The organism is Micromonospora sp. NPDC047187 (genome assembly GCF_040643355.1).
GTDB lineage: Bacteria > Actinomycetota > Actinomycetes > Mycobacteriales > Micromonosporaceae > Micromonospora > Micromonospora salmantinae.
On the sequence record NZ_JBEYUF010000002.1, the window covers coordinates 457,353 to 569,220 of the forward strand.

Here is a 111,868-nt window from a genome sequence, read left to right on the forward strand (position 1 = left end):
CCGTCATACCGAGCTCCGGCTCCGTACCGAGCTCGCCTGGCACGACGAGCTGCTCGACCAGTTGCCCAAGCTGATGGCCAACCAACCGACCTCGATGACTACCTCGTGACGGTGCCAGCCCCGGCCGCGGTGGCACCTCCGGGGCCGGGGCTGGCGGCATGTCACTGAGCGGGCTCGGGCTGAGTGGTCACGTTCCAATCGGGCTTGCTCGCCTCGGCCCAGGGCTCTTCGGGCCGGCGGGGCAGCAGGTAGACGAGAAGGAACGTGAGGATCACACCGACCAGGACGACGCCGACGGTCCACTGGACCGCCCGGTTGAAGTTGGTCTCCAGCGCCGACGTGGCCGCGCTGTCGAAGGCCGCGCCGACCGGACCCGGCGCCGAGTCGGCGCAGCCGGGCGGCGTGGCCGTCGGATCCGACGCACGCGACTGGCGGATGAAACAGTCGGCGAAGGTGGTCGTCGCCGCGCTCGCCTCGGCCGGCGGCAGGCCCGCCGCCACGAGCGATGCCTGGAGCTCCGGGCTCGCCTTCTCGGCGGCCGTCCCCGAGTAGGAGCCGAGCGTTCCGAAGAGGACCACGCCGGCCACCGCGACACCGATCGCCTGGCCGAGACGCTGGGCGGTGCCGAGCACACCGCTGGCCGCGCCAGCGTCCTGCCAGGGCACGCCGGCCAGCACGATCTCGACGCTCGGCGCGATCACCAGGCCCGAGCCGAAGCCGGCGAAGAGCAGGGCCGGCAGTAGCTCCAGGCCGGAGCCCCACCAGTGGATCGTGGCGATGATGCCCACCATGCCGACGATCACGATGCCCGCGCCGAGCATCAGGACGCCACGACCGAGCGCCCGGGCGACGTTGTCGGAGATGGCCGCGCCGACCAGTGTGCCGAACGAGAACGGCAGCAGGATCAGGCCCGTCGTCAGGGCGGACTTCTCCAGGCCGATCTGCAGGTGCAGCGAGAGCGCGAAGAGCAGGCCGATGAAGCCCGCGAAGTAGCAGAGGCTGATGCCGACGCCGGCGGAGAACGAGCGGTGCGCGAAGAGGCGCATGCTCACCAGCGGGACCTGGGCGCGTCGGGCACGGCGCAACTCCCACACCGCGAAGACGGCCAGCGCGGGCAGCGCCGCTGCCATCGAGACGAACGTCCATGCCGGCCAACCCAGGCGCTGGCCCTCGACCAGGGGGACGGCCAGCAGCAGAACGGCGACCGAGACGAGCAGCATGCCGATCACGTCGAGACCACCGCGGCGGCCCCGCGACTCGGGCACCAGGATCAGCGCGGCGATGAACGTGGCCAGGCCGATCGGCACGTTGAGCAGGAACACCGGCCGCCAGTCCCAGCCGTTGAGGTCCCACGCGATCAGCAGGCCGCCGAGGAGGGGGCCGCTGGCCGTCGCGATGCCGCCGATCGCGCCGTAGATCCCGTACGCCTTGCCGGTCTCCTTCGCCGGGAACGTGGTCTGGATCAGCGCCAGCACCGGCGGGTTGAGGATGCCGGCCATCATGCCCTGCACCACCTGGAACGCGATCAGTTGACCGGGTGTGGCAGCGAGCGCCGACGCCGCCGACGCGAGCGTGAACCCCGCGACGCCGGTGAGGAACAGTTTGCGGTGGCCGAAGCGGTCGCCGATCCGGCCGGCGGGGATGAGCAAGAGGCCGTAGCCGAGCGCGTAGCCGGCGATGACCCACTCCATGGCCGTGTAGGTCGACCGGAGGTCGCGCTGGATCGGCGCGATGGCGACATTGACGATCGTCGTTGCCAGCAGAATCATGAATGCCCCGGCCAGGATGACGGCCAGGATCAGCCATCGGCGCGGATTGGGTGGGGCGGCGCTGCGTTCGTCGGTCCAGCTCTCCGTCATCGCGTTCCTCCTGAAGTCGGACGGGGTCGACAGCGGACCCACCCTTCGACTACACGCGTTCGCGTACGATTAGTCAAGTACGGCTATTTGCGTATGACCAGTACGGCACATGAGGAGGGCCCGGGTCAGGAGCTGACCCGGGCCCGATGGCGCAGAGGTGGTTACGACCAGTCGGAGGAACCCGAACCCCACTCGGACGAACCGGAGCCCCACGCGGACGTCGCCGGCCACGCCAGGTCGAAGGGGAAGTCGTTGGCGCGAAGCTCCAAGGTGCTCTCCAGCACGGCGTCGGTCAGCCGGTCGACGTCGGCGTCGCTGTGAGCGCCGCCGGCGAAGAGCATCGGCATGCCGAGCGTGTAGATGCCGCGCTTGCGCAGCAGCAGCGTGAGGATGAACGTCGCCGGGTTGAGTGCCCGCGAGTAGACCCGGTAGTCGGTGTAGGAGTCTTCCGGAAGGAACTGGAAGCACCCGATGTAGTCGCCGAACCCCACCATGCGCAGCGGGATCCCCTCGGCCGCCCGGAACGCGGCCAGCCGCGCCTGGACCCGGTCGACCTTGGCCCGCAGGTCGGTGTAGTAGGCGGGCCCCTTGTCGCGAAGCAACTGGAGCGTGGCCAGCGACGCCGCCACCGACAGGTAGTTGCCGGTGTGGCTGCCCTGCAGGCCGGTCTTCTGGCCGAAGTCGGTCCAGGACTGCCCACTGGTCTGCGAGATGTCGAGGATGTCGGCCCGACCGCCGATCGCCGACAGCGGCAGCCCGAGCCCGCTGATCACCTTGCCGTAGGTGACGAGGTCGGTCGGGATGTCGAACTTCTGCGCGGCGCCGCCGAGCCCCGAACGGAAGCCCGTCAGCACCTCGTCGAGGATGAACGGCACCCCGAGCCGCTGGGCGGCCACCGCCACCTCGCGGATCATCGGGATCGTCGTCTCCTCGAACGGGAACGACGAGGCGGCCGGCTCGGCCAGGATGCACGCCAACTCGCCCGCGTGGCGCTCGATCAACTCGACCGCGAGCGCTGTGTCGTTGGGCAGGATCAGCAGGTCACGCGGCTCGGCCGGGGTGACGCCGGCGAACGCCGAGACCAGCGGAATGCCGTCCTTGCCGATCTCCGGGAACGGCACCGCGGGATGCCCGTGATACCAGGGGGCGGTGTTGTGGACGGCCAGGTCGTGGGACCCGTGCAGGGTGCCCTCGAACTTGGCGACCATCCGCCGCCCGGTGTGGGCACGGCAGAGCCGGATCGCCGACTGGGTGGCGCCCGTACCCGAGTGTTGGAAGGCGAACTTCTCGTTGTGCGGGAGGAGTTCCCGCAGCAGCGTCGCCAGCTCCAGCTCCAACGCGTTGGTGTAGCCGTTGCCGGTGCCCTTGCCGAGGTGCTCGCGGACGAAGTCGACGACCGGCGCCGGGTTGTGCCCGTGCAGCGCCTGAGCGCCGTATCCCATGTGGCAGTCGAGGTAGTCGTTGCCGTCGATGTCGGTCAAGGTCGATCCGCTGGCGGTGGCCGCGATCACCGGAAACGGCGGTGCCTGGAACGGCCAGAACACGTGCGCGGCGGCGTCGACCGCCCTCAGTTGCTCGACGTGCGCGGCCGAGGCACCCTGGCGCGCGCCGATCTCGCCGAACAGCTCGTAGACCCACTTCTGCTGCATGAGGTCCTGAATGACCTCGATCGCTCCGCGCTCCTGGTGGCTGGCGCCCATCGTGTCCCCTTCGCATGGCGGCCGTGACAGGCGCAGCCTGCGCCCGCCCACTCGAACCCGGCTGGAGAACCGGTCGATCGACGCGGCTTCGAGCAGGTCTCGAGCGCCGTCGTCGAAGCTCGCCGCCATGACGGAAAATCGGGTCAATCTCTACTCGCTGACCGACACGATCACGCCGTGGGCAGTGCGGGCCGCGGCGACGCTCGGCCTCGCCGACCTGATCGCCGCGGGCACCACCACGCTCGACGAGCTCGCCGCGGCGACGAAGGCCAATCCCGACGCGCTGCACCGGCTGCTGCGCTACCTCGCGGTCCGCGGCGTCTTCAAGGAGACCGAGCCGCGGGTGTACGCCCTGACGGAAGCCGCCGAGTTCCTCAAGACCGACCACCCCGCCGCCCAACGTCCCTGGCTCGACGTCGACTCGATGGCCGGCCGGATCGAGGGCACGTTCAGCTCGCTGACCCACTCGATCCGCACCGGCGACGCGGCGTACCCAGTGCGTTACGGCATCGAGTTCTGGGACGACCTGGCCACCAACCCCGACCGGGCCACCTCGTTCGGCGCGCTGATGGCCACCCACGCGAGCTACTTCGACCAGGTCGTCCAGGGTTACGACTGGAGCACCGTCAACCACGTCATCGACGTCGGCGGCGGCACCGGCGCCCTGCTCACCGAGATCCTCAAGGCCCAGCCGCACCTGCGCGGCACAGTGGTCGACCTGCCGGGTGTCGTCGAGCAGGGCCGGGCCCGGTTCGAGGCGGCGGGCATCGCCGACCGCGCCGAGGTCGTCAGCGGGAGCATCTTCGACCCGCTCCCGGCCGGCGCCGACGTCTACATCCTGTCGAACGTCCTGCACGACTGGAACGACAGCGCCGCCGAGAAGATCCTCCAGCGGGCGGCGGACGCGATCGGCACGACCGGAAAGGTGCTGATCGTCCAGATCCTCGTGAAGGACGAGAACGACAACTTCCCCGACGACCCGGCTCGGCTGATGTTCATCACCCAGATGGACCTGCGCCTCCTCTCGCTCATGGCGGGCAAGGCGAGGACCTGGCGCGAGTACGCCGAACTGGGCGAGAAGGCCGGGCTCCAGGTGGACGGCAGCACGGTGATCCCCACCGGGCAGACCCTGCTCTCGCTCCGCCGCGGCTGAGCCGACGGGCCCCTTGCTGACGGTTTCCGGTTGGGAAGGGGCCCTCGCTAACGGACCGTGCGCGCGTCGTACCGTTGCGGACATGAACCCGGCCGTCAGACGAACCGCGATCGATGCCCTCGTCGCGGTCGTCGTCGCGGCCGTCGTGGCGGTGGCGATCCGGGTCGCCGACGAGCCCGGCGCCCGGCCGCCGGACGCGCGCGCCTACGCGATCGGCGCGGTGATCGGGCTGCTGCTGGTCTTCCGGCGCCGCTGGCCGCTGCTGGTGCTGGTCGGCTCGGTCACCGCGCTGATGATCTACTACGCGCTCGAGTACCCGGGCATCCCGCCCGCACTCCCGCTGGCCGCCGCCCTCTTCTCCGTGGCGGCCGCCGGCCGGTTCACCTGGGCGCTCGTCGTCGCCGGGTTCTTCGTCGTCCTTGAGCTGATCATGCGGTACACGCTGCTCGGCGAGGGTTTCTTTCCCGCCCTCTCGGCCACCCTCGAAGAGGGCTCGCTGCTCGCGGCCGTGGTGCTGCTCGCCGAGACGATCCGCACCCGCCGGGACCGGCTGGCCGAGGCGCAGCAGCGTCTCGCCGTGATGCGCCAGGAGCGTCAACACGAGGTCGCCCAGGAGCGGCTCCGCATCGCCCGCGAGGTCCACGACGTACTCGGTCACACGATCGCCGCGATCAGTGTGCAGGCGAGCCTCGCCGACGACATCTTCGACAGCAAGCCGGCCGAGGCGCGGGCCGCGCTGCGGAGCATCCGGGGCGCGGCACGCGACGCCATGCACGAGGTGCGCTCGGCGATCGGCATGCTCCGCGACGCCGGGGAGGTGCCCGATCTGGCGCGAGTCTTCGCGGTCGCCGAACAGGCCGGCGTGAAGGTGCGGTCGGGAATCGCCGGCACCCCGCGCCCGATCCCGCCGGAGGTGGCGCTCTCGGTCTACCGGATCGTGCAGGAGTCGATCACCAACACTGTCAAACACGCCGGAGCGACGACCGTCGACGTCACCATCGCCTACGCGGGTGACGCCGTCACTGTGGAGATCGTCGACGACGGGGTCGGGCCCGGGGCGAGCCGGCGGGGGCACGGGGTGGCCGGCATGCGGGAACGGGCCACGGCGGCCGGCGGGTCGCTCGAGGTCGGGCCCCGGCCGCAGGGCGGTGGGTTCCGAGTGGCCGCGCGGCTGCCGGTCGAGGTGGAGGAGACAGCGTGACGATCCGGATGGTGCTGGCGGACGACCAGACACTCGTGCGGGCCGGCTTCCGGGGCCTGCTCGACCACAGCGACGACCTGGAGGTGGTCGGCGAGGCATCCAACGGCGCCCAGGCTGTCGAGATGGTCGCCGCGACCCGGCCGGACATCGTGTTGATGGACGTGCGAATGCCGGTGCTCGACGGCGTGCGGGCGACGGCCGCGATCGTCGAGCGGTTCCCGGCCGTGCGGGTCATCGTCCTGACCACCTTCGAGCTCGACGAGTACGTCTTCGAGGCGCTGCGCGCCGGCGCGAGCGGGTTCCTGCTCAAGGACATCGAGCCTGACGAGCTGCGTCAGGCTGTGCGGGTGGTGGCCGGCGGCGACATGTTGATCTCGCCGCGGGTGACGAGTCGGCTGGTGAGCGCGTTCGTCAGCAAGGTCGCGCCGACGCCGGTCGACGGCGGCCGGCTGGCGGTGTTGACCGACCGCGAGCGCGAGGTGATGAGCCTGGTGGCCAACGGGCTGACGAACGAGGACATCGGGCGCCGGCTGTCGATGAGCCCGGCCACGGCCCGTACCCACGTCCATCGAGCCATGGTCAAGCTCCGCGTCCGTGACCGCGCGCAACTCGTCGTTCTCGCCTACCAGACGGGGCTCGTCGCGCCCGGCAGCTGACTACGGCAGTTGTTTCGCGGGCGGTGCCGGCTACGGCGATCGCCGTACGCACCGGCCGTTCCTCAACGGATGCCGGGTGGTGCGCATCCTCCGTATGTTGGCGTCATGTTTGAGGTCGGAGAGAACGCCGACGGGATCCTGGCCGGGGTCCTGTTCCTGATCTGGCTGTCCGCGGCGATCCTCGCCACGCGGCTGGCCTGGCGCCCGACGCCCGAGGCGCTGCGCAAGAGCGCCCGTCGGCTGCTGCGTCTGCTCGTCGCCGCGCTTGTGGTGCTGGTCGTCAAGTGCGTCGCGATCGGGCTGATGCTCGCCGTCGACTGGATCTTTGCCGACAACCGCGTGATCGTGCAGATGCCGCTCCTGCTGTTGCCGATGCTGGCCGTCGCCATCTGGACCGTGCCGGGCCTGCGCGCCCTGGCCAACCGCGACGACGCACCGGTCGACGTCGAGACGCGCGCCGCCGCCGCCGATCCCCGATTCGTCGTGCCGGTCCAGGTGACGGCCGTGGCGACGGTCATTGGCGTCTACTTCGCGTACGTGTCCCGTCCGGTCCCGTCCTACCTCGACGACATCGCGACCCACGCCGCGCCGATCCTGCTGTCGGTGTTGGTGCTGTGGTTCTGGCAGGGGCGTCGCCTGCGGGTCGTCACCGCTACCGACTTCGCACGCCGTGGCCGGCGTGCCAGCGCCCTGCGCGCGACAGCGCAGGCTGCCGTCGTGGTGCTGGTCGTCGCCGCCGGCATCACCTACGTGGCGCAGAGCAGCAGGCTGCCCGACCGGATGAGCATGGCGTCGCACGACAACGTCGACTACGGCGGCGGCCCCTCGATCGGTCACGGTGGTCATGGCGGGACCTCGGTCGACGAGCTGCGCGGGCCGCGGACCGGCAAGCCCAACAAGGCATTCACCCTGACCGCGAAGAACGCCACGGTACGCCTCTCGTCCGGCGCCGAGATCAAGGCACTGACGTACAACGGACAGTCGCCCGGGCCGGAGTTGCGGGTCCGTGAGGGCGACCTCGTCGAGGTGACGCTGCACAACGAGATCCCCGACGAGAACGTGACCATCCACTGGCACGGCCTCGACGTCCCCAACGGTGAGGACGGCGTGGCCGGCGCGACGCAGAACGCTGTGGAGCCGGGCGGCACCTTCACCTACCGGTTCATCGCCGAGCAGGTCGGCACCTTCTGGTACCACACCCACCAGAACCCGCTGGAGGCGATCCGGCGGGGCCTGTTCGGCGCGCTGATCGTCGAGCCGCGCGACGGCCCCCCACCCGGCGAGCGGGACTTCGTCGTGCAGGCCCACGAGTGGCGTACGCCCGACGACAACATCGTCTCGTTCGGCACCAGTGACACCTTGCAGCGCCAGGAGGTGGCCCCGGGCACGCCGGTGCGGCTGCGTCTGATCAACACCGACAACAACCCGTCCACCGACAGTCGTCCGCGGTCCCTGACGGTCAACGGCACGCCGGTACGGGTGGCGGCGATCGACGGGGTCGACGTCAACGGTCCGACCCCGCTGACCGACCCGCGGTTCGGGTTGGCGACCGGTGGACGCTACGACGTGACGTTCACGATGCCGGCGGGCCCGGTGCGCCTGACCGACCTCGCCAACCGCGACGCCGGGCTGGTCCTGGCGCCACCGGGTGACACCTCGACGCCGAAGATCGTCGACGACGGGGACCAGTTCGACCCGCTGTCGTACGGCTCTGGCGGCTCCCGGCCCTTCGACGCGGGCTCGTCGTACGACCGCTCGTTCATCCAGCTCCTCGACGACCGGCTGTCGTTCTACAACGGGGGCCTCCACCTGGTGCCGATCATCAACGGGCACAGCTTTCCCAACACGCCGACGCTCATGGTCCGGATGGACGACGTGGTCAAGGTGCGGATCGTCAACCGCAGCCACCAGAACCACCCGATGCATCTGCACGGCCATCACGCGTTGGTGCTGTCCCGCAACGGGGTCCGCGCGACCGGGTCACCGTGGTGGATCGACAGCCTCGACGTGATCCCCGGTGAGATCTACGAAATCGGCTTCAAGGCGGACAATCCGGGGCTCTGGATGGACCACTGTCACAACCTCGACCACGCGGCCAACGGCATGGTGATGCACCTCGCCTACGAGGGCGTGACATCCCCCTATGAGCTGGGGCGGGGCACTCCCAACCAGCCGGAGTAGGCGGACCTGTCGAGCCTTCCTCCACCGGGCCTCGAGGCAACGGCGGCAGCGTCGTTCGCATCCGAACCCCGCATGCTGAGGAGAACCCATGCTCGACGCGATGCGACGAACGTTGTCGCTGGCTGTGCCGCTGGTACTGGTGGCCGGCATTGCCGCGCCCGCCACAGCGGCCACCTCGACCACTGGGCGACTGACCGTCGTCGCCCGCAACCTCGACAACCCTCGCGGTGTCGCCATCGACCGGGCCGGCATCGTCTACGTCGCCGAGGCCGGGCTCGGCGGCGACGACGTGTGCATCCCCGGCACGTTCGGCACCAACCTTTGCTACGGCTCGACCGGTGCGATCACGGCGGTCCGTCACGGCTGGCAGAAGCGAGTCGTGACGGGCCTGCCGTCGCTGCGTAGCACCGGCGGCGGCTTCTCCGTCTACGGTGCCCACGACCTGGCCTTCGATCGGCAGGGCAAGCTCCTGGTCGCGATGGGCTACAGCACCGACCCGGTCTCGCGCGACCTGCTCGGTGCGGCCGGGGCCACGATGGGAACCATCCTCCGGGTCGAGGGGAAGCGCCGCTGGTCTGTCGTCGGCGACCTCTCCGCCTTCGAGGGGCAGAACAACCCCGACGGGGTGATTCCGGAGAGCCAGCCGTACGCCGTCGTCGCCGACGGGCGTGACGTCTACGCGCTCGACGCGGCCGCCAACGACCTGCTGAAGATCGACCGTCGTGGCGTGGTCACTGCCGAACACGTGTGGCCGCAGGAGCAGGTTCCCGCGCCGCCGGAGTGGGGTCTGCCGCCCGGCTCGACGACGCCGATCCAGTTCGTGCCGGTCACCATCACCCGTGGGCCGGACGGCGCCTTCTACATCGGACAGCTGACCGGGCACCCCTTCCCGAACGGCGGCGCCCGGGTGTGGCGGCTCGTGCCCGGACAGGAGCCGACGATCTTCGCGACCGGCTTCACCAACATCATCGACATCGCGTTCGACAAGCGGGGTCGACTGGTCGTGCTGGAGATCGCGAAGAACGGGCTCAGCTCCGGGGATTCCACCGGCGCGTTGATCCGGGTGGAGCGCGACGGTAGCCGCCGGGAGTTGGCGAGTACCGGACTGGACTCCCCGATGTCGTTCGCCATCGCTTCCGACGGCAGCTTCTACATCGCCAACAAGGGCCTCGGCATCGGCGAGTTGGTCCGTCTGTCCATACGAGACTGACGGAATCGCGCGGCAATCGTGGCGTTCTTCGTGTCGGGAGGACGCCACGATAGCTGTGGTGTCACACGTCCGCGATACGGTGCCAATCGTGTGCACGCTGGCGGCGGGGATGGGGTCTGGGGGTTAGGTTGACGCGGTCCGACGGCGGGTCTCCCGCCGGCGCCACCACCATCCTCATAGTCGACGACCACGCTCTCGTCCGCGAGGGGCTGCGCTGGGTGCTCGAGGTGCACGCCGACCTCGACGTGGTCGACGAGGCGGGCGACTCGGCCACCGCGGTCGCCAAGGCGGCGTCGGAACGCCCCGACGTGGTGCTGCTCGACGTCGAGATTCCCGGCGACGACCCGGTGGTCACGGTGCGCCGCATCCGTGAGGTGTCGCCCGACAGCGCGGTCGTCATCCTCAGCATGTACGACAGCCCTGACCTGCTGCGCCGTCTGATCGCCGCCGGGGTTCGCGCCTACCTGCTCAAGAGCGTGGGCCGTGAGGAGCTGGTCGCCGCGATCCGCAAGGCCCGGGACGGCAGCGGCTCGGTGCTGCTCTCCGTCTCCGGTCAGAGCCTCGTGCAGGTGCAGAACGCGGAGTCCGCCATTCTGTCCCCCGTCGAGCTGGAGATCCTGCAACTCGCGGCCGAGGCGATGACCAACGCCCAGATCGCACGGCGACTCGACCTGACCGAGGCCACTGTGAAGAGCCACCTGCGTCGCATCTTCGCGAAGCTCGGCGCGGTCTCCCGCATCGACGCGGTCAACAAGGCGGTGGCAGCGTCACTGGTGACGCTGCCACACGACCGGTTGGTGCCACGCCCGCGCCGCCCGCCGTTCTAGGGCCTGTTTCATAAGAACTGGCTCGACCGCCCTTATGAAACAGGCCCTGGCGACCGGCGACGTTCCTCAACAAGCGGCCTTGAGGTCGGCGGCGCGGTCCGTGCGCTCCCAGGTCAGGTCCGGGAGTTCACGGCCGAAGTGGCCGTAGGCGGCCGTCTGCTGGTAGATCGGACGCAGGAGGTCCAGGTCGCGGATGATCGCCGCCGGACGCAGGTCGAAGACCTCACCGATAGCCTTCTCGATGCGGTCGAGCGGCACCGTCTCCGTGCCGAACGTCTCCACGAACAGGCTCACCGGGTGGGCCTTCCCGATCGCATAGGCCACCTGCGCCTCGCACCGTTCGGCAAGGCCCGCGGCGACCACGTTCTTCGCCACCCACCGCATCGCGTACGCCGCCGAGCGGTCGACCTTCGACGGGTCCTTGCCCGAGAACGCGCCACCACCGTGTCGGGCGTACCCGCCGTAGGTGTCGACGATGATCTTCCGCCCGGTCAGGCCGGCGTCGCCCATCGGGCCACCGATCTCGAACCGACCGGTCGGGTTGACCAGCAGCCGGTAACCCTCGGTGTCGAGGTCGAGCGCCTCCAGCTCCGGCGTGATCACGTGGTTCCGGATGTCGGGGGCGAGCAGTTCGTCGAGGGAGATGTGGGCGGCGTGCTGCGTGGAGACCACGACGGTGTCGAGCCGGACCGGGCGTAGGCCGTCGTACTCGACGGTGACCTGGGTCTTGCCGTCCGGCCGCAGGTAGGGCACCGTGCCGTCCTTGCGGACGGCGGCCAGACGACGGGCCAGCCGGTGGGCCAGCGCGATCGGCAGCGGCATCAGCTCCGGCGTCTCCGAGCAGGCGAAGCCGAACATCATGCCCTGGTCACCGGCGCCCTGGGCGTCGAGCCCACCGCCGGACGAACCGTCGCGCAGCTCGATCGCCGTGTCGACGCCCTGCGCGATGTCGGGCGACTGGGCACCGATCGAGATGCTGACGCCGCAGGAGGCGCCGTCGAAGCCCTTCTTCGACGAGTCGTACCCGATGCCCAGGACCGTCTCCCGCACGATGCGCGGGATGTCGGCGTAGGCCTGCGTGGTGACCTCGCCCGCGACGTGGACCTGGCCGGTGGTGATCAGGCTTTCGACGGCGACCCGGCTGTGCGGGTCCTGCGCCAGTAGCGCGTCGAGGATCCCGTCGCTGATCTGGTCGGCGATCTTGTCGGGATGACCTTCGGTGACCGACTCGGAGGTGAAGAGGCGGCGCGACATGTGTGACTCCTAACCCGAGGGGCGTGGGGGCCCGGCGAGTCTTCCCGCCCCTGGTGGAGGTTGCCTGGAGGAAGCATCGAGCGATCAAAGGGGTATCCGCCGTACAACTTTCGACACGCATCGATCCTCGGAAGAACCCGCGATGTCGCTACCTGCGGTCGTTCCGACACCCTCCGCCCATCCATAGCTTGAGAGCGTCTCGACGAGTGCTATGGGGAATGGGGGGACCACTGTGGTCAGGTACGAGATCCTCGGGTCGCTGGAAGTGATCCACGAGGGCCGGATCTGCACGCCGACGCCGCCGAAGGTGCGGACCGTGTTGGCGCTGCTGGTGATGCGGGCCAATCGGGTCGTTCTGGTCGACTCGATAATCCGTGAGCTGTGGGGTGACGATCCGGCGCGCAGCGCCGTCACCACAGTGCAGACCTACATCTACCACCTGCGCAAGCTCTTCGCGAAGGAGGGCATAGAGACCCCGGACCGGACGGTGCTGGAGAGCCGTGCCCGCGGCTACCTGCTCAGGGTGGAGCCGGGCCAGCTCGACGCCGAGGTGTTCGAGACGATGCTCGACCAGGGCCGTTCGCACATCGAGTCGGACCGGCCCGAGGAGGGCGCCGAGGTGCTGCGGCGGGCGCTGGCCATGTGGACGGGGCCGGTGGGCGCCAACGTGACGTTCGGGCCGGCGTTGGAGGCGCACGCGATCCACCTCCAGGAGCAGTGGATCCGGGCGTTGGAGCTGCGCATCCAGGCCGACATCACGCTCGGCCGCCACCGCGAGTTGATCGGCGAGCTGCGCTATCTCGTGGGCACGTACCCGCTCAACGAGTGGTTCCACCGCCAGCTCATCGTGGCGCTCAACCGCTCCGGGCGCCGTGGTGAGGCGTTGCAGGCGTACCACCACCTGCGCCGGGTGCTCAGTGAGGAGTTGGGCCTGGACCCTTCGCCTGACCTCCAGCGGCTCCAGCGGGAGGTGTTGGCCGCCGGCGGGCCACTGCGCCCGGGGCTCGCCAGGGCCTCGTGACAGGCCCTCGACCGACGCTCCAGCGCCGTTCGACCGGCCGTCCCTAGCTTTCACACGGACATCGCGGCCAGGAGGTCTTCCATGACGAGCACATCCGACCGTCGGGTGGTCATCACCGGGATTGGCGTCATCGCCCCCGGTGGACTGGGCACCAAGGCGTTCTGGGAACTGTTGACCGCTGGCCGCACGGCCACCCGTACCCTGTCGTTCTTCGACGCCACCCCCTTCCGGTCGCGGGTGGCCGCGGAGGCCGACTTCGACCCGGTCGCCGAGGGACTGTCGCCGCAGGAGGTCCGCCGGATGGACCGGGCGGCCCAGATGGCGGTGGTCTGCACCCGGGAGGCGCTGGCCGACAGCGGCTTCGAGGTCGCCGACCCGACCCGGGTCGGCGTGAGCGTCGGCACGGCGGTCGGGGCCACGATGAGCCTCGAAGAGGAGTACGTCGTGGTCAGCGACGGCGGCCGGAAATGGCTGACCGACCACCGGTACGCCACCCCGCACCTCTACGACTATCTGGTACCGAGCTCGTTCGCCCGCGAGGTGGCGTGGTCGGTCGGGGCGGAGGGTCCGGCGACTGTGGTCTCGACCGGCTGCACGTCGGGCCTCGACTCGGTCGGCCACGCCCGGGAGCTGATCCGGGAGGGCTCGGCCGACGTGATGATCGCCGGCGCGACCGACGCCCCGATCTCGCCGATCACCGTGGCCTGCTTCGACGCGATCAAGGCGACCACGGCCCGCAACGACGACCCGACGCACGCCTCGCGGCCGTTCGACAACAGTCGCGACGGGTTCGTTCTCGGCGAGGGTTCGGCGATGTTCGTCCTCGAAGAGCTCGAGCACGCCCGCCGGCGAGGTGCGCAGATCTACGCCGAGCTGGTCGGGTTCGCCTCGCGCTCCAACGCGTTCCACATGACCGGCCTGCGGCCCGACGGGCGGGAGATGGCCGAGGCGATCCGGGTGGCGCTCGCCGACGCCCGGCTGCCCGGCGACGCCGTCGACTACATCAACGCGCACGGTTCGGGTACGAAGCAGAACGACAGGCACGAGACTGCGGCGTTCAAGCGGAGCCTCGGTGACCACGCGTACCGCACCCCGGTCAGCTCGATCAAGTCGATGATCGGCCACTCGCTCGGCGCCATCGGCTCGATCGAGATCGCGGCTTCGGCTCTGGCGATCAAGCACGGGGCGGTGCCGCCGACGGCCAACCTGCACGAACGCGACCCGGAGTGCGACCTCGACTACGTGCCGCTCACCGCCCGTGAGCAGCAGACCGACGTGGTGTTGAGCGTGGGCAGCGGGTTCGGCGGCTTCCAGAGCGCGATGCTCCTGGCGCGTGTGGCATGACCACTGTCGTCACCGGGGTCGGGGTGGCCGCGCCCAACGGGTTGGGCCGCGACGCCTTCTGGGCGGCCACCGTCGCCGGGGTGGGTGGCATCGGGCCGATCAGCCGTTTCGACCCCTCGGGTTATCCCGCCCAGTTGGCCGGCGAGGTGCCCGGGTACGAGGCGGCCGATCACATCCCGAGCCGGCTGATGGCGCAGACGGACCACATGACCCGGCTGTCGTTGACGGCGGCGCAGTGGGCGCTGGCCGACGCGTCGGTCGACCCGTCGGCGCTGCCCGAGTTCGGCATGGGTGTCGTCACGGCCAGCGCGTCGGGCGGCTTCGAGTTCGGCCATCGTGAGCTGGAGAAGCTCTGGAGCAAGGGCTCCGAGCACGTCAGCGCCTACCAGTCGTTCGCCTGGTTCTACGCTGTCAACACCGGCCAGATCTCCATCCGCCACGGGATGCGTGGGCCGACCGGCGTGCTCGTCACCGAGCAGGCGGGCGGGCTCGACGCGGTGGCGCAGGCCCGACGCCAGGTGCGCAAGGGCGTGCAGCTCGTGATGACCGGCGGCGTCGACGCGTCGCTCTGTCCGTGGGGCTGGACCGCCCAGCTCGCCAACGGTCTCCTCAGCACGGGGCGTGATCCGGCCACGGCTTACCTGCCGTTCGACGCCAACGCGTCGGGTTACGTGCCGGGCGAGGGCGGGGCGATCCTCGTGTTGGAGGACGAACACGCCGCTGCCCGGCGCGGGGCCGCCGTCTACGGGGTGATCGCCGGTTACGGCGCCACGTTCGACCCCCGGCCCGGCTCCGGCCGTCCGCCGGGTCTGCGTCGGGCGGCCGAGATGGCAGTGTCCGACGCCGGTCTCACACCGGCCGACATCGACGTCGTCTTCGCCGACGGCGCCGGTGTCGCGGAGCTCGACCGCGTCGAGGCCGAGGCGATCACCGCGGTCTTCGGCCCACGTGGGGTGCCGGTGACCGCGCCCAAGACGATGACCGGCCGGCTCTACTCGGGCGGGGCGGCGCTCGACCTCGTCTCCGCGCTGCTGTCGATCCGGCACTGTGTCATCCCGCCCACCACAAACATCCGCCAGCCGGCCGAGGGCCTGCACCTCGACCTGGTGCGCGACGTCGCGCGGGAGACACCCGTACGCGCGGCGCTCGTCCTCGCCAGGGGCTACGGCGGGTTCAACGCGGCCATGGTCGTGACCGACGAAAGGAATGGACGATGACCGACGCCAGCCTCGCCGCCGTCGCGAACTTCGACGAGCAGCAGGCACTCGACCTGCGCGAACGGCAGATCGCGGTGCTGGGAAGCGCCAAACAGATCGCCAACGTGATCTACGTGGTCACCGAACTCGGCGTCGCCGACCTGCTCGTCGACGGACCGGTGCCGGTCGCCCAACTGGCGGCGGCGACCGAGTCGCACGAGGACGCGCTGCGGCGGATCCTGCGCGCGGCCTGCGCGGTCGGCATCTTCGACGAGCAGGAGGACGGGTCGTTCGCGCTGACCCCGCTCGGCGAGGGGCTGACGTCGGCCCGGATCGGCGGGCTGCGGCCAATGGTGCAGTTCAGCGGCGCCGACTTCAACCGCCTCCCGTACGCGGAGATCCTGCACAGCGTCCGCACCGGCGAGCCGGCCTTCAACAAGGTCTTCGGCATGGGCTTCTACGACTACCTCCAGGCCCACCCGGAGGCCAACCGGTTCTTCGAGGGCTTCATGGCCCACTGGAGCCGGCGGCTCGCCGACCGGTTCGCGGCGGAGTTGGCGCCCGAGCGGTTCGGCCGGATCGCCGACATCGGCGGCAGCAACGGCTACTTCCTGGCCAAGATGCTCCAGCGCCACCCCGAGGGCACCGGTGTCCTCTTCGACCTGCCCGAGGTCGTGGCCGATGCCGAACCGCTGCTCAAGGAGCACGGCGTCACCGAGCGGGTCGAGGTGCGGGGCGGCGACTTCTTCACCGACGAACTGCCGGCCGGCGCGGATGCGTACATCCTGAAGTCGATCGTCCACAACTGGCCGGACGACACCTGCGTCACGCTGCTACGTCGGATCCGCGCGGCGATCGGCGACGCCGACTCCCGCCTCATCGCGATCGACCAGATCGTGCCGCCGCGCAACCAGTGGGACCACGCCAAGATCATCGACATCGACATGCTGGTGCTCTTCGGCGGCAAGGAGCGCGACCTCCGCGAATGGCAGGCGCTGTTCACCGCGTCCGGTTTCGAGCTGGTCAACACCCCCGCATCCCGCGGCTGGGCCCTGCTCGAAGCGCGTCCGATCTAGGAAAGGAAGCCCGCAATGGCACACATCGGCATCGACCAGCCGGTCGTGACGATGGTCAACGTCTTCACCGTCGAGCCGGCCAACCAGCAGAAGCTCGTCGACATCCTGATCGAGGCGACCGACGCGGTGATGTCCAAGGTCGACGGGTTCGTGTCGGCGAACATCCACGCCAGCCTCGACGGGACCCGGGTCGTCAACTACGCGCAGTGGAAGAGCGAAGAGCACTTCACGGCGATGCTCCAGAACCCCGAGGTCCACCCCCACTTCGGCGAGGTACGCGCGATCGCCACGCCGGAACGCCACCTCTACAAAGTCGTCTACACGGAGGACGCTCATGTCTGACGGAAGCACCGACGTCCTGATCGTCGGCGGCGGCCCGGTCGGTTTGTCGACCGCGCTCTTCCTGGCCCGCAAGGGGATCCGGCCGATCCTTGTCGAACGTCGGCCTCGGCTGTCGACGATCCCCCGCGCGACCGGCCTGCACGCCCGCACTGTGGAGATCTTCCGCACCGTCGGCCTGGAGCCGGCCGTGCAGCAGGCCGGCATGAAGATCGTCGGGCCGGGCGCCGAACTCGACCTCGTCCGCGCCGGCCGCGCCACGCCACTGGTCATGCTCGGCGCCCAGTCCCTGGCCGACCTCCACAAGTCGTTCGTCATGGAGGCGCACGACGTCGACTACGACAAGTTCACGCCGAGCTGGCCGATCTGGTGCGGCCAGGACCACTACGAGCCGCTGCTCTACGACGCCGCCGTCGAGGCGGGCGCGGAGATCCGCTTCCAGAACGAGCTGATCGGGCTGACCCAGGACCCTGACGGGGTGACCGCGACAGTCAACGACAACGGCACGACGCGCACGATCCGGGCGCGCTACGTCGTCGCTGCCGACGGCGTGAAGAGCCCGGTCCGCGAACTGCTCCAGATCGGAAACCGCAGCAACGGTGTCGCCGGGAACTTCGTCAGCATCATCTTCCGCGCCAAGGTCGACCTGCCCGAGTCGGCACCACGCTTCACGCTGATCTACCTGATGAACCAGCTGGCCCAGGGTTTGCTGCTCTTCATCGAGCCGGGGCGGTGGATGTTCGGCGTCAACTACTACCCCGAGCGGGGACAGTCGCCGGCCGACTTCACCCCGGAACGGTGCGTCGAGCTGGCCCGGATCGCGGCCGGTGACCCCGAGCTGGAGGTCGAGGTCGAGTCGGCCCAGCCCTGGGACGCGCGGCACATGGTCGCCGACGCGTACCAGGCGGGGCGGGTCTTCCTCGCCGGCGACGCCTGCCACGCCCACCCGCCGGCCGGCGGCTTCGGTGTCAACGCCGGCATCCAGGACGCGCACAACCTGGCGTGGAAGCTCGCCGACGTCCTTCAGGGGCGAGCCGACGAGAGCCTGCTCGACTCCTACGAAGCCGAGCGTCGTCCGGTCGGCGCGGCGACCGCCGACCAGGCGTGGATGCTCTTCCGCACCCGGGGTCAGCTCGCCGACGAGGACAAGGCCGCCTACCGGGACTTCGTCATCGTGACGATGGGCTACCGGTACACCTCCAACGCGATCGTCGGCGCGCCCGCCGACACCGAGCTGCTGCCCCGCGAGCTGACCTTCACCGGCCAACCCGGATCGCGTGCCCCGCACGGCTGGGTCGACCACGACGGCGCTCGGGTCTCCACGATCGACGTGCTGACCGAGGGCTGGACGTTGGCCACTGCTCCGGGCGACGACGCCTGGCTCGCGGCGGCCGAGGCGGTCTCGGCGGAGACCGGGCTTCCGATCAAGGCGCTGACCGCCGGCCCCGACGGTGACCTCGCCGACGACGGCTCGTGGCTCGCGAGCTGTGGGGTCGGCCCCGGCGGGGCGCTGTTGGTACGCCCCGACGGCATCGTCGCCTGGCGCAGCGCCGGCCCGGTCGACGACCGGGCGCAGACCCTTGCCGCCGCCCTGGCCACGATCCTGCGGGGAGCGTGAGCACATGTCCTACCGCGCCCTCATGGTCATGCGGATGGCCCCCGGTCACGCCGACGCGGTCGCCGAGCTCTTCGCCGAGCACGACAAGGGCGACATGCCGTACGTCGTCGGCATCTCGCGGCGCACGCTCTTCCAGTACCAGGACCTCTACATGCACCTGCTCGAGGCCGACACCGACGTCTTCGACAAGCTCCTCGCGGCCCGAGCCCGAGCGGACTTCCAGGAGGTCAACCGCCGACTCTCGGCCTACCTGCAGCGCTACGCGCCGGACAGCATGACCGAGTTGCAGGACTCGAAGGCCACGCCCTTCTACACCTGGAGCCCCGAGACAGGGAGCATCACGTGACGCTGACCCGCCGCGACATCAACGACATGATGCAGGCATACAAGAAGACGAGCCTGCTGCGTACCGCTGTCGAGCTGGGTGTGTTCGACGCGCTTGCCGCGGGCCCGGCCACGGCCAGCGGGCTCGCTCCGAAGCTCGGCATCCACCCGCGGGGCGCGCGCATCCTGCTCGACGCGCTCACCGCGATCCGTCTCACCGACCGGACCGGCGAGCACTTCTCGCTCACCCCGGCGGCCGCCGACCACCTGGTCAGCACCCGTCCGGACTACCTGGGCGGCATGGTCAAGGTGATGTCGAGCGACTGGGAGTGGGACGCGTTGCGCGACCTCAGCGCCGCCGTACGGGCCGGCGGCACAGTGCTCGACGTGCACGCCGAGACCCCGGAGTACACCTACTGGGAGGACTTCGCCGCGTACGCGACGAAGGTCGCCCAGCCGACCGCCGAGGTGATGGCCGAGGCGCTCGCGCCGTGGACGAAGGAGCGCGCCGAACTCGACATCCTCGACGTCGCCTGCGGCCACGGCGTCTACGGCTACACCCTCGCGCAGCACAACCCACAGGCGGCGGTGACCTCGCTGGACTGGCCCAACGTGCTCGCCGTGACGGAGAAGCACGCCGAGCGGCTCGGTGTGCGCGACAGGGCGTCGTTCCTGCCGGGTGACATGTTCACCACCGATCTCGGCGGCCCGTACGACGTCGTGCTGCTCACCAACGTCACCCACCACTTCTCCGAGGAGCGGGTGCACGAGTTGGTGAACCGCCTCGGTTCCGTGGTCAAGCCGGGTGGCCGGCTGGTCATCGTCGGGTTCACCACTGGCGACGAGTCGCCGGCACTGGACCCGGCGCCGTACCTCTTCTCGGTGTTGATGTTGGTCTGGACCTTCGAGGGGGAGTCGCACTCTGTCGCCGCCTACAACCGGGCGCTCGCCGCGGCGGGCTTCGGCCCGGCCACCGTCCACCCGACGGACCTGCCGTTCCGAGTGCTCGTCGCAGAGAAGGGATGATCATGCATCGGCAACCGATCGTGAAGGTCGCCGCCACCGACGTGCCCGGCATCAACCGGATCGGCGGCGAGGTGCGGATCCTGCTCAGCCCGAAGACCGTCGACGCGACGGAGGGCTTCATGGGCACGGTCCGCCTGGAGCCGGGCGAGTTCCTGGCGGAGCAGTACAACCCGTACTCGGACAAGTTCTGTTATCTGGTGCGCGGCGAGGTCGTGATCCGCGTCGACGGCGCGGAGGTCAAGCTCGCGCCCGACGAGGCTCTCATGGTCCGTCGCGGCCAGCGGCACCGCATCGTCAACGCCGGTGGCGAGACCGCGCTGATCGTGTTCCAGATCAGCCCGCTCGCGCCGCGCCCCGAGCTGGGCCACGTCGACACCGAGGAGGTCCCGCACCCCGAGTCGCCGGTGCCACAGGTCGGCGGCGTGCGCGACGGGTGGCAGCGACCGACGGGAGGAAACTCATGAGCCAGCTGACCCTCGACGACCTGCGTCGGATCCTGGAGACCAGTTCCGGCGTGGTCGAGCAGACCGACTGGGCCGATCCGGCGACGCTCGACGCGCCGTTCGACGACCTCGGCTACGACTCGCTCGCGCTGCTGGAGCTGGCGGCGCGGGTGCAGCAGGAGTACGAGGTCCGCATCCCCGACGACGCCGTGTCGATCATGAAGACGCCGCGGCTCGCCGTCGACTACATCAACCAACGACTCGCGGATCGGTGACCCCATGGCCGGACACACGGACAACGCGGTCGTCATCAACGCACCGTTCGACCTCGTCTGGGACCTGACCAACGACATCCCCAACTGGCCCTCCCTGTTCAGCGAGTACGCCAGCACCGAAGTGCTCTCGACGTCCGCCGACGGGGCCGTCGTCTTCCGGCTGACCATGCACCCCGACCCGGCCGGCCGGGTCTGGAGCTGGGTCTCCGAGCGGGTGCCCGACCGCAGCGACCGGGTGGTCCGGGCACGGCGGCTGGAGACGGGCGCCTTCAAGTACATGAACCTGTTCTGGGAATACACCGAGATCCCGGACGGCGGCGTGCGGATGCGGTGGGTACAGGACTTCGAGATGCGGCCGGGCGGGCACGCCGACGACGAGGGCATGACCGCCCACCTCAACCGGACCACACGTGAGCAGCAGGCACGCATCCGGGAGATCGTGGAGAAGGCCGCGGCCGAACGCGGGCAGTCATGACCGCCACCGTCAACACGCCCGTCGGCAAGAGCTGGCTGATCTGCCCGGGCTGCCGGGCGTTGCTCTACCAGCGCCGGGTCGAGCGCAACCTGGGCGTCTGCCCGGAGTGCGACCACCACGACCAGGTCACCGCGCACCAGCGGATCGAGCAGCTCTTCGATCTCGACTCGGTCGAGGAGCTGCCACCGGTCGGCGCCTTCGGTGATCCGCTCGGGTTCGTCGACACCCTGCCCTACCCGCAACGGATCGAGGCCGCCCGCCGGCGCACCGGGCTCGACGAGGCGGTCGTCTGCGTCCGGGGCACTGTCGAGGGGCAGCCGTTGATAGCGGCGGTCATGGACTTCCGGTTCCTCGGCGGCAGCCTCGGCTCCGGCGTCGGTGAGCGGATCACCCGGACGGCCGAGTTGGCGCTCGAAACCCGTACGCCGCTGCTGATCGTCAGCGCCTCCGGCGGCGCCCGGATGCAGGAGGGCGTGCTGTCGCTCATGCAGATGGCCAAGACGAGCGCGGCGCTCGGAGCCCTCGACGAGGCCGGGGTACTGACGATCTCGCTGGTCAGCGACCCGACCTACGGTGGCGTCGCGGCGTCGTTCGCGACGCTCTGCGACGTCATTCTCGCCGAGCCGGGAGCGCGCCTCGGCTTCGCCGGGCCGAGGGTCATCCAGCAGACGCTACGTCAGCCACTGCCGGCCGGCTTCCAGACCGCCGAGTACCTCTTCGCCCGCGGCATGCTCGACGACCTGGTGCCCCGCTCGAACCTGCGGCCGACCATCGGCCGGCTGCTGGCCTTCGCGGGGGCCGACCGGTCCGCGCCGGATCCTCACCCGGTACGGGCGACCGCGCCTTCCGAGTCGGCGGACCCGTGGGCGGTCGTGGCGCTGTCCCGCGATCTCGGTCGACCGTCCACACTCGACTACATCGGCCACTTCGTGGACGGTTTCGTGGAGCTGCACGGCGACCGCCTGGCGAGTGACTGCCCGGCGATCGTCGGCGGCGTCGGCCTGATCGACGGCCGACCCACAGTGGTGATCGGCCACCAGAAGGGCCACACGGTCGCCGAGGTGGCCAGCCGCAACTTCGGCATGGCCACACCGGCCGGCTATCGCAAGGCGGCCCGGCTGATGCGCCTGGCCGAGAAGCTCGGCACGCCGATCGTGACGCTGATCGACACGCCCGGCGCCTACCACGGCATCTCGGCGGAGGAGAACGGGCAGGCCCTCGCCATCGCCGACAGCATCCGGCTGATGGCCGGGCTGACGGTTCCGGTCGTCGCGATCGTGACCGGCGAGGGCGGCAGCGGAGGTGCCCTCGCCCTCGGCGTCGGCAACCGGGTGCTGATGCTCGCCAACGCGACGTACTCGGTGATCAGCCCGGAAGGCTGCGCGGCGATCCTCTGGAACGACTCCGGTCGGGCCGACGAGGCCGCCGCGCAGCTCAAGCTCCAGGCCGGCGACCTGCTGGCGCTCGGCATCGTCGACGGGGTGGTTCCCGAACCACCCGGCGGGGCACCGGCCGATCCCGGGGCGACCGCCTCGGCCGTGCACCGGGCGGTTGTCGACGCGTTCGCGGAGTTGGCCGGTCTCAGCCGCGAGGAGGTGCGGGCCCAGCGCCGGGCCCGCTTCCGACAGATCGGAGGTTTGACGAATGCCGGAGGGTAACGCCGACCCGCTGGACGCCGCGGTCCGCAGTCTCGCGCGGCTGATCGGGTCGACGCCAGGTCCGGTCCGCCGTGCGCGGCTCCAGCACGGCGACCTGGTGGTCGAGGTGGAGTGGCCGGACGGCGCACCCGGGGTGGCGGCGGTCCCGGCGGTCCCGCCGGTGGAGGCCGACGCCGGTCTGCACTACGTGTGCGCACCGATGGTCGCGACGCTCTACCTCGCGCCGTCGCCAGGCGCTGACCCGTTCGTCAGTGAGGGCGACCAGGTCGTGCCCGGCCAGCAGGTCGCGATCCTCGAAGCGATGAAGATGATGATCCCGGTCGAAGCCGACCGCGCGGGCGAGGTCGTGAAGGTGCTGGTGCCCAACGCGACCCCGGTCGAGTACGGCGAACGGTTGATCGCCTTAGCTGTGTCGGAGGGCTGACCCAGTGTTCGAGTCGGTGCTGATCGCCAACCGGGGCGAGATCGCGGTCCGGATCGCCCGGACCTGCCGGGAGATGGGGCTGCGTACCGTGGCGGTCTACTCGACCGTCGACCGGGACTCGGCGGTGGTGCGGCTGGCCGACGAAGCCGTCCAGATCGGGCCCGGTCCCAGCCGGCGCAGCTACCTGAGCGCCCCGGCCATCATCGAGGCGGCCCGCCGCACGGGAGCCGACGCCATCCACCCGGGCTACGGATTCCTCTCCGAGGACCCGGACTTCGCCGAGATCTGCGAGGCCGACGGGATCACGTTCATCGGGCCGCCGCCCGCCGTGATGGCCGCGCTGGGCGACAAGGCCCGGACGCGGGGCATCATGGCGGGCCTCGGCCTACCCGTGCTCCCCGGCACTACCGACGCCGTCGAGTCGGCGGCCCACGCCCGCGCGGTCGCCGACGAGATCGGCTTCCCGCTGATCATCAAGGCGGTCGCCGGTGGCGGCGGTCGGGGCGTACGGGTGGTCCGCGACCCGGCCTCGTTCCTGGGCGAGTTCGCGTCCGCGCGGGCCGAGGCACAGCTGCTCTTCGGCGACAACCGGGTCTACATCGAGCGCTACCTCGAGTCGGCCCGCCACGTCGAGGTGCAGGTGCTCACCGACCGCTACGGCAACGGCATCCACCTCGGCGAGCGCGACTGTTCGGTGCAGCGGCGTCACCAGAAGCTGATCGAGGAGTCGCCCGCGCCCGGGTTGCCGCAACACATGGTCGACCGGATGACCGCCGCCGCGGTCACCGGCGCGCTCGGTGTCGGCTACGTGGGCGCGGGCACCTTCGAGTTCCTGGTCGGCGGTGGGGACGACTTCCACCTCATGGAGGTCAACTGCAGGCTCCAGGTCGAACACCCGGTCTCCGAGCTGGTGACCGGCGTCGACCTGGTGCGGCAACAGATCCTCGTCGCGGCCGGCGAGCGGCTGGCGCTGACCCAGGCCGACGTGACGCCGCGCGGTACCGCGATCGAGTGTCGCCTCAACGTCGAGGATCCGGCGCGCGGCTTCGTACCGACGCCGGGTGAGCTGACCCGCTTCGACCTGCCCGCCGGCCCGTTCGTCCGGGTCGACACGCACGGGTACGCCGGCTACCGGGTCCCGGCCGACTACGACTCCCTCCTCGCGAAGGTGGTCGTCTGGGCGCCGGACCGCACCCAGGCCCTGGCCCGGATGGCCCGGGCGCTCGACGAGTGCGCCATCGAAGGGCCTGGTGTGGCGACCACCCGGGACTTCCTCCGATCGACGCTCGACCACCCGCTGTTCCGCGCCGCGAAACACGACACCTCGCTTGTCGACACCATGCTCACCGGCCTCCAGCCGGACACCACCGAAGCTCCAGGGCGCCACTAACCGAAGGGTTCACACTGCTGCCGGTTCGCGGGTTTGCGGCCCGTGCGTCCACGCGGGCGCCCGCGGACGGAAGGTGGCCGACATGGCAATTGACAACGCTTCTCGAGGTGTCAGCCGACGGCGATTATTGGCCGGAGTCGGCGCGGGGGCGCTCGTGGCCGGCACCGGGGGAGTCCTGCTCGACGCGACGCCGGCGGCGGCCGCGTTCTCCAACCGGTTCGGCCGAATGTTCCCGTCGCTGCCGGCATTCGGGTCCGCGACGACCCAGATGCGGAACGCGCTGATCGACCTGTCGCGCGTCGGCGGCCCGATGGACGCCCGCGACCCGCTCAGCGTCGGCGCGGAGGCGCTCGCCGACCAGCAGCAGCACAGCATCAACAACCCCGACAACTTCTCGATCCCGCAGGGCATGACGTACTTCGGGCAGTTCGTCGACCACGACCTGGCCTTCGAGACGACGGCGCCGCTGGGCACGCCGGTCGACCCGACCACTGTGCCGAACCCCCGGACGCCGGCCCTCGACCTCGACTCGCTCTACGGTGGTGGGCCGACCGGGAACCCGGAGTTGTACAACTCCGCCGATCCCGCCAAACTCAAGATCGAGTCGGGCGGGCGCTTCGAGGATCTGCCGCGCAACTCCAGTGGCAGGGCGATCGTCTTCGACGTGCGCAACGACGAGAACCTGCCGATCGCGCAGATCACGGCCGCGTTCATCCTCTTCCACAACCGGGTGGTCGACCTGGTGCGCGCACAGGGCACACCGGCGGCGCAGGTCTTCGGCGCCGCCCGGCAACTCGTCACCTGGCACTACCAGTGGATCGTGCTCAACGAGTTCCTGCCGCTGATCGCCGGCCCGGGCACTGTCTTCACAGTGCTCAACGGCGGCCGCCGCTTCTACAAGCCGGAGCCGAACGCGACGTTCATCCCGGTCGAGTTCACCGCGGCGGCGTTCCGCTTCGGCCACAGCCAGCCGCGACCGGCCTACCTGGTCAACCGGACCGGCAACGGCGGCGACGAGTTCTACGCCATGCTCTTCGACCCGGCGCTGAGCGGCGCCGACCCGGCCGACCTGCGCGGTGGAAAGCGGGCCGCCCGCCGCTACCTCGACCACCAGTTCTGGTTCCAGTTCTTCGACGGCCAGGTGCGCTGGAGCAAGTGGGTCGACGTCCGCAACTCGACGCCGCTGTTCGGCTTCCCGCTGCCACCGCCGCCGTCCGGCTCCCCGTCGGCCAACCTGCTCGGACGTGACCTGCTCCGTCAGCTCACCTTCGGCATCCCGTCGGGCCAGCGGATCGCCGCACACATCGGGGCACCGGCACTCGGCAGCTTCAACTTCCCGGAGCTCAGTGGGTACGGCCTCGGCCTGGACTCCAACACCCCGCTCTTCTACTACCTCCTCAAGGAGGCACAGCTCCAGGCCGGCGGCGGTTCACTGGGCGCGGTAGGTGGGCGAATCGTGGCGGAGGTGCTCATCGGCATCGCCCAGCTCGACCCGGCCAGCTACCTGAAGGTGCAGCCCAACTGGCGTCCGACCCTGCCGGCCCGCTTCTCGGGCCAGTTCACGATGGCCGACCTGCTCACGTACGCCCGGGTCGACCCGGCCAGTCGCAACTCCTGACGGCGCGTGCTCCGCACCCGGGCCCGGGGCGGCCCGGTGTGTGGAGCACGGGCGCGGTTGAACGGGACTCCAACGGTCCTCGACACTGGTGCGGGAGGGTGCGGACATGACTGGCGACTTCAGCGATTTCAAGGTGGCGGATCTTTCGTTGGCGGCCTTCGGGCGTAAGGAGATCGAACTGGCCGAGCATGAGATGCCGGGTCTGATGTCGATCCGGAGGGAGTTCGCCTCGCGGCAGCCGTTGAAGGGTGCGCGGATCACCGGCTCGCTGCACATGACGATCCAGACGGCGGTGTTGATCGAGACGCTGGTGGCGCTCGGCGCGCAGGTCCGGTGGGCGTCCTGCAACATTTTCTCCACCCAGGACCACGCGGCGGCGGCGATCGTGGTCGGCCCGACCGGCACCCCGGACGCCCCGGCGGGTGTGCCGGTCTACGCCTGGAAGGGCGAGTCCCTCGACGAGTACTGGTGGTGCACCCAGCAGGTGCTGCTCTGGCCGGACGGGCAGGGCCCGAACATGATCCTCGACGATGGTGGTGACGCCACACTGCTGGTGCACAAGGGCGCCGAGTTCGAGGCCATCGGGGCGGTCCCGTCGCCGGAGAGCGCCGACTCGGAGGAGTACGAGGTCATCCTCGGTGTGTTGACGCGGTCGCTGCGGGAGGACAACCGCCGCTGGACGCGGGTCGCCGCCGGGATCAAGGGGGTGACCGAGGAGACCACGACTGGCGTGCACCGGCTGTACGAGATGCAGCAGGCGGGAAACCTGCTGTTCCCGGCGATCAATGTGAACGACTCGGTGACCAAGAGCAAGTTCGACAACAAGTACGGCTGCCGGCACTCGTTGATCGACGGGATCAACCGGGCCACCGATGTGCTGATCGGTGGCAAGGTCGCCGTGGTGTTCGGCTACGGCGACGTCGGTAAGGGCTGTGCCGAGAGTCTGCGTGGTCAGGGAGCGCGGGTCATCGTGACCGAGGTGGACCCGATCTGTGCCCTGCAGGCGGCGATGGACGGCTACCAGGTCGCGACCATCGACGACGTGGTCGAGACCGCCGACATCTTCGTGACCGCGACGGGCTGCTTCAGCGTCATCACCAACGAGCACATGGCGCGGATGAAGCACCAGGCGATCGTGGGGAACATCGGCCACTTCGACAATGAGATCGACATGGCCGGTCTCGCGAAGCGCGGGGACGTCGAGCGGGTCACTGTGAAGCCGCAGGTGGACGAGTGGCGGTTCGCGGACGGCCACTCGATCATCGTGTTGTCGGAGGGTCGGCTGTTGAACCTTGGCAACGCCACCGGGCATCCGAGCTTCGTGATGTCGAACAGCTTCGCCAACCAGACCATCGCGCAGATCGAGCTGTTCACCAGCACCGACCAGTACCCGATCGGTGTCCACACCCTTCCGAAGCACCTGGACGAGAAGGTGGCCCGACTCCACCTCTCCGCGCTGGGTGTCCGCCTCACCGAACTGACCAAGGAACAAGCCAACTACCTCGGCGTCCCGGTCGAGGGGCCGTACAAGCCCGACCACTACCGCTACTGAGAGGGCCCGCCCCGCATGATCGCCGTATCCGGCTCGATCGCGACCGACCATCTGATGCGCTTCCCGGGGCGGTTCGCCGAGCAACTCATCGCCGGCAGCCTCGACACCGTCTCGCTCTCGTTCCTCGTCGACGACCTGGTCGTCCGTCGCGGCGGGGTCGCTGCCAACATCGCCTTCGGGCTCGCTCAACTCGGGCACCGGTCGGTGCTGCTCGGTGCGGTCGGCGGCGACTTCGGCGACTACCGCAGCTGGCTGGAGCGGCACGGGGTCGACTGCTCGGAGGTGCAGGTCAGCTCCGTCGCACACACCGCCCGGTTCATCTGCACCACCGACACCGACCTCTGCCAGATCGCGTCGTTCTATCCCGGCGCGATGGGTGAGCCCGACCGGATCAGCCTCGACGGTGTCGCCGCGCGGGCCGGCGGGCTCGGGCTCGTCATCGTCGCCGCGGAGAACCCGGAAACGATGCTCGCCCGCGCCGCCGCCTGCCGCCGGCTGGGCCTGCCCTTCGCGGCCGACCCGTCACAGCAGCTGGCCCGGATGCCGTCGGCCGACATCGAGGCGATGATCAACGGCGCTCGCTACCTGTTGACGAACGAGTACGAGGCGGCGCTGCTGGAGTCGAAGACCGGGCTGAGCGAGGACGACATCCTGCGCCGCGTGGGCGTGCGGGTCGTGACCCTCGGCGCCAACGGGGTACGCGTCACCGGGCAGGAGGGTGACTTCCTGGTCCCGGCGGCGCGGGTGGGCCGCATCGTCGACCCGACCGGCGTCGGCGACGGCTTCCGGGCCGGCTTCTTCGCCGCGCTCGCCGCCGACCTGCCCATCGAGCGCGCGGCACAGGTGGGCTGCGTACTGGCGGCGCACGTGCTGGAGGTCGAGGGCCCGCAGGAATACACGGTCGACGCCGACGCTTTCGAGCGCCGCATCGCCGACTCCTACGGCCCGGACGTCGCTGTCGACGTGCGGGCGCTGGGGCTGGCTCGGGTCTGACCGGGCCAGCCGGCCGAGGCGCGCGAGGTTCGGTGCCGCGTCGGAACGAGCCGGAGCGGACTCTCCGGGATGATCGGATAGCCTGCACGTGTGCGTACACCGCTTCCGGCTCCGAGTTCCACTCGCCGGGGACTGTTCGCGGCGGCGACGCTGGCACTGCTCGGGGCGGGGGCGTGCGCCGACGCCGAGCCGAAGTCCGAACAGCAGCGAGGGCCCGATCCTGAGCTTCTGATCGACGAGCTGACCGCGGGCCTCTCCCGGGACAATCCCTACCGTGACCCGGACGCGGGGGAGCGGGCGGCGGCCCAGCGGGCAGCGCGATCGCTGGTCACCGAGCCGGACGCCGGCGCCGACCTGGATCGGGTCTTCGACGACCTCGGCTTCCGGGCTCACCACGGGGCGGACCCGGTCACCGGCCGGCCGTTCAGCCTCTACCTCGCCGACGGGTCCGACGACCGTTCCTGGGGTGCCGTGTTGGTGGACCGGAGCACGACCCCGCGCACGGTGATCGAGGTGCCGCACCCCGGCTTCGACATCAACACGGAGAAGCTGGGGCTGGTGTTGTACCGCAAGGCACCGGCCAGCGTGCTGCTGGTCGCTGGGGCCCACCGGCAGGCCGCCGACGGCGACGCGGACGTTGCCCACAATGACCGGTCGCTGTTCCACGCCCTGGCGACCGAGTTCGCCGACAACGGCCTCGACCAGATTCAACTGCACGGCTTCGCCGACCGGAACCTGCCCACGTCCGACGCGGTGGTGTCGACCGGTTCGGCTCCGGTGACCCCGGTGGCCCGCCGGATCGCGGACGGCCTCTCCGGGGCCGGGCTGAACACCTGCCGGGCATGGGTGAAGAAGTGCGGCCAACTTGAGGGCAAGACCAACGAGCAGGGTCGGGCGGCGGCGGCACTGGACGCCGTCTTCATTCACCTGGAGCTGAGCTGGTCGGTCCGGCGGGACACCGAGGCCCGTAGCCGCGTCGCGAGGGTGCTCGCGGAGCAGCTCACCGTGACCTGACCCGACGGTCGGTTGCTGTCGAGGTCAGATCCGGCGGGCCGTCCGCCAGCGCAGTGCCCAGTAGCCGGTGCCGTCCAGGATGGACTCGCCACCCAGGTCACCCATCGTGGGGCCGTTGGCGGTGGTGCGGCTGGAGATGAACCGGTGGTGTCCCCGGTCGTCAACGCCGAGGTACATGCCGGAATGCTCGATGTTCGCGCCCTGCACCGGCCCGGCGTTGAAGAAGAGAAGGTCGCCGGGGAGCAGCCGATCCAACTCCCGGGCCCGCTTGCCGGTGTTCGGCATGAGCAGGGCCCCTGGCCCCACCGAGGCCATCGCGGTCGCCCGCCGCGGCAGACCGGGGCCGGCGTTGTTGGTACCGAGCAGCGGATAGCCCATCCGGTAGCCGTAGACCATGCGCAGGAAGCCAGAGCAGTCCAGGCTGCGGATGTGCGACGGTGCCGGCTTCTCCTTCTTGTCGGGGAACTCCCACGGCACCCCGAGGTAGTCGTAGAAGTCGGAGTTCTCCGCGCGACCGTCCGGGTCGATGTCGGAGAGCGGCCCGAAGGCGGCGTCGCCGGAGTACTGCCGGCCCTTCGAATCCTTCTTCGGTACGGCGACGTAGGTGTATTCCCGGGCCACCGCCAGCACGTCCGGGGAGCGGTCCGTGCGAGCTTTCCGGAACCAGTCGGTAAACCACTTCTCTTTCTCGGCGCCCGCCCGCCACTCTCGGGGGGCGAGTCGTACCCAGAGATCGGCGGGCACCTTGGCCTTCGTGAACCGTGCCTCGGCGAACGTTCGCTGCGGGCCGCTGATGTGCACGGTGCGAGCACCGTCGGTCATGATCGCGACGGTCTTCCCCTTGGCGTCGAGCATCTGCGTCCGGTCCGGCGCGGTCAGCCGTCGGTAGCTGTAGCCGGCGCCGCTGGGCGGGGCGGCCTGCGCGGCCTGCGCGCCGAGGCTCAGCTCGATCGGATCCGCCGCGGTGTGCCGGACGACGACATAGGTGAAGGTGCTGCCAGCTGTCAGCAACGCGAAGGCGGCGACGGTCATCAGCACGGCGCGGCCCCGGGAGTAAGTCCGGTAGTTCATGCCTGTCCCTTGTCGGTGTCCGGTTTCAGGTGACCGGCACGAAGCCGGCCACGACGCCGCTGAACGCCACGCCGTAGGTGATGGCGGTGACCATGACGGTGGCCAGCACGGTTGCTTTCGGTGGCTGCCGCACGAGCTGGTAGGCGATCAGCCCTGGCGCCACGAAGCCCAGGGTCTGATGCGCGAAGAGCAGCGGCAGGTCGCGTTGGACGATCACGAACAGCGTCATCTGGAGGAGGACGCTGAGCAGGACGATCGCGGCGAAGAGGCGCTTGCCGTAGAGGATCACCATGCGCTGCATCACCCGGGTGAGAACGTACGTGACGACCGTCATCACCACGATCACCGCGGCTTGGAGCGGGTCCTCGATCAGCGCGAGCGCGATCCAGCCCGGCGTGATCATCCCGCCGGGCGAGAGGTTGGTGGTCAGATAGCAGAGCAGCGCGAAGACCAGGCCGATGCCGAGGCAGGCGGTGGCGAGCTGCGCGCTGAGTTCTCCTCCGAATGTCACCGGTAGGTCCTTCCGAGAAACACGGTCTCGCCGTCCACGTCCGAAGTGCGCGCGGTCGGCGGACGGAGCATCGATTCGGCGCTGGTGTGGTCGTTCGGTTCCCAGCTCGGCAGCGCGGCCAGCTCGTGCAGCAGCACCTCACCCTGCCCGTGGATGTTCCCGACGGCGACGATGGAGGCGTCTTCCGCGGTCACCGCCATGACCTCGCTGATCAGCCGCTCCGACGGGAGTTTGCCGCCCAGGTCGACCACCCGGCTCTGCAAATCGGCGGGCACGTTGACCCGGGCACTGCGGGTCATCTCTCCGATCAGGACGATGCGTTGCGGTTGGACCCGGCCGGCGAGCGTACCCATCTGACCGTTCCGCTCCACCCGGTCCGGTCGGCAGTTGATCACCATGGTCAACGGCTGGCTGATCAGCCGTTGCTTCTCGAGTTGCTCGATGTTCATGAACGTCGACTCCGGGTCGTTGGCGGCGAAGATGTTGGCGAACCTGACCCGCTTGTTGCCGTAGAGAACCCGGGCCACCGAGAGCACACCCGGATCGGGTGGTGCCGACCACATGCCGGCGAGGGCACTTCGCCGGTCGACGCCGAGCTGTTCGGCAACGGCGAGCGCGATGGCCACGTTCTCCTTGAAGGTGATCCAGCCGAACCCCGACATCTCCTGATCGGTCACCGACTCGGGGTCGACAGCGATCAGCTGGCAGTTCCGGTTGGCTGCCTCCTTCTCCAGGATCGCCAGCCGGTCCTTTTCCGCGGTGATGCAGATGCCGTCCTCGGGCATCGACCGGCTCAGCGACCGAGCCACGTCGTCGAGAGTCGGCCCCATCTCCGCGAGGTGGTCCTCGCGAACGTTGCAGAGCACCCCGATGGTGGACCGGATGAGCTTGCTCTGGTTGATCTCCTGCAACGCCGGCATGACCGCCATGCACTCGATGACCAGCGCATCCGGGTGATAGACAGCCGCCCGTCGAACGATGCCGATCTGCTCGACCACATTGGCGATCCCGAACTTGCGGTGTACCGGCTCCTCGCTGGCATCCGGGAAGATGAACCGGGCGGCGGTACCGGTGGTCTTGGCCACCACGACCTTGTCGCCGCCGCGCAGCGCGCCCGCGCAGAGCCGTGTGATCGAACTCTTGCCACGGATGCCGTTGACCAGCACGCGGTGCGGGATGGTGTTGAGGTTGCGGTTGTGGTTCCGCTGTTCGATCACGCCGGCCACCAGGAGCGCGAGGCAGCAGAGGGCGTAGACGGTGTACAGGTAGAACATGCTCAGCCCCTCGTCGCCCGGTTGCGCGTGCCGGCCGCGTGCCGGACGCGGGCGAGGACGCTGGTCCGGTCGGCTCCCGCGCCACGCAGCCGCAGCGCACCACCGAACCGGGCGGACCCGGTGTGCCGGACCTGGCGACAGATCTCCAGGCACATCGCGATCGCGCCGATGTCGTCGTGGCGCTGTGGCGGAACGGGCAGTTCCACAGTCCCGTCGCTCATCCGCTCAGCGAAGGCACTCAACCTCCGCAACGGCCGGACGAAGATGTAGAGCTGCCACACGTGGGTGAGCAGGGCGATGCCGACCACTGCGCCAGCCAGCAGCAAGGTCCAGCGCCGCTCCACCATCGTCGGTAGGCGCAGCCCGGCGACGTCCTGCTCCAGCACGACCGCCCACTCGAGGTGGGCGACGGTCGTCGGCGCGGTCAGACCGGAGGCGGCGATCATCGCCGGGGCGCCGTCCTCGGTGATCGACCGGCCAACCGTGCTGCCCGGCAGCACCTCGACCGCAATGCTGCGGGCCAACTCGCCCTGCAGCGGCTGGAATGCCTGGAAGCCCTCCGAATCCAGGATCGTCCGCAGCTCCGCGTCGACGACCCGGACCCGACCGTCGACCCGACGGACCAGCCCGAGAAGACGGTCCGGGTCGAACTCACCAACCACCGCGTAGCCGTCGGCGCGCTGGTTGAAGGCGTACACCAGCGGCAATCGATCGGCCGTGTCGTCGAGGTGAATGCCGACCTCGCCGGGCAGCGGCGCGACGGCCCGCAGCGGTTTCCGACCCGCCCCCGCCACCTTCTTTCCGTCGCGATCGATCAGGTACAACGCCCGGAGCCGCTGCTCGTCGGCGAGTTCCCGGTCGAGTTCCCGGTCCGCCTGGGCGAGGTCCTTCGAGGTCACCCCCTGCGACACCCGGGAGACGGTGGTCAGGCCGTCGTCGAGCAGGTGTCCCAGCGCGTTGCTGGCCTCCTCGGCTCGGCTCTCCTCGTCCCGCACCAACTGCACGGGAATCGCCGGATCGGAGGCCTGCAGCGCGAGCACCGTGGCTGCCACTGGCCAGAGCATCGCGATCACCACGGCGACGGTCAGGCCCTGGAGAACGGTCGGCCGCCACCGCCGGTCCGGCGGGTACTGGTCGCCTGAGGTCAGGGCCAGTGCCCGCGCGATCCGGTGCGCTTCGCGGATGCGCATCGGCGCGCGGTGCCGCGTCATCGCGCCGCAGGCGTCGGCCTTCGCCTGATCCAGCAGCGCCCGGACCGGCCGGACCAGGGACATGCGCATGAGTACGAAGCTGAGCAGGGCCACGACCAGCAGACTGAGCCCGAGCAACGCCCCCTTGGTGCCCGAGGTCCCCCCACTCACCTCGGAGGCGAGCAGGGAGACGACAACAAGTCCGGTCTCACCCACCGGCGCGGACGACACCACCAATCTGCGGTCCTTCCACTCCTTGACGACCACCTCACGGCTTTGCGGCGAGTCGGACCCGGCCTGGCCGGCGAAGACCGCCGGCAGGTGCACGGCGTCGACCGCATTGGCCCCCTGCATCAGGCTGCTCTTGCCGTCGGGGGTGATCATGTGGATGCCATGTCCCGCATCGGGGTTGAGTCGTAGGTTGCGCATGGTGACCGGCTGGATCGCGAGCACCGACCGGGTGTCGTCCAGCGCGACGGAGTAGACCAGCATGGGGCCATCCGGCGTGGTGACGGCGATGGTCCTGTCGACGTCAAGCACCGGCGGCAGCAGGTCGATCGGCAGCGCCGCGCCCTTGGCGGCGAGAGGTCGCCGGGAGGCGGTCTCGACGATCGCCGCGCCGGTGAAGCCGCTGCCCTCTTCGACCAGCCGGTTCAGCAGGTCGGCCTCACTCGCGGCGCCGCGATCCAGCATCGTCCGGCTGAGATCGGTCGCCAGGCCGCGGGCTTCGACCTGCATGCTCGACGCCAGCTTGGTCACGACGTCACGCTGCGAGTCGACGACGGCCGGGAGTACCCCGGGCTGGGCGCTGACCGCGAACCCGAGGATCGCCACGGCAACCACGAACATTGTGGTCCAGAGGTAGACCAGTGAGGGCGCGCTCGCACCGGCAGGGAAGGCCGCTGCTGGCAACTGCTGGTCGAGCGCCCGTCGCCGCCACGCCAGCAACTGTTCCTGGTCGTCTGTGGGGCCAGCCGCCGACTGCCATGGCGCATACTGCGCCGACCTGCCTGACACGAAACGACAACCTTCCCCGTGGAACTGCCCCCTGGACCGCTACTCGTCCAGCCCGTCAGCCGGGGACAGCCGCCGGCCGTCGCGAATGCTAGCAAGGTGCACCACCACGAGATCCGTGATGATTTCGCTTTCGTTACCGGCTGTTTCGGGTTCGTTATCGGCGCGGTACGCCGCGTACCACCAGGCCCGCCGTGTCAGCGGCCCTGGTTAGGAGGTTGCCCTCGATCCGCTCGACCGCGGCCTCGTAGATGCGGCGTCGACCGGGGGACAGGGTGGGATCAGCCAACGCCCGCTCAAGATCGACCATACGGATGTCCGGGTTCAGATCAACGAAGGTGGGAATCGCCTCGATGGCCACCACCTTCCACCTCTTCGTCTCGCCGGCCGGACCGAACGTCACCCGGGTCATCGCGCCGTCACGGTTGGCGTTGACCGGCTCGGCATGCCGGGCGATCTGGTTGCCCATCCCGTAGACGATCCAGGTGTCGCCGATTCGCTCCACCGGCTGAACCACGTGCGCGTGGTGCCCGAAGACGACGTCCACGTCGTCGATGGCGGCGATCTGACGGGCCCAGGTCTGCTGGTCAACGTCCGGCTCGTGCTCGTACTCGGTGCCCCAGTGCAGGCTGACCACCACGATCTCCGCGCCCGCATCCCGAGCCGCCACGGCGTCCCGCCGGATCACCTTCGCGTCGATCAGTTTCGCCACCCACTCCTTGTCGGCGGGCGGGCGCAGGCCGTTGAAGCTCTTGGTGTAGCTGAGGTGCCCGATCTTCACGCCCTTGGCCTGATAGATCTTGGCGATGCGGGAATCGCGCTTGGTCCGGTAGCTGCCGGTGTGCCCCAGGTTCGACTTGTCCAACGCGTCGAGGGTCCGCTTGACGCCGTCGTACCCCTGGTCGATGGTGTGGTTCGAGGCGGTGGAGCAACCGTCGTACCCGACGCCCTTGATGCCCTTGACCACCTCCTGCGGCACACTGAACTTCGGGAAGCCGATGTACGGGCCTCCCGGCGGTGCCAGCGCGGTCTCCAGGTGGCACAGGGCCAGATCTGCGCTGGAAACGGTCTCGCGCACCGGGGCCAGCATCGGGCCGAAGTCCAACTCGCCGCCGCCGTCGCGCCGGGCCTGGTCCCACAACTCGGGGTGCACCAGGATGTCCCCCGCGCCGAGCACGGAGACGGTGCGTCCGGCGACCTTCACCGATGCGCCCAACGGGCGGGGCGGGTCGGCCGGCGCGGGCGATTCAACCGACCAGGGTCCGAGGGCGTAGATCGCGCCTACCCCGACCGCTAGTGCGATCACACAACTGAGGATCGTCCGTAGCGTGCCGGAGAACCCGCCGCTCGGCTGAGAATTGCTCGCCACCGCGACAGGCTAGTACGCCCCGGACCGCGCCCTCCTGGCGGCGTCTGGGCCAGCGACCCGGCGACGGCAGGATTGACCACTTTTCGAACGGAGAAGACGGCAGCCCCTCGCACCGGCCTCGCGCGAACCATGGCTTCACACCTTGGCAGCGGCGCGCGCCTCCGCTAACGTCCATGGGAACGCTCCCATGAACTTAGATACATCTATGTGATCTGGAGGCAACACGTCGTGGCTATCCTCTCCTCGCTCCGCCGCAGATCGGCGGCCATCAGCGTGGCAGCTGTCGCGGGCGCTACCGCCGTCGGCGTCTGCCTCGCCGTCAGCAGCGCCTCCGCCGGCACGCTGTCCGGGTCGCTCTACCGTGACCCGAGTTCGGCCGTCGTCCGCTGGGTCGCCGCCAACCCCGGTGACTCGCGTACGGCCGTCATCCGCGACAAGATCGCGAGTCAGCCGCAGGCGCGCTGGTTCGCCAACTTCAACCCCTCGACCGTGCAGTCCGAGGTCTCCGGGTTCATCGGCGCCGCCAACGCGGCGCAGCAGATCCCGGTCCTGGCCGTCTACGAGATCACCAACCGGGACTGCGGCGGGGCCAGCGCCGGTGGGGCGCCGGACCTCAACCAGTACCAGACGTGGGTGTCCAACTTCGCCAGGGGACTGGGCAACCAGACCGTCATCATCATCCTGGAAACCGACTCGCTCGCTCTCCTGACGTGCCTGAGCGGCGCCGAGATCAACGCGCGCAACGAGGCGATCTCGACGGCCACCCGGACCATCAAGTCGGGCAACCCCAACGCCAAGGTGTACCTCGACGGCGGCCACTCCACCTGGAACAGCGCCGGTGAGACGGCCAACCGGCTCCGGGCCGCCGGCGTGCAGTACGCCGACGGCTTCTTCACCAACGTGTCGAACTACAACTCCACCTCCAGCGAGGCGAACTTCGGTCGGGCGGTCATCTCCGCCCTCAACGGCATGGGGGTCTCGGGCAAGCGCCAGGTCATCGACACCAGCCGCAACGGGGGCGCCAGCGGGGACTGGTGCGGCGACGACAACACCGACCGGCGCATCGGGCAGTACCCGACGACCAACACGGGTGACGGCAACATCGACGCGTACCTGTGGGTGAAGCCGCCGGGGGAGGCGGACGGCTGCCGCTTCACGGCCGGTTCGTTCCAGCCCGACCTGGCTTTCAGCCTGGCCAACGGCGCGCCCAACCCGCCCACCACCGCCCCGCCGACGACCACTCCCCCGACCACGACCCCGCCGACGACCACGCCGCCAACCACCCCTCCGCCGGCCGGTGACGGCTGCTCCGCGTCGATAGCGGTCAACCAGTGGGCTGGCGGTTTCACCGCGAGCGTGACTGTCACCGCCGGCCAGTCCGACATCAACGGCTGGAACGTGACCGTCGCGCTGCCCGGCGGCTCGGTCACCAGCGCCTGGAACGCGCAGGTCAGCGGCACCAGCGGAACCGTCGGGTTCACCAACGTGAGCTACAACGGACGGGTCCTCGGCCGGCAGTCGACCAACTTCGGCTTCCAGGGCACCGGCACCGGCCCGGGCGTGTTGGCCGACTGCGTGACCAGCTGACCCACCCGATGCGGCGGCCCGGCGCGGAGGACCACTCTCCGCTCCGGGCCGCTCTGTGCCACCCCGGTGAACGCTCAGGTCGCGCTCGCGCCCCCGTAGCTCAGGGGATGCCGCACCGTCTATGTCCGTACGCTGGTCGCCTGCGGCTTCTCGGCATCGCGGCCGTGGATCGGGCGTGCCGACCAACTGCTGTGGTCGGGCTTGTGGCTCTTCCCTCTCCTGCGGGACATTTCGTGGCCGGCGAGCAACGCCATCGCCACGGCTGTCAGCAGGCCACCGAACAGTGGGATGACGCGCACACCGGCCGTCGCCAGCAGACCCGCGCCTATCAACGAGCCGGCCGCGAGGCCGAAGTTGAACGCGACGCTGAGGCTGGCCGACGCCATGTCGGTGGTCGACGGGGCCACCTGCATGACGCGGTGCTGAACTCCCGCGATCAGCGAACTGAACGACATCCCCGCCACGGCGAGCAACGGGATCGTCAATACCTTGCTCGCGCCAACTCCATGGAGGCCGAGCATCGCGGCGGTGAGGAGCCCCAGGAGAACCAGCACGACACCGAGCGGAAACCGGTCCAGGACCCGACCGACCGCCCAGGTGCCGGCGACGCCGAACGAGCCCTGGACGAAGAGCAGCAGGCCGAGAGACGCTGCGGCGAACCCGCTGACGTCGAGGAGAAACACGGTCATGTAGGTGAACGCGCCCATGGCACCGGTGACCGCGAGGACGGTGGCGAGGAGAAGTACGACGAAGCGTGGCCGGTCCGGCATCGGCCCGATGTCGCCCGCACTCTGCTGCGGTGTGACGCTCGGTAGGAGCAGGGCGACCGCGACGCAGGTGACGAAGCCGAAGACGGCCATCGCGACGAAGGCGGCCCGCCACCCGGCCTGCCCGCCCAACCAGGTGCTCAGCGGCACCCCGAGAACCGGGCCGAGCGCGTTGCCGATCGACAGTCGAGCCACGATGCGGCCTCGGATGTTCGCGGGGAACATCGAGATCGCTACCGGGAACACCACCGCCCAGAAGACGCCATTCGTGGTGGCGGACACCAGCCGCGCGGCGAGTAACACCTCGTAGGAGGTTGCGAAGGCCGACACCGCCGTCGCCGCGGCGAACACACCGAGGGCACCGGCGAGCAGCGGGCGCCGGGGCACACGCCTGGTGACCCGGGTCAGCGGGAGCGCCACAACCATGACCACCACTGCGTACCCGGTCACCAGCAGACCGGCCTCGGACCTGGAGCGTCCCAGGTCTGGCGCGATCAGCGTGAGCAACCCGATCGGAAGCACCTCGGTGGTGACGTAACAGAAAGTGGCTGCGGACAACGCGGCGAGGGCATAGACCGCGCGTCGTTGGTGCACCATTGGCTACCTCCCAGATCCTGGACGAGGTGTAGCGATCAGCCGCCCGGGATGAGGCATCGTGATCCCGGCTAACTTGGTTTTGACGGTAGCATAGCTAACCGTGGATCCCCGTTTTTCTCACGTGCGTAGCAAGCAGACGTGAGGTGCAGGCGCGGTGCGTAACTGTCTTAAACGGTTTAGGTGGTAGCGTCGGCGGTATGCCACTCGACGTGTGCCAGCTACCGTTGGTCGGCGGCCACCCGGCACTCGATCTGGTCAACACGCTGGAGCGAGGGGGGGAGTCGCCGCACGATTTCCTGTCCGACAGTTCCGCTCTGCTGCGGTGGTCGGTCCCGGTGGGCGTGATCAGCGACGCGGAGGCCGACCAGGTGGGCCGGGCGTGGCGCGACGAGCCCGCCGCGGCGCATGCGGGACTGGCCGCCGTGCGGGACATCCGTGAGGGGTTGTACGTCGTGATGCTCGCGGCGATCACCGACGCGGACGGTGGCACGGCGGGCGACCCCATCGCCGCCGGTGCCGCGCTGGTCGCCCTACATCAGCGCTGGTCCGGCGCGGCCGCCCGAGCGAGACTCGTGCTCGACTCGTCGCAGGTGCGACTGGTCTACGGCACGGTGCCGGCCATGTTGGTGCCCGACCGGATCGCGGAGGCCGCCCTCGACGTCATGCTGACGGCCGACCTGGCCCGGGTGCGCCGCTGTCCGGTGCCCGAAGGGGGCTGTGGCTGGCTGTTCCTCGATCAGAGCCGCAACGGTTCCCGCCGCTGGTGCCGCATGGCCGACTGCGGCAACGCGGTGAAGGCGCGACGGCTCACCGAGCGTCGCCGCGCGGCCCGGCCCGCCAGCTCGTAGCCGGTCGACGATGGTGATCGATGGTGTGCGTGGTGAGTTGCCGCCGGCGGCGGACCGGTCCTGACCTCATGTCGGTTCCACTGGCGTCCCGTCGGGTTGTCGCCCTGTGCTGGGACAACAGGCGTCCGGGTGGCGGGGCGAGCGCCTGCCGCTCCCTGCCACCCCAGCTGGAGGCCCGGGTCGCTAGACTGGGCCCTCGCGCCCCCGTAGCTCAGGGGATAGAGCATCGGTTTCCTAAACCGTGTGTCGCAGGTTCGAATCCTGCCGGGGGCACCTCGAAGACCAGCGGTCAGTCAGGCGGCGTAGATGAGCTTGACGCCGTCCAGGCCGAGTGCCGCTGCCCGTGTGCCGCGGATCCGCTGTTGAGGTTGCGCCAACTGTTGTTGCTGGCGGCCTCGTGCACCCACCCGTCGACGACGTTGTAGATGTGCTTCACCCCGTTGACGTTGAGCGCGGCCAGCGAGGTGCCCTGGGCGCCGTGGATGCCGGTCCACAGGTTGGCCCAGCCCGCGTTGCTGGCGGCCTCGTAGACCCGGCCGCCGTCCAGTGTGTAGAGGATCTTCGTGCTGCCCACTGTGATCGCCGCTACCGCCGAGGCCGGGATGCCCGTGTTCAGGTTCCGCCAGGCGTTGGCGCTGTGCGCCTCGTGTACGTAGCCGCCGACGATGCTGTAGACGTACTTGACGCCGTTCAGCGCGATCACCGAGATCGAGGATGAGCTGGCACCACCGACGCCGGTGTTGAGGTTGCGCCAGCCGTTGTTGCTGGCGGCCTCGTGCACGTACCCGTCGACGACGTTGTAGACCAGCTTCACCCCGTCGAGGTTGATCGCGGCCAGTGCGGTGCCCTGGGCGCCGTGGATGCCGGTCCACAGGTTGGCCCAGCCGGTGTTGCTGGCGGCCTCGTGGATCCGGCCGCCGTTGAGGGTGTAGAGGATCTTCGTGGATCCGAGGGTGATCGCGGTCGTCGCCGTGCCGGTCACCGCGCCCGCGCTGCCGGAGACCGGCAGGGCACGCCAGCCGGCGTTGCTGGCCGCCTCGAACACCTGACGGGGCTGGTCGGCTGGGTTCTGCTGGATGAAGACCAGCGGGTTGATCCGGGTGCCGGACGGGTCGATCATGTGCCAGTGCAGGTGTGGGCCCGTCGAGCTGCCCGAGCCGGGTGCGCCGGCAGCGCCGCCGGAGCGGCCCACGATCGTGCCCGCGCCCACGCTGGCACCATTGCCGAGCAGGAACTGCGACAGGTGCAGGTACTGGCTGCGGTACCCGTCCGCGTGGTGGATCGTGACGGTGTGCCCGCCCGTGCCGTTGTTGGGAATGTTCTGGATGGTGCCGGCGCCGCAGGCCGGCAACGCCGTGCCCACCCCCATCCCGAAGTCGATGCCGCCGAGTGACCCGCGGCGGAGGTGACCCTCCCAGGTGTCGGTGATCGGGTAGGCGCTGAACGGGTTGTAGATCGACGGTGCGGCCCGCGCGGCCTCGGGAATCAGCAGGCCACCGGTGCTGATGGCGCCCGCACCCAGCACCGCCGCGCGTAACATCGTGCGGCGACTCACGGCGGAGGTGGTCGTGTCGTCGCCGCAGCAGCTACCTTCGCGACCGTCAGCCATTCCCACTCCTTCTGCACCCGCCGAAATATCTACGGAGGCTAATGGGTGGGGTGGTCTGGCGGTACCGCGGCCACCAGACGTTGATCAGAGCGTTGGCAGCTGTTCGGCTCGGGTGACCACCTGGTCGATGAGACCGTATTCCCGGGCCTGCTCGGCGGTGAACCAGCGGTCCCGGTCCCAGTCTCGCTGGATCTCGTCGAGGGTCCGTCCACTGTGCTGGGCGATCAGCTCCTGCATCGTCCGCTTCACGTGCAGCATGTTCTCCGCCTGGATGGTGATGTCGGCGGCGGTTCCGCCCATCCCGCCGGACGGCTGGTGCATCATGATCCGCGAGTGCGGCAGCGCGTACCGCTTGCCGGCCGCACCCGCGCAGAGCAGGAACTGCCCCATCGAGCCGGCGAACCCGAGCGCCAGCGTCGCCACGTCGTTGCGGACGTAGCGCATCGTGTCGTAGACAGCCATTCCCGCGCTCACCGAACCGCCCGGCGAGTTGATGTAGAGGTAGATGTCGCGGTTGTCGTCCTCGGCGGCGAGCAGCAGGATCTGCGCGCAGATCTGGTTGGCCGACTCCTCCGTCACCTCGGTGCCGAGGAAGACGATCCGCTCCCGCAGCAGCCGCTCGAACACATGGTCACCGAAGGACGGCTGCCCGCCCTCCAGCATTCGCACGTCGTACCCGATCATGTGCCGCCGCCTTCCGCCGTGCCGGCGGGCGGTGGGGACCACCCGGTGGACCGGCCCCTTCAGCGTGCGGGCGACGGCAGTGGCTGGCCCAGTGATTCTGCCGCCGGCAGATCCGCCGACGGCAGAACCCACGCGGCCTACGCGACGGTCACCCGCCGCAGGCCCAGCCGGGCCTGTGCACAGTCAGCCAGGGCGGCGGTACGCGGACCGGGGCGCGAGCCACCAGCGGAGGCTCTTCCGTCGACGCTGAGGGTCGGCTCGCTCGCCACCGGCCCGCGGTGCAGGACGAACCCGCCGACACGTGGACCCACCAGCAGTGTGGCGTTGCCGATCTCCCGCCGAGTCGCATCGACCCGCTCCAGGTGGGTGAGCGCGGCGCGCGGCGCGGCCGGGAGGCGGGGTTCGACCCGGCGCATGTCGTCGCGGGCCTCGCCGAGCAGGTCGGCGAGGCTGATGCCGAGCGCTCGGCAGATCGCCGCCAGCACCTCCGACGAGGCCTCCTTCCGGCCCCGCTCGACCTCCGAGAGGTAGGGCACGGAGACGTCGGCCGACGCGGCCACCTCGCGCAGCGTGCGGCCCTGACGCTGGCGGTGGCGGCGCAGCACCCCGCCGATGACTCGTCGCAGTAACGACATGCCGGCCTCACTTTCGCGGTCGTCGTCGGGAACACCCTCATCATGCCCGTCCGCGGCCGTCCGGACCGACCCGTCCGGGCCCGCGCCGCTCCGTCGGCGGGCCCCGGGGCTCTCACCGGTGGGCGCCGCCGGTTGTCCGCCGCGACCCGGACGTGCGGTCGACGGTGTACCCGCTATGTTGTGGGCGTGCAGGCGACGGCGGGGGAGCAGGTTCGACGGTGATCCATTTTCCCGCGCAGCGCCGGGGCCCACTGAGCGCGCTGAGCCTTCGGCTCGCCGCCGCCCTGGGCCTGGTCTTCGCCGTGGTCGCCGCGGTCTACCTGGGCCGGGACGGCTACCGCGACGTCAACGAGGATGGCCTCACCCTCCTCGACTGCTTCTACTACGCGGTCGTGTCGCTCTCGACCACCGGCTACGGGGACATCACCCCGGCCGCGCCGTCGGCTCGGCTGGTCAACGTCCTCTTCATCACCCCGGCCCGAGTGATCTTCCTTATCATCCTGGTCGGCACCACCCTGGAAGTTCTGACCGAGCAGTACCGGACCGGCCGTCGCCTGTCGCGGTGGAGGAGAGCCGTGAAGGACCACGTCATCATCTGCGGCTACGGCACCAAGGGGCGCAGCGCTGTGTCCGCCCTGATGGAGAATGGTCTGGACCGCTCGCGGATCGTGGTGGTGGAGCGCAGTGCCGCCGCCCTGCGGCAGGCCACCTCCGCCGGGCTGGTGGCGATCGAGGGCTCGGCGACCCGGTCGTCGGTGCTGAACGAGGCGCACGTCAAGAGCGCGAAGGCCGTGATCATCGCGACCGACAGTGACGACGCGTCGGTGCTGGTCGCGCTGACGGTACGGCAGCTCACCGCTGGACAGGTCCGCATCATCGCGGCGGCGCGGGAGGCGGAGAACGCTCCGCTGCTCAAGCAGAGTGGCGCGCACCATGTGATCGTCTCGTCGGCCACGGCGGGCCGGCTGCTCGGCCTGTCCACCTCGGCGCCGCCGCTGATCGACGTGGTGGAGGACCTGCTCACCCCCGGTCAGGGCATGGCGCTGGCGATGCGTTCCGCCGAGCGGGACGAGGTGGGTCGCTCGCCGCGCGAGCTGGAGTCGTTGGTGATCGCCCTGGTGCGGCGGGGCAAGGTGGTCACCCTGGCCGACCGGGCCGGCGCGGTGATCGAGACCGGCGACATGCTCGTGCACGTACGCGACGACCGCCCCCAGTCGGCCACCACCGCCTGATCGTCCCACCGCGATCGGTCGGTGTGACCGCCGGCATGACGGCACCGCTGTCGCCGCTGTGGTGAGCCGGCGTCAGCAGGTGTCGTCGGCGACGCAGATCGCCTCGGTGCAGCTGACCGCCGTGCCGGTGGAGGCCCGGCTGAGCAGTTCGTAGAGCGTCTCCCGTTCGGCGGGATCAAGCGCGCCCAGCACCTCGTCCTCGGCGCCGGCCAGGGCGCATTCGGCCTCGCTGAGGCGTTTTGCCCCATCTTCGGTGAGTTCGACGACGTGTCGGCGGCGATCCTCGGGTGAGCGCCGACGCTCGATCAGCTGCTTCGCCTCCAGGTCGTTGAGCAGCCCGACGATGTTGGTGCTGTCCATTTCGAGGATGGTGGCGAGCGCCTGTTGCCCGGTGCCGCCGCCGGCACGCAGCACTGTGAGTGCGACCAGATGCCGGGGGCGTAGCCCCAGCGGCGCCAGCACCGACTCCGACCGCAGCCGCATCCGTCGGGCCAGATGGTCCAGGAGTGCGCCCGAGCGGTGCTCGGAGGAGTCGAGCGGCTGCGCGGACATGTGACCCAGTCTACCGACTCAGCGGAACATCGGCCTGCTATAAATAGTTGGTGCCTCACGAACGATCCCTGAAGGAGGAATGATGCATCTGCTGCATATCGATTCGAGCATCCGCGGTGACTGGTCGGTCAGCCGGCGGCTCACCGCCCGTGCGGTCGACGCATGGCGTGCGGCCCACCCGGACGGCACCGTGGCATACCGGGACCTGGGCGCCGAGCCGCTGCCGCACCTGGACGCGGACGGCGGGCTGGCGCGAATGACCCCTCCGGACCAGCACACGCCGGCCCAGCGCGAGTCCTGGCAGCTCAGCGAGCGGCTCGTCGACGAGGTGAAGCAGGCCGACGTGGTGCTGCTCGGCCTGCCGCTCTACAACTACGGCGCGCCGAGCAGCGTCAAGTCCTGGGTCGACCACCTGATCGTTCCCGGGCTGGCGTACGACCCGACGACCCAGGAGGGCCTGCTCGGCGGGCGCGATTTCGTGGTGCTGGCCACCCGGGGCGGCGGCTACGGCGAGGGCGCTCCTCGCAACGGCTGGGACCACGCCGAGCCGTGGCTCCCGCACGGCCTGTCGATGACCGGCATGGAGCCGCGCTTCATCAGCGCCGAACTGACCCTGGCGCCGTCGGTGCCGGCGATGGCCGAGCTGATCCCGCTGCACGAGGCGAGCCTCGCGGCGGCCGAGAAGGAGATCGACAACCTCTGGATGCCGGCCACCGCCCAGCGCTGAGAAAGCGCCGGTACGACGAGAGCGGCCGCCCCCGATCGGGGACGGCCGCTCTCGTCGGTACGGAGGGGTCAGATGATCGTCCAGGTGTCGCCGCTGCCCAGCAGGCCGGCGAGCTGCTGCTCGGGGGTCTCGGTGACCTTGGCCTTGGCGGCCGCGAGCTGAGCCTGCACCACGCTGTCGTAGGACGGTCGGTCCACCGAGCGGAACACCCCGATCGGAGTGTTGCGCAGGTCCAGGCCGGGCAGCCGGGACAGCGCGAAGGCGTAAGCAGGGTCGGTCACCGTCGCGTCGTGCACGACGATCTCCTCCGGGCGGACCGAGTTGGTGTCCCGGACCTCCAGGCCGAAGCCGCCCGGCGGGTGCACCACGCAGAACTGCCCGTCGGCCCCGAAGGTGATCGGCTGGCCGTGCTCCAGGCGGATCAGGTAGTCGTCCCGCGTGGACGGGTCCTTGAGCTGCTCGAACGCCCCATCGTTGAAGATGTTGCAGTTCTGGTAGATCTCCACGAACGCCGAACCCTCGTGCTCCGCGGCGGCCCGCAGCACCGACTGGAGGTGCTTGCGGTCCGAGTCGATGGTGCGGCCCACGAAGCTGGCCTCCGCCCCGAGCGCGAGCGAGAGCGGGTTGAACGGGGCGTCCGCCGAGCCGGCCGGTGTCGACTTGGTGACCTTGCCGACCTCGGACGTCGGAGAATACTGGCCCTTGGTCAGACCGTAGATCCGGTTGTTGAACAGCAGGATCTTGAGGTTGACGTTGCGCCGCAGCGCGTGGATCAGGTGGTTGCCACCGATGGAGAGCGCGTCGCCGTCGCCGGTGACCACCCAGACCGACAGGTCCGGCCGGGACACCGACAGGCCGGTTGCGATGGCCGGGGCCCGACCGTGGATCGAGTGCATCCCGTACGTGTTCATGTAGTACGGGAAGCGGGACGAGCAACCGATCCCGGAGACGAAGACGGTGCGCTCCCGGGGGATGTTCAGCTCCGGCATGAACTGCTGGATGGCTGCCAGGATCGCGTAGTCACCGCAGCCGGGGCACCAGCGCACCTCCTGGTCGGACTTGAAGTCCTTCGCGGTGAGCTTGACGGCGACGGGCTCAGACATTCTTCAGCACCTCTTCCAGCGTCGTCTCCAGCTCGGCGGCCGTGAACGGAAGACCGCGGACCTGGTTGTAGCTGATCGCGTCGACCAGGTAGCGGGCCCGGATGACGTGGGCCAGCTGGCCCAGGTTCATCTCCGGGATGACCACCTTGTCGTACGAGCGGAGCACCTCACCGAGGTTGGCCGGCATCGGTGCCAGGTGCCGCAGGTGCGCCTGAGCGATGGAGAGACCACGCTGGCGGACCCCGCGGCACGCCGCGCCGATCGGCCCGTACGTCGAGCCCCAGCCGAGGACCAGCACCCGGGCGTCGCCGTCCGGGTCCTCCACCTCGATATCCGGCACCGGGATCGTCTCGATCCGGGCGGCCCGGGTGCGCACCATGAAGTCGTGGTTGGCCGGGTCGTAGGAGATGTCGCCGGTCTTGTCGGCCTTCTCCAGACCGCCGATCCGGTGCTCCAGGCCCGCGGTGCCGGGAATCGCCCACGGCCGGGCCAGGGTCTCCGGGTCACGCAGGTAGGGCAGGAAGGTGGTGCCGTCCTCGCCGTTGGGCTTGGTGGCGAACTCGACCCGCAGGTCGGGCAGCGACTCCACGTCCGGCAGCAGCCACGGCTCGGAGCCGTTGGCGACGTAGTTGTCGGACAGCAGGATCACCGGGGTGCGGTAGGTGAGCGCGATCCGGGCCGCCTCCAGCGCCGCGAAGAAGCAGTCCGACGGTGACCGGGGCGCGATCACCGCGACCGGCGCCTCACCGTGCCGACCGTAGAGCGCCATGTTGAGGTCGGCCTGCTCGGTCTTGGTCGGCATGCCGGTGGACGGGCCGGCGCGCTGCACGTCCACGATCACCAGCGGCAGCTCCAGCGCCACCGCGAGCGAGATCGTCTCGCTCTTGAGCGCCACGCCGGGACCGCTGGTGGTGGTCACGCCGAGCGACCCGCCGTAGGAGGCGCCCAGTGCGGCGCCGACGGCCGCGATCTCGTCCTCGGCCTGCACTGTGAGAACGCCGAAGCGCTTGTGCTTGCTCAGCTCGTGCAGGATGTCCGACGCGGGCGTGATCGGGTACGCGCCGAGGAAGACAGGCAGCCCGGAGCGGACCCCGGCGGCGACCAACCCCAGCGAGAGCGCCGCGTTGCCGGTGATGTTGCGGTACGTGCCCGGCTTCATCTTGGCCGGCTTGACCTCGTAGCGGACCCCGAAGTCCTCGGTGGTCTCGCCGAAGTTCCAGCCGGCCTTGAAGGCGGCGACGTTCGCGGCGACCAGCTCCGGACGGGCCGCGAACTTGCGCTCCAGGAAGCGCAGCGTCGACTCGTAGGGCCGGGAGTACATCCAGGAGAGCAGCCCGAGCGCGAACATGTTCTTCGACCGCTCGGCGTCCTTCTTGGACACCTGGTGGGCGGCGAGCGCGCCGACCGTCATCGAGGTCAGCGCCACCGGGTGCACCACGTAACCGGCCAGCGAGTCGTCGTCCAGCGGGCTGGCCTGGTAACCGACCTTGGCAAGGTTGCGCTTGGTGAACTCGTCGGTGTTGACGATGATGTCCGCGCCGCGCGGCAGATCGGCCAGGTTGGCCTTGAGCGCCGCCGGGTTCATCGCCACCAGCACGTTGGGCGCGTCGCCCGGCGTGAGGATGTCGTAGTCGGCGAAGTGCACCTGGAAGCTCGACACGCCGGGCAGGGTGCCGGCGGGGGCCCGGATCTCGGCGGGGAAGTTTGGCAGCGTAGAGATGTCGTTGCCGAGCTGCGCCGTCTCCGAGGTGAACCGGTCGCCGGTCAGCTGCATGCCGTCGCCGGAGTCACCGGCGAACCGGATGACCACCCGGTCGAGTTGACGGATCTGCTTGGTCACTGTGCCACCTTCGTTCGCGACTGCGGGGCTTGCCCGGCCACGGAACCTCCTTGACGCAACGCTTCACCGCACCGCCCAGGGCTGGTCCGGCCGCTGTCGTTCCTCACCTGAGAGCCTACGTCTAAGGGAGCCCTAACCATCCCCGGAGGTCCGCCGACTGGGACCGGATCGGGATGCGAAATGCCCACTTCTGTGGGGTTACGCACCGCCCGCCGTAATTCAGATCACCACCGGGTCGCGCCGACGACCCCGGCCGCGCGCTGCCGGGGTCGTCAGTCGATCAGTCGACCGGGTTGGGCGCGGGCTCGGGCGGCGGACCGCCGAGCCCGCGGCGCAGCGAGGTCGTGGCCAGCGTGAGAGCCAGCACCATCAGCAGCGTGGAGACCGCGATCAGGATGACCGCGGTGCGCTGCACCGAGGTCAACCCGCCGTCCCCGGTCGTGGCGCCGGCGGGCAGTACGCCCTGCGAGCCGGTCGGCGCGGGCGGGGAGACCACCGGCGTGGCCAGTGCGGCCGCCGCGGTGATCCGGAAGCTCATCTGCACCCGACGGGTCGGGCCGCTGCGTGGATCGAGTTGACCGATCACGGCCCCGGACAGCGGCGCCTCCCGCTGCGCCTGCGGCGTCGCCTCCACCGGTAGCTGCACCTCGGCGGTCGTGCCCGCCAGCACCAGGCCGGCGTCGCAGCGGGTACGCGTCGGGTCGACCGCCACGCAGCCGAGCGGTGGGGTCGGCACGGTCACCCCGGCCGGCAGGACGACCTCGACCCGGCCGGCGGCGTCCACAGCGCCGGTGTTGCCCAGCCGGAGGGTGAGGGTGCTGGGGCCGCCGCTGATGTCGAAGGCCACCTCGTCGGCGGCGAGCGCGATCCCGGGCACCGGCGGGCCCGCTGGGAAGAGCACCGCGAAGCCCTGGTCGTCGGTCGCCTCCCCGACCGCTCCCGGCGCGTCCGCGATGACCTGGACGGAGCCGCTGAGCGGCATCTGCTTCCACGCCGTGCCAGCGACCCGCAGCCGGAGCACGGTGCTGAACCGGACGCCCGCTCCGGCGGTCCAGGCACCGCATCGGTACGTCCCACCACCGTCGGCGACGCAGCCCTTCGTGCCGGCGTCGGTCAGCCCGGCGGGCAGCGTGTACGAGAGTCGGATCTGTTCCGTGGTGGTACCGGTGTTGTGCACCGTGACCTGGAGGGTGGCTGCCGTGCTCGGCGTGTTCCAGTACGCCTCGGTGAGGGTGACGTCGCCGGTGGTGACCTGCACGCCCAGCGGGCTCTGCGGCGGCGGCGCCGAACCCGGGGCGGGCGGGCGGACCGTCGGCGCCGGCGGCGTTGGCGGGGCCGGGGGTGTCGTCGGTGGCACCGGGGGAGTTGAGCTGGGCGGTCGGGTGGTGCCACCTGGTGCGGGCGCGCTGGTGGTCGGCGCTGGCGGGATCTCCGGGGCGGTGGTCACCGGCGCCGGTGGCGTCGACTCCGGTGGTGGTGCGGTGGTCTCCGGTGCCGGGTCGGTCGGCTCCGGTTCACCGCCCGGGTCTTCGGTCGGGGTGGGCTCCTCCGCCGGTGTGGTCGGCGGCCCCTCGCCTCCCGGTTCGTTGACCGGCTCGGCCGAGGTCGCGACCGGGTCCGCGTCCGGTGCGGCCGCGCTGGCCCACGCCGGCCCCACGGCGAGCGCCGTGAGCAGGCCGAGCGCGAGCGCGGTCGCCAGCAGGGGCGTGGAACGCCGCCCCTCCGCCCGGTTACCGGGCGATGCCTTCACGCGGGCCATCTGTCCTCCGGTGACATGGGTGGGTGTCCAATATTCGGTAACAGTTGCCCCGGTGCACTAGTCCCATCTGGAAACAAATCCGTAACGTGTTTGGGACGACCCCTCCGGGCGGACGGTAGGCTCCCGACTGTGAACGGATACCTGGGCTCGTACGCGACGCTCGGGCTCCTGCTGCTCGCCAGCGTTGTCTTCTTCGTTACGGCGTTCTCGGCCAACCGGGTGTTACGCCCGGCGCGTCCGGCCGACCCGCCGGGCAAGCGGGCCAGCTACGAGTGCGGGCTCGACCCGGTCGGCGCCGACTGGGCGCAGATGCAGATCCGCTACTACGTGTACGCCTACCTCTACGTCCTGTTCGCGGTCGAGGCGGTGTTCCTCTTTCCCTGGGCGGTGGTCTTCGACCGGCCGGGCTTCGGTCTGGTGACGGTGGTGGAGATGGCGGTGTTCGTGGCCGTGCTCGCGCTCGGCATCCTCTACGCCTGGCGTAGGAACATCCTCCGCTGGACCTGAGCGCCACTGCCTCCGGCGATCGTGTCGGTCCGTCCGGCCGTTCGCGGTCGGTTACGGCGACGACCGGTCAGGCGAGCCCTCGGCGGGTGGCAGTGGGCGGGCGGTCGCCTCGGATCGAGGCCACCATGTCCAGCACCCGGCGGGTCGGGCCGACCTGGTGGGCCCGGAAGACCCGGGCGCCCGACCAGGCCGAGACGGCCGTCGCGGCGAGCGTCCCCTCCAGCCGTTCGGCCACCGGCAGGCCCAACGTCTCACCGATGAAGTCCTTGTTGGAGAGCGCCACCAGCACCGGCCAGCCGGTCGCGGTCAGCTCGTCCAGTCGGCGGGTGATCTCCAGCGAGTGCCGGGTGTTCTTGCCGAAGTCGTGCGCCGGGTCGATGAGGATGCCGTCGGGGCGTACCCCTGCCGCCACCGCGCCCTCGGCGAGCCCGGTCACCGTCGCGACCACGTCGGCGACCACGTCGGTGAAGGCTGCCCGGTGCGGCCTGGTCCGCGGCGTCAGCCCGCCGGCGTGCGAACAGACCAGGCCGGCGCCGGTCCGGGCGGCCACCCGGACCAACGCCGGGTCGACGCCCGACCAGGTGTCGTTGAGGAGGTCGGCCCCGGCCGCCACGGCCTCCGTCGCCACCTCGGCCCGCCAGGTGTCGATGGAGATCACCACCTCCGGAAACGCGGCTCGGACGGCGGCGATGGTGTCCACCGTGCGCCGGATCTCCTCGGCGACGTCCACGTCCGCGCCGGGGCCGGCCTTGACGCCGCCGATGTCGATGATGGCCGCGCCCTCGTCCACCGCCCGCTCCACAGCGCGAAGAGCGCTGTCCGCGGCGTAGGTGGCCCCGCGGTCGAAGAACGAGTCCGGCGTGCGGTTGATGATCGCCATCACCACCAGCTCGCCGGGGGCGAACGTGTGCCCACCCAGCCGAAGCGCCCCGGCCATGCCCGCCTCCTGGAAGTTCACGCCGTCGCCGCCGCGTCGGCCGGTCCCGACGCTAGTCGGTCGCCCGTCCACGATTCCGGCCGGGCGTCGGCACCGATCGTGATCGAGGCGGGTGGCGGGGTCGCTCCCGGCCGGCTGCCATGCCACGATCAGTACATGGGTCAGCTTCTGCTCCTCCTGGTTGTGGCGTTGACCGTCGCGGCGGTGATATTCGGCGTGACGGTGCTGGTCAGCGGGCGTGATCCCGGCCTGGTGCCGGCCGAGCCGGATTCGCAGGCCGTGGCGTTGCCGGGCACCCGCCCGTTGCGCGAATCCGACGTGGGGGCGGTCCGTTTCGACACCGGGTTGCGCGGGTACCGGATGGACCAGGTCGATCAGGCGTTGCGCCGTGCCGCCTACGACATCGGTTACAAGTCCGAGCTGATCGGCGTACTGGAGTCGGAGGTCATCGCCTTGCGTGAGGGGCGCACCGACGATGCGGACGTGCTGCGGCAGGCCCGCGAGCAGTCCGCCAGCAAGGTGGCTCCCGCGGAAGCGGCTGAGCCGGGCGAGGCGGCCGAGCCGGGCGAGGCAGTGGATTCGGGTAAAGACGTGCCGCTGACCGGCGAGGCGGGCTCGGCCCCGGTCGGCTCGACGACTCCCGGCCCGTTGCCCGCCGCCAGCTCGTCCCCGGCGGATTCCGACGGGGTGGCTCCCGCCGCCGCGCCCGCCGACGACGAGTCGGCCGATCGCGAGCAGACCGCCGGCACCGAGCAGCGCGACGCGGTGGTTCGGTCGGAGTCGGCGTGACCGAGCCGGAGGGCGCTGACGATCTTCGCGACGCGGCCCGACCCGGCGCCGGTGAGGTGACCGCCACGGTGATCGTCGAGGCCCCGGCGGCGCGGGTGTTCGCCGCGCTGCTCGCCTGGGAACGTCAGTCCGACTGGATCCCGTTCACCCGCGTCCGGGTGGTCGAGGGCGACGGGCGCGAGGGCAGCCGGATCGAGGCGGTGACCGCGCTCGGCCGGGCGACGCTGCGCGACGAGATGCGGGTGGTCCGGGTCGACGAGCCGTACGAGATCGGCGTCGTGCACCACGGCCAGCTGCTGCGTGGCCCGGGGGTGCTGCGCTGCACCCAGCTGGACCGGGACCGCACCCAGGTCGTCTGGCACGAGTGGTTCCACCTGCCGGGCGGTCGGGCCGGTCGGCTGGCCTGGCCGGTGCTCTGGCCCGGCTCCAAGCTCGGCCTCACCCAGGCGCTGAAGAGGTTTGCCCGTCTGGTCGAGCAGGGCCGGCTGCCCTGACCGGCGAGCCCGGTGCCGGCTGCCAGCCGGGTGCGCGGAAGAGATGCCCGACCCGGTGCCGCCAGGTCACCGCGGCGCGCACGTCCCGGGCGATCGAGGCGTACTCGTGGAAGGCCACCCGGACCGGGTTGTAGCTGCCGAGGTTCTTGGTCAGGCCGTACACGCAACGTTCCCGTTCCGGCGCGAACGACTTGAAGAGCCGGTCCCAGACGATCAGGATGCCGCCGAAGTTGCGGTCCAGGTAGCTGCCCTGCGACGCGTGGTGCACCCGGTGGTGCGACGGGGTGTTGAACACCGCCTCGTACCAGCGCGGCATCTTCTCGATCCGCTCGGTGTGGATCCAGAACTGGTAGAGCAGGTTGACCGAGCCGCAGAACGCGACCACGGCCGGGTGGACGCCGGCCACGATCAGCGGAATGTAGAACACCCAACTGGTAAGGCCGGTCCATGGCTGGCGCAGCGCTGTGGAGAGGTTGAACCGCTGCGACGAGTGGTGCACCACGTGCGAGGCCCAGAGGATGCGGATCACGTGGTGGCCGCGGTGCGACCAGTAGTAGCAGAAGTCCTGCGCGAGCAGGATCAGCGGCCAGGTCCACCAGAGTTCGGCGACCCGCAGCGGGGTGAGCGCGTAGAGCAGCGCGTACGCGGCGGCGATCGGCACCTTCCAGAGCAGGTCGGCGAAGATGCTGCCCAGCCCCATCGTCAGGCTGGTCGCTGTGTCGGCGCCGCCGTAGCCGACCTCGTCGTCGTCGCGGTGCAGCAGGTAGGAGACCCGCTCCAGCACGATGAGCAGCACGAAGGCCGGGATCGACCAGGCGATGACGTCCGGGAACTCCTTCACCGCGTGGCCTCCGCTCGCCGTCACCGGTCGGGGCGCACCGTCGGGTGACCTCGACCTACCGGTCGGTAACAAGCACCATAGGCAGCCGGGCGGCCGGTGGCAATGGGCTGTCGGACGGATGCCCTAGCGTGTACGAGGTGACTGACCTGGTGATCGGCGCGGATGGGCTGGCTCGCTGCGCCTGGGGGTCGAGCACCCCCGACTACGCCATCTACCACGACACGGAGTGGGGGCGGCCGCTGCGCGGCGACGACGCGCTCTACGAGCGGATGACGCTGGAGGCGTTCCAGTCCGGGTTGTCCTGGCTGACCATCCTGCGCAAGCGTCCGGCGTTCCGGCTGGCCTTCGACGAGTTCCACATCCCGACCGTCGCCCGCTACGACGACGCCGACGTCACCCGGCTGCTCGCCGACGCCGGCATCGTCCGCAACCGGGCCAAGATCGAGGCGGCGATCGCCAACGCCCGCGCCGCACTGGAGCTGCCGGAGGGTCTGTCCGCCCTGCTCTGGTCCTTCGCGCCGGAGCCCCGGCCAACTCGCCCCGCCTCGTTCGCCGAGCTGGCACCGATCACCCCGGAGTCCACGGCGATGGCCAAGGCACTCAAGAAACGCGGCTTCCGGTTCGTCGGCCCGACCACCGCCTACGCGCTGATGCAGGCCACCGGGATGGTCGACGATCACATCGTCGGCTGTCACGTCACCCTCCCACCGGCGACGTGATGAGATGGCAGGCATGACGACCGAGACCGCGCACCGGGCCGGTGCGGCCGGCAACGCCGACGGGGTGGGCACCTGGGCGGTGCTGCTGCCCGCCGAACGGTACGAGGCCGAGCGGCTCGTGCACCACGACACGCTGGAGCTGACCGGGCTGACCGACGTCGCCCGGCCAGGGCTGGGCGACCAGGTGGCCGTGCTTGTCGACGCGCCGCCACGGCTGGTGGCCCTCGGCCGGGTCACCGCACCGGGACGACGCCACCGCGAAGACCCGGACGACCCGCAGTCCCCGGTCGAGCCGGGCACGCTCGTCGTCGCGTACACCCGGCGGGCCTTCGACGAGCCGGTGCCGGCCGACCTGCTGACGCTCGACGGGCCGGTCACCGCGGTGGAGCCGGCGGCCTTCCGGGCGCTGGCCGACCAGCTCGGCCCGCCTCCGGCGCGGCGCACCTGGCTGGTCAGCCTCGACCTGCCGATCGAGGCCGGCACACCGGCCGAGGCGGTACGGCTGTTCTGGTCCTACGTGCAGGAGCTGGGCCCGCGTGAGCTGCCCGCCTTCGTCTCGCCGGCCGGCGACGAGCTGGCCATGCAGGCGTTCGTGCTGGGCGAGCAGGCCAACCAGGACCCGGAAGAGGACGACTAGAAGAGCTTGTCCACTCGTCCCCGCCAGTCGGCGAGGATGGGGCCCGGGTCGGTGTCCAGCACCCGCTCCAGCAGCGTGGCGTAGACGTCCCGGAAGTCGGTGGTGTATTTCAGGTCGCCGTCGTCGAGGTCGGTGAGGCTCGGTGGTGCGCCGTGCCAGCCGCCCCGGACGCCCGCGCCGAGCAGCAGCACGTCCGAGGCGGTGCCGTGGTCGGTGCCGTCCGAGGCGTTGGCCCGTACCCGACGGCCGAACTCGGAGTAGACCGCCACCACCACCTTTCGGCCCGCCTCGGTGCGACTCATCCGGTCGGCGAACCCGGTCAACGCCCGGTCCAGCTGACCCAGCAGGACGGCCTGCAACTGCTTCTCGTCGGCGTGCGTGTCGAAGCCACCCAACGACACCGAGAAGACCCGGGTGGACACTCCCGCCTCGACGCACTGCGCCACCAGGTCGAGCTGCGCGTCCAGTGGGGTGCGGGCCCCGCCGGTGGCCGTCGCGGGCGCCTGTTCGCCGTCCGGGTCCGTCGTGTCCGGGTCGGCGGAGTCGCGTACCTGGCGGATCATCTCGTCCACCGACCGCAGGTCGGCGAAGCAGGCGGCGGCCCGACCCCGGGCCGCCGACTCGCCCGCCTCGGCGGCGGCGAACGCGGTCAGTGTTGCCGCGGGCAGCCCCTTTGCGGCCTTCCGGTCGGTCACCGGCACGGCCGCGCCGGCGCTCTGGGCCCCGGCCAGCAGCGGTGGCAGCGCCGGCTCGAAGGAGACCGCCAGCCGGGGATCACCGCCGGCGCGGTCCAGCCACCGCCCGAGCCAGCCGGTGTTGCCGGGCCGGTCCGGTTGCGCGGTGTGCCAGATGTCCATCGAACGGAAGTGGCTGCGGTCCGGCTTCGGGTAGCCGACTCCGCGCACGATCGCCAGCCCACCGCCGGACCAGCGCTGGTGCAGGCCGGCCAGCGCCGGGTTGAGGCCGAAGCCGTCGTCCAACCGCCGCACCTCCCCGTCCGGGTACGCCAGCTCCGGGCGTGCCGCCCGGTAGGCCGGGTCGCCGTACGGAATGACGGTGTTGAGCCCGTCATTGCCGCCGTAGAGGGTCACCAGCACCAGGGTGCGGGACTGCGGGTCGCGGTCCCCGCTGGTGTCCAGCAGGTCCCGCAGGCTGTACGCGCCGGCCCCGGCGGCCAACGCGCCCGCGCCGACCACCCCGCTGGTCAGCAGGAACCTGCGTCGGGTCAGGGTGTCCATGTCGACTCCTCCGCTCAGCTGACTGTGTATTCGGGGCTGACCAGGCCGGCGGCCAGCAGTTTGCGGGGCTCACCGGCCAGCGGGGTGAGAGCGGCGCGGGTGCGCGCGCCCCAACCGTCCACCACCAGCAGTCGGGCCAGCGCGTCCGGTCGGCCGGCGGTGGGCGCGGCGGTCAGGCGGGCCAGCACCGCTGGTGCCGTGGCGGCGGCGAGCACCCCGGCCGTCCGCAGCCGGGCCTGTAACGACGAGGTGGTCAGCCACGCGGACCCGGCCGGCCAACCGCCCACGCTCGGTGGGCGCAACGGCACCTGGTCGAGCGCGTTCAGACCGGCCAACAGTTGTTTACGTTGCTGCTCGGGCAGCGCGGACGGTCGGATGCCGAGCTGCCGCAGCGCACCGACCAACCACTCCACCGGCTGCTTCACCAGCGTCCCCCGGGTCTGCGCGAAGGCCGGTGCGGAGAAGAGCGCGCGCACTGTCGCGATGGTGTCCTCGCCGGCCAGGCCATCCGGTGCCGGGGTCTCGGTGCCGGCGTAGCGGAACCAGAGCCGACCGGCCACGAAGGTCGCCGCCGCCGGTTGGGCAGCCAGCAGGCCGGCGTACGCCTCGGCGTCGAACCGGCCACTCTGCCCGAGGATGCGCTTCTCGCCGGGGTCGTGCCGGCGGGCCTCGAAGCGGGCCGCACCGGTACGCCGGTCGACCACCCAGCCGGTCAGGGCCCGCGCGCCGGCCTTCACGTCGGCCTCGCTGTAGGCGCCGATGCCGAGGGTGAACAACTCCATCAGCTCGCGGGCCAGATTCTCGTTCGGTGCCTTGCGGGTGTTCTTCTGCCCGTCCAGCCAGACGATCAGGGCGGGGTCGCGCACCATCGCGGCGACCAGCGGGCCCAGCGGCCCACGACCGTGCCGGCGCAGCGTCTCCAACTGGCCCACCATCAGCCGCGCCGACTTGACCTTCTGCGCGCTGGTGGCCCAGTGCCCGTGCCAGAAGAAGAGCAACTTCTCGGTCAGCCCGTCCTCGGCGGCCACCATCCGGTCCAGCCACCACTCGGTGACCTGCTGGAGTTGCTTGCGGCGCTCCGCGTTGGCCTGCTGCCGTTGCTCACGGGTCGAGTCCTTGGTCAGCCCGGCGTACGGGTCCGGGGGCAGCGTCGGGACCGGTGTGGCCGCCGCACCCCGGTCCGTCCCTGTCGGGGTGAGCAGCCGGTCCAGTGTCGCCGCCGGCCCGGCCCGCTCGGCCGCGTCCACCTCGTCGGCGGTCGGGCCGAAGGTGGCCCGGCGCAGCAGGTGCGCCACCGATTCACGATCGCTCATACCGGCCGACGCTAGGCGTCCCGTGTTCGAGGACGGTAAGGGCGGCGTCCGGATCGCGTTCAGCGTCCCTCGAAGACCGGTTTCTGCTTGCCGACGAAGGCGAGGGTGGCCGCCCGGTGGTCGGCGGTGGCGCCGCAGATCGACTGGGCCTGCGCCTCGGCGGCGAGGGCGTCGGCGAGGGTGCCGGCGTCGGCGATGGAGAGCTGTCGCTTGATCGCCCCGTACGCGACGGTCGGGCCGGCGGCGAGGCGGGCGGCCAACTCCTGGGCGACGGGCAACACCTGCTCGTCGTCGTCCGTCAGCCGGTTGAGCAGGCCCAACCGGCAGGCCTCCTCGGCGCGGACCGGCTCGGCCAGCATCAGCAGCTCCACGGCCTTGGCGTGGCCGACCAGTCTGGGCAACGTCCAGGAGGCGCCGGTGTCGGCGGCGAGACCGACCTTGGCGAAGGCCATCAGGAAATTGGTGGTCGGACCGCCGATGCGGATGTCGGCCAGGAACGCCAGCGACGCGCCCGCCCCGGCGGCCATCCCGCGAACCGCGGCGATCACCGGCTTGGGCAGGTTGGCGAGCCGGGCGGCGATCGGGTTGTAGTGCGCCCGCACGGTGCCCAACGGGTCACTGGCGGAGTTTTCCAGGATGGCCACGTGCTCGCGAAGGTCCTGCCCGGCGCTGAACGACCCGCCGGCCCCGGCCAGGACTACCGCGCGGCAGGACCTGTCGGTCTCCAGTTCCGCGAGGGCGTCCCGCAGCGCCTCCTTGAGCGCCACGTCGAGCGCGTTCATCGCGTTCGGCCGGTTCAGCGTGAGGGTGACGACGGCATCGGTCCGGTCGACCAGCAGCGGCTCGGTCACGTGTCTAACGACCCTTCTGTCGGACGATGCGGTTGCCGGCGTCGAGGCACTGTTCGACGTACCGGTCGGCGGCCGGACGCAGGCGGGCTGCGTGCCGGTCGAAGAAACTGGCCGCGGCGGTGCCGGGCCACCGCTCGGGCAGCAGCGCCGGGGGCAGCTGCGGATCCTGGAAGAGGAACGTACGCCACGCGTGCACGAGGCGGAATCGCGCCGCGTACGCCTCCTCGTCGCTGCTGCGCACGGTGACCGCGGCGAGCAGCGGGCGCTGGTCCGCGACGAACCGCTCGTAGGCGCGACCGATCTCGGCCAGGTTCCAGGCGCGTCGGACCACTCCCATCGCGCCGGGGGTGCCGGAGAAGTGCGAGGCGGTGAACCGCTCGAACCGGATGCCGGTCTCGGCGAGGAGCAGGTCGACATCCTCGGCGGGGCGGGTGGCGACCCAGGTCTGCTCGTCGAGCGTCCCGTAGCCGAGGAAACTCAGGTTGGCGGCGAGCCGCTGGCGGTCCCGCCGGGCGCCCGGGGCCTCCAACACCAGCAGATCGAACCGGCCGTCCCAGGTGACCCGGCCGGTCCGGTAGATCCGGGCCGCTGCCTCGTCGAGTCGGCGGGCAGCTTTAGGTGTGATCGAATATCCCGGTCCGGAGACCAACCGGAGGGGCTCGAGCCAGCCTTGACGCACCATCCGGGAGACGGCGGTGCGAACTGCTGGCGGTGCGATTCCCAGCGGCGCCAGTAGCTTGACCAGGGCAGCAACCGGTGCCCGGCCACCCCTCGGACGGAGGTGGTCGCCGTACAGGTCGAAGAGTGCCGACCGTGCCTGCATGACCGCACATTGTGACAGGCCTTCTCAAGATAAGCTAGATGCTGTTACATCAATGCTGCTCCGGTTTGGGTCCGGCGGTGTTCATCAGGGAAAATCGTTGGTCGACACCCCCGTGACCGTTGCGGGTGGTCGTGACGAAGTGGCTGTGGGGCAACCCACCGACCCTGGTGTAGGTCTGAGGGGAGACAACATGGCGGCGATGAAGCCGCGGACGGGCGACGGTCCGCTGGAAGTCACCAAGGAGGGGCGGGGCATCGTCATGCGGGTCCCGCTGGAGGGCGGTGGCCGGCTCGTCGTCGAGATGACTCCCGACGAGGCCAACGCGCTCGGTGACGCACTGAAGGCAGCGGCCGGCTGAGTAAGGAGTGCTCCGGGCGGCTCACGCCGCCCGGAACGTTCTTCAGGCCCTGAGCCACCGGAATCACCGGTGGCTCAGGGTCTTCAACGCTGTGGGCAGGTGGGTTCGCTGCCGGCCCGCGACACTTTCCTGGAGGTACGGTTCCGCGTGCTCGCCATCCGTCTGATCGCTGAGCCGGACCGGCTCGACGTCCTCGTCCTGCCCGTCCGCTCCGCCGATTCGACGGCGGAAGGTGACACCTCGGCCGAGCCGGTATCGACCGCCGTGGCGGGCCCGGACGGCACGGCCGACGAGGCGGGCGCGCTGGCGTCAGCGGCCCGGCTGACGGGCCGAGCCGGCGAGATCCACACCCAGCTGCGCCCCGGACGCACCCCCGGCCGGCTGCTGCTGCTCGGCATCGGCGACGGCGGCGAGGCGGCCTGGCGGACGGCCGGCGCGACCCTGGCCCGCTCAGCTTCGGCTGAGACGCATATCACCATCGCGTTGCCGGCCGAGGTGGCCCCGGCCGCGGTGCGCGGCTTGACCGAGGGGCTGCTGCTCGCCCCGTACCGGTTCCGACTCACCGAGGCAGGCGACCGACCGGCACTCACCGGCGTCGACCTGCTGCTCGACGACCCCACCGGGTACGAGGACACCGTCGCCACGGCCCGCACCACGGCCGCGATGACCCATCTCGCCCGGGACCTGACCAACACCCCCTCCTCGGTGAAGACCCCGCAGTGGTTCGCCGACCAGGTGGCCTCCGCCGCAGCCGACGTTGCGGACCTTCGGCTGCGGGTCCGTGGCCCGGCCGAGCTGACCACCGAGGGCTTCGGTGGGATCCTCGCCGTGGGCGGTGGCTCCGCCAGCGGACCCCGGCTGGTCGAACTGGACTGGCACCCCGCCAACGCGCGCACCCACGTGGCGCTGATCGGCAAGGGCATCACCTTCGACACCGGCGGCATCTCGATCAAGCCGGTGGCGTCGATGAAGTTGATGCGCAAGGACATGGCCGGCGCGGCCGCGGTCGTCGCCGCCACCCTGGGCGCCGCCGCGCTGCGGCTGCCGGTCCGGATCACCACGCTGGCCCCGCTGGCCGAGAACATGGTCAGCGGCTCGGCGTTCCGCCCCGGCGACGTCATCCGGCACTACGGCGGTACGACCAGCGAGACGACCAACTCCGACGCCGAGGGTCGGCTGGTCCTCGCCGACGCGCTGGCGTACGCGGTGCAGCAGCTCAAGCCGGATCTGCTGCTCGACCTGGCCACGCTCACCGGCGCGAACTCGGTGGCGCTGGGCAAGCGCACCGCCGCCCTCTACAGCGAGAACGACGAGTTGGCCGCCAGCGTGCTGGCCGCGGCCGAGGCGGCCGGCGAGTCGGCGTGGCGGATGCCGCTGCACACCGACTACGTCGAGTACCTGGGCAGCGAGATCGCCGACCTCTACAGCGCACCCGCGCAGGGTGCCGGCTCGGTGCTGGCCGCGCTCTACCTGCGCGAGTTCACCGGCGAACTACGGGACCGCTGGCTGCACCTGGACATGTCCGCCCCGTCCTGGGCCGACGGCGACCAGGCCGAGGTCAGCCGCGGCGCCACCGGTTGGGGCGTCCGCTCGTTGCTGCGCTGGCTCGCCGACGTCAACTAGCGCCTGTCTCAGAGCCTCGGCTTGATCGAGGCGCTGACCCACCCTGGGGTCGGATCAGCACTTCACCGCGGCGAGTAGTCCGTGCCCGACCGGAAGCAGCGCGGGGATCCAGTGCTCCGACTCCCGGACCGCCTTGATCGTTTCGCGAACCGTCACCGTCTCCGCGTCGCGGGCGGACGGGTCGCCGATCCGGTCGCTGGCCAGCACACCGTTGAGCGCCAGCACTCCCCCCGGGCGCAACAGCCGCAGCGCCGCCTCCACACAGGCGTGGAAGCCGGTCGCCTCCGCGTCCACGAAGACCAGGTCGTACGCACCGTCGGCGAGCCGGGGCAGCACGTCGAGCGCCCGACCGGTGATGATCCGGGTACGCCCGGCCGCGAAACCGGCCTCGGCGAAGATCCGCCGGGCGATCCGCTGGTGCTCCACCTCCACGTCGATGGTGGTGAGCACGCCGTCGACGCGCATGCCGCGCAGCAACCAGACGCCGCTGACCCCGGTGCCGGTGCCGATCTCCACCACCGCACGGGCGTTGCCGGCGGCGGCCAGCAGTCGCAGCGCCGCCCCCGCGCCGGGGGTGACCGCGTCGAGGCCCACCTCCCGGGCCAGGCTGCGGGCGGTGCGCAGAACGAGATCCTCGGTGACGTACGACTCGGCGAAGTGCTGGGCCTGTGTCGTCGAACTGCCGGAACCGGCGACCGTGGCGATGGGGCACCTCCGGGGGCGGTGCGTGGTGCGGGGGCGGGTTGGCACTGTGAGCGTAGAGGCGACCGTCGTGGGGCGCAGCCGCGCCTCCGTCGGAAGCGATCACCGGGGGCAACCGCTGACTGCACCGCGTCCATCCGTGCAATCCTGGAGGCGGTATCCCGTCAGCCGCGACCAGACCGGCCCGTGGCCGGGCGACGCGGCGCGGGATCCGGGGACGGACTGGGAGGCACCGACGTGACCGACGGCTGGGACTGGCGCCGGGGCGGTGAGACTCCGGCTCCGGCGCGACCGCCCGGGGCAGGAGCCCCGTCGGTGGGGCCGCCGACCATGCCGGGGGCTGACCGCTCGCCCCTCGCCCCGCCAGGCAACGGACCGGCAGCGGGCTGGCCGGCGTCTTCCGGCGGGCCGACTCCGGGCTGGCCGGGGTCTTCCGGCGGAACGGCACCGGGCTGGCCGGCGCCGGCCGCGGGCGGGCCCAACTCGGCCGACGCGTCGGCCTGGTGGTCGGACGCGCTCGCCGACCCCTGGCGCGACCCGGCGGCCCCGACCGCGGTGGTGGTGCCCGGGGTGGTGGCCCCTGGCACCGAGCCCGAGCCGGTCACCGATCCCGACGCACCGGGCCGGCCGACGCTGCGCCACCTGTTGCTCATTCCCGTGATCACCGCGCTGTTGGCCGGCACCCTCGGTGGTGCGTTGGGCTACGCGTTCGCGGTGCGCGGCGGCGCTGGTGCGGCGGTCCTCGGCGGTGCGCCCGCAGAGGTGCCGGCACTGGCGCAGCGCAAACCGGAGTCGCTGGCCGGGGTCGCCGAACGGGTCCTGCCCAGCGTGGTCACCGTACGGGTGAGCAGCCTCGGCGGGACCAGTGAGGGCTCCGGCTTCGTCGCCACCGCCGACGGCCATGTGATCACCAATGACCATGTGGTGGCCGGCGGCACCGGCAAGGCCTCGGTGGTCTTCAACGACGGCAGCACCGCGCCGGCGACCATCGTCGGCCAGGACGCCGAGTCGGACATCGCGGTGATCAAGGTGAGTCGTCCCGGGTTGCGGCCTGTGGAGTTCGGCGACTCCGACGGGCTGGCGGTCGGCGACCCCGTGCTCGCCATCGGTTCGCCGCTGTCGCTCGCCAACACGGTCACCGCCGGCATCGTGAGCGCGCTGGACCGGACGATGCAGGCCGGCGAGCCGGGCGGCCCGGTGCGTTACTACGCGGCCATCCAGACCGACGCCGCGGTCAACCACGGCAACTCGGGCGGCCCACTCGTCGACGGCGCCGGCCGGGTGGTCGGAGTGAACTCCACCATCAAGTCACTCGTCGCCGAGGGACAGGAGGCGGGCAACATCGGGCTCGCCTTCGCCATCCCGATCAACCAGGCCAAGCGGGTGACCCAGGACATCATCGGCACCGGCAAGGCCCGACGTACGGTGATCGGCGCCCGGGCGGACGGCCCGACCGGGGTGGTCGGGGGCGGCCTGCGGCTGGCAGAGGTCGAGCCGTCCGGTCCCGCGGACGGCGCCGGGCTGAAGGTCGGCGACGTCATCCTCAAGATCAACGGACGGCCGATGACCGAGCCGACGGATCTGACCGCGTTGGTCCGCAAGTACGCGCCGGGCTCGGTCGTGACCGTCGAGTATCGGCGGGGCTCCGCCCGGCAGAACACCTCGGTAACTCTCGCCGCGGACGCGAAGTGACTCACCGCGGAGGCGAAGTGAACAGCGGCGCACCCCTTGCCCGAAAGCCGTCCGCCGTGCGTAGTCTTGCTGCTGACGCCGAGAGGAGGCCCGCGGGATGCTCGACAACCTGAACTGGTGGGAGATCGGTGCGCTGCTGCTCCTGGCGCTGCTGATCTTCGGCGACCGGCTCCCCGCCGTGATCACCGACGGCCTGCGGTTGGTGCGCAACCTGCGCAACATGGCCCGCAACGCGACCGGCGACCTGAGCCGTGAGCTGGGCACCGACATCCAGCTGGAAGACCTGCACCCGAAGGCGTTCATCCGCAAGCACCTCCTCAGCGAGGAGGACGAGGCGGCGATCCGCAAGCCGTTGCAGGGCGTCTACGACAACCTGCGCGCGGACGTCAGCGGCGTGCACAACGACCTGAAGGACGTGGCGAACGCCGCCGACCTGCGGTCGAACGAGACTCGGTCCGGCACGGCCACCAGCAGCCCTTCGGCTCCGGCCCCCCGCGCCAGCTACGACGACGCCACCTGACCGACCCGTACCCCGACCGGCTGGTCCGGCCCTGCCCGCCCACGCCGGCCCTGCCCGCCCACGCCGGCCCTGCCCGCCCACGCCGGCCCTGCCCGCCCACGCCGGCCCTGCCCGCCCACGCCGGCCACGCCGGTCAGCGGCCCGGCTGGACCATCCACCGACACGATTCAGCCCGCCGGCCAACAGTGGCCGACGGGCTGACGGTGTTCCGGGTGGTCAGCGCCCAGCGGGCTTGAGACCGAGTGGCTTGCCGAGCAGTGACTCGCGGCGCAGGGCGAGCCGGTCGGCGATCGTGCCGAGCGCCTGAGCGGCCGGGGACTCCGGCTCGGCCAGCACGATCGGGTTGCCGGCGTCGCCGGCCTCGCGGACCCGGGTGTCCAGGGGGATCTGACCGAGCAGCGGCACCTGGGCGCCGATGGTCCGGCTCAGCGACGCGGCCACCGCCTCACCACCGCCGGTGCCGAAGATCTCCATCCGGGAGCCGTCCGGCAGCTCCAGCCAGGACATGTTCTCGATGACGCCGACCACCCGCTGGTGGGTCTGCAGGGCGATCGCCCCGGCCCGCTCGGCCACCTCGGCGGCGGCGGTCTGTGGGGTGGTGACGATCAGGATCTCCGAGTTGGGCAGCAACTGGGCCAGCGAGATGGCCACGTCGCCGGTGCCCGGCGGCAGGTCGAGCAGGAGCACGTCCAGGTCGCCCCAGTAGACGTCGGCCAGGAACTGCTGCAACGCCCGGTGCAGCATCGGGCCGCGCCACACCACCGCGGCGTTGCCGGAGGTGAACATGCCGATGGAGATCACCTTCACGCCGTGCGACTGCGGCGGCATGATCATGTCCTCGACGCGGGTGGGCCGCGCTTCCGTGCCGAGCATCCGCGGAACCGAGTGGCCGTAGATGTCGGCGTCGACCACGCCGACGGAGAGTCCACGGGCGGCGAGCGCCGCCGCCAGGTTGACAGTGACGCTGGACTTGCCGACGCCACCCTTGCCGCTGGCCACCGCGTACACGCGGGTGCGCGAGCCGGGCTGGGCGAACGGGATGACGGGCTCCTCGGTGGCGCCGCCGCCACGCAGCTGCGACTGCAACGACTGTCGCTGCTCGGGGGTCATCACCCCAAAGTCGATCTCCACGCCGGTGACGCCGGGCACCGCGGCGACGGCGGCGGTGATGTCCGTACGCAGCTTGTCCTTCAGCGGGCAGCCGGCGACGGTGAGCAGCAGCTCGACGCGGACGACACCGCTGGCACCGATCGTGGCGGAGCGGACCATGCCCAGCTCGGTGATGGGCCGGCGGATCTCCGGGTCGTTGACGGTGGCCAGGGCGGCCTGGATCGCGTCCTCGACGGTGCTCACGGGTGCTGACATGCCCGCAATGCTACGTCGCGGGGCATCCGTTGCCGCCGCTGCCCGGGGCGGTGTGAGCCAATCGATGACCCGCCGGTCAGCTCTCTGACCGGCGCGGGCCGGTGCCGTCCGGCCGGGCGTCCCGGGTGAAGTCGCCGTCCAGGTCGTCGCGGGGTTCTTCCAGGCCGACCCCGTCGGTCGGCCGCTGGCCCCGTCGCTCCTGCCGGCTGTCCTTCTCCTGCTGGCGGCGCTCCAGTCGCTGCCGGCGTTGCCCCACCTCGTCCAGTTCCTCGGCCAGCCGGGCCAGCTCGGAGCGGAGGAAGTCGCGGGTGGCGACCTCACCGAGCGCGATCCGCAGGGCTGCGATCTCCCGGGCCAGGTACTCGGTGTCCGCCTTCTGCGCGGTGGCTCGCCGCCGGTCCTCCTCCAGGGCCACCCGGTCCCGGTCGGCCTGCCGGTTCTGGGCCAGCAGGATCAGCGGGGCCGCGTAGCTGGCCTGCAACGACAGCACCAGGGTCAGGAACGTGAAGGTGTACGGGTCGAAGCGCAGGTTCGCCGGGGCCAGGGTGTTCCAGACGAACCAGATCGCGATCACCACCGTCATGACGACGATGAAGTTCGCGGTGCCCATGCCCCGGGCGATGCCCTCGGACCACCGACCGAACGCCTCCGCGTCGAACCGGGGCAACTTCACGCCCCGGGGCTCGCGTGGCTGGTCGAGACGCTCCGTCCGACGCCGGTCAGCCATCTGCGCCGTCCAGCGCGGGGTCGGTGGTACCCGGGGCGGCCAGGGCGTCGCGGTCCCGCCAGTCCCGGGGCAGCGAGTGGTCCAGCACGTCGTCGACCGTCACGGCGCCGACCAGCCGGTTGTTGCGGTCGATCACCGGCATGGCGACCAGGTCGTAGGTGGCCATCCGGCGGGTGATCTCCGGCAGCGGCGTGGTGGGGCGCAGCGGGTCGATGTCGTTGACCACCACCTTGCCCAGCAGGTCGGCCGGGGGTTCGCGCAGCAGCGCCTGGAAGTGCACCATGCCCAGGTAGCGGCCGGTCGGTGTGTTCTGCGGTGCCCGGGTCACGAAGACCTGCGCGGCGACGGCGGGAGAGAGCTGCGGCTCCCGGATCCGGGCCAGCGCCTCGGCGACTGTGGCGTCCGGCGGCAGGATGACCGGCTCCGAGGTCATCACACTGCCCGCCGTGCCGGGGGTGTACTTCAGCAGTTGGCGTACCGGGTCGGCCTCGTCCGGCTCCATCAGGTCCAGCAGCACGTCCTGCTCGGGTGGGGGCAGTTCGTTGAGCAGGTCCGCGGCGTCGTCCGGGTCCATCTCCTCCAGGACGTCGGCGGCCCGCTCCCGGTCGAGGGCGGCGAGGATCTCCACCTGGTCGTGCTCCGGCAGCTCGCTGAGCACGTCGGCCAGGCGCTCGTCGTCCAGGGCGGCGGCGACCTCGTTGCGTCGCGCGTCGGGCAGATCCTGCAACGCGTTGGCCAGGTCGGCGGGGCGCATGTCCTCCAGGACGGCGAGCAGGTTCGCCGTACCCCGGTTGTCGGCGATGCCGCTGAGCCCGCGCACCCGGTCCCACTCGACCTGGTGCAGGTGGCCGCGGCGGCTGAGCCGACCGGTCTGCTCGCGTACGGCGACCCGGGTCAGCGACCACTCGCCACCGCGGCTGCACTCCATCGCGACGTCCACGACGGCGCCGGGCTGGCCGCCCGGGTCGAGTTGCACCCGCCGGTCGAGCAGTTCCTGGAGCACCAGCAGTTCGTTCGGGCGCTTCTCGAACCGGCGCAGGTTGAGGGTGCCGGAGCCGAGCACGACGGCGTCCGCGTCGATGGAGGTGATCCGGTTGATGGACAGGAAGATCCGGCGACGCATCGGCATCTCGGCGACGAGGCCCACCACCTCCGGCGGACGCTTCGTCGCCCGCAGCCGTGCCACGGCGTCACGAACCCGGCCCACCTGATCGCCGTTCGGGTCGAAGACGGCGACTCCGGCGAGACGGGCGATGTAGACCCGGGTCGGCGTACTCACGGGCACCAGCCTAAGCGCCTAGTGTTTATCAACATGTCGACCTTGGCCTACGAGATCGTGGACGTCTTCACCGATCGCCCCTTCGCCGGCAACCCGCTGGCGGTGGTGTTCGGCGCGGAGGCGCTGGCCACCGAGCAGATGCAGGCGCTCGCGTTGGAGTTCAACCTGTCCGAGACGGTGTTCGTGCTGCCTGCGACCCAGGTCGGCGTCACCTACCGGGCCAGGATCTTCGCCCCGGTGGAGGAGCTGCCGTTCGCCGGGCATCCCAGCGTCGGCGCGGCGGTCACCGCCTGCCGACGGGGCATGTTCGGTGTGGGGCAGGTCACCCAGGAGTGTCGAGCCGGTGTGCTGCCGATCGAGGTGACCGCGTCCGGGGCGACGCTGACCGGTGGCGCCCCGACTCTCGGGCCGGAGCTGGACCCGGAGCCGTTGCTGGAGATCGCCGGGCTGCTCGCCGAGGACCACATCGGGCCCGCCCCACGGGTCGCCGGCTGCGGGCTGGAGTTCCCGTACCTGCCGGTGCGTCCGGAGTCGGTGGCCCGCGCCCGGGTGGACCCGGCGGCGGCGCAGCGGTACGGGGTGTCGCACGTCAGCGTCTTCTCCTGGGACGCGGCCGCGCAAACCGCGCACGCCCGGGTCTTCGTGCCGGGGATCGGCGTTCCGGAGGACCCGGCGACCGGTTCGGCGGCGCTCGGCCTCGGTGTCTGGCTGGTGGCGAGTGGTCTGCTGCCCGGTGAGGGGCGGTCGGAGTACGCGGTCCGTCAGGGCGTGGAGATGAACCGTCCGTCCGCGTTGGCCTGCAGTGTCACCGCGGCGAACGGGGTGGCGGTGGGCGCTACGGTCGCCGGCCAGGTGGTGCCGGTGGCTCGGGGCGAGATCGCCGTGCCGCCGTTCGTGGGCTGAGCGGAGGAGCCGATGCGGGAGGATGCGGGTGTGACGGACGAGGACGCCCCCGGGGGCACCCCACTGGTCGACGAGGCGATGAAGAAGGCCGCCGTGGCCTGGGTCAGCGTTGCGGGTGGGCCGGCGCTCGCGCTCTGGTGCGCCCCGCTGGAGGGCGCGCTGCTGGTGGTCAGCGGGCCGGGCGAGCAGGCCGCACCGGGTCTGGCCGACGCGACCGAGGCCCAGGTCACCCTGCGCGGCGACCACGGCGGTCGGATCGTCACCTGGCCGGCCCGGGTGAGCCGGTTGCTGCCGGGCACCGAGGCGTGGGACGTCACCGCGCCGCTGGTGGCGGCGAAGCGCCTCAACGCGCCCGGTCCGACCGCTGACCTGGTGGCCCGATGGGCCGCCGACGGATGCGCTGTGAATCGCCTCGCCCCGGCCGGTACGCCGCTGGCCGGAGCGGAGTTGCCGGCCGACGCGCAGGCCGAGCCACCCCGGGCGACTCCGGCGGTCCGGGCCACCCGCAAGCCGTTCCGCCTGCACCGGGTCCGCCGCCGCTGATCGTTTGATCAGCCGGCCCGACCGCCGACGCCCGCCACCGCGGCGTCGGCGTCGACGAGGGCGAGCACCTCGCCCAGGGTGCCGAGTGTGCGGCCGCGCCAGTCCCGGTCGGCGTTGAAGACCATGTGCGTGGCCAGATCCGGTGCGGCGAGCCGGACAGCGGTCATTCCGGCCCGCTCGGCGCCGGTCAACTCCTGGCTGCCGCCGTCACCGATGTAGAGGCAGTCGCCCGGCGCGAGCCCGAGCCGCTGGCAGGCCGTCAGGTAGAGGGTCGGATCCGGTTTGCACCGCCCGACCTGCACCGAGAAGACCCGTACGTCGAGCAGGGGGGCGATTGCGAGCTGCGGCAGGAAGGCCGGCAGTTCGTGCGTACAGTCGCTGATCACGCCGGTGTGCAGCCCGCGCTGGCGCAGAGCCGCCAGCACCGGCACCGCGTCGGCCCGCAGCCAGGTGTCGGCGCGGACCGCCCGGTGCCGGGACGCCACCGCTGCCCGTACCGCATGGTCGCTGGGGTGTACGCCGGCCTGGGCGCACACCCAGCGCAGTGTCGCCTCCGCGTCGCCGAGTCGGCCGCTGGCCCGCTCGTAGTAGGTGCGGTTCAGCACCTCGGTCAAGATCTCGGTGGGACACCCGAGCAGTTCGGCGGTGCCGACGTGCGCGACACCGCGTTGTACCGAACGGGTCAGGGTGCCGAAGAAGTCGAACAGCACCGCCTGGTAGCTGGGCATGGGGGAGCGCCTCCGGGCGGTCGAGGGTCGCCGGCGCGAACCCGCGTGATCGTAACGGAGTGATGACCCTCCGTGCTGACCGTCATACGTGTGAGGATTACGTCCCGTGCCCCCACCCTCACCCCGGCCGTCCCTGGACCCGCTGACCACCGGCGCGGTCGGGCTGGCCGTGGTCGCCGTGTCGTCGTCCGCGCCGCTGATCGCGTACGCCGCCGCCCCCGCGCTGGCCATCGCGTTCTGGCGAAACCTGCTCGCGGTGGCCGTGCTGAGCCCCTTCGCCCTGGTCCGACGCCGCGCGGAGTTCCGCAGACTGACAGTGGGCGCGGGCCGGCGGGAGGGCCTGTTCTGCGTTCTGTCCGGGGTCGCCCTGGCCGGGCACTTCGCGACCTGGGTGCCGAGCGCCCAGCTCACCTCGGTCGCCACGTCCACCGCGCTGGTCGCCACCCAGCCGGTCTGGCAGGGGCTGATCGCCCGCGCCCAGGGGCGTCCGCTGCCCCGGGTGGTGTGGATCGGCATCGCGGTGGCGGTCGGCGGCGCGGCGGTCGCCACCGGAGTGGACGTGGGGGTCTCCGGCCGGGCCGTCCTCGGTGACGTGCTGGCGCTGATCGGCGCGGTGTTCGCCGCCGTCTACACCGCCTTCGGGGAACGGGCCCGGGTCAGCATCAGCACCACCACCTACACCACCATCTGCTACGGGATCTGCGCGCTGATCCTGCTGGCCCTGTGCCTGGTCGGCGGCGTACGGCTGACCGGCTTCGACGGGCGTACCTGGCTGGCCATCCTGGCCCTGGTGGCCGGCGCCCAACTGCTCGGGCACTCGATGTTCAACTACGCCCTGCAAAAGATTCCGGCGACCACGGTGAGCGTGCTGATCCTGCTGGAGGCACCCGGCGCGGCAGTGCTCGGCTGGGCCTGGCTGGGTCAGCTGCCCCGCCCGTACGCGCTGCTCGGCATGGCGTTGCTGCTGGCCGGTGTGGCGGTGGTGGTGCTCGGCGGCCGGCGGACCGAACCCACCGCACTGCCGGCCGACCCGACCCCGCTGGCCGACTGATCGCCCCACCCGGGCGGGCCGAGGCCCCCACCCGCCTACCGGTTCAGCCCTCGTGCACCTCGACGACCCGGGTCGTCGGCGCGGCTGCACCGAGGGCGGTACGCAGGGCCGCCCGGTCCGGGTCGGCGAGGAACGACTCGTAGCCGACCCGACCGTCGAACCGGATCACGTGCACCTCGGTCTGCCCGTCGGTGCCGCGCAGACGCCGCTCCAACCGGCCGCCGTGCCGATCGAGCAGGGCCAGGACGGCGTCCTCGTAGCGCCGCCCGGCGGCCTCCGCCCCGACGGTGAACTCGACGATCGCGACGAGTGTCAGCGCACCGTCCCGGTCAGCCATCGAGACCGACCGCCTTGGCGCTCGCCGTCCACAGCCGGGCGGCGAGCTGCGGATCGGCCGCCTTCCGTAGCGGTCGACGCGGCCGGCGGTCGACGTAGTAACCCCCGTTGATCAGCCGGGAGCGCTCCTGGTTGGCCAACCACACCAGGGTCTCGGCACCCTTCTCGGGGCTGCGGAACGGCATGAACCGCATGCCGAACGCGACAAGCCTGCTGTCGTTGGCGAACCGGGTACGGACCACCCCGGGGTGGAAGCTGTACGCGGCAACGTCCGGCCAGCGTCGGGCGGCCTCGGCGGTGAAGAGGACGTTCGCCTGCTTGCTGGTGCCGTACGCGCCCATCGGCCGGTAGTCACGCAGTGGCTTGTTCAGGTCGTCCGGGTCGAGTGCGCCGAAGCGGTGCGCGCCGGAGGCGGTCACCACGACCCGGCCCACCCGGTCGGCGAGCAGGTTGGTCAGCAGAAACGGGGCCAGGTGGTTGGCCTGGATCGACATCTCGAAACCGTCGACAGTCCTCAGTGGTTGCAGCGCGATCGCTCCGGCGTTGTTGGCGAGCACGTCGATCCGGTCGTACGTGGCCCGGAGCTGCTCGGCCAGTCGGCGTACGTCGTCGAGGATCGCGAAGTCGGCCCGGAACAGTTCCGGACGTTCACCGGAGTTCTCCCGTACCCGAACGGCTGCCGCCTGCAGGCGGGCCGGGTCCCGCCCGACCAGCACCACCTGGTCTCCCCGGCAGGCCAGGTCCACGGCGGCTGCCAACCCGATGCCGGAGCTGGCCCCGGTCACCACCACCAGTCGGCGCCCAGTGAGATCTTCCACAGGTCCATTCACCCCGGTCATGGCGCGAGGTTACCGTGGCGTCACAACGCCCTTTGGGATCGTTAAGGTCCCGGATCTGTCGTCAGGTGGCGTCGGCATGCCCGCCGGACGCTGGAAGGAGCGCATCCATGGCCGCAGTCGGTCGCCCCCGCAGGTCCTGCCTCGCCGTGCCGGGCTCCAGCGTGAAAATGCTCGGCAAGGCCCAGGGTCTCCCGGCCGACCAGGTCTTCCTCGACCTGGAGGACGCCGTCGCCCCACTGGCCAAGCCGGACGCGCGCAAGAACATCGTGGCCGCCCTCAACGAGGGCGACTGGGCCGGCAAGACCCGCGTGGTCCGGGTCAACGACCTGACCACCCCGTGGACCTACCGGGATGTCATCGAGGTCGTCGAGGGCGCCGGCGCCAACCTGGACTGCATCATGCTGCCGAAGGTGCAGACCGCCGCCCAGGTGCAGTGGCTGGACCTGACGCTCACCCAGATCGAGAAGACGATCGGCCTGGAGGTCGGTCGGATCGGCATCGAGGCGCAGATCGAGAACGCCGCCGGCCTGGTCAACGTGGACGCTATCGCCGCCGCCTCGCCGCGCGTGGAGACCATCATCTTCGGCCCGGCCGACTTCATGGCGTCGATCAACATGAAGTCGATGGTGGTCGGCGGCCTTATCCCGGACTACCCGGGCGACCCGTACCACTACATCCTGATGCGGATCCTGATGGCCGCGCGGATGCACGACAAGCAGGCCATCGACGGCCCGTTCCTGCAGATCCGCGACGTCGACGCGTTCCGCGAGGTGGCCAGGCGCTCGGCCGCGCTGGGCTTCGACGGCAAGTGGGTGCTGCACCCGGGCCAGATCGACGCCGCCAACGAGGTCTACCAGCCGGCGCAGGCCGACTACGACCACGCCGAGCTGATCCTCGACGCGTACGAGCACTACACCTCGGAGGCCGGCGGCCGGCTCGGCGCCGTGATGCTCGGCGACGAGATGATCGACGAAGCGTCTCGCAAGATGGCGCTGGTGGTCGCGGCCAAGGGCCGGGCCGCCGGGATGAGTCGTACCTCGTCGTTCACCCCACCGGCGCAGTGACCGGCCGGGCCGGGACGACCGCCGCCGGCTGTCGGTCCGGCCCGACAATCGGCGGTACGCCGGCCCGCCCGCCGGTCAGTAGCTGCTGCTGTTGTCGCTCGTCGCGATCGCGTAGATGATCGCGGCGGCGTAGATGGCGATCACCAGCACCAGGAACCCGGTGAGAATCCAGCCGACGATGATGGCGGCCTTCGCCATCCCCGCCCCACCCTCGCCGCTGAGCCGGATCTGCTTCTGCGCCACGTGGCCGAGGATCGCGCCGATCGGCGCGGTGATGCAGGACGTGAAACCGAGCAGGGCCAGCACGAACGCCGCGATGGCCAGCCCGTTGGTCTTCGGCGCCTGCGGGTAGCCGTAGCCGGGGTACTGCGGCGGGTATCCGGGCGGGGCGTATCCGGGCGGAGCGTAACCGGGCATCGGCTGGGCCGCCGGCTGCTTCGCGCCGGCGTACGGGTCGACCGGGGCGTACGGGTCCGGGGCGTATGCGGTCGGGGCGTACGGGTCGGGGGTGTACGGGTCGACCGGGCCAGGTTGCGCGGGCACCGGCTGACCGGCCACCACTGTCGGGTCCGGTGCGGGGCTCGACGGCTGGGCCGACCACGTGGGGTCGCTCCAGTTGCCGGGCGGCGGGGGATTGGTCATACGAACTCTCCGTCAGGTTGGGGTGCGGAGACAGGGTAGCCAGCGCCGCCCAAACCCGACGCCCCTGCTTCCGGGTGCCGCGTTGCTCGGGCCGGTCGTAACGGGCAGGATCCCTGACATGGCATACGACGCGCGCGCCGCGGACCGCTCCGGCAGCCGACCCCGACGGGACGTCAGCCGCCCGGGTGCGGCCCGACGCGCCCGGACGGCCGCCCCGGCGGGCAGCCCCGGCCCCGACGAGCCGGTCGCGCTCACCGACCCGGTCACCATGCGCCTCGACGGGCGGGTCGCCCTGGTCACCGGGGCGGGCAGCCCGGACGGCATCGGGTACGCCACCGCCCGGCGACTCGCCGACCTGGGCGCGCGGGTGGCGATCGTCTCGACCACCCGACGTATTCACGAGCGGGCAACCGAGCTGGGGGTGACCGGCTTCGTCGCGGACCTGACCGACGAGTCCGAGGTCGGCGCGTTGGCCGATGCGGTCGCCGAGCAGTTGGGCGACGTCGAGGTGCTGGTCAACAACGCCGGCCTGGCCAGTCGCGCCAGCCAGGGGGTGCTGCGGCCGGTGGCGCAGCTGACCTACGACGAGTGGCGCGGCGAGATCGACCGCAACCTCTCCACCGCGTTCCTGTGCAGCCGGGCGTTCATCGGGGGGATGGCCGAGCGGGGTTGGGGTCGGATCGTCAACCTGTCGGCCACGGCCGGCCCGGTCAACGCCCTGCCCACCGAGGCCGCGTACGCAGCGGCGAAGGCCGGGGTCGTCGGGCTGACCCGGGCCCTGGCCATGGAGATGATCGCCGACGGGGTGACGGTCAACGCGGTGGCGCCCGGCACCATCTACACCGCGGCGTCCACCATGGCCGAGATCAAGCAGGGGTTGGGCACCCCGGTGGGGCGACCGGGCACGCCGGACGAGGTCGCCGCGGCGATCAGCTTCCTCTGCTCGCCGGCCGCCTCGTACATCACCGGGCAGATGCTGGTGGTGGACGGCGGCAACAGCGTCCGCGAGGCCCGCTTCCGCTGACGGCGCCGGTCGGCACCGGCCCGTTCGTCAGTAGCCGCCACCGTCACCGGTGTTGCTGCCGAAGGCCACCAGCGCCAGCCAGCCACAGCAGGCCAGCACGGTGAGCCCGGTGAAGACGTAGCCAAGGATCAGCCCCCAGGTGGCGAGCTGGTCGCCCTCCTCGCCGCTGGTGCGGATCTGCCGCTTGGCCAGGTGGCCGAGGACGGCGCCGGCCGGCGGAAAGACGAAGGCGAACACCAGCGACAGGATCGCCAGCACGTTGGTGCCCCGACCCGGCCCGGACGGCGGTGGGCCGTACTGACCGTAGGGACCCTGCGGTGGGTACGGCGGTTGCTGGCTCCAGTGCGCCGACTGCTGCGGCCCCTGGTGGCCGTACGGTGACGGTTCGCCCGCCGGTGGCCCGTACGGTGACCGTTCCGTCGGCAGTTCGTACGCCGGCTGGTCCGGCTGTGGCGCGTACGGCGACTGGCCGGCCGGCGGTGGCGCGTACGGCGACTGGTCTTTCGGTGGCTCGTAGGGTGACGGCGGCGGCTCGTCCTCGGGCGGTCCCGACGGCGGCGGGTAGCTCACAGCTGTCCTCCTCCTGCCGGTGCCGGAAAAGTCCCTCTTGCCGGACGCTACCCGCAGCGGTGAACCTTTTCACAGCGGTTGTGTGGACTGGTCACCTTGGCCTCGTCGACCCGAGGGGCCGATACTGACCCAGCGTTCAGTTACCCATGAGTAGTGCGCGGATCCCCGGAGGCTGAGATGGCCCGACTCGCCCAGACGCCCGGCCTGACCGATGTGCAACAGTCGATCCTGGAGACCGTTCGGGACTTCGCCGACAAGGAGATCATCCCGCACGCGCAGCGACTGGAGCACGCCGACGAGTACCCCACCGACATCCTCGACGGCATGCGCGAGATGGGGCTGTTCGGTCTCACCATCGACGAGGAGTACGGCGGCCTCGGCGAATCGCTGCTCACCTACGCGCTGGTGGTGGAGCAACTGTCCCGAGGCTGGATGTCGATCTCCGGCATCGTCAACACCCACTTCATCGTGGCGTACCTGATCTCTCAGCACGGCTCCGCCGAGCAGAAGACCCGCCTGCTGCCGAAGATGGCCACCGGCGAGGTTCGCGGCGCGTTCTCCATGTCCGAGCCCGAGACCGGCTCCGACGTCTCGGCGATCAAGTCCCGGGCCGTCCGCGACGGCGACCGCTACGTGCTCAACGGGCAGAAGATGTGGCTCACCAACGGGGCCTACTCCTCGGTGGTGGCCACCCTGGTCAAGACCGACACCGGCGCGGAGTCCGTCTACGGCAACATGAGCACCTTCCTGCTGGAGAAGGAGCCGGGCTTCGGCGAGACCGCCCCCGGCCTCACCATCCCCGGCAAGATCGAGAAGATGGGTTACAAGGGTGTCGAGACAACCGAGATGGTGCTCGACGGCGTGACCGTGCCCGACTCCGCGATCCTCGGCGGCGCCGACCAGGTGGGCCGCGGCTTCTACCAGATGATGGACGGCATCGAGGTGGGCCGGGTCAACGTGGCCGCCCGTGCCTGCGGCATCTCCATCCGAGCCTTCGAGCTGGCGGTGAGCTACGCCCAGCAGCGCAAGACCTTCGGTCAGCCCCTCGCCAAGCACCAGGCGATCGCCTTCAAGCTCGCCGAGATGGGCACGAAGATCGAGGCCGCGCACGCCCTCATGGTCAACGCCGCCCGGCTCAAGGACGCCGGCCAGCGCAACGACGTGGAGGCCGGGATGGCCAAGCTGCTCGCCTCGGAATACTGCGCCGAGGTCGTCCAGGAGGCGTTCCGCATCCACGGCGGCTACGGCTACTCCAAGGAGTACGAGATCGAGCGGCTGATGCGGGAGGCCCCGTTCCTGCTCATCGGCGAGGGCACTTCGGAGATCCAGAAGACCATCATCTCCCGCGGCCTCCTCAAGGAATACAAGCTCTAACCCGCCCCGCCCCGCCCCGCCCCGCCCCGCCCGTCGCGATCTTGCACTTTCGGTTGCCCGGTCGACCCTTATGTCAGGTATGCCGGGACAGTAAGTGCAAGATCGCGGGGGATGGGGAGGGTGGGTCAGGTCAGGCGGGTCAGGTTGGCGGCGGCTCGTTCGACGATGAGGCAGCGGTCTTCCACGTAGTCCATGCCGGCCTCCTCGGCGATCCGCCGCGCCTCGGGCGAGACGATGCCCAGTTGGAGCCAGACCGCGGGCGCGCCGATCGCCGCCGCGTCCCGGACCACCTGCACGGCGTCGGCCGCCGGCCGGAACACGTCCACCAGGTCAACGGGGTGCGGAATGTCGGCGAGGCTCTTGTAGGCCCGTTCCCCGAACAGTTCGTCGACCGTCGGGTTGACTGGGATGATGCGCCAGCCGTACTGCTGCATCTGCAACGGCACGCCGTGCGCGGCCTTGAACGGGTCGCGGGACGCACCCACGACGGCGATCACGGCGGAGTCGGCGAGGATCTGCTGAGCGGTACGCACCCGCCGACTGTAGCTCCGACTACAACAGCGTCAGCTGCTCGGCCGCCGACGGTGGCGGTGGCTCGGGCAGGCTGCGGTTGTCGCCCCGCTCCCCGCGGTGCAGCCCGTGCCGGCGGGCGGCGATCCGCACCCGCGCGGTCAACTCCCGCTGGTACGCCTGCGGGGCGTACGCACCGGCCCGGTAGAGCTCGCGGTAGCGGGGCACGAGGTGCGGGTGCTCACGGGCGAGCCAGTGCGCGTACCACTCCCGGGCGCCGGGACGCAGGTGCAGGGGCAGGGCGGTCACGCTCGTCGCACCGGCGGCGGCGATCGCCGAGACGGTGGCGTCGATCGACTCGTCGCCGTCGCTGAGACCGGGCAGGATCGGTGCCATCAACACGCCGACGGAGAAGCCGGCGTCGGCGAGTGCCCGGACGGCGTCGAGCCGGCGGCGTGGGTGCGGTGTGCCCGGCTCGACGGTGCGCCAGAGGTGCTCGTCGACGAACCCCACCGAGAAGGAGATGCCCACCGTGGTCACCTCGGCGGCCTCGCGCAGCAGCGGCAGGTCGCGCAGGATCAGCGTGCCCTTGGTGAGGATCGAGAACGGGTTGGCGAAGTCTCGCAGGGCACCGATGATCTGCGGCATCAGCCGGTAACGACCCTCGGCACGCTGGTAGCAGTCCACGTTGGTGCCCATCGCCACGTGCGCGCCCCGCCAGCGCGGCGCGGCCAGCTCACGCCGGACCAGCTCGCCGGCGTTGACCTTGACGATCACCTTCCGGTCGAAGTCCGCGCCGGCATCGAGATCGAGATAGGTGTGAGTATTTCTCGCGAAACAGTAAGTGCAGGCATGAGAGCAGCCCCTATATGGGTTGATCGTCCACTCGAACGGGACGCGGGACTGCCCGGGCACCCGGTTGAGGATGGACTTGGCCTGCACCTCGTAGAAGGTCATCCCGGCGAACTCGGGGGTGTCGAAGGTGCGGGCGACGGCGCCGGGCAGCGCCAGCGGCAGGGGTGGCGTCGCTGGCGCTGCCCGCTCGGGGTCTCCCTCGACCGGGGGAGCGGTGAGGTTGTCCCAGCGCATGGCCATCATTCGAACACGTGTACGAGGCGAGCGCAAGTGACCCGCCGTACACCGGTGGGCGTTCGGGTGGTCGGAGAGGGGAGGATGGGCGTCATGGAGACGTCGACCTTCGTCTACGACGGGGACTGCGCGTTCTGCACGAGCTGTGCGGAGTTCATCGAGCGCCGCATCCCCACCGCCGCACGGGTGGTGCCCTGGCAGTTCGCCGACCTGGACGCGCTCGGCCTCACAGTGGCCGAGTGCGAGGAGGCCGTGCAGTGGGTCGGCGCGGACGGCTCGCGCGCGGCCGGCCCGGACGCCATCGCGAAGCTGCTCGCCGCGAGTGGCCCGCTCTGGCGGGTCGCCGGCGCCGGCCTGCGGATTCCTCCGGTACGCGTCGCGGCCTGGCCGTTGTACCGCTGGGTGGCGCGTAACCGGCACCGACTTCCCGGTGGCACGGCGGCCTGCTCCCTGCCGCAGGAGGCCCGGGAGCGGCTCTACGGGCCGGCCGGTCGCCCGACCACCGGCGCCTGATCGTCGAGCGCCGGCCCCGCGCCGGCTGTCACCGGGCCCTGGTCGCCCGGCGCCGGGTCGACGTCGGCCGGGCGCGGTTCCGGGGCATCCGTCGTCGGCTCGGGAGAGCCACGGCCGAGCAGCCGGCGTGCCCAGACCAGCGGGCGCACCCGCTCCAGCGGTAGGAAGCTGGTCATCGCGGCCAGGTGCGGTGCGAACGAGATCGTGATTGTCGCGATGGTGACCGCGTGGAACGAGTAGAAGAAGCCGACCATGGCGAGTCGCCAGCGGGGTGGCAGGAAGAAGACCATCGGGCTCAGCAGCTCGAACGCCACGATGCCGAACTGGGCGACGATCAGCAGGTACGGCACCTGGGCGATGAGGTCCGCCAGGTCGGTGCCGCGCCGGATGATCGCGCGGGCCAGGACCGAGCCGGTCAGCCAGTCCAGACCGCCGAAGCGCAGCTTGGCGAAGGCCGCCAGGAAGTACGTGCAGATCACCGCGATCTGGGTGACGCGTAGCGCCCAGCCGCCGGCCTCGGTGCGGGTGGTGTCGCCGTGTCGGGCGCGACCGGCGGTGGGCAGCACGGCCAGTGCGACGAGCAGCCCGAACCGGTCGTGGTCGACCTTCCCGTAGCTCATCGCGATGATCATCCACTCCAGGTACAGCGCGCACACCGCCCAGCCGAGCAGCCGGGGCGCTCGTCCGGTGGCGGCGAGGAGGGCGAGCAGCAGCAACGCCCAGAAGATCACCGTCACCAGCGTCTCGGTTGGCGTCGGCAGTGGGAGCAGGCGGCCGATCAGGAGTGGCTGGTACAGGTCGCCGGGCACGCTGACCCGGGTGCGTACCCAGGGGGTGAAGATCACCAGGTCGGCGGCGACGAACAGGTAGATCAGGGTGCGGAAGGCGGCTACCCGGCCCCGGGGTACGGCCTCGGTCAGCCAGCGGTTCATCGGGTGGCCTGCCAGCGGACGACGGTCTCATCGGTGTGTTGGCCGGTCGGCCGGCCGGCGCGGATGCCGTGCCAGCGGATGACGATGCGGACCTCGACCAGCGCGGGGGCGTCCGGGTGGCGTTCGGCGTACGCGTCGGCGACCTCGGTGAGCAGTGTCGGGTCGGCGGCGTACCGGGCCTGCTGACCCTCGATCTCGGCGCGGCGGATCCCTGTCGCGTTCTGGTCGAGGTCGATCACCGCCCCGGAGCTGTTCACCCCCTCGACACGGGTGTCGGGTGCGGGTGCGTTCGGCGGGTTGGAGGTGGAGTACATCCGGAACGGGCCGAACGGGAAGTCGTCGTCGCTGCCCCAGAAGGTGCCGACGACGAGCAGGACGAGGCCCAGTGCTGTCGCGCCCAGCCGGGTCACGCGCCCGCGGGTGGTCAGGTTCTCCATCGGGTCGTGACGATACGGGATGTACCGACGGCCTCGGGTCCCTCCGACGGCCAGTTCGGCCTGACCAGGCAGGTGATCATGCGGGAGTTGGTGGGGGTACGACGAAGGCCGGGCCCGCATCGGGCCCGGCCTCGCGTGTCGTCGTGGGGACGACTCAGTGGTTGTGCTCGGCCAGCTGCTTGCGGACGTCGTCCATGTCCAGCGCCTCGACCTGCTCGATCAGGTTCTCGAGCGCGGACTCGGGAAGCGCGCCCGGCTGGGCGAAGACGATGACGCCGTCACGGATCGCCATGATCGTCGGGATCGAGCGGATGTCGAACTTGGCGCCCAGCTCCTGCTGAGCCTCCGTGTCGACCTTGCCGAAGACGATGTTCTGGTGCTTCTCCGAGGAGCGCTCGTAGACCGGGGCGAACCGCTTGCACGGACCACACCAGTCGGCCCAGAAGTCGACCAGGACGATGCCGTCGTTGCCGGTCACCTCGTCGAAGTTCGTCGAGGTCAGCTCAACGGTTGCCATTGCACTCTCCGATCACCGCGGTTTATCTACGTCCCGTAGAACCAGGGCTGACCGTATCGAATTCCCGTGCGGTGGGGCACGAAACGTGCCCAGGGCTGCCGGGGGGTGCCGCAGGTCATCGACGAGCATCTGTTCACACCCGACCTGCGGAACGCAAGTGCATGACGCACTTGCGTGACCTGCGGTAATGGGAGCGTTTCCAGGGAGATCCACGCGATTGAGCACTACGAATCGGTAACTTGGGCCTTGACAAGGAGGTATCCGGCCTGCGGAGATCGCTGATCAACCTCCGCGTCGTCACTGACAGTAGTGTTACAAAAAGATAAATGTGACCGCGATCTCTGTTGAACCTACGCAGGCGTAGGGCAGAATTCCTCACATCAGAGCGTGGGCGGCGGGTGCCGGGGAGGGCCCCGCCGCTCATTGCGTCTCCCCCCAGGCGAGTGACCGGTGTGACATTTCCGCCGCCGTCGCGCCCCGCCGGTTGCCTTAACCATCGGTAAGGCATGCTGTGCCGAACTCCATCGCCGCCCGTCGAAGGGACCAGCATGCAGTTCGGTCGCTACTACGAGGAGTTCGAGGTCGGCGCGGTCTACCGGCACTGGCCGGGCAAGACCGTCACCGAGTACGACGACCACCTCTTCTGCCTGCTCACCATGAACCACCACCCGCTGCACATGGACGCGCACTACGCCGCGACGGCCAGCCAGTTCAAGCGCAACGTCGTGGTCGGCAACTACATCTACTCGCTGCTGCTCGGCATGTCCGTGCCCGATGTGAGTGGCATGGCGATCGCCAACCTGGAGGTCGAGTCGCTGCGACACGTCGCGCCGACCTTCCACGGCGACACCATCTACGGCGAGACCACGGTGCTGGACAAGCGTGAGTCCGGCTCGAAACCCGACCGGGGCGTGGTGTCGGTGGAGACCCGCGGCTACAACCAGGACGGCACCATGGTCTGCGTCTTCCGGCGCAAGGTCATGGTCCCCAAGCGGGAGTACGCGGCCGCTGCGGTGCCCGACGGAGTGGATCCGGAGCGGCCCAGCTTCCCCGAGCCGCGCTGACAGCCGCGCGGCAGGCTCGACCGTCGACGAACACCGGGCTCCTTCCCCGCCGCGGGTCTGCTGGGGAAGGGGCCCGGTGCCCGTCGCGGGGCATATGCTGACGCCGGAGGTTCCGATGAGCCACTCCGTAGCGGGAGAGCCGTCCTCTGCCGGCCGCCGAGCCGCACCCTTGACCACAGCTGTCTACTCCGCCGCCGAGTGGGACCTGCTCACCAGCCTGCCCGGTCGGGTTCTCGTGGCCGCCGCGGCACCCGGCCCTGGCCGGACGGAGCGTGGAGTCATGGCCGGCCTGGCCGGTCTGGATGCCGTGGCCGCGGGCCGAGCCTCCGACAGCGACCTGGTCCGCGCGGTGGTCGCCACGATCTACGCCCGCCACGACGGCACCCCGCAACCCGCCGAGCGGCTCACCGACCTGGTGGACCTGCTGGCCGCCTGCCGTGCGGCGAGCCGGGTGCTCCGGCGGCGGGCCGACCCCGCCGACTCGGCCGCGTACCGCCAGTGGGTGCAGTCGGTCGCGGCCCGGGTCTGTCGCGCGGTGCCCGGCACCGTCGCGCGCCGGGTGGACCCACCGGCCAGCCCGGCGGACCGGCGCTTCCTGGACCGGCTCGGTGCCGCCCTCGACCTGGGCTGACCGGCAGGTCGTCGCGGCCGACGCCGACGCGGTCCGTACCCTCTGATGACCGTGACCGACGACCAGCTTGAGGTGGGCGTGGGCCCCTGGCCGGGGGACCCACCGGACGACCCCCGTTACGACAGACAACTGCTCGCGGAGGGGGACCGGCGCAACGTCGTCGACCGCTACCGCTACTGGCGGCACGAGGCGATCGTCGCCGACCTGGACCGACACCGGCACGGCTTCCACGTCGCGATCGAGAACTGGCAGCACGACTTCAACATCGGCACCGTGGTGCGCAACGCCAACGCGTTCAACGCCGCAGAGGTGCACATCGTCGGACGGCGACGGTGGAACCGGCGCGGCGCGATGGTGACCGATCGGTACCAGCACGTACGGCACCACGAGACGATCGAGGAGTTCGTCGTCTGGGCGGCCGAGCGGCAACTGCCGGTGTTCGGCATCGACAACCTGCCCGGGTCGCGTCCGCTGGAGACCGGCACCCTGCCGCGGGACTGCGTGCTGCTGTTCGGCCAGGAGGGGCCCGGCCTCTCCGCGCCGGCCCGTGCCGCCTGCGACCAGCTCTACTCCATCGCCCAGTACGGCTCGACGAGGTCGATCAACGCCGGCGTGGCCAGCGGAATCGCCATGCACGCCTGGATCCGCGCGCACGCCGGTACGCCGCCGGACTGACCCACGTACGGTGCCGAATCGGACGTTCCGGCTTGACGTGCCGGCGGTCCGGGGGAACGGTGGGGATGTGAGTGTCGCGGTGAGTTGTCCGAGATGCGGGGGCCCGGTACGGGCGCCGGATCTGATGAACACCGACTCGAGGTGTGTGCGCTGCGGCCCGGTTCCGCCGTTGCACGTGCCCGAGCACATCGGAGCGGACATCGTGGCGAGCGTGGTGGAACGGATCACCGCGACCGGCGATCCGCCGGTGACGCCGTTGTGGTGCCCGTGGCCGCTGCCGCCCGGTTGGACACTCACCGGCGTGGCGTACGCCGGGGACGACCGGACGGGCGTGCGGGCGACGGTGGTGGCCTGCGCGGGCCCGGCGCCGCTCGGTGGCGGCCCGGCCGATCTGGTCTTCGTGGCCGAGGAACCCGGTGTCGGCCTGGGCACCCGGCTCGCCGGTCTGACCGGCCCGGATCCGGGACCGGAGTTGGTGGACGCGTTGACCGACCCGGGGTCGGGTCACCCCGACCACGTCGGACAGGCGAAGATCAAGGTCGGCGGGCACCCTACTCCACTGTGGTTGGTGAATTCACCGACGGATCGAAGCGCGTACGCCGGCGAAGCTCGGGGAATGTGGCTCCATGCGATAGCCTGGCCGGCGAGTGCGGGTCACCTGCTCGCGGAAGATGTCGTGCTTCACGACCTGACCGAGTGGACTCCGCCCGAGCTCGTGTACGGCGCACCGTCCCCGTATCTACCCGGTAGAGCTTGACAACTCTTCCGGATTGACGGAGAACGGACGCAGATATTCACTGTACGACACCACACTGATACTCTGGGTGCCGCTGCGGTAATGGGACCCGGCGCCGCGCGAGAGGATGGCCCGCCATGGTCAAGAAGGTCCTCACCTGGGCCGGAATCGCATTCTTGATCTTCTTCGTCGCCTACCGGCCAAACTCTGCGGCAGACGTGTTCAAGTCGCTCGGCGGCGGGATCATGGATATCGCCCAGGGGTTTGGCGACTTCTTCACCAGCCTCGTCGCCTAGCCGCCGATGGGCAGCCCCTCCGGTCCACCCTTCGACCCGGACGACCCCGACCGGGAACGTCGCGAGCGCGACACCGAGCCGATCCCGCGGATCGGGCCTGATGACGGCCCGGGCTACGGGGCCGGTCCCGGCCTGTCCGACGGTCCGTCCCTTTCGGACGACGTCGGCTATGGCGACGGGCCCGGCTATGCCGGCCAGGGCCGTTCCGGTCGGGGGTGGGTCCGTGATCCGGAGGCCAGTTACCAGCCGCCGCAGATCTCCGAGGACGAGCTGGCCGGGTTGCGCGCCGACGCGACCGGCTCGACCCCCCGGCGGGTGCTGCCCCTGGAAGACGAGCCCAGTTCGCTGGTGGCTCGCTACCTCTTCCCCACCGAGCGCTACCGGGGCGAGTGGAAGCGACACTGGATCCACCTCACCAACCCGCTGTTGATCGGCGTCGCGGCGACCTTCGTGCTCGGCTACCTCTCCGGCTTCCTCGCCGGCCAGGACGTCGGCGCGTTGACCACCATCGCCGTACTGCTGTGGTTCGCGGTGATGGGCTGGGTGGCGTGGAAGGTCGCCGACTGGTGGTATGACCGGTTCATCCTGACCAACAAGCGGGTCATGGTGGTCAACGGCATCGTCACCCGCAAGGTGGCGATGATGCCGCTGGTCCGGGTCACCGACATGAAGTACGAGCAGACCCCGACCGGTCGAGCGCTCAACTACGGCACCTTCGTGCTGGAGTCCGCCGGCCAGGAGCAGGCGCTTCGCGAGATCAAGAACCTGCCCAACCCGAACGAGCTCTACCTACGCGTCGTCGAGGAGATGTACGAGCCTCAGGCCGTCGAGGCGCGGCTCGGCAAGGAGGCCGACGAGGCCAAGGCCGACGACGGGGCGTGAAGGTTTTCGACCGAACATCGGAGCAAGTGCGCACCTTTCGTCATGGACCAGAGCGCCCCTGACGTGGCACTCTGCCAGGACGGCGGGGGTGTGGAGGTGGGCGGTGGCGAGCAAGGACTCGTTGGAGGAGCAGTTCCGCGAGTTCGTCGCGGCCCGCTCCGCCGCGCTCCTACGCACCGCTTATCTGCTCACCGGCGACTGGGCCACGGCCGAGGACCTGCTCCAGACGGCGCTGACCAAGACCTACCTGGCGTGGAAGCGGCTCGGCGGGATCGAGGCGGTCGAGCCGTACGCCCGGCGTGTGATGGTCAACACGTCGACCAGTTGGTGGCGGCGGCGCTGGCACGGCGAACGCCCGACCGAGGTCCTGCCCGAGCGGGCCGGTGTCGACGAGATCGAGCAGCAACTTGACCGTGACCTGCTCTGGCGGCATCTCCGGGAGTTGCCCAACCGGCAACGGGCAGTGCTGGTGCTGCGCTACTACGAGGACATGTCGGAGGCGCAGACCGCCGCGATGCTGGACATTTCACCGGGCACTGTGAAGAGCCAGGCGTCCCGGGCGCTCGCCACGCTGCGTCGGCGACTGGGCGCGGACGCACCGGAGCTGGCAGCCGCCGCCGGCATCGCCGGCCGGTCTGCGGGTGCAGGGGCCGCGACCGGTGCCGCCGGCCGGACGGCGGGCTCGGGTTCCCGAATCGGGCGAGTTCCGGCCACCGGTGCCGCTGCCACACCCCGTCCCGCAGGGGCGGCTGGCCGACCCGTGCCCCGCCCGACCGCTCCGTGCCCAGCCGAGCCGCGTGCGATCACCCCGCAGGTCGTCCTGCCCACCGCCCCGGCGGCCGTGCCCGTCGGCACGGGCTCCGGGGAACAGCAGTGAGTCACTTCCCAGGCCGGCGCGACAACCTGACGGACGGCCCGCAGCGTTCATACCAGGTGCGGCCTGACGAGATGGAAGGTGCGGTGCGGGAGACACTCTCGCACCAGGTCGCCCTTGCCCGCCCACTGAGCGTCGATCCGGCCGGCCAGGCCATCCGTCGCGCGAACCGGATCCGGCGTCGACGCACCGCCGCCGGCCTCGCCCTCGCGGCGGTCACCACAGTGCTGCTCAGCGCCGGCATGGCCCAGCTCGGTGCCGAGACCAGGCGGGACGGCTCACCCATCGTCGTGATCGGCGACCCGGACCCGACCAACCGACCGCTCCCGACGGCCAGCGTCCCCGGCCCCGCCCCCTCGCCCACGACGTCGACCTCTCTCCTCGTCAGCGAGACGCTGGTCAGCGCCGACGGGCGGCGGCTGGTGCTGCCCGACGTCGGGCCGGCCGAACGCGTCCAGCCGCTGCCCAGCGGCGGCGGTTGGCTGGTGGTCGGCGCGCAGAGCACCGCAGGACGCTCCCTGTGGGTGGTGCAGGACGACGGCCTGGTGCAGGTGCTGCTGGCTGGTGCCGGCGCGATCGTCCTGGCCCCGGACAGCCACCAGGTCGCCTGGCGCGACGGAGACGATCTCCTGATGGCGGGCGTGGTCGGCACCCAACTCATCGGGTCGGTGCGCACCCCGGTGCCGGCGGCGGCGGAGCCCGTCCGGTTCGTCGGTGACAGCGTGCTGGTCCGACTCGACAGGGCCAGCGCCGGTCACACGCTCTGGCGGCCCGGTGCGGGGCCGTTGCCCGACGCCCTCGACCGGGAGAGCCTCAACGTCTACGGGCGGCTGCCCGACGGGCGACTCGTCGGCCAGGTCACCACTACCGATCCCGGCCGGACCTGCCTCGCCATCCTCACCCCGACACGTCACCTGGACCCGGTACGCACCGGCTGCGGTCCAGACCTGAGCCAGGACGGCGTCGGCGGGGTTTCGCCGGACGGGCGGTGGCTGCTGGTCAACGAGGGGAGCGGCACGGCCGGCCGGTCCCTCCTGGTCGACCTCCAGCGGCTCGGGCCGGGCGTGACCGCCGTTGCGGCCGGGCCGCCGATGACCGGGGCGATCGTGTGGAGCGACGAGACCCAGGCCTCCTACCTCGACGGCACCGGCGAGCTGGTCCGGGTCGACGTCGGCCAGGTGCGGGCGGGAAAGCCCGCCAGCCCCGCGGCGGTGCCCGGCGTGCCAGCCGGAGAGCGGCCGATCCTGGTGAACGGCCTCTGACCCCCGGGTGACCCAGGTGAGCCAGGCTCACCGTTTCCTCGGTAGCGTCGGGCGGTGACCTCGCGTACCGGCTCCGTCCCCCGGATCGACCTGCACGCCCACTCGACGGCCAGCGACGGCACGCTGACCCCGGCCGAGCTGGTCGGCGCGGCGTTCGACGCCGGGCTGGACGTGCTGGCGATCACCGACCACGACACCACGGCCGGCTGGGCGCCGGCCGTGGGCGCGCTGCCGCCAGGTCTGCGTCTGATCCGGGGTGCGGAGTTGTCGTGTCGCTGGTCCGGTGCGCAGCCGGCGGTGCCGCTGCACCTGCTCGCGTACCTGTTCGATCCGGACCACCCGGAGCTGGTGGCCGAGCTGGCGCGGGTCCGGGCCGCCCGGGAAGAGCGCGGCGAACTGATGGTCGACCTCCTGCGGGCCGACGGCATCGACGTGAACTGGCCGGACATCCTGACCGGCGCGGGTGGTGGCACCGTGGGACGCCCGCACATCGCGCAGGCACTCATCCGCGCCGGCCTGGTCGGCAGCGTCCGGGAGGCGTTCGGCCCGGACTGGCTGGGCGAGCGGTACCGGCTGCCCAAGGAGGACATCGACGTGTTCCGCGCCGTCCGGCTGGTCCGGGCGGCCGGAGGCGTGCCGGTCTTCGCCCACCCGCGAGCCACCCGACGCGGCCGGGTGGTGCCCGACGAGCTGATCGCCGAGCTGGCCGCCGCCGGGCTCGCCGGGCTCGAAGCCGACCACGAGGACCACAGCCCGGCCGAGCGGGAACACGTGCGGGCGCTCGCCGCCGAGTTGGGTCTGCTCGTCACCGGCTCCTCGGATTTTCACGGCACCCACAAGACCGTTCAACTCGGCGCGTTCGGCACCAGCGTCGAGGCGTACGAGCGGATCGTCGCCGAGGGGGTGACCGAGGTCGCTTCGGGCTGATCCGGGTATTTCGCCCATCGCGACGCGGCTAGGTTGATCACGTGGATCTGAAGCTGTTCGGCGAGGTTTTCGTGACCCTGCTGGTGATCACCGATCCGCCGGGCATGATGCCGATCTTCCTGGCGCTGACCGGTCCGCTGCCCGCCCGCGACCGCAACCGGGCAGCCTGGCAGGCCGTCGCGTTGGCGCTCGGCGTCATCGTGATCTTCGCGGTGGCGGGGCAGACCCTGCTCGACTACCTGCACGTGGACCTGCCGGCGTTGCAGGCTGCCGGTGGGCTGCTGCTCGTGCTCGTCGCCCTTGAGCTGCTGACCGGCAAGGCCGACGACCCGAGCCAGCAGGTCACCTCCAACATCGCGCTGGTGCCGCTGGGCACGCCGTTGCTGGCCGGCCCGGGCGCCATCGTGGCCACCATGCTCTTCGTCCAGCAGGCCGACGGGCTGGGAGAGTTCAGCGCCATCGCCGTGGCGATCCTCGCCGTGATGGTCGCCGTCTGGATCGTCCTGCGCTTCTCCGGCGGCATCGTGAAGATCCTCCGGCCGGGCGGGATCGAGGTGCTGACCCGGATCGCCGGCCTGCTGCTGGCCGCGATCGCCGTGCAGCTCATCGCCGACGCGGTGGCCGCCTTCGTCACGCAGTACGTGAACATGGCCTGACGGCACGCGCGCGATGTCGGAGGTGGGTGGCAGGATCTCAGGCGTGCGACGATCCTCATCAGCGGGGCGGCCGGCCGCCGGCGGCCGGGCCCCTCGGCAGCGCGCCGGCGACGCCGAGCAGCTCGGCTTCGAGGGAATGCCGGAGCGGCTGTTCGTCTGCACCCCGAGCAAGCTCGGCGCGTACGCGGACTGCCCGCGTCGCTACCGCTACTCCTACGTCGACCGGCCCGCCCCGCCCAAGGGCCCGCCGTGGGCGCACAACTCGCTCGGCGCCAGCGTGCACACCGCCCTGAAGAACTGGTATGCGTTGCCCGCCGACCGGCGGCGTCCCGAGGCGCTGGCCACGCTGCTCAAGGGCACCTGGGTCCGCGAGGGCTACCGCGACGACGAGCAGGAACGGGCCGCCTACCGGCGGGCGTTGGGATGGCTGGAGGCGTACGTCGAGACGCTGGAGCCGGATTCCGACCCGCTCGGCGTGGAGCGGGTGGTGGCGGTCAAGACAGCGGTGTTGGCGTTCAACGGTCGTACCGACCGGATCGACTCGCGGCCCGGCCCGGAGGGGCCGGAGCTGGTCATCGTCGACTACAAGACCGGCCGCACCGGGCTGGACACCGACGACGCCCGGGGCTCGCAGGCGCTGGCGCTCTACGCGTACGCCGCCGAGCGGGTGTTCCGTCGGCCGTGCCGCCGGGTGGAGCTGCACCACCTGCCGACCGGCACGGTCGCTGGCCACGACCACACAGTCGAATCGCTGGCCCGACAACTGACCCGCGCGGAAGAGACAGCCCGCGACATCATGGCCGCCGAGCGGGCAGTTGCCGACGGCGCCGACGCGGACGAGGCTTTCCCGGTGGCGCCCGGCCCGCGCTGCGGCTGGTGCGACTTTCGGCGGCACTGCCCGACGGGCGCGCAGGTCCCGGGCAAGGAGCCGTGGGCGGCCATGGACCGGCCCGCCGACGGCTGATCCGCCTGCCGTGGGCCGGTCAGCCGGCCAACGAGGCGGCCGCGTGCCGCGCGGCCCGCTCCTTTGCTGCCTGTATCAACGGCCCCTCCAGGTAGCGGCGGGGGACGGCGGCGAACGCGAGCCGCAGCGCGCGCACAGTCAGGTCCGCCGACAGGGCGGTGGTCGGTAGACCGAGACCTCCGTACATCCGGTGTGCCCACGTCGGCAGCAGGGCGAACGCGGTACCGGCGATCCCCAGGTACGCCCAGCGCGGCGGGCCCAGCGTGAGGCCCAACCGGACCGGCAGGCTGAGCTTCCACGGCAGCGGCGGGGCGGTGAGGAACACCGCCGTCTCGGCGGCCTCCCGGGTCATCCGCAACTGTGGCCGTACGGCCTCGTAGTAGTCCGCGACCTCGGCTGCGGTCCCCGGGACGGTGGCCGGGTCCAGGCCGACAAGGGCGGCGGCGCGGCGCTGCTCGGTGTAGTAGCCGTCCACCTCGTCGTCGCTCAGCGGCAGCCCGGCGCGTCGGGCCGTGCTCAGGAACGACTCGACCTCGGTCACGTGTACCCAACGCAGCAGGTCCGGTTCGTCGATCCGGAACTGCTCACCGGTGAGCGTGTCGGTGGCCCGCAGCCGGTCGTGCAGGCGGCGTAGCCGGGCCCCGGCGGCCTCCGCCTCGGCGGTGGTCCCGTAGACCGTGGTCGCCACGTAGGTAGCGGTGCGGACCAGTCGGCCCCAGGCGTCGGTGCGGTAGTTGCTGTTCTGCGCGACCCCGGCCATGGCCCGGGGGTGCAACGCCTGGAGGTAGAGCGAGCGCAGGCCGGCGACGATCAGGATCGGCTCCTCGTGCACCTTCCACGTGACCGAACCCGGACCGAACAGGCCGAGGTCATCGGAGTCCACCGCACAAGAGTGCCACGGTCGGGCAGACCTCGCCGGTCACGTGCCGCCGGCGCCGCTGATCAGACGTCGGCGGAGCGGCGGGCCCGGCAGTCCGGGCAGAGGCCCCAGAAGGTCACTTCGGCCTCGTCCACCTCGAACCCGTGCGCGCTGTTCGGCTCCAGGCACGGCGCGCTGCCCACCGCGCAGTCGATGTCGGCGATCTCGCCGCAGCCCCGGCAGACCACGTGGTGGTGGTTGTCGCCCACCCGCGCCTCATAGCGGGCGGGACTGCCCGCCGGCTCGATCCGACGTGACAGCCCGGCCCGGGACAGCGCGCCCAGCACGTCGTAGACAGCCTGGGTGGACACCGAGTCGAGGCGTTCGCGAACCCGCCGGGTGATCTCGTCGACCTCCAGGTGGCCGCCGTCGGCCAGCACGTCGAGCACCGCGAGGCGGGGGCGCGTGACGCGCAGGCCCCTCGACCGCAGCAACTCCTCGGCACCCGACATTGGCCAATGACAACACGCCCGACCCGCATCGACAACCGTCGCCCGCTCCGGGTGGCCACCGACACAGCCAGGCAAGATCGGGAGTACGGCCCAGAGGATGAACCCGATCGACGCGGCGCGCGTGTCACCGGTCGAGGGCCTGGGGACGATCGGCGGACCATAGGCTGACCACCCCTGACCATGATCCACCTGGAGGGTTCGATGTTCGAGGAGATCCTGGGTCTACCGGTGCACGTCCTGGTAATCCACGCGGTCGTCGTGTTCGTGCCGCTGCTGGCGGTGCTGGCCATCGCGTACGTGGGGCTACCGCGGTGGCGGCACCGGCTGGACTGGGCCCTGGGCCTCCTCGCCGTGGCCGCGCCGGTGACCGCCTACGTCGCCGTCAAGTCGGGTGAGGCACTCACCGACGCGCTGGTGGCCAGGGGCTTCCAGGGGCCGATCCTCGATCAGATCTTCGAGCACTCCCGCTACGGTGACATCCTGTTACGCGTCGTGGTGCCGCTCGGGATCGTGGCCATCCTGCTGCTCGTGGCGACAAGTGGCCACCCCCGGGTGCCGCAGTTGCCCGCGCTGGTCATCCCGGTGCTGGCGGTAGCGGCCGTGGGGCTCTCCATTGCCGCTTTGGTCTACGTCTACCTGACCGGCCACTCCGGTGCCGAGACGGTTTGGGGCACCACCCTCTGAGCTGCTGCTCGCTGCCGCTGCCCGTGGGCGGGCATCAGAAGATGACTCGCGAGCAGAGCAGACAGAGCAGTACCAGCAGCACCACGCCGGCCGCTGCGCCGAAACCGTAGGTGACCCGCTGCGATCGCTGCTCGGCCGCGTCCAGTTCGGCCATGTCCTGCGGCGGCAGCTGTCGCGGCGGCGCCGCCTGCAGATGTACGGGTGGACGCCAACCCGCCGGCGGCGGCACGCTCGGCGGCGGGCCGGAGTACCCGCTGGCAGTGCCCCCAGCCGGCGCTGGTCCGGCCGGCGGCGGGCCGGCGTTCCCGCTGGGAGGGCGCCCCGTCGATGCTGGGCTGGCCTGCTCGTTCCGCGGTGGATCGCTGGGCCCGCTTGTCGGTGGATTGGTGGGCCCGGTCGGTGCTGTGGTCGCGGGCGCGGCGGGAGGTTGGTCCGCCACCGCGTCGTCACCGGTGTCGGGCCGTCGCCAGTAGTCGTCCGGGTTGCTGCCACCGCTGGGGGTCGTCACGCCGTCCGACGCTACCAACGCCACCGGCGGCCCGGTCGCTTCTGGCCGGCGCGCCCACTGTCGGCGGTCCGGCCGGCTCTGCCTGGCGTGCCCACCGCCGATGGCCCGGTCCACCGCCTTCGGCTGGGCTAGTCTTGCCGCTCGTGAGCACCGAGGACCCTGGCACGCACGGCGCACGTGGAGACGATGACCGCGCCGTCGACCTGAGCGAAGACTTCGTGGTGCTGCCCGAGCAGACCACTGACGACACCGACCGTGGTTGGGGCGAGCGGTCGGGCGGCAACGACGACTGGCTGCTCGCCGAACGCCCCCCGCACTGGGACTGAACCCCCAGTGGTGCGGCCAGACCCCCACGACCTCGATCTGACAGCCGACCGTGGGATGAACGGACCGGACGGTCTCGCAGCGGAACCTGCCCCGGCGTGGTCGTACCCGTCGGCGGGCGGGTCAGCCCCCTCCGGTGCCGGCCCCCGCTGACGGCGGTGGAGTCCGTGGTGGCGGGGTTCGGTCTGCCACCGACGGCGCGTCGGAGGGCACGGGGGTCGGCGGGCACCCGGTCGGGGTGTGCAGGACCGCGGCGGCCAGGCCGAGCAGCGCGGCGACCAGACCGGCCCGGAGCAGGGTGCGCCCGCCGGGCAGAGTGAGCTGGCGCAGCGGGCGCAACGCCCGCGCGGAATCCGGATCGAGCATCGCCTCTGCCGCCTCCCGTCCCCGAGCGCCGCAGTGGCACCCGTGTACGGGGAGGCTAGGCAGTTTCCGCCGCTTCGGCCGACCCACTGCCGACGCCTGTGGACAACCGCCCGGCCTGTGGAAAACGCGCATCCGACGGCGCGATCTGCTATGGCAGCCGCCTTGATCGACTCGGGATCAAGGAACCCGGGCGGTCAGAGCGGCGGGGACAGGCCGACTTCCTGAAACCGAGTGGGTCGAGGCCCGACCCGTGGTGGGGTCGGGCCTTCGGCGATCAGGACGTGGAGCTGGCCGCTGCCGTCTTGCCGCCGCCCGATCCACCCGAGGACGACCCGGAGGAGGACGACGAGCCCGAGGACGAACCGGACGAGGACGACCCGGACGAGGACGAGGACCCCGAAGAGGACGAGGAGCTGTCACCGGAGGACGACTCGGACTTCGCCGGCTTGGTGGCCGTGCCGCCGGCGGTCGTCTCGGAACCGGCCGCCCGGGAGTCGGTGCGGTAGAAGCCCGAACCCTTGAAGACGATGCCGACCGAGTTGAAGACCTTGCGCAGCCGCCCCTGACACGCCGGGCACTCGGTCAGCGGCTCGTCAGAGAAGGACTGCACCGCCTCGAGCTGCTCACCGCACGTGGTGCAGGCGTACTGGTACGTGGGCACGTTCTCCTCCGGATCTGGGCTCAGCCAGTTGGCACTCGACGTATTCGAGTGCCAATGGTGCGTCATTCGGCCCGGGTTCGTCCAGCAGACGTGTGGGGCGCGACACCGTGCGCCGCACCCGGGCCGCCGTCAAGCGTACGCACCCCGTCGGCGGGAGTGACGACCGCGCGCACCCGGCGGTCGTGGGGCTCCGCCGGCAGCGCCTCGACCAGCTCACCGTCGTGCAACGGCACCACCGTCAGGGTCGCCTCGGGTACCCGGGCGAGTGCGCGATCGTACGAGCCGCCGCCGCGCCCGAGCCGCCGACCGTCGCCGTCGACAGCGAGAGCCGGTACGACCACCAGCTCCGCGTGCGCCACGGCGGTCACCCCGAGGCGGGCACCCACTGGTTCTCGGATACCCCGCCCCGCCGCGATCAAGGCACCGGGCCCGGTATACGCCGCCCAGTCCAGATCCAGGTCGGCGAGGAGCACCGGCAGCAGCAACTCGGCTTCCGCCGGCAGCGCCGCCCGCAGCACCTCGGGCAGGTCGGCGCCGCCGGGTTCGGAGCCGACCGGCACGTACGCCGTCATCCGGTGCGGGCGCAGCCGGCGTACCAGGGCGACCAGCTCGGCCTGCACGCGCCCGGCGGCGGCTGCCCGGGTCTCGGCGGGCAGCGACCGGCGGCGAGCGAGCAGCTCGACGCGGGTGTCCCGCTTCGCCATCCGGGTCACTTCCGCTTCATCAGAAAATTCCGGCACGCAACACTCCTGACGCAACGCCTCTCCCACGGTTGCACTGTGTCAGCATCGCAAGCAACGGAGGCGGAACTTCCGGGGGGACCGAGTGACGCTACGCGGGCGGTTGACGGCAGCCTTCCTCGTGGTGGTGCTCGGGCCGGTCCTGCTCGGCGCGCTCTTCGTCGCCTCCACCGTCGCGGCGGGCGACCGCAGCCGCTCCACCGAGCGCCTGGCGGTGGCGGCGTCCACCGTTCGTACCTCGGTCGACGCGCTCTGCCAGCAGCTACGCGCCACCGCCGACGCGGTGGCGCTCACCGCCGATCCGGCCGTCGCCGCCGCGCAACTGGTCGGCCGGGGTCTGGCCGCCGCGGTGCTGGTCACCGACATGGCCGGCCAGATCACCTACATATCGCCCGGTGCTCCGTCGACCCCGTGGCAGGACTGCGCCGGCTCGACCGAAGAAACGAACGGGGGCACGAACGGGGGCTCGGCCGGCCCGGTCCGTGCGTTGGCCGCCCAGGTCGACCTGCACGATCGTGCCGGCACCCGGCTGGGCACTGTGACCGCCGCACAACTGCTCGACCCGGCCTTCGTGGCCCGACTGGCGGCGGTGACCGGGGTGGCGGTCACCCTGCTCGACAGCGGGGCGAGCGCCGCGCGGGTCACCCACACGACCGAGTCCCGTGACGTCCGCGACGCGGTGCTGGCCGCCGCCGTCGGCGTACGGGGCGAGCAGGTCACCGAGACCAACGAGGGCCGGTATGTGCGCAGGCTCGGGCCCTCCGACGCGCAGCCACTGCCACTGGTGCTCTCCGTGCCCAGTGAACGGCCACCGGGGCTGCACGCCACGCTGGTCGGGGTGGTGGTGCTGGCCGGGCTGCTCGCGGTGCTGACCGCCTGGCGGCTGGCCCGGTTGACCACCCGGCCGCTGGCGGAACTGGCCGGCGCGGTCGACCGGGTGGCCCAGGGCGACCTGACCGCCCGGGTGCCGGTACGCAGCCGCGACGAGTTGGGACGGTTGGCCGCCGCCTTCAACCGGATGACCCGGGAGACCGGCTCCTACGTCGCGGCGTTGACCAGCAACCGGGATCAGCTGCGCGGGCACCTCGCGGTGCTCGGCGACACCCTGGCCAGCACGCACGACCTGCAACGCATCCTGCGGGTGATCCTGCGCAGTGCCATCGGGGCCACCGGCGCACGGGCGGGTGCCGTGCTGCTGGTGGAGACCGGCGGGGTGCTCGTCGCGCAGTGCACCGAGGGGTTGGACGGGCGCTGGCCGGCCGAGGAGGCGGACGGGTCGCAGACGCTCCGGGTGCCGGTCGGCGTCGGTGTGGTCGGTGAGGTCGCCGCCACCGGGGAACCGCAGCGGGGCAGGGCGGAGCCGACCGGGGCGCCAACGGGTGAGCCACGCTGTCGCACCTACGTCGCGGTTCCGTTCGCCGCCCCGGCCGGCGGTGCCACGGCCACCCTCGGCGGGCCCTCGGGGCCGGTCGACGAGGCGGGCGCGGCGGCCGCGCTCGGCGTACTGGCCCTCTACGACCGGCTGGGCGCCGACGAGTTCGACGACGACGACCTGGCCACCCTGCGCACCTTCGCCGGCCACGCGGCAGTGGCGGTGGACAACGTCCGGGTGCACGAGGAGGCGCAGCGGCTCTCCCTCACCGACCCGCTCACCGGGCTGTGGAACTACCGCTACCTGCGCGAGTCGATCCGGCGGGAGGTGGAACGGGCCAGCCGCTTCGGGCGGATGCTCAGCGTCCTCGCGTTGGACCTGGACCGGTTCAAGGACGTCAACGACACCTACGGGCACGCCGCGGGGGACACCGTCCTGGCCGAGTTCGCCCGCCGGGTGCGCGGAGAGATCCGTGAGGTCGACCTGGCCTTCCGCCAGGGTGGTGAGGAGTTCGTGCTGCTGCTGCCGGAGACCGACGCGCGGGGCGCGGCGATCGTGGCCGAGCGGCTCGGCGCGGCGGTGCGCGACACGCCCATCGCCGTCGAGGCGTACGCCGGGCCGGTCCTGGTGACCGTGTCGGTGGGCATCGCCGTCTTCCCGGACCACGGCAGCACCGGGCGGGAGGTGCTGGAGGCCGCCGACGACGCGCTCTACGCGGCCAAGGCGGCGGGCCGCGACACGTACCGGGTCGCCGAGGTGCGCTCGGAGCTGCCGACCCGGGAGATTCCGGTGCTCGCGTGTGCGGTGAGCCCACCCGACGGGCTGCCGCGCGCCGGCCAGCCGGTGCAGGTCAGCCGGGAGCCGGGCGGGCCCGCCCGGTCCGACCCGGCGGCGGGCGTACCGGAATCATCGCTGGCGGGTCCGGCGGACGCCCGACCGGATTCGGTCGACGACACGCCGGACAGCGCGACGGGCGCGGCGCGGGCCGGCCCGGACGCGGCGCGGCCGGGGCCGGGTGGCGGCGCGTCTTCTGGGCCACACCCGCCGCGGCAGAGCCGTGGCCGATAGTCTCGCGGCATGTCGGAGCACTCAGCGAACCCCTCATCGACGGTCGCCGCAAACGGCCGTCCCCTGGCGGTCAAGGCCGTCATCCCGGCCGCCGGACTGGCTACCCGGTTCCTGCCGGCCACCAAGGCGGTGCCCAAGGAACTGCTGCCGGTGGTGGATCGGCCGGTGTTGCAGTACATCGTCGAGGAGGCCACGCAGGCTGGCATCGGTGACGTGTTGCTGATCACCGGTCGGGGTAAGACGTCGATGGTGGACCACTTCGACCGTCGCCCGGACCTGGAGACCAGGTTGGAGGAGAAGGGTGACTCCGAGCGGCTGGCTGCCGTACGTCGGCCCAGCGAGCTGGCCGAGATCTACACAGTGCGGCAGCCCGAACAGCTCGGGCTCGGCCACGCCATCGGGTACGCCGAGTCGCACGTCGGCGACCAGCCCTTCGCGGTGCTGCTCGGCGACGAGTTCGTCAAGCCGTCGGAGCCGCTGCTGCCGGCCATGCTGGAGTTGCAGGCCCGCACCGGCGGTGTGGTGCTCGCCTTCTTCGAGGTCGACCCGTCCGAGACCAAGCGGTACGGGATCGCCTCCGTCGAGCCGGCCGAGTCGGAGCTGACCGACATCGGCGAGGTCGTCAAGGTGACCGGGATGGTGGAGAAGCCGCAGCCCGAGGACGCCCCGAGCAACCTCGCCGTGCTCGGCCGCTACGTGTTGCCGGGCAAGATCTTCGACGCGATCCGGCGGACCAAGCCGGGCAGCGGCGGCGAGATCCAGCTGACCGACGCGATGGAGCTGCTGCGTACCGAGGGCGTCCCGGTGCACGCGATCGTCTACCGCGGCACCCGCTACGACACCGGCATGCCGCTGGGCTACCTCCAGACGGTGGTGCAGATCGCCGCCGAGCGCGAGGACCTGGGCACCGAGTTCCGGTCGTGGCTGGCCGACTTCGTCAAGGCCGACGCGGCAGGCGGATCTGGTACATGACCGCGACGGCCGACGCCGAGGCGGCCGCGAACGAGTTGACGCCGCTCGCCGACTACCTGGGCAGCGTGCTGCGCAGGTTGCGCGCGCTGCCGCCACTCGACCTCGACCTCACCCAGGCGCACGGCAACGTCCTCGCCGAGGACGTCGTCGCGCCGCACGCCTTCCCGGCCTTCGACCAGGCGGCCGTGGACGGCTACGCCGCGCGCTGGGAGGACATTTCCGGAGGGGGCCGGGGGCCGAGCTACGTCCCGGCCCCCTCCGGCACGCCAGGCGGCCGCACCATCCGGCTCAACGTGGTCGGCGATCTCGGCGCCGCGAGCTGGCGGCCGGTCCGGCTCACCCCCGGCTCGTGCTTCTCGGTGGCCGCCGGGGCCCCGCTGCCGGTCGCCGCCGACGTCGTGGTCCCGGTGGAGTGGACCGACCAGGGCATGGCCGCGGTGGAGATCTTCCGCACCCCCAAACGGGGGTACGGGGTACGCCGAGCGGGTGAGGAACTGCCCGCCGGCACCCTGCTCGCTCGGGCCGGCACCTACGTGTCCCCGGCCCTGGTCGCCGTCTTCGCGGCGACCGGCATCGGGCATGTGGTGGTCCGGCCCAGCCCACGGGTGGTCATCGTGGCCACCGGTGACGAACTCGTCGACGTGGGCCGGGGCAGTCAGCCCGGTCAGGTGGTAGATGCGAACTCGCACGCGCTGACCGCCGCGGCGGCCGAGGTGGGCGCGCTGGCGTACCGGGTGGGGATCTGCGACGACGACCCGGAAGGGCTGCGCGGGCTGTTGGAGGATCAGACGCTGCGCGCCGACCTGATCATCACCACCGGCGGCACCGGCACCGGCCCCGGAGACATGGTGCGTCGGATCCTCTCCCGCCGTGAGGGCGGTCGCGCCGGGCCGGTCACCTTCACCGACGTGGCGCTCTATCCCGGCACCGCGCTCGGGTTCGGCACTGTCGGCGCCGAGGAGGTGCCGGTGGTCTGCCTGCCCGGCGACCCGGGCGCCGCGCTGATCGGCTTCGAGGTGCTGGCCCGCCCCGCCATCCAACTGCTCGCCGGCGCCGAGCCGGTGTTCCGACCCAGTGTGCGGGCACACCTGCTGGAGACCGTGTCGTCGCCGACGGGGCTGCGCGAGTTCCGGCCGGCGCACGTCGCCGAGCGACGCGGCGGCGGGTACACGGTCCAGCCGCTCAGCGGCGGACCGTTCACCCTCTCCGGGTTGGCCGAGGCCAACGGGCTGCTGGTGCTCGGCGAGCGGGTCACCACGGCCGCGGCCGGCTCCACGGTGGACGTCCTGCTGCTGGACCGCCGCCGGTGACGCGTCCCGGCCGGTCCGCTCGCGGCCCGCGTCGGATGACCGTCGGATCTTCGCGGTGAACGCGGTGGGGCCACTTGTGCGCGACACGGTCCCGCGCGGGAGACTGTGCGGGTGAGTCTCTTCGGACCCGCGCGGGCACCGGGCTGGCCGGTGGAGTTGGCCGACGGCCCAGTGCTGCTGCGGCCCTACCGGCGCTCCGACGCGGCGGCGTGGTCGGAGGTGCGGCGGGCCAACCGGGCCTGGCTGGCACCCTGGGAGTCGTCACTGCCCGGCGGTTGGGACGAGTTGAACTCGCCGGCAGCGTTCCGCTGGGTGCACCGTGACCAGCGGCGTTCGGCCCGCGAGGGTGAGGGCATGCCCTTCGCGGTCTGCCTGCGTGAGTCCGACCGGGACCGGCTGGTCGGGCACATCAACGTGGGCAGCATCGTGCGGAGGGCCCTCTGCTCCGGGTACGTCGGCTACTGGGTGGACGCGCGGGTCGCCGGCCGGGGCGTGATCCCGACGGCGCTGGCGCTCGCCGTGGACCACGCGTTCGGCCCGGGCGGGCTGCACCGGGTGGAGGTGAACATCCGTCCGGAGAACCGGCCGTCCCGGCGGGTCGTGGAGAAGTTGGGCTTCCGCGAAGAGTCGTACCACGTGCGCTACATGCACATCGACGGCGCCTGGCGGGACCACGTCGGGTACGCGATGACGAGTGAGGAGATCGCCGCCGAGGGTGGCCTGCTGGCCCGCTGGCACCGGGTTCGCGCCAACGCGCGGTAGGAGGATTTCCCGACATCCGCCCACTCGTCCCACGGACGGGATCGGCGCGGCGCGGTGGCATCCCGGTCGGTGCGCCGTAACCTCAAGTAACTGCAAGCTGCGGCAAGCGCTCCCCGGCCGGACGATCCACGCGCCCAGGCGTGATCGATGGAAGATCCTGCGGTCGGATGGCGGTTGCTTCGAATTCGGTGACGGGAGGGGTGAGGGTGCCGACCTCGGTGCTCCTCGCCGTCCTCGCCGCCGCCGGCCTGCTCGCCCTGGCCCCGGCGTTGGTTCGCCGGTACGACGCCACCGAGCGGTTGGTGGCGGAGCGGGCGCAGTCGACGGCGCGGGTGCTCCAGCGCCGTCGGCGGCGCCGCACTGTGCCGGGACGGCGACCCGTCCATCCTCCGCGCTCACTGATCGTCACCCTCAGTGAAGACGCGACTACCGGCGCGTTGAGCGCGCCGGTCTCCGCGCCACCGGCCGGCCGCCGCTCCGGTCGACTGCGCGCCGTGCCCGCCGCGCCGAAGCGGCCCCGTCGCCGCCCGCCGCCGCGCCGACAGCACACCCCCGCCGTGTACCGGCGTCGCCGGGTGCTCGCCGCCCTGCTCCTCCTCAACGTCGTCGAGCTGGTCGGCGTGCTGTTCGTCAGCCCCGGCTTCTGGGTCGGCTTCGGGGTCACCTTCCTGCTCCTGGCCCTGTACGTCGTGCACCTGCGGGGTCAGGCTCTCGCCGGGCGTCGCCGCCGCCGCGCCCGAGCCCGGGAGGCCGCCTGGTTGGCCGCCCGGCAGGCCGAGGTGCGCCGGGAGCAGGCCCGCCGGGCCGCAGCCCGCCGGGAGGCGCAGCGCCGCCTCGCCGCCCAGCGCGAAGGGGTACGCCGAGCCGCCATGGGCCTGGACCGGCCGGGAGACCTGCCGGCTGCGGTCAACGGTGGATCGGTCTCGTACCGGCGGTCGGGCGGCCTGCGCGGCCGCCCCTACGAGGCCGGCCGAGGCGCCTGACGCGGTCCCGGCCGCGCCTGGCCGGGGGCGGATTCGCGGTGGAGGCCGACGACCTGTTAGCCTTGCTGCCGGCCCGCCCGGTGTAAGCCGGGTGGGACCGAAGCCGGTTCGCCGGCGGGGGGCTGTGGCGCAGACTGGTAGCGCACCTCGTTCGCATCGAGGGGGTCAGGGGTTCAAATCCCCTCAGCTCCACCCCAGGTCAAAGGCCGTTTCCGCAAGTCGGAGACGGCCTTTTCGATCTTCCGGGTGACAAGCCGTGCCCATCACGTACGCCCCATCGACACGTCGCGTGGCCACCCGCCGAGATTCGCGAACTGGCGAAGGTAGCGCTCGCATCTCTGGGTGAACTCGCCCGGCTCAGGTGGCAGTCGAGTCGCCGTGATCATGTGGCGCGGGTGGGTGTGGCCCGGCTGTAGGAGCTGGATCTGGTCGTCGGTGAACTGGCCGCCAGTGCGGTCGGCGACGGCAAGTGCCATGGCCAGCGCTACCACGACACTCACGCAGGTGCGGTAAGGGCTGAAGACGGCCTCTGGGACACAGCCGGTCTCCGGCTCGTGGTCGATGACCAGGAGCCAGGCACCGTCCTCGAACCCCGAGACGTCGATCTCAAGGTGGATCGAGCCTGGCATTCCGTTGGGCTGGCGTTCAATGCGGTCGCCGATGGTGGTGGACAGGAGTTCCGCCGCGTCGAGGCGGCGACCGGAAGTGACGCGGCGTCCCCGCTCGTAACGTCGGTCGGTGAACAGGCTCAGCTCGGGTGTCGTGTCCAGGCCGAGGAGTTCGGCCAGGGTGGCCCGTGTGGCGATCACCATCTCGGCGAGCGAGATGGGCCGGGCCAGCGTTGCCTCAAGATCGACTGACACTCGAGCCTCCGGTCTCGTCGGGTGGTCCGGTGGCCAGTGCCATGCCCTAGGAGAAGCGTTCGGTCGTCACGGGTATCAAGCCGTGCTGGCGCAGGACGTTCGTCAGCTCGGACAGGGCCGAGCCGAGCAGCATGGTGGCGTCGGTCCTCAGTAGTGCGGTCACGTCGAGACACCAGGCGAGCGAGTGCCCGACGCGGCGCAGATCCCAGGTGATCTGGTCGCCGTGCATGTCGAGACGACCGGTCGCGGCGGATGCGCCCGTGCCGCCCGCTGGTGTCCGCCAGGCCGTCCGGAGGCTCGCCACCTGCTCGGCGCCGAGATCCTTGGCGAAGAGGACCCGGTACACCCGTCGCTCGTGGAAGCCGGCCGGTGGCTGCGCCGGGCCGAGCCGCAGCGGCGGGGCGGTGGCGATCGGTTGACGGTCGAGGAAGTGCGTCCGAAGCACCGGCTCGTTCGGCAGTTGCCCGCCACCGAGCGCGCGGTAGACGTCCTCGGCCTCCCGGCGGGAGGTGGGGAGCACCCGCCCCAGCACCTCGGGGTCGGCGCGCATGCCGCGGCTCAATGTGGCGGAACTCCACCAGCCGGCCTCCGGCGTCCAGCCGGCGCTGTCCAGCCCGGTCGTCGTGTAGTCGTGGTGGCGAGCGAACTCCTCGACGACGATCCCTTCCACAGTGGTGGCCGGGCTGCGGTCGTCGAGTCGAGATAGGACCAGGTAGTAGTCCAGGGGCGGTCCCGCGTCGGGCACCAGCACGGGTACGGCCCGCAGCGGCTCGGTGGTCATCAGCACAACCTAGCGAAGGAGAACGGTTAGCATCCGGACCTCTACGTGAGGAGCCCAGATGACTTCGGTGGCCCAGACCCGGTTCGGCATCGTCGGCAGCGGCTGGCGAGGTGAGTTCTTCCTTCGCCTGGCCCGGTTGCTCCCCGAGCGGTTCCGGGTGACCGGGGTGGTGACGCGTACCGAATCGCGGGGAGCCGCCGTGACGGCCGACTGGGGCGTGCCGACCTTCCGCACGACGGCGGAGTTGCTCGCCCACGAGCGGCCGGACTTCGTCATCGTGTCGGTGCCGTGGCCGGTGACACCAGAGGCGACCCGGGAGTTGGTGGCGGCCGGCGTACCGGTGCTCGCCGAGACGCCGCCCGCCCCCGACCTGGCGGGTCTGCGCTCGCTCTGGGCCGACGTCGGAGGCAGCGGCCTGGTGCAGGTCGCCGAGCAGTATCTGCTGATGCCCGGGCACGCGGCGCGGCTGGCGTTGGTCCGCGCCGGGGTGCTCGGTGAGCCGACCTCGGTCCAGATCTCCTCGACCCACCTGTACCACGCGGTCTCACTGATCCGGGGTCTGCTCGGCGTCGGTCATGAGAGCGCCGAGGTGAGCGCGCGCGCCTTCGTCGCGCCGCTGGCCAATCCACTCTCGCCGGCCGGCTGGAGCGGCGACGACACCCCGCAGCAGCTCTCCACCACCCTCGCGACCATCGACTTCGGCGGGCGGATGGGGCTGTACGACTTCACCGACAACCAGTGGTGGAACCCGCTGCGGACCCGCCGGTTGGTGGTCCGGGGCTCGCTCGGTGAGCTGGTGGACGACCGGGTGGTCCGCCTGGTCGACCCGAGCACACCGGTGGAGTCGCTCCTGACCCGGCGGCAGACCGGTCTCGACCTCAACCTGGAAGGGCTCGACCTCAAGCACATCAGCTTCGACGGCGACGTGGTCTACCGCAATCCGTTCGTCGGCAGCGGACTGTCCGACGACGACATCGCGGTCGCCGACATCGTCGCCCGCGCGGGGGCATGGGCGCGGGAGGAGGGCCCGGCTCCGTACCCGCTTGCCGAAGCCTGCCAGGACCACCTGATCAGCCTCGCCATCGAAGAATCGGTACGCACCGGCCGGCCGGTCGTCACCGCCACCGAGGCATGGGGGCGGTAGCTCCGGCGGATCCACTTCTGTCCCTTGGCCGACAGTTCGCAACCGTGAAGCCAGCTCACCTGTGAAGCCGGGTATCAACCGAATGCCCGGGAGCACCCGGGCCCCACACGGGGAGCAAGGATGAACCGAAGCACTCGACGCCGGATGCTCGCAGCCACCGCCACCGGTCTGTTGGCCACCTCACTCGGCGTCGCTGTTTCCGCGACCGCGACCGCCGCGCCCGCCGGGGCCGCCCTCCGCACCTGCAAGATCAGTACGCTGCCGTACCCGACCGACACCTATCGCGCCGACGCGAACGCGGTCGACCCGACGGGTCGCTACGTCGCGGGCACCGCGCTGCGGGTCGGTGAGACCGAGAACCAGTACCTGCTGCTGTTCTGGGACGGGCAGCGGGTCACCGAGCTGGAGTCGGAGGGTTCGGCCACCCCCGTCGACATCAACGCCGACGGCGTCGTGATCGGCAACGGATCGGCGGAGACCGGCTACGGGCAGCCGTGGAGGTACCGCGCCGGCAAGCTCGAGCAGTTGCCGGTGCTGCCGTCCACCGGCATCTTCGTCAGCGCCATCAACGATGCCGGCGACATCGTCGGCTACGGCTCCGACATCGTCCCCGGGGAACTGGTCGCGCTGCGCTGGCCTGCCGCCCGTCCGGGCACGGTCGAGGTGCTCGACGCCCCCGTCGACGCCCAGGCTGGTGGGATCACTGACAACGGGACCATCGTCGGCAGCGCCGGGCCCTTCGGAGACTGGAGCAGCTGGGTCCGCCGGCCGAACGGCCGGATCGACGCGCTCACGTTCCCGGGTGCCGAGTGGAGCACGGCCGGCGCGGCGGCGGGCCGCTGGGCGATCGGCCAGGCATGGCTCGGCGGCAGCACCTCGACCAGGGTGCGGTGGGACCTCCGCAACGGCTCGCACACGTTGCTCGACCAGGAGATGCCGGCACTGACCGGCATCAACGCCAAGGGCGTCGTGGTGGGTGGTGACCGCGTTGCCAGGGGCTCCACCTCCCGGGTCCTGCCGGGCGGCGGCGAAGGGGTGGCCGTCGGGGCGCGGTCCATCTCCGACTCGGGCACCATCGTCGGGTTCCGCAACGTCCTCGCCGACCGGGTGACTCCGGTGCGCTGGACGGGCTGCTGACCCACCGACTCTCCCACCGCGTGGGGCCGGCCCGGACGGGTCGGCCCCACGTCGCGTCAGCGCGTCACGGCTTCCAGGAACCGGCGGTCTGGAACTGGTCCTGGTATTCCAACGCGCCCGAGGTGTCGTGCACGTCGAACACGACGCTGCCGGTGCGTCTGGTGCCGGCGGTCAGGTCGTCGACGGCCGGCATCGGTTTGCCGCAGCCGGAGAAGGCTCCACCGATCGCTGTGGTCTTGGTGCCGTCGGCGGCGACCCACTGGAAGTAGAGCGGGTTCGTCGACACGGTGCCCTTGGTGACAGCAACCGTCACGTCGGCGATCACGTACATGCCCTCGCCGGGCTTCAGCCCGTGGGCCTTGCAGGGTTTGGTGGCGCTGCTGAACTTCGTCACGGTGATCTCGACGGTGCCGGCCTCGTTGTTGACGACCAGGGTGTCGCCCGGCGACAGGTCGCGGGTGTCGCCGTTCGCCGGCGGCGGGGTCGGTGGGGTGGCCTGTGCCTCGCTCACAGTGGTCGAGGTGCCTTTGGCGCCGATGACGACCGCCACGATGCCGCCGGCGCAGGTGAGCAGGGTGAGTACGGCCGCGGTGACCGCAACGACAACGACGGACTTCTTGGCGCGGTCGGTCTGCGCCGGTGGTGGTGCGATGATCGGGTAGCCGGAGCCACCGGGTGCCCGATATCCGCCGCCATCGCCCGGGTGCCCGCCCGCCGCCGGGTACGCAGCCCCCGAGAACGGCGGCTGCGGTGTCGCCGCGAACGAGCGGGTCGGCGACTGCGGGTTCGGCTGTCGGGGGTCGTGCGGCCTGACGCGGGGCTGGGGGTGGGTCACCGTACTCCTTGACGCTTCGGTACGTGCGGTGCGGGGAACTCTTCGACGTTACCGTGGGTGGCGGAACGCTCAGTGGCCACGCTGGAGGGCTTTCCATCGCGAGGATACGAAGTCGCTCTGGCCAGCGTGGACGGTGTTCAGTCGGTCACCGAACGCCAATGTGGATCGGTATTCCATTCATCGCTATGAGTAACCAGACGAGGTCAACGTGCCGGAAGTGCGGCGGCGGTGCGGACCAGACCGTCGGCGATCACGAAGCGGCCGCTGATCGATGTCGGCGGGTTGTCGACCCCCGCCGCGTCCACCCGGGCCGGTGCGATCCGGGCAGTGAACGTGCCGGCATCGGGGTCGATGTCGAGTAGGGCGTCGTGGAAGTCCAACCAGCCGTGGACGATCGGATGCCACACCTTGTAGACGGTCTCCTTCGCACTGAACAGCACGACCGGCCAGTAGGTGCCGCTGGGCAGCCGTGCGCAGGCGGCCTCCTCCTCGGGCAGCAGCACGAGTCTGCGTACTCCCGGATTGACCTCGCGGTGCTGCTCGGCATCCATCCCGACGGACCGGATGTCGGTGGTGTGCGCCGCCGCTGCGGCGCAGTAGCCGGCGGTGTGGGTGATGCTGCCGACCACCCCGGCCGGCCAGACCGGCGCGCGGTCGGCGGCGGCCGGCACTGCGGTCGTCGGCAGGCCCAGGTCGCGCAATGCCCTGCGGGCGCAAATCCTTCCCGCGGCGAAGTCCCGCCGACGGGTCTGCACCGCCTGCTCACCGAGACATGCCTGCTCAGCGGGGAGCAATTCGCCCGTCCAGTCCTCGGGCCCGGCGACGGCGACGGCGACCGTCGATGGCAGCAGGTCACGCATTCCGGTGACCTACTGGTCGGTAGGAATGACGCATCGAGTTAACCGTCAAATTTCCGACTCCCACGACCGCCGAAGGTACCGCAAAGATGTAACACCGGAGGGACGCGCAGCGCTCTCCCTGATGGCTCCGGGGGGACCACCATCAATGCTGGCCGGCACGGCAGCCGCCAGTCCCGTGGACATCTGGAAGGACGTGCGATGACCGATGGCCTGGAACGGCCGGGGGTGCGGGCTGACGAACACGCCCCGAAAACCCCCTGCTGGAGCTGCGGCTCCTGTGGTGACGAGTGGCCGTGCGCGACGAAGCGCACCCGGCTGCTGGCGGAGTACGGGGGTGACCGCGCAATGCTCAGCGTCTATCTTGGCTCCTGCCTCGCCGCCGCCACCGAGGATCTGCGCGCAGCCCCGGTGATGTCGCTCCAGGATAGGTTCATCGGCTGGTTGCCGCGCGGCTCGCGGCGTAGCTGAGTCTCTGGTGGCCCCGCCGCTGGGCGGGGCCACCAGAGGTGGCGTTTCAGCGACGTCGAGGGCGTCGGGTCATCGCGAAGCCGAACACGCCGGCCACCGCGGCGAGCGCGCCGCCGATGCCGGTCCATACCCAGCGCGAGCCGAGATCCGGCAACCAGTCCGCCAGCGAGCCGCTCTCGTCGTCGGCCTCCGCGTCCACCGGAGGTACGGCGTTGAGCACCGTGCCGGCCTTGGTGTTCGGCACCAGCGGGGCGGCCAACTCGCCGTCGTCAGTCGAGGCGCCCCGGTCGGCGATGGTGCCGACCAGCAGGTCGACGTCGATCGGCGCACCCAGATCCGGCTCCGGCAGCTCGATCACGGAGAGTCTCACGACGTAGGTGCCGGGCAGTGGGTCGGCCGACCAGGGCTCCGCCCACGACCGCACCTCGCGCAGCGTGCAGCCCAGCACCACGTTCGACGCCTTCGCGTCGACGGTCGGGGTCTGGGCCCCCGCCGTGCACGCCTGGCGTCGGCGCAGCCCGTCGAAGACGTCCACCGTCCAGGTGGAGGCGCCGCTGCGTCCCTTCGGGAAGGTGACGGTGGCGTTGATCTCGTGCACCTGGCCGGCCGTCGCCGGGAACGACCAGTAGAGGTGGTCGCCGATCGAGGCGTCCACCCGCACCGGTTGCCCGGCGGTGATCGGGGTGGCGGTGAGGAACGACGTGCCGGCACGGTTCACCGGCGTGGCACCCGGGGAGGGGGTCGGTGCGGCGGCGGCCGCAGCGGGGAGCAGAGCGGCCACGCCGGCGGCGAGCAGCGCCGCCGTCGACCGGAACAGTGCGGTACGCATCAGTTCTCCCTCCAGGTGGCGACCCACCAGCGGGTGAGCAGACCGGCGAGCAGGCCGGTGATCAGCCCGGCGATGGTGAGCAGTGCGAGCAGCGCCCAGCCCCGGCCGAGGTCCGGTCCGTCCGGTGCGGGCGCGGCGGCGACCACGTCGATGGTCAACTCCACCGGCATGCCCGGGGTGGCCGCGGTGCCGGGACGCGGGGCGAACGAGTTGCTGACCACCAGGCAGACGGTGGTGGGTTCGATGACCGGCGCGGAGCTCTGCTCGGTCTCGGCGGCATCCTCGTCGTCGGCGGTGGCTGACCAGCGCAGCCCGGCGGAGAGCACGTCGGCCCGCCCGCTGCCGGCGTCAGCGCCGCGGACGAGTTCCCGGCCGTCGGCCGCGGTGGCCCGCAGCAGCACCCCGTAGTCGCGGTTGACGGCCCGGTCCAACGCCATGCTCACCGAAGCCCGCAGCTCCTGCCCGGGGCGGATCGGCACCCGGTAGTAGCGATGCTCGGAGAACGCCTCCCGGTCGGCGTAGACGCCGGGGGCGAGCAGTGGCGCCGAGTCGCACGCGCTCGTGCCGCCGACCACGGTCGGGGCCCGGGTGTGCGTGTCTCCGGCCCGCTCGACGAGCTGTTTGATCCGGTCGGTCAGCTCCTCGGCGCTCTGCGCGGCGGTGTAGGTCCCGCCGGTCGCGCTGGCGATGCAGAGAAGTTGCCGGCGAACCTTCTCGTCGGGGGCCAGGCCGAGGGTGTCGACGACCAGGCTGGTGCCCTGGGCGGCCAGTTCCCGGGCCACCTCGCACGGGTCCGGCGGAGCACAGGTGTCCTCGCCGTCGGTGATCAGCACGATCCGCCGGGTGGTGGCACCGGTGCCGAGGTCCTGCGCGGCGGAGCGCAGCGCCAGCCCGACCGGAGTGAACCCGGTCGGGCGAAGTGTCGCCACCGCCGCCTTGGCGGCGGACCGGTCCACCGGCCCGACCGGCACGATCTGCTGGGTGTCCTGGCAACCGACCTTCTTGTCCTTGCCGCGGTAGGTCGCGCCGAGCACCCGGATGCCGAGTTGTGTCTCCCCGGGCAGCGCGTCCACCACGTCGTTGAAGGCCTGCTGGGCGACCGAGATCCGGGTGCGTCCGTCGATGTCGGCGGCGCGCATCGACCCGCTGACGTCGAGCACCAGCTCGACCCGGGGCGGCTCGGGCGCCGGCTCCTCGTCGGCCTGCGCCGGCCCGGTCAGCGCGGTGGTCGCCAACAGTCCGAGAAGGACCGCCGTCGATCGTCTGAAGTTGATCACGACCCGCAGTGTAGTGAGATCCACTTTGGATGATCGTTTGGGTGGAGGCGTGCGGAACCGACGACGCCGGCCAAGTCGGCAATCGCCCCTGACCGGCCACGCCCGCGCTCAGGGTCCACGCCGGGTCACCCTCGGTCAACTGTGTGAGGGAAGGTGTCGGCTCGGCCAGCATCCGTCGGAAATCTGACCCAAGTCGACCCGTTGTGCCGGTGGTGCGCGGTGGTTAAGCTCTTCATGCGCGCCCCAATCGCCCGCTTCCCCCGTGGCAGGCGATCGGGGCGCGCGTCTTTGTCAAGAAGGGCCCGCACGCTTCGGCGTGCGGGCCCTTCTTCCGTCGCGCTGTGCGGCGCGTCGCCTGTCGATGCTTATATCCACCGACCGTCGAGCCACATCCGGGACAGCCAGTCCGAGTAGGGAATCACCCGACCCACGAAGATCGGATAGAAGTACGCGAAACAGAGCGCGACCAACAGCACGTACGCCCCCGCCGCGATGCTGCCCACCAGTCGGCGCTCATAACTCGGGTCACCGGGCACCAGCGGCGTCACCGTACCCACGTCACCCCCGGCGGGCGCGATCAGCGCGCCCAGCACGTACACCACTGCCAGCACCAGGAACGGCACCGCCGGCGCGGCGTAGAACGAGAACATCGTCCGGCCGTCGAGGGCGAACCAGAACCACGGCAGCAGCCCGGCGGCCACGGTGAGCAGGATCGCGCCGGCCCGCCAGTCCCGACGGGCCACACCCAGCCAGGTCAGCGCCACCAGAGCGGGCAGGAACGACCACCAGAGCAGCGGGGTGCCGAGCAGCAGAATCTCCGAGGCGCAGCTCGCCGCGCCGCAGACGCCGTCGCCGGCGTAGTGGAACGCCACCGGCCGGCCCAACAGCAGCCACTGCCACGGCCACGACTGGTACTTGTGCGCGTCGTCAAGCTGGGCGTGGAAGCCGTACGCCGCGCGGTGGTACTCGAAGAGGTTGATCAGCGGACCGATCACCGGCCGGTCGCTGAGCCGGGAGCCGGGGTAGGACGACGCGAGCCGGTAGTAACCGTCGTCGGTGAGCAGCCAGCCCGACCAGGTGGCGAGGTAGGTGCCCACCATGAGCACGCCGGCGAGCACCAGCCAGGGCAGCTCGTCGACGAGCGTGTCCCGCCAGGGCCGGCGGACCCCCGCCGAGCGGCGGACGCCGACCTCCCAGAAGATCACCAGCAGCGCGAAGGCCGGCACGAAGTACAGGGCGCTCCACTTCACCGCACAGGCGCAGCCGATCAGCACCCCGGCCGCCAGCCGCCACCACGGCCAGGTACGCCAACCGGTCGGCGGGCGGCCGGCCCGGCCCGGCTGGCTCGGATCGAGCCCGTCGTCCAGGGCCCGGGCCCAGCGTCGACGGCGGGCGTCCCGATCGAGCACCAGCGCGCCGAACGCCGCCAGCACGAAGAAGAGCAGGAAGATGTCGAGCAGGGCCGCGCGGGACAGCACCAGGTGGAAGCCGTCCAGGGCGAGCAGCAGGCCGGCCGCGCAGCCGAGCACCGTCGAGCGGAACATCCGCCGACCGATGCGGACCAGTAGCAGCACCGACAGCGTGCCGATGACCGCCGCAGAGAATCGCCAGCCGAACTCCGGCGCGGTGGTCATCAGGTGCCCGGGGACGGAGACCTTGGAATCGGCGTCCTGATAGCCGAACGCCCACTCGCCGACGCCGATCAACCACTTGCCCAGCGGCGGGTGCACCACGTACGACGGGACGTTGTCCTTGTAGTTCCACTCCACGCCACGCGAGATCAGCCCGTAGGCGTCCTTGGCGTAGTACGTCTCGTCGAAGATCTTGCCCTTCGGGCTGGACAGCCCGACGAAGCGCACGATCGCCGCGATGGCCACCACCACTGCCGTGGCCAGCCAGGAGAACCGGTCCACCTGGGTGTCGACGGTGGCGAACCGTCGCCGGACCACAGCGGCCACCCCACCGCCCTCGGCGCTCGGTGCCGTCGGCTCCTGGGTGGCACCGGGCTCGCCCGTCGCCGGGATCATCTTGTCCGGATCGGCGCTCGGGCTCTGCGCTGTCGACGCACTCGTCACCCGGCGATCGTAGGCTGCCAAGGTGTCCGGTGGCGTCCGTCGTCCCTGATACCGGTATTCCCAGCAATGAATGGAGACGAATCCGTGGGTGAAATGTCCGAAGTTGGGCGCCTGATTCTGCTCGGTGCTCCGCTCGGCAACCCCGCCGACGCCTCGGCCCGACTCCGGGAGGTGCTGATCAGCGCCGACGTGGTCGCCGCCGAGGACACCCGCCGGCTCACCCGGCTGGCCCGCGATCTCGACCTCACCGTCGGCGGTCGAATCGTCTCCTACTTCGAGGGCAACGAGGAGCGGCGCACCCCCGAACTGGTCGAGGCCATCCTCGGCGGGTACGTGGTGGCGCTGGTCACCGACGGCGGGATGCCCAGCGTCTCCGACCCCGGCTACCGGCTGGTCCGTGCCACGTTGGATGTCGGGGCGCCGGTCACCGTCGCCCCCGGGCCCAGCGCGGTCACCACCGCGCTGGCCGTCTCCGGGCTGCCCTGCGACCGGTTCTGCTTCGAGGGCTTCCTGCCCCGTACCCCCGGCGGCCGCCGATCCCGGCTGCGCGCCCTCGCAGCCGAGGAACGCACCCTGGTCTTCTTCGAGGCCCCGCACCGGATCGGGGCGACGCTCACCGACCTGGCCGACACGTTCGGGGCGGACCGGCCGGCCGCGCTCTGCCGCGAACTCACGAAGACCTACGAGGAGGTGCTCCGCCGCCCCCTCGGCGAGCTGGCCCGGTGGGCCACCGAGGGGGACCCGCGCGGAGAGATCACCCTGGTGGTGGCCGGAGCCCCGGTGACCGCTGCCGAACGCCCCGACGACGACACCCTGCGCGCCGCCGTC

General features: G+C 71.2%; 116 protein-coding genes, 2 tRNA genes and 1 pseudogene (2 of these 119 only partly in view). 70 read left to right on the top strand and 49 right to left on the bottom strand.

The features are described from left to right. Nucleotides 1–109 carry the end of a PadR family transcriptional regulator gene (locus ABZ794_RS06655; protein ID WP_307850466.1) on the top strand. It extends 458 nt beyond the left edge of the window, so 109 of the gene's 567 nt are visible here — the last part of the coding sequence; its start codon lies beyond the left edge, outside the window; it ends in the stop codon at nt 107–109. Nucleotides 110–161: 52 nt separating this feature from the next. On the opposite strand, the gene ABZ794_RS06660 is transcribed toward ABZ794_RS06655, so the two are convergent. After that, nucleotides 162–1,859 (bottom strand): MFS transporter, encoded by a 1,698-nt coding sequence (locus ABZ794_RS06660; RefSeq protein ID WP_210781774.1) that lies wholly within the window; start codon nt 1,857–1,859, stop codon nt 162–164. 161 nt (nt 1,860–2,020) lie between these two features. After that, the gene (locus ABZ794_RS06665; protein ID WP_210781775.1) at nt 2,021–3,559 is read right to left on the bottom strand and encodes an aminotransferase class III-fold pyridoxal phosphate-dependent enzyme; all 1,539 of its coding nucleotides are present in this window, start codon (nt 3,557–3,559) and stop codon (nt 2,021–2,023) included. 127 nt (nt 3,560–3,686) lie between these two features. Between ABZ794_RS06665 and ABZ794_RS06670 the strand changes: the two genes are divergently transcribed. From ABZ794_RS06670 to ABZ794_RS06695, 6 genes are all read left to right on the top strand, one after another. Then, nucleotides 3,687–4,712 (top strand): methyltransferase, encoded by a 1,026-nt coding sequence (locus ABZ794_RS06670; protein ID WP_238683692.1) that lies wholly within the window; start codon nt 3,687–3,689, stop codon nt 4,710–4,712. A gap of 82 nt (nt 4,713–4,794) precedes the next feature. After that, nucleotides 4,795–5,913: a sensor histidine kinase gene (locus ABZ794_RS06675; protein WP_357514576.1), complete on the top strand. Its 1,119-nt coding sequence runs from the start codon at nt 4,795–4,797 to the stop codon at nt 5,911–5,913. Next, the gene (locus ABZ794_RS06680; RefSeq protein WP_238690774.1) at nt 5,910–6,569 is read left to right on the top strand and encodes a response regulator transcription factor; all 660 of its coding nucleotides are present in this window, start codon (nt 5,910–5,912) and stop codon (nt 6,567–6,569) included. The genes ABZ794_RS06675 and ABZ794_RS06680 overlap by 4 nt, the downstream gene beginning before the upstream one ends. Before the next feature lie 105 nt (nt 6,570–6,674). Continuing rightward, nucleotides 6,675–8,750, top strand: coding sequence for a multicopper oxidase family protein (locus tag ABZ794_RS06685; protein ID WP_357514579.1), 2,076 nt, complete (start codon nt 6,675–6,677; stop codon nt 8,748–8,750). Nucleotides 8,751–8,838: 88 nt separating this feature from the next. Beyond that, the gene (locus tag ABZ794_RS06690; RefSeq protein WP_210781779.1) at nt 8,839–9,960 is read left to right on the top strand and encodes a ScyD/ScyE family protein; all 1,122 of its coding nucleotides are present in this window, start codon (nt 8,839–8,841) and stop codon (nt 9,958–9,960) included. Nucleotides 9,961–10,088: 128 nt separating this feature from the next. Further along, nucleotides 10,089–10,787 (top strand): response regulator transcription factor, encoded by a 699-nt coding sequence (locus tag ABZ794_RS06695; protein ID WP_181539555.1) that lies wholly within the window; start codon nt 10,089–10,091, stop codon nt 10,785–10,787. 66 nt (nt 10,788–10,853) lie between these two features. Here ABZ794_RS06695 and metK read toward each other — a convergent pair whose 3' ends face one another. Then, on the bottom strand, nt 10,854–12,041 hold the full coding sequence (gene metK / locus ABZ794_RS06700) for a methionine adenosyltransferase (RefSeq protein WP_238683686.1): 1,188 nt from the start codon (nt 12,039–12,041) through the stop codon (nt 10,854–10,856). Nucleotides 12,042–12,252: 211 nt separating this feature from the next. On the opposite strand from metK, the gene ABZ794_RS06705 reads away from it, so the two are divergent. From ABZ794_RS06705 to ABZ794_RS06790, 18 genes are all read left to right on the top strand, one after another. After that, nucleotides 12,253–13,062, top strand: a complete 810-nt coding sequence (locus tag ABZ794_RS06705; RefSeq protein WP_210781781.1) for an AfsR/SARP family transcriptional regulator — start codon at nt 12,253–12,255, stop codon at nt 13,060–13,062. Between the two features lie 81 nt (nt 13,063–13,143). Beyond that, complete coding sequence (locus ABZ794_RS06710; RefSeq protein ID WP_091394937.1) at nt 13,144–14,406, top strand: beta-ketoacyl-[acyl-carrier-protein] synthase family protein; 1,263 nt, start codon at nt 13,144–13,146, stop codon at nt 14,404–14,406. After that, nucleotides 14,403–15,623, top strand: a complete 1,221-nt coding sequence (locus tag ABZ794_RS06715) for a ketosynthase chain-length factor (protein WP_210781782.1) — start codon at nt 14,403–14,405, stop codon at nt 15,621–15,623. The genes ABZ794_RS06710 and ABZ794_RS06715 overlap by 4 nt, the downstream gene beginning before the upstream one ends. Continuing rightward, nucleotides 15,620–16,678 carry a methyltransferase gene (locus ABZ794_RS06720; protein WP_210781783.1) on the top strand — a complete coding sequence of 353 codons (1,059 nt, stop codon included), beginning with the start codon at nt 15,620–15,622 and terminating at the stop codon, nt 16,676–16,678. The genes ABZ794_RS06715 and ABZ794_RS06720 overlap by 4 nt, the downstream gene beginning before the upstream one ends. A 15-nt stretch (nt 16,679–16,693) precedes the next feature. Further along, nucleotides 16,694–17,020 (top strand): antibiotic biosynthesis monooxygenase family protein, encoded by a 327-nt coding sequence (locus tag ABZ794_RS06725; RefSeq protein ID WP_210781784.1) that lies wholly within the window; start codon nt 16,694–16,696, stop codon nt 17,018–17,020. Further along, nucleotides 17,013–18,635 carry an FAD-dependent oxidoreductase gene (locus ABZ794_RS06730; protein WP_210781785.1) on the top strand — a complete coding sequence of 541 codons (1,623 nt, stop codon included), beginning with the start codon at nt 17,013–17,015 and terminating at the stop codon, nt 18,633–18,635. The genes ABZ794_RS06725 and ABZ794_RS06730 overlap by 8 nt, the downstream gene beginning before the upstream one ends. Before the next feature lie 4 nt (nt 18,636–18,639). Beyond that, the gene (locus tag ABZ794_RS06735; RefSeq protein WP_112581708.1) at nt 18,640–18,981 is read left to right on the top strand and encodes a TcmI family type II polyketide cyclase; all 342 of its coding nucleotides are present in this window, start codon (nt 18,640–18,642) and stop codon (nt 18,979–18,981) included. Beyond that, on the top strand, nt 18,978–19,985 hold the full coding sequence (locus ABZ794_RS06740) for a methyltransferase (protein WP_238690777.1): 1,008 nt from the start codon (nt 18,978–18,980) through the stop codon (nt 19,983–19,985). Before ABZ794_RS06735 ends, ABZ794_RS06740 begins: the two co-directional genes overlap by 4 nt. Continuing rightward, a complete protein-coding gene (locus ABZ794_RS06745; RefSeq protein ID WP_210781862.1) occupies nt 19,985–20,449 on the top strand; it encodes a cupin domain-containing protein in 465 nt (154 codons plus the stop codon). The genes ABZ794_RS06740 and ABZ794_RS06745 overlap by 1 nt, the downstream gene beginning before the upstream one ends. Then, a complete protein-coding gene (locus tag ABZ794_RS06750) occupies nt 20,446–20,703 on the top strand; it encodes a phosphopantetheine-binding protein (RefSeq protein WP_210781786.1) in 258 nt (85 codons plus the stop codon). The genes ABZ794_RS06745 and ABZ794_RS06750 overlap by 4 nt, the downstream gene beginning before the upstream one ends. 4 nt (nt 20,704–20,707) lie before the next feature. After that, nucleotides 20,708–21,178 carry an SRPBCC family protein gene (locus ABZ794_RS06755; protein ID WP_112626174.1) on the top strand — a complete coding sequence of 157 codons (471 nt, stop codon included), beginning with the start codon at nt 20,708–20,710 and terminating at the stop codon, nt 21,176–21,178. After that, nucleotides 21,175–22,836, top strand: a complete 1,662-nt coding sequence (locus ABZ794_RS06760; protein ID WP_210781787.1) for an acetyl-CoA carboxylase carboxyltransferase subunit alpha — start codon at nt 21,175–21,177, stop codon at nt 22,834–22,836. Before ABZ794_RS06755 ends, ABZ794_RS06760 begins: the two co-directional genes overlap by 4 nt. Then, a complete protein-coding gene (locus ABZ794_RS06765) occupies nt 22,823–23,260 on the top strand; it encodes a biotin/lipoyl-containing protein (RefSeq protein ID WP_151496891.1) in 438 nt (145 codons plus the stop codon). Before ABZ794_RS06760 ends, ABZ794_RS06765 begins: the two co-directional genes overlap by 14 nt. A 4-nt stretch (nt 23,261–23,264) precedes the next feature. After that, a complete protein-coding gene (locus ABZ794_RS06770) occupies nt 23,265–24,650 on the top strand; it encodes an acetyl-CoA carboxylase biotin carboxylase subunit (protein WP_210781788.1) in 1,386 nt (461 codons plus the stop codon). Nucleotides 24,651–24,804: 154 nt separating this feature from the next. Further along, nucleotides 24,805–26,268 carry a peroxidase family protein gene (locus ABZ794_RS06775; RefSeq protein ID WP_210781789.1) on the top strand — a complete coding sequence of 488 codons (1,464 nt, stop codon included), beginning with the start codon at nt 24,805–24,807 and terminating at the stop codon, nt 26,266–26,268. A gap of 106 nt (nt 26,269–26,374) precedes the next feature. Further along, the gene (gene ahcY, locus ABZ794_RS06780) at nt 26,375–27,820 is read left to right on the top strand and encodes an adenosylhomocysteinase (RefSeq protein ID WP_210781790.1); all 1,446 of its coding nucleotides are present in this window, start codon (nt 26,375–26,377) and stop codon (nt 27,818–27,820) included. 15 nt (nt 27,821–27,835) lie between these two features. Further along, nucleotides 27,836–28,813, top strand: coding sequence for a carbohydrate kinase family protein (locus ABZ794_RS06785; RefSeq protein WP_210781791.1), 978 nt, complete (start codon nt 27,836–27,838; stop codon nt 28,811–28,813). 90 nt (nt 28,814–28,903) lie between these two features. Continuing rightward, entirely contained in the window at nt 28,904–29,827 is a 924-nt protein-coding gene (locus ABZ794_RS06790; protein ID WP_238690779.1) for a hypothetical protein, read from the top strand. Between the two features lie 24 nt (nt 29,828–29,851). On the opposite strand, the gene ABZ794_RS06795 is transcribed toward ABZ794_RS06790, so the two are convergent. From ABZ794_RS06795 to ABZ794_RS06815, 5 genes are all read right to left on the bottom strand, one after another. Beyond that, nucleotides 29,852–30,898, bottom strand: a complete 1,047-nt coding sequence (locus tag ABZ794_RS06795; RefSeq protein ID WP_210781793.1) for an NlpC/P60 family protein — start codon at nt 30,896–30,898, stop codon at nt 29,852–29,854. Between the two features lie 25 nt (nt 30,899–30,923). Further along, nucleotides 30,924–31,409, bottom strand: a complete 486-nt coding sequence (locus ABZ794_RS06800; protein WP_210781794.1) for a poly-gamma-glutamate biosynthesis protein PgsC/CapC — start codon at nt 31,407–31,409, stop codon at nt 30,924–30,926. Next, entirely contained in the window at nt 31,406–32,683 is a 1,278-nt protein-coding gene (gene pgsB, locus ABZ794_RS06805; RefSeq protein ID WP_210781795.1) for a poly-gamma-glutamate synthase PgsB, read from the bottom strand. The genes ABZ794_RS06800 and pgsB overlap by 4 nt, the downstream gene beginning before the upstream one ends. A gap of 2 nt (nt 32,684–32,685) precedes the next feature. Further along, on the bottom strand, nt 32,686–34,890 hold the full coding sequence (locus ABZ794_RS06810) for a HAMP domain-containing protein (RefSeq protein WP_210781796.1): 2,205 nt from the start codon (nt 34,888–34,890) through the stop codon (nt 32,686–32,688). Nucleotides 34,891–35,044: 154 nt separating this feature from the next. Next, nucleotides 35,045–36,256: a CapA family protein gene (locus tag ABZ794_RS06815; protein WP_238690780.1), complete on the bottom strand. Its 1,212-nt coding sequence runs from the start codon at nt 36,254–36,256 to the stop codon at nt 35,045–35,047. 228 nt (nt 36,257–36,484) lie between these two features. Here ABZ794_RS06815 and ABZ794_RS06820 point away from each other — a divergent pair, with 228 nt between their 5' ends. Further along, entirely contained in the window at nt 36,485–37,843 is a 1,359-nt protein-coding gene (locus ABZ794_RS06820; RefSeq protein WP_210781797.1) for a glycoside hydrolase family 6 protein, read from the top strand. A gap of 119 nt (nt 37,844–37,962) precedes the next feature. Here the strand turns inward: ABZ794_RS06820 and ABZ794_RS06825 are convergent, their stop codons facing one another. Continuing rightward, nucleotides 37,963–39,207, bottom strand: a complete 1,245-nt coding sequence (locus ABZ794_RS06825; RefSeq protein WP_210781798.1) for an MFS transporter — start codon at nt 39,205–39,207, stop codon at nt 37,963–37,965. A 197-nt stretch (nt 39,208–39,404) separates the two neighbouring features. Between ABZ794_RS06825 and ABZ794_RS06830 the strand changes: the two genes are divergently transcribed. Next, nucleotides 39,405–40,055, top strand: a complete 651-nt coding sequence (locus ABZ794_RS06830; protein WP_210781799.1) for a CGNR zinc finger domain-containing protein — start codon at nt 39,405–39,407, stop codon at nt 40,053–40,055. Between the two features lie 200 nt (nt 40,056–40,255). After that, nucleotides 40,256–40,328, top strand: a tRNA-Arg gene (locus ABZ794_RS06835). Nucleotides 40,329–40,344: 16 nt separating this feature from the next. Here ABZ794_RS06835 and ABZ794_RS06840 read toward each other — a convergent pair. From ABZ794_RS06840 to ABZ794_RS06850, 3 genes are all read right to left on the bottom strand, one after another. Further along, nucleotides 40,345–41,664: a M23 family metallopeptidase gene (locus ABZ794_RS06840; RefSeq protein ID WP_357514594.1), complete on the bottom strand. Its 1,320-nt coding sequence runs from the start codon at nt 41,662–41,664 to the stop codon at nt 40,345–40,347. Nucleotides 41,665–41,748: 84 nt separating this feature from the next. Beyond that, nucleotides 41,749–42,348, bottom strand: a complete 600-nt coding sequence (locus ABZ794_RS06845; protein ID WP_210781801.1) for an ATP-dependent Clp protease proteolytic subunit — start codon at nt 42,346–42,348, stop codon at nt 41,749–41,751. Nucleotides 42,349–42,485: 137 nt separating this feature from the next. Further along, nucleotides 42,486–42,983: a helix-turn-helix transcriptional regulator gene (locus tag ABZ794_RS06850; protein WP_210781802.1), complete on the bottom strand. Its 498-nt coding sequence runs from the start codon at nt 42,981–42,983 to the stop codon at nt 42,486–42,488. 218 nt (nt 42,984–43,201) lie between these two features. Here ABZ794_RS06850 and ABZ794_RS06855 point away from each other — a divergent pair, with 218 nt between their 5' ends. After that, the gene (locus tag ABZ794_RS06855; protein ID WP_030329269.1) at nt 43,202–44,215 is read left to right on the top strand and encodes a potassium channel family protein; all 1,014 of its coding nucleotides are present in this window, start codon (nt 43,202–43,204) and stop codon (nt 44,213–44,215) included. Nucleotides 44,216–44,287: 72 nt separating this feature from the next. Here ABZ794_RS06855 and ABZ794_RS06860 read toward each other — a convergent pair whose 3' ends face one another. Next, nucleotides 44,288–44,767, bottom strand: coding sequence for a MarR family winged helix-turn-helix transcriptional regulator (locus ABZ794_RS06860; RefSeq protein WP_210781803.1), 480 nt, complete (start codon nt 44,765–44,767; stop codon nt 44,288–44,290). Nucleotides 44,768–44,849: 82 nt separating this feature from the next. Between ABZ794_RS06860 and ABZ794_RS06865 the strand changes: the two genes are divergently transcribed. Beyond that, nucleotides 44,850–45,494, top strand: a complete 645-nt coding sequence (locus tag ABZ794_RS06865; protein WP_238690784.1) for an NAD(P)H-dependent oxidoreductase — start codon at nt 44,850–44,852, stop codon at nt 45,492–45,494. Between the two features lie 68 nt (nt 45,495–45,562). Here ABZ794_RS06865 and ABZ794_RS06870 read toward each other — a convergent pair whose 3' ends face one another. From ABZ794_RS06870 to ABZ794_RS06880, 3 genes are all read right to left on the bottom strand, one after another. Next, a complete protein-coding gene (locus ABZ794_RS06870) occupies nt 45,563–46,597 on the bottom strand; it encodes a 2-oxoacid:ferredoxin oxidoreductase subunit beta (protein WP_210781805.1) in 1,035 nt (344 codons plus the stop codon). After that, a complete protein-coding gene (locus ABZ794_RS06875) occupies nt 46,590–48,437 on the bottom strand; it encodes a 2-oxoacid:acceptor oxidoreductase subunit alpha (RefSeq protein ID WP_210781806.1) in 1,848 nt (615 codons plus the stop codon). Before ABZ794_RS06875 ends, ABZ794_RS06870 begins: the two co-directional genes overlap by 8 nt. 280 nt (nt 48,438–48,717) lie before the next feature. Continuing rightward, on the bottom strand, nt 48,718–50,196 hold the full coding sequence (locus ABZ794_RS06880; protein WP_357514599.1) for a hypothetical protein: 1,479 nt from the start codon (nt 50,194–50,196) through the stop codon (nt 48,718–48,720). A 129-nt stretch (nt 50,197–50,325) separates the two neighbouring features. Here ABZ794_RS06880 and ndhC point away from each other — a divergent pair, with 129 nt between their 5' ends. Continuing rightward, nucleotides 50,326–50,703, top strand: coding sequence for an NADH-quinone oxidoreductase subunit A (gene ndhC / locus ABZ794_RS06885; protein WP_210781808.1), 378 nt, complete (start codon nt 50,326–50,328; stop codon nt 50,701–50,703). Between the two features lie 67 nt (nt 50,704–50,770). Here ndhC and folP read toward each other — a convergent pair whose 3' ends face one another. Further along, a complete protein-coding gene (folP, locus tag ABZ794_RS06890) occupies nt 50,771–51,640 on the bottom strand; it encodes a dihydropteroate synthase (protein WP_210781809.1) in 870 nt (289 codons plus the stop codon). A 156-nt stretch (nt 51,641–51,796) separates the two neighbouring features. Here folP and ABZ794_RS06895 point away from each other — a divergent pair, with 156 nt between their 5' ends. Then, nucleotides 51,797–52,429, top strand: coding sequence for a DivIVA domain-containing protein (locus ABZ794_RS06895; RefSeq protein ID WP_210781810.1), 633 nt, complete (start codon nt 51,797–51,799; stop codon nt 52,427–52,429). Continuing rightward, nucleotides 52,426–52,923 (top strand): SRPBCC family protein, encoded by a 498-nt coding sequence (locus tag ABZ794_RS06900; RefSeq protein WP_210781811.1) that lies wholly within the window; start codon nt 52,426–52,428, stop codon nt 52,921–52,923. Before ABZ794_RS06895 ends, ABZ794_RS06900 begins: the two co-directional genes overlap by 4 nt. Here ABZ794_RS06900 and ABZ794_RS06905 read toward each other — a convergent pair. Then, nucleotides 52,868–53,788 carry a sterol desaturase family protein gene (locus ABZ794_RS06905; protein WP_307850469.1) on the bottom strand — a complete coding sequence of 307 codons (921 nt, stop codon included), beginning with the start codon at nt 53,786–53,788 and terminating at the stop codon, nt 52,868–52,870. The genes ABZ794_RS06900 and ABZ794_RS06905 overlap by 56 nt on opposite strands. Before the next feature lie 113 nt (nt 53,789–53,901). On the opposite strand from ABZ794_RS06905, the gene ABZ794_RS06910 reads away from it, so the two are divergent. Both ABZ794_RS06910 and ABZ794_RS06915 read left to right on the top strand, forming a co-directional pair. Next, nucleotides 53,902–54,483, top strand: coding sequence for a DNA-3-methyladenine glycosylase I (locus ABZ794_RS06910; protein ID WP_210781812.1), 582 nt, complete (start codon nt 53,902–53,904; stop codon nt 54,481–54,483). 13 nt (nt 54,484–54,496) lie between these two features. Further along, nucleotides 54,497–55,120, top strand: coding sequence for a hypothetical protein (locus tag ABZ794_RS06915; protein ID WP_210781813.1), 624 nt, complete (start codon nt 54,497–54,499; stop codon nt 55,118–55,120). Here ABZ794_RS06915 and ABZ794_RS06920 read toward each other — a convergent pair. The 4 genes from ABZ794_RS06920 to ABZ794_RS06935 are packed head-to-tail and all read right to left on the bottom strand — an operon-like array spanning nt 55,117 to nt 59,345. After that, a complete protein-coding gene (locus tag ABZ794_RS06920; protein WP_210781814.1) occupies nt 55,117–56,358 on the bottom strand; it encodes a DUF1501 domain-containing protein in 1,242 nt (413 codons plus the stop codon). The genes ABZ794_RS06915 and ABZ794_RS06920 overlap by 4 nt on opposite strands. A 14-nt stretch (nt 56,359–56,372) precedes the next feature. Further along, nucleotides 56,373–57,671, bottom strand: coding sequence for a DUF1800 domain-containing protein (locus tag ABZ794_RS06925; protein ID WP_210781815.1), 1,299 nt, complete (start codon nt 57,669–57,671; stop codon nt 56,373–56,375). Between the two features lie 59 nt (nt 57,672–57,730). Continuing rightward, nucleotides 57,731–58,522 (bottom strand): enoyl-CoA hydratase-related protein, encoded by a 792-nt coding sequence (locus tag ABZ794_RS06930; RefSeq protein ID WP_210781816.1) that lies wholly within the window; start codon nt 58,520–58,522, stop codon nt 57,731–57,733. Between the two features lie 4 nt (nt 58,523–58,526). Then, entirely contained in the window at nt 58,527–59,345 is an 819-nt protein-coding gene (locus tag ABZ794_RS06935) for a PaaX family transcriptional regulator C-terminal domain-containing protein (protein WP_210781817.1), read from the bottom strand. A gap of 190 nt (nt 59,346–59,535) precedes the next feature. On the opposite strand from ABZ794_RS06935, the gene ABZ794_RS06940 reads away from it, so the two are divergent. Next, a complete protein-coding gene (locus ABZ794_RS06940; protein ID WP_007455245.1) occupies nt 59,536–59,703 on the top strand; it encodes a DUF3117 domain-containing protein in 168 nt (55 codons plus the stop codon). A gap of 147 nt (nt 59,704–59,850) precedes the next feature. Further along, nucleotides 59,851–61,326 (top strand): leucyl aminopeptidase family protein, encoded by a 1,476-nt coding sequence (locus ABZ794_RS06945; RefSeq protein WP_210781865.1) that lies wholly within the window; start codon nt 59,851–59,853, stop codon nt 61,324–61,326. 54 nt (nt 61,327–61,380) lie between these two features. On the opposite strand, the gene ABZ794_RS06950 is transcribed toward ABZ794_RS06945, so the two are convergent. Beyond that, complete coding sequence (locus tag ABZ794_RS06950) at nt 61,381–62,076, bottom strand: O-methyltransferase (protein WP_279635842.1); 696 nt, start codon at nt 62,074–62,076, stop codon at nt 61,381–61,383. 189 nt (nt 62,077–62,265) lie between these two features. On the opposite strand from ABZ794_RS06950, the gene ABZ794_RS06955 reads away from it, so the two are divergent. Together ABZ794_RS06955 and ABZ794_RS06960 are read left to right on the top strand one after the other, a co-directional pair. Beyond that, a complete protein-coding gene (locus ABZ794_RS06955) occupies nt 62,266–63,720 on the top strand; it encodes a trypsin-like peptidase domain-containing protein (protein ID WP_357514605.1) in 1,455 nt (484 codons plus the stop codon). A gap of 97 nt (nt 63,721–63,817) precedes the next feature. Next, complete coding sequence (locus ABZ794_RS06960) at nt 63,818–64,240, top strand: preprotein translocase subunit TatB (RefSeq protein ID WP_210781819.1); 423 nt, start codon at nt 63,818–63,820, stop codon at nt 64,238–64,240. Between the two features lie 216 nt (nt 64,241–64,456). On the opposite strand, the gene ABZ794_RS06965 is transcribed toward ABZ794_RS06960, so the two are convergent. The 3 genes from ABZ794_RS06965 to ABZ794_RS06975 all read right to left on the bottom strand — a co-directional run bounded on the left by ABZ794_RS06965 (nt 64,457) and on the right by ABZ794_RS06975 (nt 67,611). After that, nucleotides 64,457–65,605 carry an Mrp/NBP35 family ATP-binding protein gene (locus ABZ794_RS06965; protein ID WP_210781820.1) on the bottom strand — a complete coding sequence of 383 codons (1,149 nt, stop codon included), beginning with the start codon at nt 65,603–65,605 and terminating at the stop codon, nt 64,457–64,459. 76 nt (nt 65,606–65,681) lie between these two features. Continuing rightward, nucleotides 65,682–66,332 (bottom strand): DUF1003 domain-containing protein, encoded by a 651-nt coding sequence (locus ABZ794_RS06970; RefSeq protein ID WP_210781821.1) that lies wholly within the window; start codon nt 66,330–66,332, stop codon nt 65,682–65,684. Beyond that, on the bottom strand, nt 66,325–67,611 hold the full coding sequence (locus ABZ794_RS06975; RefSeq protein WP_210781822.1) for a CBS domain-containing protein: 1,287 nt from the start codon (nt 67,609–67,611) through the stop codon (nt 66,325–66,327). Before ABZ794_RS06975 ends, ABZ794_RS06970 begins: the two co-directional genes overlap by 8 nt. A 33-nt stretch (nt 67,612–67,644) precedes the next feature. Here ABZ794_RS06975 and ABZ794_RS06980 point away from each other — a divergent pair, with 33 nt between their 5' ends. Together ABZ794_RS06980 and ABZ794_RS06985 are read left to right on the top strand one after the other, a co-directional pair. Continuing rightward, nucleotides 67,645–68,514, top strand: a complete 870-nt coding sequence (locus tag ABZ794_RS06980; RefSeq protein ID WP_357514610.1) for a PhzF family phenazine biosynthesis protein — start codon at nt 67,645–67,647, stop codon at nt 68,512–68,514. A 12-nt stretch (nt 68,515–68,526) separates the two neighbouring features. Beyond that, nucleotides 68,527–69,057, top strand: a complete 531-nt coding sequence (locus tag ABZ794_RS06985; RefSeq protein WP_238690792.1) for a hypothetical protein — start codon at nt 68,527–68,529, stop codon at nt 69,055–69,057. Between the two features lie 8 nt (nt 69,058–69,065). Here ABZ794_RS06985 and ABZ794_RS06990 read toward each other — a convergent pair whose 3' ends face one another. Next, entirely contained in the window at nt 69,066–69,785 is a 720-nt protein-coding gene (locus ABZ794_RS06990) for an HAD family hydrolase (RefSeq protein WP_357514612.1), read from the bottom strand. A gap of 106 nt (nt 69,786–69,891) precedes the next feature. Between ABZ794_RS06990 and ABZ794_RS06995 the strand changes: the two genes are divergently transcribed. After that, the gene (locus tag ABZ794_RS06995) at nt 69,892–70,836 is read left to right on the top strand and encodes a DMT family transporter (RefSeq protein WP_210781826.1); all 945 of its coding nucleotides are present in this window, start codon (nt 69,892–69,894) and stop codon (nt 70,834–70,836) included. Between the two features lie 43 nt (nt 70,837–70,879). On the opposite strand, the gene ABZ794_RS07000 is transcribed toward ABZ794_RS06995, so the two are convergent. Continuing rightward, entirely contained in the window at nt 70,880–71,173 is a 294-nt protein-coding gene (locus ABZ794_RS07000) for a hypothetical protein (RefSeq protein WP_210781827.1), read from the bottom strand. Beyond that, nucleotides 71,166–71,990, bottom strand: a complete 825-nt coding sequence (locus ABZ794_RS07005) for an SDR family NAD(P)-dependent oxidoreductase (RefSeq protein ID WP_210781866.1) — start codon at nt 71,988–71,990, stop codon at nt 71,166–71,168. Before ABZ794_RS07005 ends, ABZ794_RS07000 begins: the two co-directional genes overlap by 8 nt. A 128-nt stretch (nt 71,991–72,118) precedes the next feature. On the opposite strand from ABZ794_RS07005, the gene ABZ794_RS07010 reads away from it, so the two are divergent. Further along, nucleotides 72,119–73,075, top strand: a complete 957-nt coding sequence (locus tag ABZ794_RS07010) for a CoA ester lyase (RefSeq protein WP_210781828.1) — start codon at nt 72,119–72,121, stop codon at nt 73,073–73,075. A gap of 75 nt (nt 73,076–73,150) precedes the next feature. On the opposite strand, the gene ABZ794_RS07015 is transcribed toward ABZ794_RS07010, so the two are convergent. After that, nucleotides 73,151–73,717 (bottom strand): DUF4190 domain-containing protein, encoded by a 567-nt coding sequence (locus ABZ794_RS07015; RefSeq protein ID WP_210781829.1) that lies wholly within the window; start codon nt 73,715–73,717, stop codon nt 73,151–73,153. A gap of 118 nt (nt 73,718–73,835) precedes the next feature. Here ABZ794_RS07015 and ABZ794_RS07020 point away from each other — a divergent pair, with 118 nt between their 5' ends. Further along, nucleotides 73,836–74,741, top strand: a complete 906-nt coding sequence (locus tag ABZ794_RS07020; RefSeq protein WP_210781830.1) for an SDR family NAD(P)-dependent oxidoreductase — start codon at nt 73,836–73,838, stop codon at nt 74,739–74,741. 27 nt (nt 74,742–74,768) lie between these two features. Here the strand turns inward: ABZ794_RS07020 and ABZ794_RS07025 are convergent, their stop codons facing one another. Continuing rightward, on the bottom strand, nt 74,769–75,311 hold the full coding sequence (locus ABZ794_RS07025; protein ID WP_210781831.1) for a DUF4190 domain-containing protein: 543 nt from the start codon (nt 75,309–75,311) through the stop codon (nt 74,769–74,771). 177 nt (nt 75,312–75,488) lie between these two features. Between ABZ794_RS07025 and ABZ794_RS07030 the strand changes: the two genes are divergently transcribed. Beyond that, on the top strand, nt 75,489–76,685 hold the full coding sequence (locus ABZ794_RS07030) for an acyl-CoA dehydrogenase family protein (protein WP_210781867.1): 1,197 nt from the start codon (nt 75,489–75,491) through the stop codon (nt 76,683–76,685). Nucleotides 76,686–76,810: 125 nt separating this feature from the next. On the opposite strand, the gene ABZ794_RS07035 is transcribed toward ABZ794_RS07030, so the two are convergent. Both ABZ794_RS07035 and ABZ794_RS07040 read right to left on the bottom strand, forming a co-directional pair. Then, nucleotides 76,811–77,218 carry a CoA-binding protein gene (locus tag ABZ794_RS07035; protein WP_210781832.1) on the bottom strand — a complete coding sequence of 136 codons (408 nt, stop codon included), beginning with the start codon at nt 77,216–77,218 and terminating at the stop codon, nt 76,811–76,813. Nucleotides 77,219–77,237: 19 nt separating this feature from the next. Continuing rightward, on the bottom strand, nt 77,238–78,284 hold the full coding sequence (locus tag ABZ794_RS07040; protein WP_210781833.1) for an Rv2578c family radical SAM protein: 1,047 nt from the start codon (nt 78,282–78,284) through the stop codon (nt 77,238–77,240). Nucleotides 78,285–78,377: 93 nt separating this feature from the next. Between ABZ794_RS07040 and ABZ794_RS07045 the strand changes: the two genes are divergently transcribed. After that, nucleotides 78,378–78,797 (top strand): DUF393 domain-containing protein, encoded by a 420-nt coding sequence (locus ABZ794_RS07045; RefSeq protein ID WP_109819716.1) that lies wholly within the window; start codon nt 78,378–78,380, stop codon nt 78,795–78,797. Here the strand turns inward: ABZ794_RS07045 and ABZ794_RS07050 are convergent. From ABZ794_RS07050 to trxA, 3 genes are all read right to left on the bottom strand, one after another. Next, entirely contained in the window at nt 78,761–79,729 is a 969-nt protein-coding gene (locus tag ABZ794_RS07050) for an HTTM domain-containing protein (RefSeq protein WP_210781834.1), read from the bottom strand. The genes ABZ794_RS07045 and ABZ794_RS07050 overlap by 37 nt on opposite strands. Continuing rightward, a complete protein-coding gene (locus ABZ794_RS07055) occupies nt 79,726–80,166 on the bottom strand; it encodes a hypothetical protein (RefSeq protein WP_210781835.1) in 441 nt (146 codons plus the stop codon). Before ABZ794_RS07055 ends, ABZ794_RS07050 begins: the two co-directional genes overlap by 4 nt. Before the next feature lie 154 nt (nt 80,167–80,320). Beyond that, on the bottom strand, nt 80,321–80,683 hold the full coding sequence (trxA, locus tag ABZ794_RS07060; protein ID WP_007455291.1) for a thioredoxin: 363 nt from the start codon (nt 80,681–80,683) through the stop codon (nt 80,321–80,323). 548 nt (nt 80,684–81,231) lie between these two features. On the opposite strand from trxA, the gene ABZ794_RS07065 reads away from it, so the two are divergent. From ABZ794_RS07065 to ABZ794_RS07115, 11 genes are all read left to right on the top strand, one after another. Further along, nucleotides 81,232–81,747 (top strand): MaoC family dehydratase, encoded by a 516-nt coding sequence (locus ABZ794_RS07065; protein WP_210781836.1) that lies wholly within the window; start codon nt 81,232–81,234, stop codon nt 81,745–81,747. A gap of 94 nt (nt 81,748–81,841) precedes the next feature. After that, nucleotides 81,842–82,378: a hypothetical protein gene (locus ABZ794_RS07070; protein WP_210781837.1), complete on the top strand. Its 537-nt coding sequence runs from the start codon at nt 81,842–81,844 to the stop codon at nt 82,376–82,378. A gap of 51 nt (nt 82,379–82,429) precedes the next feature. Beyond that, entirely contained in the window at nt 82,430–83,053 is a 624-nt protein-coding gene (locus ABZ794_RS07075; protein WP_210781868.1) for an RNA methyltransferase, read from the top strand. Nucleotides 83,054–83,132: 79 nt separating this feature from the next. Beyond that, nucleotides 83,133–83,810: a DUF6758 family protein gene (locus ABZ794_RS07080; protein WP_341866340.1), complete on the top strand. Its 678-nt coding sequence runs from the start codon at nt 83,133–83,135 to the stop codon at nt 83,808–83,810. Nucleotides 83,811–83,926: 116 nt separating this feature from the next. Next, nucleotides 83,927–84,085 carry a hypothetical protein gene (locus ABZ794_RS07085; protein ID WP_007455302.1) on the top strand — a complete coding sequence of 53 codons (159 nt, stop codon included), beginning with the start codon at nt 83,927–83,929 and terminating at the stop codon, nt 84,083–84,085. Nucleotides 84,086–84,091: 6 nt separating this feature from the next. Further along, nucleotides 84,092–84,967 carry a PH domain-containing protein gene (locus tag ABZ794_RS07090; RefSeq protein ID WP_210781838.1) on the top strand — a complete coding sequence of 292 codons (876 nt, stop codon included), beginning with the start codon at nt 84,092–84,094 and terminating at the stop codon, nt 84,965–84,967. A gap of 103 nt (nt 84,968–85,070) precedes the next feature. Beyond that, entirely contained in the window at nt 85,071–85,844 is a 774-nt protein-coding gene (locus tag ABZ794_RS07095) for a SigE family RNA polymerase sigma factor (RefSeq protein WP_210781839.1), read from the top strand. An 83-nt stretch (nt 85,845–85,927) separates the two neighbouring features. Further along, complete coding sequence (locus ABZ794_RS07100) at nt 85,928–87,103, top strand: hypothetical protein (protein ID WP_210781840.1); 1,176 nt, start codon at nt 85,928–85,930, stop codon at nt 87,101–87,103. Nucleotides 87,104–87,157: 54 nt separating this feature from the next. Continuing rightward, the gene (locus ABZ794_RS07105) at nt 87,158–88,030 is read left to right on the top strand and encodes a PHP domain-containing protein (protein WP_210781841.1); all 873 of its coding nucleotides are present in this window, start codon (nt 87,158–87,160) and stop codon (nt 88,028–88,030) included. Nucleotides 88,031–88,071: 41 nt separating this feature from the next. Beyond that, on the top strand, nt 88,072–88,686 hold the full coding sequence (locus ABZ794_RS07110) for a MarC family protein (RefSeq protein ID WP_091394729.1): 615 nt from the start codon (nt 88,072–88,074) through the stop codon (nt 88,684–88,686). Between the two features lie 43 nt (nt 88,687–88,729). Beyond that, the gene (locus ABZ794_RS07115; protein ID WP_210781842.1) at nt 88,730–89,650 is read left to right on the top strand and encodes a PD-(D/E)XK nuclease family protein; all 921 of its coding nucleotides are present in this window, start codon (nt 88,730–88,732) and stop codon (nt 89,648–89,650) included. A 19-nt stretch (nt 89,651–89,669) separates the two neighbouring features. Here ABZ794_RS07115 and ABZ794_RS07120 read toward each other — a convergent pair whose 3' ends face one another. Both ABZ794_RS07120 and ABZ794_RS07125 read right to left on the bottom strand, forming a co-directional pair. After that, nucleotides 89,670–90,533 carry an oxygenase MpaB family protein gene (locus ABZ794_RS07120; protein WP_210781843.1) on the bottom strand — a complete coding sequence of 288 codons (864 nt, stop codon included), beginning with the start codon at nt 90,531–90,533 and terminating at the stop codon, nt 89,670–89,672. A gap of 59 nt (nt 90,534–90,592) precedes the next feature. Then, the gene (locus tag ABZ794_RS07125; protein ID WP_210781844.1) at nt 90,593–91,021 is read right to left on the bottom strand and encodes a Fur family transcriptional regulator; all 429 of its coding nucleotides are present in this window, start codon (nt 91,019–91,021) and stop codon (nt 90,593–90,595) included. 201 nt (nt 91,022–91,222) lie between these two features. Between ABZ794_RS07125 and ABZ794_RS07130 the strand changes: the two genes are divergently transcribed. Then, nucleotides 91,223–91,705: a DUF2231 domain-containing protein gene (locus ABZ794_RS07130; protein ID WP_091397283.1), complete on the top strand. Its 483-nt coding sequence runs from the start codon at nt 91,223–91,225 to the stop codon at nt 91,703–91,705. 34 nt (nt 91,706–91,739) lie between these two features. Here ABZ794_RS07130 and ABZ794_RS07135 read toward each other — a convergent pair whose 3' ends face one another. Beyond that, the gene (locus ABZ794_RS07135) at nt 91,740–92,213 is read right to left on the bottom strand and encodes a hypothetical protein (protein ID WP_238690800.1); all 474 of its coding nucleotides are present in this window, start codon (nt 92,211–92,213) and stop codon (nt 91,740–91,742) included. A gap of 143 nt (nt 92,214–92,356) precedes the next feature. Here ABZ794_RS07135 and ABZ794_RS07140 point away from each other — a divergent pair, with 143 nt between their 5' ends. Further along, nucleotides 92,357–92,539: a hypothetical protein gene (locus ABZ794_RS07140; protein ID WP_210781845.1), complete on the top strand. Its 183-nt coding sequence runs from the start codon at nt 92,357–92,359 to the stop codon at nt 92,537–92,539. A gap of 121 nt (nt 92,540–92,660) precedes the next feature. Here the strand turns inward: ABZ794_RS07140 and ABZ794_RS07145 are convergent, their stop codons facing one another. Then, entirely contained in the window at nt 92,661–92,903 is a 243-nt protein-coding gene (locus ABZ794_RS07145; RefSeq protein ID WP_238690801.1) for a hypothetical protein, read from the bottom strand. Between the two features lie 281 nt (nt 92,904–93,184). Here ABZ794_RS07145 and ABZ794_RS07150 point away from each other — a divergent pair, with 281 nt between their 5' ends. Continuing rightward, nucleotides 93,185–93,409 (top strand): hypothetical protein, encoded by a 225-nt coding sequence (locus ABZ794_RS07150; RefSeq protein WP_238690847.1) that lies wholly within the window; start codon nt 93,185–93,187, stop codon nt 93,407–93,409. A gap of 14 nt (nt 93,410–93,423) precedes the next feature. On the opposite strand, the pseudogene ABZ794_RS07155 reads toward ABZ794_RS07150, so the two are convergent. Beyond that, a pseudogene (locus ABZ794_RS07155) lies at nt 93,424–93,630 on the bottom strand (FmdB family zinc ribbon protein); the annotation flags it as partial. Continuing rightward, nucleotides 93,627–94,304, bottom strand: a complete 678-nt coding sequence (locus tag ABZ794_RS07160) for a 5-formyltetrahydrofolate cyclo-ligase (RefSeq protein ID WP_210781847.1) — start codon at nt 94,302–94,304, stop codon at nt 93,627–93,629. The gene ABZ794_RS07160 and the pseudogene ABZ794_RS07155, both read right to left, overlap by 4 nt. A gap of 85 nt (nt 94,305–94,389) precedes the next feature. Here ABZ794_RS07160 and ABZ794_RS07165 point away from each other — a divergent pair, with 85 nt between their 5' ends. The 6 genes from ABZ794_RS07165 to ABZ794_RS07190 all read left to right on the top strand — a co-directional run bounded on the left by ABZ794_RS07165 (nt 94,390) and on the right by ABZ794_RS07190 (nt 100,963). Continuing rightward, complete coding sequence (locus ABZ794_RS07165; RefSeq protein ID WP_210781848.1) at nt 94,390–96,744, top strand: diguanylate cyclase; 2,355 nt, start codon at nt 94,390–94,392, stop codon at nt 96,742–96,744. A 9-nt stretch (nt 96,745–96,753) separates the two neighbouring features. Next, nucleotides 96,754–97,716, top strand: a complete 963-nt coding sequence (locus ABZ794_RS07170; RefSeq protein ID WP_124863014.1) for a UTP--glucose-1-phosphate uridylyltransferase — start codon at nt 96,754–96,756, stop codon at nt 97,714–97,716. After that, nucleotides 97,713–99,026, top strand: a complete 1,314-nt coding sequence (gene glp / locus ABZ794_RS07175) for a gephyrin-like molybdotransferase Glp (protein ID WP_091394702.1) — start codon at nt 97,713–97,715, stop codon at nt 99,024–99,026. The genes ABZ794_RS07170 and glp overlap by 4 nt, the downstream gene beginning before the upstream one ends. Nucleotides 99,027–99,137: 111 nt before the next feature. Then, the gene (locus ABZ794_RS07180; protein ID WP_210781849.1) at nt 99,138–99,788 is read left to right on the top strand and encodes a GNAT family protein; all 651 of its coding nucleotides are present in this window, start codon (nt 99,138–99,140) and stop codon (nt 99,786–99,788) included. Nucleotides 99,789–99,988: 200 nt separating this feature from the next. Continuing rightward, nucleotides 99,989–100,771, top strand: coding sequence for a hypothetical protein (locus ABZ794_RS07185; RefSeq protein ID WP_210781850.1), 783 nt, complete (start codon nt 99,989–99,991; stop codon nt 100,769–100,771). A gap of 118 nt (nt 100,772–100,889) precedes the next feature. Further along, nucleotides 100,890–100,963, top strand: a tRNA-Ala gene (locus ABZ794_RS07190). 71 nt (nt 100,964–101,034) lie between these two features. Here the strand turns inward: ABZ794_RS07190 and ABZ794_RS07195 are convergent. After that, on the bottom strand, nt 101,035–101,634 hold the full coding sequence (locus ABZ794_RS07195) for a hypothetical protein (RefSeq protein WP_210781851.1): 600 nt from the start codon (nt 101,632–101,634) through the stop codon (nt 101,035–101,037). A 46-nt stretch (nt 101,635–101,680) separates the two neighbouring features. Continuing rightward, complete coding sequence (locus ABZ794_RS07200; RefSeq protein WP_210781852.1) at nt 101,681–102,415, bottom strand: hypothetical protein; 735 nt, start codon at nt 102,413–102,415, stop codon at nt 101,681–101,683. A 58-nt stretch (nt 102,416–102,473) separates the two neighbouring features. On the opposite strand from ABZ794_RS07200, the gene ABZ794_RS07205 reads away from it, so the two are divergent. Both ABZ794_RS07205 and ABZ794_RS07210 read left to right on the top strand, forming a co-directional pair. Beyond that, entirely contained in the window at nt 102,474–103,559 is a 1,086-nt protein-coding gene (locus ABZ794_RS07205; RefSeq protein WP_210781853.1) for a Gfo/Idh/MocA family oxidoreductase, read from the top strand. A gap of 120 nt (nt 103,560–103,679) precedes the next feature. After that, complete coding sequence (locus ABZ794_RS07210) at nt 103,680–104,696, top strand: hypothetical protein (protein WP_210781854.1); 1,017 nt, start codon at nt 103,680–103,682, stop codon at nt 104,694–104,696. A 64-nt stretch (nt 104,697–104,760) separates the two neighbouring features. On the opposite strand, the gene ABZ794_RS07215 is transcribed toward ABZ794_RS07210, so the two are convergent. Further along, a complete protein-coding gene (locus ABZ794_RS07215) occupies nt 104,761–105,531 on the bottom strand; it encodes a hypothetical protein (RefSeq protein WP_210781855.1) in 771 nt (256 codons plus the stop codon). Nucleotides 105,532–105,734: 203 nt separating this feature from the next. Next, a complete protein-coding gene (locus tag ABZ794_RS07220) occupies nt 105,735–106,391 on the bottom strand; it encodes a 4'-phosphopantetheinyl transferase superfamily protein (RefSeq protein ID WP_210781856.1) in 657 nt (218 codons plus the stop codon). Nucleotides 106,392–106,589: 198 nt separating this feature from the next. On the opposite strand from ABZ794_RS07220, the gene ABZ794_RS07225 reads away from it, so the two are divergent. Then, nucleotides 106,590–106,859 carry a hypothetical protein gene (locus ABZ794_RS07225; protein ID WP_203122828.1) on the top strand — a complete coding sequence of 90 codons (270 nt, stop codon included), beginning with the start codon at nt 106,590–106,592 and terminating at the stop codon, nt 106,857–106,859. Nucleotides 106,860–106,905: 46 nt separating this feature from the next. Here the strand turns inward: ABZ794_RS07225 and ABZ794_RS07230 are convergent, their stop codons facing one another. The 3 genes from ABZ794_RS07230 to ABZ794_RS07240 form a co-directional block, all read right to left on the bottom strand. After that, the gene (locus tag ABZ794_RS07230; protein WP_357514626.1) at nt 106,906–107,688 is read right to left on the bottom strand and encodes a peptidase; all 783 of its coding nucleotides are present in this window, start codon (nt 107,686–107,688) and stop codon (nt 106,906–106,908) included. Continuing rightward, on the bottom strand, nt 107,688–108,965 hold the full coding sequence (locus ABZ794_RS07235; RefSeq protein ID WP_238690813.1) for a VWA domain-containing protein: 1,278 nt from the start codon (nt 108,963–108,965) through the stop codon (nt 107,688–107,690). Before ABZ794_RS07235 ends, ABZ794_RS07230 begins: the two co-directional genes overlap by 1 nt. Before the next feature lie 365 nt (nt 108,966–109,330). Next, the gene (locus ABZ794_RS07240) at nt 109,331–111,040 is read right to left on the bottom strand and encodes a phospholipid carrier-dependent glycosyltransferase (protein ID WP_210781859.1); all 1,710 of its coding nucleotides are present in this window, start codon (nt 111,038–111,040) and stop codon (nt 109,331–109,333) included. A gap of 84 nt (nt 111,041–111,124) precedes the next feature. Here ABZ794_RS07240 and rsmI point away from each other — a divergent pair, with 84 nt between their 5' ends. After that, on the top strand, nt 111,125–111,868 hold the 5' portion of the coding sequence (rsmI, locus tag ABZ794_RS07245) for a 16S rRNA (cytidine(1402)-2'-O)-methyltransferase (RefSeq protein ID WP_112581647.1). The gene runs 105 nt beyond the window's last position; 744 of the gene's 849 nt are visible here — the first part of the coding sequence; it begins with the start codon at nt 111,125–111,127; its stop codon lies off the right edge, out of view.

Coding starts and splice junctions, on each gene's coding strand:
- ABZ794_RS07015 (WP_210781829.1), bottom strand. CDS start 73,717: ATGACCAATCCCCCGCCGCCCGGCAACTGGAGCGACCCCACGTGGTCG.
- ABZ794_RS06895 (WP_210781810.1), top strand. CDS start 51,797: ATGGGTCAGCTTCTGCTCCTCCTGGTTGTGGCGTTGACCGTCGCGGCG.
- ABZ794_RS06785 (WP_210781791.1), top strand. CDS start 27,836: ATGATCGCCGTATCCGGCTCGATCGCGACCGACCATCTGATGCGCTTC.
- ABZ794_RS06685 (WP_357514579.1), top strand. CDS start 6,675: ATGTTTGAGGTCGGAGAGAACGCCGACGGGATCCTGGCCGGGGTCCTG.
- ABZ794_RS07055 (WP_210781835.1), bottom strand. CDS start 80,166: ATGGAGAACCTGACCACCCGCGGGCGCGTGACCCGGCTGGGCGCGACA.
- ABZ794_RS06795 (WP_210781793.1), bottom strand. CDS start 30,898: ATGAACTACCGGACTTACTCCCGGGGCCGCGCCGTGCTGATGACCGTC.
- ABZ794_RS07220 (WP_210781856.1), bottom strand. CDS start 106,391: ATGCGTGACCTGCTGCCATCGACGGTCGCCGTCGCCGTCGCCGGGCCC.
- ABZ794_RS07230 (WP_357514626.1), bottom strand. CDS start 107,688: ATGCGTACCGCACTGTTCCGGTCGACGGCGGCGCTGCTCGCCGCCGGC.
- metK (WP_238683686.1), bottom strand. CDS start 12,041: ATGTCGCGCCGCCTCTTCACCTCCGAGTCGGTCACCGAAGGTCATCCC.
- ABZ794_RS07090 (WP_210781838.1), top strand. CDS start 84,092: ATGGGCAGCCCCTCCGGTCCACCCTTCGACCCGGACGACCCCGACCGG.
- ABZ794_RS06990 (WP_357514612.1), bottom strand. CDS start 69,785: ATGCCCAGCTACCAGGCGGTGCTGTTCGACTTCTTCGGCACCCTGACC.
- ABZ794_RS06935 (WP_210781817.1), bottom strand. CDS start 59,345: ATGCAGGCACGGTCGGCACTCTTCGACCTGTACGGCGACCACCTCCGT.
- ABZ794_RS06825 (WP_210781798.1), bottom strand. CDS start 39,207: ATGGTGCACCAACGACGCGCGGTCTATGCCCTCGCCGCGTTGTCCGCA.
- ABZ794_RS07225 (WP_203122828.1), top strand. CDS start 106,590: ATGACCGATGGCCTGGAACGGCCGGGGGTGCGGGCTGACGAACACGCC.
- ABZ794_RS07125 (WP_210781844.1), bottom strand. CDS start 91,021: ATGTCGGGTGCCGAGGAGTTGCTGCGGTCGAGGGGCCTGCGCGTCACG.
- ABZ794_RS06690 (WP_210781779.1), top strand. CDS start 8,839: ATGCTCGACGCGATGCGACGAACGTTGTCGCTGGCTGTGCCGCTGGTA.
- ABZ794_RS06960 (WP_210781819.1), top strand. CDS start 63,818: ATGCTCGACAACCTGAACTGGTGGGAGATCGGTGCGCTGCTGCTCCTG.
- ABZ794_RS06760 (WP_210781787.1), top strand. CDS start 21,175: ATGACCGCCACCGTCAACACGCCCGTCGGCAAGAGCTGGCTGATCTGC.
- ABZ794_RS06980 (WP_357514610.1), top strand. CDS start 67,645: ATGTCGACCTTGGCCTACGAGATCGTGGACGTCTTCACCGATCGCCCC.
- ABZ794_RS06970 (WP_210781821.1), bottom strand. CDS start 66,332: ATGGCTGACCGGCGTCGGACGGAGCGTCTCGACCAGCCACGCGAGCCC.
- ABZ794_RS06880 (WP_357514599.1), bottom strand. CDS start 50,196: ATGGCCCGCGTGAAGGCATCGCCCGGTAACCGGGCGGAGGGGCGGCGT.
- ABZ794_RS07040 (WP_210781833.1), bottom strand. CDS start 78,284: ATGCGCTGGGACAACCTCACCGCTCCCCCGGTCGAGGGAGACCCCGAG.
- ABZ794_RS06765 (WP_151496891.1), top strand. CDS start 22,823: ATGCCGGAGGGTAACGCCGACCCGCTGGACGCCGCGGTCCGCAGTCTC.
- ABZ794_RS06705 (WP_210781781.1), top strand. CDS start 12,253: ATGGGGAATGGGGGGACCACTGTGGTCAGGTACGAGATCCTCGGGTCG.
- ABZ794_RS06915 (WP_210781813.1), top strand. CDS start 54,497: ATGACGACCGAGACCGCGCACCGGGCCGGTGCGGCCGGCAACGCCGAC.
- ABZ794_RS07030 (WP_210781867.1), top strand. CDS start 75,489: ATGGCCCGACTCGCCCAGACGCCCGGCCTGACCGATGTGCAACAGTCG.
- ABZ794_RS06985 (WP_238690792.1), top strand. CDS start 68,527: ATGCGGGAGGATGCGGGTGTGACGGACGAGGACGCCCCCGGGGGCACC.
- ABZ794_RS06660 (WP_210781774.1), bottom strand. CDS start 1,859: ATGACGGAGAGCTGGACCGACGAACGCAGCGCCGCCCCACCCAATCCG.
- ABZ794_RS06750 (WP_210781786.1), top strand. CDS start 20,446: ATGAGCCAGCTGACCCTCGACGACCTGCGTCGGATCCTGGAGACCAGT.
- ABZ794_RS07170 (WP_124863014.1), top strand. CDS start 96,754: ATGTCGGAGCACTCAGCGAACCCCTCATCGACGGTCGCCGCAAACGGC.
- ABZ794_RS07065 (WP_210781836.1), top strand. CDS start 81,232: ATGCAGTTCGGTCGCTACTACGAGGAGTTCGAGGTCGGCGCGGTCTAC.
- ABZ794_RS06725 (WP_210781784.1), top strand. CDS start 16,694: ATGGCACACATCGGCATCGACCAGCCGGTCGTGACGATGGTCAACGTC.
- ABZ794_RS06860 (WP_210781803.1), bottom strand. CDS start 44,767: ATGTCCGCGCAGCCGCTCGACTCCTCCGAGCACCGCTCGGGCGCACTC.
- ABZ794_RS07200 (WP_210781852.1), bottom strand. CDS start 102,415: ATGACCACCGAGCCGCTGCGGGCCGTACCCGTGCTGGTGCCCGACGCG.
- ABZ794_RS06755 (WP_112626174.1), top strand. CDS start 20,708: ATGGCCGGACACACGGACAACGCGGTCGTCATCAACGCACCGTTCGAC.
- ABZ794_RS07070 (WP_210781837.1), top strand. CDS start 81,842: ATGCTGACGCCGGAGGTTCCGATGAGCCACTCCGTAGCGGGAGAGCCG.
- ABZ794_RS06720 (WP_210781783.1), top strand. CDS start 15,620: ATGACCGACGCCAGCCTCGCCGCCGTCGCGAACTTCGACGAGCAGCAG.
- ABZ794_RS06710 (WP_091394937.1), top strand. CDS start 13,144: ATGACGAGCACATCCGACCGTCGGGTGGTCATCACCGGGATTGGCGTC.
- ABZ794_RS06830 (WP_210781799.1), top strand. CDS start 39,405: ATGCCACTCGACGTGTGCCAGCTACCGTTGGTCGGCGGCCACCCGGCA.
- glp (WP_091394702.1), top strand. CDS start 97,713: ATGACCGCGACGGCCGACGCCGAGGCGGCCGCGAACGAGTTGACGCCG.
- ABZ794_RS06715 (WP_210781782.1), top strand. CDS start 14,403: ATGACCACTGTCGTCACCGGGGTCGGGGTGGCCGCGCCCAACGGGTTG.
- ABZ794_RS06965 (WP_210781820.1), bottom strand. CDS start 65,605: ATGTCAGCACCCGTGAGCACCGTCGAGGACGCGATCCAGGCCGCCCTG.
- ABZ794_RS07050 (WP_210781834.1), bottom strand. CDS start 79,729: ATGAACCGCTGGCTGACCGAGGCCGTACCCCGGGGCCGGGTAGCCGCC.
- ABZ794_RS06865 (WP_238690784.1), top strand. CDS start 44,850: ATGCATCTGCTGCATATCGATTCGAGCATCCGCGGTGACTGGTCGGTC.
- ahcY (WP_210781790.1), top strand. CDS start 26,375: ATGACTGGCGACTTCAGCGATTTCAAGGTGGCGGATCTTTCGTTGGCG.
- ABZ794_RS06665 (WP_210781775.1), bottom strand. CDS start 3,559: ATGGGCGCCAGCCACCAGGAGCGCGGAGCGATCGAGGTCATTCAGGAC.
- folP (WP_210781809.1), bottom strand. CDS start 51,640: ATGGCCGGGGCGCTTCGGCTGGGTGGGCACACGTTCGCCCCCGGCGAG.
- ABZ794_RS07010 (WP_210781828.1), top strand. CDS start 72,119: ATGGCCGCAGTCGGTCGCCCCCGCAGGTCCTGCCTCGCCGTGCCGGGC.
- ABZ794_RS06920 (WP_210781814.1), bottom strand. CDS start 56,358: ATGGACACCCTGACCCGACGCAGGTTCCTGCTGACCAGCGGGGTGGTC.
- ABZ794_RS06940 (WP_007455245.1), top strand. CDS start 59,536: ATGGCGGCGATGAAGCCGCGGACGGGCGACGGTCCGCTGGAAGTCACC.
- ABZ794_RS06925 (WP_210781815.1), bottom strand. CDS start 57,671: ATGAGCGATCGTGAATCGGTGGCGCACCTGCTGCGCCGGGCCACCTTC.
- ABZ794_RS07085 (WP_007455302.1), top strand. CDS start 83,927: ATGGTCAAGAAGGTCCTCACCTGGGCCGGAATCGCATTCTTGATCTTC.
- ABZ794_RS06735 (WP_112581708.1), top strand. CDS start 18,640: ATGTCCTACCGCGCCCTCATGGTCATGCGGATGGCCCCCGGTCACGCC.
- ABZ794_RS07000 (WP_210781827.1), bottom strand. CDS start 71,173: ATGGCTGACCGGGACGGTGCGCTGACACTCGTCGCGATCGTCGAGTTC.
- trxA (WP_007455291.1), bottom strand. CDS start 80,683: ATGGCAACCGTTGAGCTGACCTCGACGAACTTCGACGAGGTGACCGGC.
- ABZ794_RS07020 (WP_210781830.1), top strand. CDS start 73,836: ATGGCATACGACGCGCGCGCCGCGGACCGCTCCGGCAGCCGACCCCGA.
- ABZ794_RS07130 (WP_091397283.1), top strand. CDS start 91,223: ATGTTCGAGGAGATCCTGGGTCTACCGGTGCACGTCCTGGTAATCCAC.
- ABZ794_RS06730 (WP_210781785.1), top strand. CDS start 17,013: ATGTCTGACGGAAGCACCGACGTCCTGATCGTCGGCGGCGGCCCGGTC.
- ABZ794_RS06850 (WP_210781802.1), bottom strand. CDS start 42,983: ATGTCGTTACTGCGACGAGTCATCGGCGGGGTGCTGCGCCGCCACCGC.
- pgsB (WP_210781795.1), bottom strand. CDS start 32,683: ATGTTCTACCTGTACACCGTCTACGCCCTCTGCTGCCTCGCGCTCCTG.
- ABZ794_RS06675 (WP_357514576.1), top strand. CDS start 4,795: ATGAACCCGGCCGTCAGACGAACCGCGATCGATGCCCTCGTCGCGGTC.
- ABZ794_RS07205 (WP_210781853.1), top strand. CDS start 102,474: ATGACTTCGGTGGCCCAGACCCGGTTCGGCATCGTCGGCAGCGGCTGG.
- ABZ794_RS06840 (WP_357514594.1), bottom strand. CDS start 41,664: ATGGCTGACGGTCGCGAAGGTAGCTGCTGCGGCGACGACACGACCACC.
- ABZ794_RS06845 (WP_210781801.1), bottom strand. CDS start 42,348: ATGATCGGGTACGACGTGCGAATGCTGGAGGGCGGGCAGCCGTCCTTC.
- ABZ794_RS07045 (WP_109819716.1), top strand. CDS start 78,378: ATGGAGACGTCGACCTTCGTCTACGACGGGGACTGCGCGTTCTGCACG.
- ABZ794_RS07145 (WP_238690801.1), bottom strand. CDS start 92,903: ATGCTCGATCCGGATTCCGCGCGGGCGTTGCGCCCGCTGCGCCAGCTC.
- ABZ794_RS07210 (WP_210781854.1), top strand. CDS start 103,680: ATGAACCGAAGCACTCGACGCCGGATGCTCGCAGCCACCGCCACCGGT.
- ABZ794_RS06670 (WP_238683692.1), top strand. CDS start 3,687: ATGACGGAAAATCGGGTCAATCTCTACTCGCTGACCGACACGATCACG.
- ABZ794_RS06870 (WP_210781805.1), bottom strand. CDS start 46,597: ATGTCTGAGCCCGTCGCCGTCAAGCTCACCGCGAAGGACTTCAAGTCC.